At 72.6% G+C, this 115,343-nt stretch carries 103 protein-coding genes (1 of these 103 running past the window's edge); 72 read left to right on the top strand and 31 right to left on the bottom strand.

What is annotated here, in order from left to right:
- The 6 genes in view from PSD17_RS00785 to PSD17_RS00760 are tightly spaced (at most 56 nt apart) and all read left to right on the top strand, a layout consistent with a single transcriptional unit that may run on beyond the window.
- On the top strand, positions 1–572 hold the 3' portion of the coding sequence (locus PSD17_RS00785; RefSeq protein ID WP_132975376.1) for an ABC transporter permease. 424 nt of this gene lie to the left of the window's left edge; only the last 572 of its 996 coding nucleotides appear in the window; its start codon lies off the left edge, out of view; its stop codon occupies positions 570–572.
- Complete coding sequence (locus PSD17_RS00780; protein WP_013674332.1) at positions 569–1,489, top strand: ABC transporter permease; 921 nt, start codon at positions 569–571, stop codon at positions 1,487–1,489. Before PSD17_RS00785 ends, PSD17_RS00780 begins: the two co-directional genes overlap by 4 nt.
- Positions 1,486–3,180, top strand: coding sequence for an ABC transporter ATP-binding protein (locus PSD17_RS00775; protein WP_339120941.1), 1,695 nt, complete (start codon positions 1,486–1,488; stop codon positions 3,178–3,180). Before PSD17_RS00780 ends, PSD17_RS00775 begins: the two co-directional genes overlap by 4 nt.
- A gap of 56 nt (positions 3,181–3,236) precedes the next feature.
- Positions 3,237–4,808, top strand: a complete 1,572-nt coding sequence (locus tag PSD17_RS00770; protein ID WP_339120940.1) for an ABC transporter substrate-binding protein — start codon at positions 3,237–3,239, stop codon at positions 4,806–4,808.
- 44 nt (positions 4,809–4,852) lie between these two features.
- On the top strand, positions 4,853–6,169 hold the full coding sequence (locus PSD17_RS00765) for an NtaA/DmoA family FMN-dependent monooxygenase (RefSeq protein WP_103382038.1): 1,317 nt from the start codon (positions 4,853–4,855) through the stop codon (positions 6,167–6,169).
- Positions 6,166–6,969, top strand: coding sequence for an alpha/beta hydrolase (locus PSD17_RS00760; protein ID WP_339120938.1), 804 nt, complete (start codon positions 6,166–6,168; stop codon positions 6,967–6,969). The genes PSD17_RS00765 and PSD17_RS00760 overlap by 4 nt, the downstream gene beginning before the upstream one ends.
- 86 nt (positions 6,970–7,055) lie before the next feature.
- Here the strand turns inward: PSD17_RS00760 and PSD17_RS00755 are convergent, their stop codons facing one another.
- A complete protein-coding gene (locus tag PSD17_RS00755) occupies positions 7,056–7,679 on the bottom strand; it encodes an NAD(P)-dependent oxidoreductase (RefSeq protein WP_158703373.1) in 624 nt (207 codons plus the stop codon).
- Between the two features lie 80 nt (positions 7,680–7,759).
- Between PSD17_RS00755 and PSD17_RS00750 the strand changes: the two genes are divergently transcribed.
- The 3 genes from PSD17_RS00750 to PSD17_RS00740 are packed head-to-tail and all read left to right on the top strand — an operon-like array spanning position 7,760 to position 11,267.
- Positions 7,760–8,986, top strand: coding sequence for an LLM class flavin-dependent oxidoreductase (locus tag PSD17_RS00750; RefSeq protein WP_339120936.1), 1,227 nt, complete (start codon positions 7,760–7,762; stop codon positions 8,984–8,986).
- The gene (locus PSD17_RS00745; protein ID WP_103382034.1) at positions 8,983–10,191 is read left to right on the top strand and encodes an acyl-CoA dehydrogenase family protein; all 1,209 of its coding nucleotides are present in this window, start codon (positions 8,983–8,985) and stop codon (positions 10,189–10,191) included. The genes PSD17_RS00750 and PSD17_RS00745 overlap by 4 nt, the downstream gene beginning before the upstream one ends.
- Positions 10,188–11,267: an LLM class flavin-dependent oxidoreductase gene (locus tag PSD17_RS00740; RefSeq protein ID WP_339120933.1), complete on the top strand. Its 1,080-nt coding sequence runs from the start codon at positions 10,188–10,190 to the stop codon at positions 11,265–11,267. The genes PSD17_RS00745 and PSD17_RS00740 overlap by 4 nt, the downstream gene beginning before the upstream one ends.
- Before the next feature lie 10 nt (positions 11,268–11,277).
- On the opposite strand, the gene PSD17_RS00735 is transcribed toward PSD17_RS00740, so the two are convergent.
- On the bottom strand, positions 11,278–13,536 hold the full coding sequence (locus PSD17_RS00735) for a molybdopterin-dependent oxidoreductase (protein WP_339120932.1): 2,259 nt from the start codon (positions 13,534–13,536) through the stop codon (positions 11,278–11,280).
- 192 nt (positions 13,537–13,728) lie between these two features.
- Positions 13,729–14,592, bottom strand: coding sequence for a LysR family transcriptional regulator (locus tag PSD17_RS00730; RefSeq protein WP_339120931.1), 864 nt, complete (start codon positions 14,590–14,592; stop codon positions 13,729–13,731).
- A gap of 417 nt (positions 14,593–15,009) precedes the next feature.
- Between PSD17_RS00730 and PSD17_RS00725 the strand changes: the two genes are divergently transcribed.
- Genes PSD17_RS00725 through PSD17_RS00705 form a run of 5 tightly spaced genes read left to right on the top strand, consistent with a single transcriptional unit; the run spans position 15,010 to position 20,386 of the window.
- Entirely contained in the window at positions 15,010–15,774 is a 765-nt protein-coding gene (locus PSD17_RS00725; protein WP_013674342.1) for an alpha/beta hydrolase, read from the top strand.
- Positions 15,771–17,630, top strand: a complete 1,860-nt coding sequence (locus PSD17_RS00720; protein WP_339120929.1) for a rhodanese-like domain-containing protein — start codon at positions 15,771–15,773, stop codon at positions 17,628–17,630. Before PSD17_RS00725 ends, PSD17_RS00720 begins: the two co-directional genes overlap by 4 nt.
- A gap of 1 nt (position 17,631) precedes the next feature.
- The gene (locus PSD17_RS00715; RefSeq protein ID WP_013674344.1) at positions 17,632–18,720 is read left to right on the top strand and encodes an LLM class flavin-dependent oxidoreductase; all 1,089 of its coding nucleotides are present in this window, start codon (positions 17,632–17,634) and stop codon (positions 18,718–18,720) included.
- Entirely contained in the window at positions 18,717–20,051 is a 1,335-nt protein-coding gene (locus PSD17_RS00710; RefSeq protein WP_013674345.1) for an FAD-binding oxidoreductase, read from the top strand. The genes PSD17_RS00715 and PSD17_RS00710 overlap by 4 nt, the downstream gene beginning before the upstream one ends.
- 2 nt (positions 20,052–20,053) lie before the next feature.
- Entirely contained in the window at positions 20,054–20,386 is a 333-nt protein-coding gene (locus PSD17_RS00705) for a class II aldolase/adducin family protein (protein WP_339120928.1), read from the top strand.
- 354 nt (positions 20,387–20,740) lie between these two features.
- Here the strand turns inward: PSD17_RS00705 and mrf are convergent, their stop codons facing one another.
- Positions 20,741–22,093 (bottom strand): ribosome hibernation factor-recruiting GTPase MRF, encoded by a 1,353-nt coding sequence (gene mrf, locus PSD17_RS00700; RefSeq protein WP_339120926.1) that lies wholly within the window; start codon positions 22,091–22,093, stop codon positions 20,741–20,743.
- Positions 22,094–22,176: 83 nt separating this feature from the next.
- On the opposite strand from mrf, the gene rpmG reads away from it, so the two are divergent.
- The 12 genes from rpmG (at position 22,177) to PSD17_RS00640 (ending at position 34,114) form a co-directional block, all read left to right on the top strand.
- Positions 22,177–22,341 carry a 50S ribosomal protein L33 gene (gene rpmG, locus PSD17_RS00695; protein ID WP_041759520.1) on the top strand — a complete coding sequence of 55 codons (165 nt, stop codon included), beginning with the start codon at positions 22,177–22,179 and terminating at the stop codon, positions 22,339–22,341.
- 331 nt (positions 22,342–22,672) lie between these two features.
- Positions 22,673–23,032 (top strand): hypothetical protein, encoded by a 360-nt coding sequence (locus PSD17_RS00690; protein ID WP_339120925.1) that lies wholly within the window; start codon positions 22,673–22,675, stop codon positions 23,030–23,032.
- A 511-nt stretch (positions 23,033–23,543) separates the two neighbouring features.
- Positions 23,544–24,197 carry a DUF1345 domain-containing protein gene (locus PSD17_RS00685; protein WP_339120924.1) on the top strand — a complete coding sequence of 218 codons (654 nt, stop codon included), beginning with the start codon at positions 23,544–23,546 and terminating at the stop codon, positions 24,195–24,197.
- A gap of 666 nt (positions 24,198–24,863) precedes the next feature.
- Entirely contained in the window at positions 24,864–25,187 is a 324-nt protein-coding gene (locus PSD17_RS00680; protein ID WP_234027800.1) for a hypothetical protein, read from the top strand.
- A gap of 1 nt (position 25,188) precedes the next feature.
- Positions 25,189–27,072: a molecular chaperone DnaK gene (dnaK, locus tag PSD17_RS00675; RefSeq protein WP_339120922.1), complete on the top strand. Its 1,884-nt coding sequence runs from the start codon at positions 25,189–25,191 to the stop codon at positions 27,070–27,072.
- Between the two features lie 120 nt (positions 27,073–27,192).
- Positions 27,193–27,675 carry a nucleotide exchange factor GrpE gene (locus tag PSD17_RS00670; protein WP_233899388.1) on the top strand — a complete coding sequence of 161 codons (483 nt, stop codon included), beginning with the start codon at positions 27,193–27,195 and terminating at the stop codon, positions 27,673–27,675.
- Between the two features lie 3 nt (positions 27,676–27,678).
- Positions 27,679–28,665, top strand: a complete 987-nt coding sequence (locus PSD17_RS00665; RefSeq protein WP_339120919.1) for a J domain-containing protein — start codon at positions 27,679–27,681, stop codon at positions 28,663–28,665.
- A complete protein-coding gene (locus tag PSD17_RS00660) occupies positions 28,662–29,054 on the top strand; it encodes a chaperone modulator CbpM (RefSeq protein ID WP_013674355.1) in 393 nt (130 codons plus the stop codon). The genes PSD17_RS00665 and PSD17_RS00660 overlap by 4 nt, the downstream gene beginning before the upstream one ends.
- The gene (clpB, locus tag PSD17_RS00655) at positions 29,045–31,669 is read left to right on the top strand and encodes an ATP-dependent chaperone ClpB (protein ID WP_339120916.1); all 2,625 of its coding nucleotides are present in this window, start codon (positions 29,045–29,047) and stop codon (positions 31,667–31,669) included. The genes PSD17_RS00660 and clpB overlap by 10 nt, the downstream gene beginning before the upstream one ends.
- Positions 31,666–32,130, top strand: coding sequence for a thioredoxin (gene trxA / locus PSD17_RS00650; protein ID WP_013674357.1), 465 nt, complete (start codon positions 31,666–31,668; stop codon positions 32,128–32,130). The genes clpB and trxA overlap by 4 nt, the downstream gene beginning before the upstream one ends.
- Positions 32,127–32,399: a UBP-type zinc finger domain-containing protein gene (locus tag PSD17_RS00645; RefSeq protein ID WP_339120914.1), complete on the top strand. Its 273-nt coding sequence runs from the start codon at positions 32,127–32,129 to the stop codon at positions 32,397–32,399. The genes trxA and PSD17_RS00645 overlap by 4 nt, the downstream gene beginning before the upstream one ends.
- A complete protein-coding gene (locus PSD17_RS00640; protein ID WP_339120912.1) occupies positions 32,396–34,114 on the top strand; it encodes an FAD-dependent oxidoreductase in 1,719 nt (572 codons plus the stop codon). The genes PSD17_RS00645 and PSD17_RS00640 overlap by 4 nt, the downstream gene beginning before the upstream one ends.
- Positions 34,115–34,435: 321 nt before the next feature.
- On the opposite strand, the gene PSD17_RS00635 is transcribed toward PSD17_RS00640, so the two are convergent.
- On the bottom strand, positions 34,436–35,455 hold the full coding sequence (locus PSD17_RS00635; RefSeq protein ID WP_339120910.1) for a helix-turn-helix transcriptional regulator: 1,020 nt from the start codon (positions 35,453–35,455) through the stop codon (positions 34,436–34,438).
- A 680-nt stretch (positions 35,456–36,135) separates the two neighbouring features.
- Between PSD17_RS00635 and PSD17_RS00630 the strand changes: the two genes are divergently transcribed.
- Both PSD17_RS00630 and PSD17_RS00625 read left to right on the top strand, forming a co-directional pair.
- Positions 36,136–36,441 carry a hypothetical protein gene (locus PSD17_RS00630; protein WP_339120908.1) on the top strand — a complete coding sequence of 102 codons (306 nt, stop codon included), beginning with the start codon at positions 36,136–36,138 and terminating at the stop codon, positions 36,439–36,441.
- A gap of 370 nt (positions 36,442–36,811) precedes the next feature.
- Positions 36,812–39,235, top strand: coding sequence for a heavy metal translocating P-type ATPase (locus tag PSD17_RS00625; protein ID WP_339120906.1), 2,424 nt, complete (start codon positions 36,812–36,814; stop codon positions 39,233–39,235).
- Between the two features lie 79 nt (positions 39,236–39,314).
- On the opposite strand, the gene PSD17_RS00620 is transcribed toward PSD17_RS00625, so the two are convergent.
- On the bottom strand, positions 39,315–39,713 hold the full coding sequence (locus PSD17_RS00620) for a hypothetical protein (protein ID WP_339120904.1): 399 nt from the start codon (positions 39,711–39,713) through the stop codon (positions 39,315–39,317).
- 251 nt (positions 39,714–39,964) lie between these two features.
- Here PSD17_RS00620 and PSD17_RS00615 point away from each other — a divergent pair, with 251 nt between their 5' ends.
- The gene (locus tag PSD17_RS00615; RefSeq protein ID WP_339120903.1) at positions 39,965–41,221 is read left to right on the top strand and encodes an MFS transporter; all 1,257 of its coding nucleotides are present in this window, start codon (positions 39,965–39,967) and stop codon (positions 41,219–41,221) included.
- A 238-nt stretch (positions 41,222–41,459) separates the two neighbouring features.
- Entirely contained in the window at positions 41,460–42,320 is an 861-nt protein-coding gene (locus tag PSD17_RS00610; RefSeq protein WP_013674364.1) for an MIP/aquaporin family protein, read from the top strand.
- Positions 42,321–42,325: 5 nt separating this feature from the next.
- Here PSD17_RS00610 and PSD17_RS00605 read toward each other — a convergent pair whose 3' ends face one another.
- From PSD17_RS00605 to PSD17_RS00595, 3 genes are all read right to left on the bottom strand, one after another.
- On the bottom strand, positions 42,326–43,408 hold the full coding sequence (locus tag PSD17_RS00605; RefSeq protein WP_339120902.1) for a maleylacetate reductase: 1,083 nt from the start codon (positions 43,406–43,408) through the stop codon (positions 42,326–42,328).
- The gene (locus PSD17_RS00600) at positions 43,405–44,259 is read right to left on the bottom strand and encodes a dioxygenase family protein (protein ID WP_445260980.1); all 855 of its coding nucleotides are present in this window, start codon (positions 44,257–44,259) and stop codon (positions 43,405–43,407) included. Before PSD17_RS00600 ends, PSD17_RS00605 begins: the two co-directional genes overlap by 4 nt.
- A 165-nt stretch (positions 44,260–44,424) precedes the next feature.
- Complete coding sequence (locus tag PSD17_RS00595) at positions 44,425–46,698, bottom strand: helix-turn-helix transcriptional regulator (RefSeq protein ID WP_339120900.1); 2,274 nt, start codon at positions 46,696–46,698, stop codon at positions 44,425–44,427.
- A 142-nt stretch (positions 46,699–46,840) separates the two neighbouring features.
- Between PSD17_RS00595 and PSD17_RS00590 the strand changes: the two genes are divergently transcribed.
- Complete coding sequence (locus PSD17_RS00590) at positions 46,841–48,364, top strand: 4-hydroxyphenylacetate 3-hydroxylase family protein (RefSeq protein WP_013674368.1); 1,524 nt, start codon at positions 46,841–46,843, stop codon at positions 48,362–48,364.
- 2 nt (positions 48,365–48,366) lie between these two features.
- Here the strand turns inward: PSD17_RS00590 and PSD17_RS00585 are convergent, their stop codons facing one another.
- Both PSD17_RS00585 and PSD17_RS00580 read right to left on the bottom strand, forming a co-directional pair.
- Entirely contained in the window at positions 48,367–50,358 is a 1,992-nt protein-coding gene (locus PSD17_RS00585) for a LuxR C-terminal-related transcriptional regulator (protein ID WP_339120898.1), read from the bottom strand.
- Positions 50,359–50,361: 3 nt separating this feature from the next.
- Complete coding sequence (locus tag PSD17_RS00580; RefSeq protein ID WP_013674370.1) at positions 50,362–50,844, bottom strand: flavin reductase family protein; 483 nt, start codon at positions 50,842–50,844, stop codon at positions 50,362–50,364.
- A 188-nt stretch (positions 50,845–51,032) separates the two neighbouring features.
- Between PSD17_RS00580 and PSD17_RS00575 the strand changes: the two genes are divergently transcribed.
- Both PSD17_RS00575 and PSD17_RS00570 read left to right on the top strand, forming a co-directional pair.
- Positions 51,033–51,422 carry a YciI family protein gene (locus tag PSD17_RS00575; protein WP_013674371.1) on the top strand — a complete coding sequence of 130 codons (390 nt, stop codon included), beginning with the start codon at positions 51,033–51,035 and terminating at the stop codon, positions 51,420–51,422.
- Between the two features lie 43 nt (positions 51,423–51,465).
- Positions 51,466–51,999 (top strand): DoxX family protein, encoded by a 534-nt coding sequence (locus PSD17_RS00570; RefSeq protein ID WP_013674372.1) that lies wholly within the window; start codon positions 51,466–51,468, stop codon positions 51,997–51,999.
- A gap of 84 nt (positions 52,000–52,083) precedes the next feature.
- Here PSD17_RS00570 and PSD17_RS00565 read toward each other — a convergent pair whose 3' ends face one another.
- Both PSD17_RS00565 and PSD17_RS00560 read right to left on the bottom strand, forming a co-directional pair.
- On the bottom strand, positions 52,084–52,932 hold the full coding sequence (locus PSD17_RS00565) for a mycofactocin-coupled SDR family oxidoreductase (protein ID WP_013674373.1): 849 nt from the start codon (positions 52,930–52,932) through the stop codon (positions 52,084–52,086).
- Between the two features lie 31 nt (positions 52,933–52,963).
- The gene (locus tag PSD17_RS00560) at positions 52,964–54,607 is read right to left on the bottom strand and encodes a flavin-containing monooxygenase (protein ID WP_339120897.1); all 1,644 of its coding nucleotides are present in this window, start codon (positions 54,605–54,607) and stop codon (positions 52,964–52,966) included.
- Between the two features lie 127 nt (positions 54,608–54,734).
- On the opposite strand from PSD17_RS00560, the gene PSD17_RS00555 reads away from it, so the two are divergent.
- From PSD17_RS00555 to PSD17_RS00540, 4 genes are read left to right on the top strand one after another with little or no spacing between them, the layout of a single operon-like run.
- A complete protein-coding gene (locus PSD17_RS00555; protein ID WP_013674375.1) occupies positions 54,735–55,877 on the top strand; it encodes a thiolase family protein in 1,143 nt (380 codons plus the stop codon).
- The gene (locus PSD17_RS00550; protein WP_013674376.1) at positions 55,874–56,194 is read left to right on the top strand and encodes a Zn-ribbon domain-containing OB-fold protein; all 321 of its coding nucleotides are present in this window, start codon (positions 55,874–55,876) and stop codon (positions 56,192–56,194) included. Before PSD17_RS00555 ends, PSD17_RS00550 begins: the two co-directional genes overlap by 4 nt.
- Positions 56,191–58,305: an acetate--CoA ligase family protein gene (locus PSD17_RS00545; protein WP_013674377.1), complete on the top strand. Its 2,115-nt coding sequence runs from the start codon at positions 56,191–56,193 to the stop codon at positions 58,303–58,305. The genes PSD17_RS00550 and PSD17_RS00545 overlap by 4 nt, the downstream gene beginning before the upstream one ends.
- A 19-nt stretch (positions 58,306–58,324) precedes the next feature.
- Positions 58,325–59,326 (top strand): cyclase family protein, encoded by a 1,002-nt coding sequence (locus PSD17_RS00540; RefSeq protein WP_339120894.1) that lies wholly within the window; start codon positions 58,325–58,327, stop codon positions 59,324–59,326.
- Positions 59,327–59,472: 146 nt separating this feature from the next.
- Here PSD17_RS00540 and PSD17_RS00535 read toward each other — a convergent pair whose 3' ends face one another.
- The 4 genes from PSD17_RS00535 to PSD17_RS00520 form a co-directional block, all read right to left on the bottom strand.
- Positions 59,473–60,300: an LLM class F420-dependent oxidoreductase gene (locus PSD17_RS00535; RefSeq protein ID WP_013674379.1), complete on the bottom strand. Its 828-nt coding sequence runs from the start codon at positions 60,298–60,300 to the stop codon at positions 59,473–59,475.
- Between the two features lie 25 nt (positions 60,301–60,325).
- A complete protein-coding gene (locus PSD17_RS00530) occupies positions 60,326–61,159 on the bottom strand; it encodes a mycofactocin-coupled SDR family oxidoreductase (RefSeq protein WP_103380798.1) in 834 nt (277 codons plus the stop codon).
- A gap of 7 nt (positions 61,160–61,166) precedes the next feature.
- Positions 61,167–61,562: a nuclear transport factor 2 family protein gene (locus tag PSD17_RS00525; protein ID WP_013674381.1), complete on the bottom strand. Its 396-nt coding sequence runs from the start codon at positions 61,560–61,562 to the stop codon at positions 61,167–61,169.
- Positions 61,563–61,683: 121 nt separating this feature from the next.
- A complete protein-coding gene (locus PSD17_RS00520) occupies positions 61,684–61,854 on the bottom strand; it encodes a hypothetical protein (RefSeq protein ID WP_013674382.1) in 171 nt (56 codons plus the stop codon).
- A 457-nt stretch (positions 61,855–62,311) separates the two neighbouring features.
- On the opposite strand from PSD17_RS00520, the gene PSD17_RS00515 reads away from it, so the two are divergent.
- Positions 62,312–63,100 carry an N-acyl homoserine lactonase family protein gene (locus tag PSD17_RS00515; protein WP_103380796.1) on the top strand — a complete coding sequence of 263 codons (789 nt, stop codon included), beginning with the start codon at positions 62,312–62,314 and terminating at the stop codon, positions 63,098–63,100.
- Positions 63,101–63,181: 81 nt separating this feature from the next.
- Here PSD17_RS00515 and PSD17_RS00510 read toward each other — a convergent pair whose 3' ends face one another.
- Positions 63,182–63,775, bottom strand: a complete 594-nt coding sequence (locus PSD17_RS00510; protein ID WP_103380795.1) for a carboxymuconolactone decarboxylase family protein — start codon at positions 63,773–63,775, stop codon at positions 63,182–63,184.
- A gap of 522 nt (positions 63,776–64,297) precedes the next feature.
- On the opposite strand from PSD17_RS00510, the gene PSD17_RS00505 reads away from it, so the two are divergent.
- The 3 genes from PSD17_RS00505 to PSD17_RS00495 all read left to right on the top strand — a co-directional run bounded on the left by PSD17_RS00505 (position 64,298) and on the right by PSD17_RS00495 (position 68,224).
- A complete protein-coding gene (locus PSD17_RS00505) occupies positions 64,298–65,485 on the top strand; it encodes a M24 family metallopeptidase (protein ID WP_339120890.1) in 1,188 nt (395 codons plus the stop codon).
- A 200-nt stretch (positions 65,486–65,685) separates the two neighbouring features.
- Complete coding sequence (locus PSD17_RS00500) at positions 65,686–67,443, top strand: sigma-54-dependent Fis family transcriptional regulator (RefSeq protein ID WP_339120888.1); 1,758 nt, start codon at positions 65,686–65,688, stop codon at positions 67,441–67,443.
- A 79-nt stretch (positions 67,444–67,522) separates the two neighbouring features.
- Positions 67,523–68,224: a GntR family transcriptional regulator gene (locus PSD17_RS00495; RefSeq protein WP_013674387.1), complete on the top strand. Its 702-nt coding sequence runs from the start codon at positions 67,523–67,525 to the stop codon at positions 68,222–68,224.
- Positions 68,225–68,313: 89 nt separating this feature from the next.
- On the opposite strand, the gene PSD17_RS00490 is transcribed toward PSD17_RS00495, so the two are convergent.
- From PSD17_RS00490 to PSD17_RS00480, 3 genes are all read right to left on the bottom strand, one after another.
- On the bottom strand, positions 68,314–69,180 hold the full coding sequence (locus PSD17_RS00490; protein WP_013674388.1) for a mycofactocin-coupled SDR family oxidoreductase: 867 nt from the start codon (positions 69,178–69,180) through the stop codon (positions 68,314–68,316).
- 1 nt (position 69,181) lies between these two features.
- Positions 69,182–69,547: a hypothetical protein gene (locus tag PSD17_RS00485; protein WP_013674389.1), complete on the bottom strand. Its 366-nt coding sequence runs from the start codon at positions 69,545–69,547 to the stop codon at positions 69,182–69,184.
- A 114-nt stretch (positions 69,548–69,661) separates the two neighbouring features.
- Positions 69,662–70,603 (bottom strand): NADP-dependent oxidoreductase, encoded by a 942-nt coding sequence (locus PSD17_RS00480; RefSeq protein ID WP_013674390.1) that lies wholly within the window; start codon positions 70,601–70,603, stop codon positions 69,662–69,664.
- A gap of 166 nt (positions 70,604–70,769) precedes the next feature.
- Here PSD17_RS00480 and PSD17_RS00475 point away from each other — a divergent pair, with 166 nt between their 5' ends.
- From PSD17_RS00475 to PSD17_RS00400, 16 genes are all read left to right on the top strand, one after another.
- On the top strand, positions 70,770–71,681 hold the full coding sequence (locus PSD17_RS00475; protein ID WP_013674391.1) for an FAD binding domain-containing protein: 912 nt from the start codon (positions 70,770–70,772) through the stop codon (positions 71,679–71,681).
- Positions 71,678–72,220: a (2Fe-2S)-binding protein gene (locus PSD17_RS00470; protein WP_339120886.1), complete on the top strand. Its 543-nt coding sequence runs from the start codon at positions 71,678–71,680 to the stop codon at positions 72,218–72,220. Before PSD17_RS00475 ends, PSD17_RS00470 begins: the two co-directional genes overlap by 4 nt.
- Positions 72,220–74,688, top strand: a complete 2,469-nt coding sequence (locus tag PSD17_RS00465; RefSeq protein ID WP_013674393.1) for a xanthine dehydrogenase family protein molybdopterin-binding subunit — start codon at positions 72,220–72,222, stop codon at positions 74,686–74,688. Before PSD17_RS00470 ends, PSD17_RS00465 begins: the two co-directional genes overlap by 1 nt.
- Entirely contained in the window at positions 74,685–75,449 is a 765-nt protein-coding gene (locus tag PSD17_RS00460; RefSeq protein ID WP_339120885.1) for an SDR family oxidoreductase, read from the top strand. Before PSD17_RS00465 ends, PSD17_RS00460 begins: the two co-directional genes overlap by 4 nt.
- Positions 75,446–76,624, top strand: a complete 1,179-nt coding sequence (locus PSD17_RS00455) for an epoxide hydrolase family protein (RefSeq protein WP_339120883.1) — start codon at positions 75,446–75,448, stop codon at positions 76,622–76,624. The genes PSD17_RS00460 and PSD17_RS00455 overlap by 4 nt, the downstream gene beginning before the upstream one ends.
- Complete coding sequence (locus tag PSD17_RS00450) at positions 76,621–77,535, top strand: AAA family ATPase (RefSeq protein WP_339120881.1); 915 nt, start codon at positions 76,621–76,623, stop codon at positions 77,533–77,535. The genes PSD17_RS00455 and PSD17_RS00450 overlap by 4 nt, the downstream gene beginning before the upstream one ends.
- A 122-nt stretch (positions 77,536–77,657) precedes the next feature.
- Positions 77,658–78,524 (top strand): vWA domain-containing protein, encoded by an 867-nt coding sequence (locus PSD17_RS00445; protein WP_339120879.1) that lies wholly within the window; start codon positions 77,658–77,660, stop codon positions 78,522–78,524.
- Between the two features lie 116 nt (positions 78,525–78,640).
- Complete coding sequence (locus PSD17_RS00440; protein ID WP_103380788.1) at positions 78,641–79,483, top strand: mycofactocin-coupled SDR family oxidoreductase; 843 nt, start codon at positions 78,641–78,643, stop codon at positions 79,481–79,483.
- Between the two features lie 143 nt (positions 79,484–79,626).
- Positions 79,627–80,754: a substrate-binding domain-containing protein gene (locus PSD17_RS00435; protein ID WP_339120878.1), complete on the top strand. Its 1,128-nt coding sequence runs from the start codon at positions 79,627–79,629 to the stop codon at positions 80,752–80,754.
- Positions 80,747–83,230, top strand: coding sequence for an ATP-binding cassette domain-containing protein (locus tag PSD17_RS00430; protein ID WP_339120876.1), 2,484 nt, complete (start codon positions 80,747–80,749; stop codon positions 83,228–83,230). Before PSD17_RS00435 ends, PSD17_RS00430 begins: the two co-directional genes overlap by 8 nt.
- 16 nt (positions 83,231–83,246) lie before the next feature.
- Complete coding sequence (locus PSD17_RS00425; RefSeq protein ID WP_013674401.1) at positions 83,247–84,257, top strand: ABC transporter permease; 1,011 nt, start codon at positions 83,247–83,249, stop codon at positions 84,255–84,257.
- Positions 84,254–85,045: an alpha/beta fold hydrolase gene (locus PSD17_RS00420; protein ID WP_339120874.1), complete on the top strand. Its 792-nt coding sequence runs from the start codon at positions 84,254–84,256 to the stop codon at positions 85,043–85,045. The genes PSD17_RS00425 and PSD17_RS00420 overlap by 4 nt, the downstream gene beginning before the upstream one ends.
- Entirely contained in the window at positions 85,035–85,799 is a 765-nt protein-coding gene (locus PSD17_RS00415; RefSeq protein ID WP_339120872.1) for an HpcH/HpaI aldolase family protein, read from the top strand. The genes PSD17_RS00420 and PSD17_RS00415 overlap by 11 nt, the downstream gene beginning before the upstream one ends.
- Before the next feature lie 96 nt (positions 85,800–85,895).
- Entirely contained in the window at positions 85,896–87,065 is a 1,170-nt protein-coding gene (locus tag PSD17_RS00410) for a zinc-binding dehydrogenase (RefSeq protein ID WP_339120870.1), read from the top strand.
- Between the two features lie 41 nt (positions 87,066–87,106).
- Positions 87,107–88,096: a sugar phosphate isomerase/epimerase family protein gene (locus tag PSD17_RS00405; RefSeq protein WP_132975388.1), complete on the top strand. Its 990-nt coding sequence runs from the start codon at positions 87,107–87,109 to the stop codon at positions 88,094–88,096.
- Between the two features lie 137 nt (positions 88,097–88,233).
- Positions 88,234–89,352, top strand: coding sequence for a substrate-binding domain-containing protein (locus tag PSD17_RS00400; RefSeq protein ID WP_339120866.1), 1,119 nt, complete (start codon positions 88,234–88,236; stop codon positions 89,350–89,352).
- Positions 89,353–89,532: 180 nt separating this feature from the next.
- Here the strand turns inward: PSD17_RS00400 and PSD17_RS00395 are convergent, their stop codons facing one another.
- Positions 89,533–90,384 carry an alpha/beta fold hydrolase gene (locus tag PSD17_RS00395; protein ID WP_103380780.1) on the bottom strand — a complete coding sequence of 284 codons (852 nt, stop codon included), beginning with the start codon at positions 90,382–90,384 and terminating at the stop codon, positions 89,533–89,535.
- Positions 90,385–90,506: 122 nt separating this feature from the next.
- Here PSD17_RS00395 and PSD17_RS00390 point away from each other — a divergent pair, with 122 nt between their 5' ends.
- Positions 90,507–90,980: a MarR family winged helix-turn-helix transcriptional regulator gene (locus PSD17_RS00390; RefSeq protein ID WP_339120864.1), complete on the top strand. Its 474-nt coding sequence runs from the start codon at positions 90,507–90,509 to the stop codon at positions 90,978–90,980.
- A gap of 32 nt (positions 90,981–91,012) precedes the next feature.
- Complete coding sequence (locus PSD17_RS00385; protein ID WP_234027805.1) at positions 91,013–92,785, top strand: chloride channel protein; 1,773 nt, start codon at positions 91,013–91,015, stop codon at positions 92,783–92,785.
- Here the strand turns inward: PSD17_RS00385 and PSD17_RS00380 are convergent.
- Positions 92,733–93,773, bottom strand: a complete 1,041-nt coding sequence (locus PSD17_RS00380; protein WP_013674410.1) for a helix-turn-helix transcriptional regulator — start codon at positions 93,771–93,773, stop codon at positions 92,733–92,735. The genes PSD17_RS00385 and PSD17_RS00380 overlap by 53 nt on opposite strands.
- 105 nt (positions 93,774–93,878) lie before the next feature.
- Between PSD17_RS00380 and PSD17_RS00375 the strand changes: the two genes are divergently transcribed.
- A complete protein-coding gene (locus PSD17_RS00375; RefSeq protein ID WP_339120860.1) occupies positions 93,879–94,295 on the top strand; it encodes a VOC family protein in 417 nt (138 codons plus the stop codon).
- Between the two features lie 4 nt (positions 94,296–94,299).
- On the opposite strand, the gene PSD17_RS00370 is transcribed toward PSD17_RS00375, so the two are convergent.
- From PSD17_RS00370 to PSD17_RS00355, 4 genes are all read right to left on the bottom strand, one after another.
- Complete coding sequence (locus tag PSD17_RS00370) at positions 94,300–95,661, bottom strand: GNAT family N-acetyltransferase (protein WP_339120859.1); 1,362 nt, start codon at positions 95,659–95,661, stop codon at positions 94,300–94,302.
- A 222-nt stretch (positions 95,662–95,883) separates the two neighbouring features.
- Positions 95,884–96,987 carry a maleylacetate reductase gene (locus PSD17_RS00365; protein WP_339120858.1) on the bottom strand — a complete coding sequence of 368 codons (1,104 nt, stop codon included), beginning with the start codon at positions 96,985–96,987 and terminating at the stop codon, positions 95,884–95,886.
- A complete protein-coding gene (locus PSD17_RS00360; protein ID WP_339120856.1) occupies positions 96,984–97,187 on the bottom strand; it encodes a tautomerase family protein in 204 nt (67 codons plus the stop codon). Before PSD17_RS00360 ends, PSD17_RS00365 begins: the two co-directional genes overlap by 4 nt.
- Complete coding sequence (locus tag PSD17_RS00355) at positions 97,187–97,981, bottom strand: SDR family NAD(P)-dependent oxidoreductase (protein WP_339120855.1); 795 nt, start codon at positions 97,979–97,981, stop codon at positions 97,187–97,189. The genes PSD17_RS00360 and PSD17_RS00355 overlap by 1 nt, the downstream gene beginning before the upstream one ends.
- A 163-nt stretch (positions 97,982–98,144) precedes the next feature.
- On the opposite strand from PSD17_RS00355, the gene PSD17_RS00350 reads away from it, so the two are divergent.
- The 4 genes from PSD17_RS00350 to PSD17_RS00335 all read left to right on the top strand — a co-directional run bounded on the left by PSD17_RS00350 (position 98,145) and on the right by PSD17_RS00335 (position 104,004).
- Positions 98,145–98,876, top strand: a complete 732-nt coding sequence (locus PSD17_RS00350; RefSeq protein ID WP_013674416.1) for an FAD synthetase family protein — start codon at positions 98,145–98,147, stop codon at positions 98,874–98,876.
- Between the two features lie 98 nt (positions 98,877–98,974).
- Positions 98,975–102,007 carry a BTAD domain-containing putative transcriptional regulator gene (locus PSD17_RS00345; RefSeq protein ID WP_339120852.1) on the top strand — a complete coding sequence of 1,011 codons (3,033 nt, stop codon included), beginning with the start codon at positions 98,975–98,977 and terminating at the stop codon, positions 102,005–102,007.
- Between the two features lie 82 nt (positions 102,008–102,089).
- Positions 102,090–102,641, top strand: coding sequence for a flavin reductase family protein (locus PSD17_RS00340; RefSeq protein ID WP_103380773.1), 552 nt, complete (start codon positions 102,090–102,092; stop codon positions 102,639–102,641).
- 22 nt (positions 102,642–102,663) lie between these two features.
- Positions 102,664–104,004, top strand: a complete 1,341-nt coding sequence (locus PSD17_RS00335; RefSeq protein ID WP_013674419.1) for a helix-turn-helix transcriptional regulator — start codon at positions 102,664–102,666, stop codon at positions 104,002–104,004.
- Here the strand turns inward: PSD17_RS00335 and PSD17_RS00330 are convergent.
- Entirely contained in the window at positions 103,965–105,494 is a 1,530-nt protein-coding gene (locus PSD17_RS00330; protein WP_339120851.1) for a 4-hydroxyphenylacetate 3-hydroxylase family protein, read from the bottom strand. The genes PSD17_RS00335 and PSD17_RS00330 overlap by 40 nt on opposite strands.
- Positions 105,495–105,649: 155 nt before the next feature.
- Between PSD17_RS00330 and PSD17_RS00325 the strand changes: the two genes are divergently transcribed.
- Positions 105,650–106,474 (top strand): dioxygenase family protein, encoded by an 825-nt coding sequence (locus tag PSD17_RS00325; RefSeq protein ID WP_339120849.1) that lies wholly within the window; start codon positions 105,650–105,652, stop codon positions 106,472–106,474.
- Between the two features lie 93 nt (positions 106,475–106,567).
- Here the strand turns inward: PSD17_RS00325 and PSD17_RS00320 are convergent, their stop codons facing one another.
- Positions 106,568–107,326: an ATP-binding cassette domain-containing protein gene (locus PSD17_RS00320; protein ID WP_103380770.1), complete on the bottom strand. Its 759-nt coding sequence runs from the start codon at positions 107,324–107,326 to the stop codon at positions 106,568–106,570.
- 162 nt (positions 107,327–107,488) lie between these two features.
- On the opposite strand from PSD17_RS00320, the gene PSD17_RS00315 reads away from it, so the two are divergent.
- Entirely contained in the window at positions 107,489–108,769 is a 1,281-nt protein-coding gene (locus PSD17_RS00315) for a wax ester/triacylglycerol synthase domain-containing protein (protein ID WP_339120845.1), read from the top strand.
- Between the two features lie 36 nt (positions 108,770–108,805).
- On the opposite strand, the gene PSD17_RS00310 is transcribed toward PSD17_RS00315, so the two are convergent.
- Positions 108,806–109,588: a universal stress protein gene (locus PSD17_RS00310; RefSeq protein ID WP_339120844.1), complete on the bottom strand. Its 783-nt coding sequence runs from the start codon at positions 109,586–109,588 to the stop codon at positions 108,806–108,808.
- Positions 109,589–109,920: 332 nt separating this feature from the next.
- Here PSD17_RS00310 and PSD17_RS00305 point away from each other — a divergent pair, with 332 nt between their 5' ends.
- From PSD17_RS00305 to PSD17_RS00290, 4 genes are all read left to right on the top strand, one after another.
- Positions 109,921–110,388, top strand: a complete 468-nt coding sequence (locus PSD17_RS00305) for a CBS domain-containing protein (RefSeq protein WP_013674425.1) — start codon at positions 109,921–109,923, stop codon at positions 110,386–110,388.
- Between the two features lie 226 nt (positions 110,389–110,614).
- On the top strand, positions 110,615–111,004 hold the full coding sequence (locus PSD17_RS00300; protein ID WP_339120842.1) for a CBS domain-containing protein: 390 nt from the start codon (positions 110,615–110,617) through the stop codon (positions 111,002–111,004).
- A 127-nt stretch (positions 111,005–111,131) separates the two neighbouring features.
- Positions 111,132–112,682, top strand: coding sequence for a DUF4389 domain-containing protein (locus PSD17_RS00295; RefSeq protein WP_013674426.1), 1,551 nt, complete (start codon positions 111,132–111,134; stop codon positions 112,680–112,682).
- Complete coding sequence (locus tag PSD17_RS00290) at positions 112,679–112,933, top strand: SHOCT domain-containing protein (RefSeq protein ID WP_013674427.1); 255 nt, start codon at positions 112,679–112,681, stop codon at positions 112,931–112,933. Before PSD17_RS00295 ends, PSD17_RS00290 begins: the two co-directional genes overlap by 4 nt.
- Before the next feature lie 120 nt (positions 112,934–113,053).
- Here the strand turns inward: PSD17_RS00290 and PSD17_RS00285 are convergent, their stop codons facing one another.
- Complete coding sequence (locus PSD17_RS00285; protein ID WP_013674428.1) at positions 113,054–113,254, bottom strand: hypothetical protein; 201 nt, start codon at positions 113,252–113,254, stop codon at positions 113,054–113,056.
- Positions 113,255–113,910: 656 nt separating this feature from the next.
- Between PSD17_RS00285 and PSD17_RS00280 the strand changes: the two genes are divergently transcribed.
- Positions 113,911–114,726, top strand: a complete 816-nt coding sequence (locus tag PSD17_RS00280; protein ID WP_339120836.1) for a hypothetical protein — start codon at positions 113,911–113,913, stop codon at positions 114,724–114,726.
- A 150-nt stretch (positions 114,727–114,876) separates the two neighbouring features.
- Positions 114,877–115,317 (top strand): pyridoxamine 5'-phosphate oxidase family protein, encoded by a 441-nt coding sequence (locus PSD17_RS00275; protein ID WP_339120946.1) that lies wholly within the window; start codon positions 114,877–114,879, stop codon positions 115,315–115,317.
- The last annotated feature ends 26 nt before the right edge of the window (positions 115,318–115,343 follow it).

Below are 115,343 nucleotides of genomic sequence, written 5' to 3'. Positions count from 1 at the left end.
TCGGCTACGTGTCGGCGACGGCGCGCTCGGGCTGGTTGAGCAGGGTGCCGCTCGGGATCGCGACCGGGATCGAGTCGGTGCCGACCTTCTTCATCGGCATCGTCCTCATCATCGTCTTCGCGGTGCGGCTCGGCTGGTTCCCGGTGACCAGCACCGGCGACGCGGCCAGCATGGTGCTGCCCGCCCTGACCTTGGCCTTCGCGTTCATCCCGGCCATCGCACGGGTGTTCCGGACCGCGCTGCTCGACGTGCTGCAGGCCGAGCACATCCGCACCGCCCGTGCGAAGGGTCTGCCGCGGCACGTGCTGGTGTGGCGGCACGTCGTGGCCAACTCGTTGGGTACCACGCTCAACGTCGTCGGGATCCAGGCCGGGGTGCTGCTGGGCGGGGCGGTCGTCACCGAGTCCGTCTTCGGCTGGCCGGGGATCGGGCAGTTGTCGATCAATGCGGTCCAGAACCGCGACTACCCGCTGGTGATCGTCTGTGTGCTGGCGATCGCCGTCGGTTTCGTCCTGATCAACCTGGTCGTCGACATCGTCGCGGCCGTCGTGGAACCGAGGTTGCGATCGTGAGTCTCGTACAGGTGACCGAGGCCGACGGCGGGTCCGCCGGGCCGGCCTCGGTCGACGCCGAGGGTCGGGTCGACCGCCGGCGTCTTCGCCGGCGCACCATCGGTGTTGGTGGCTGGGTGGGGGCAGGTGTTCTGACCGGCGTGCTGGTGACCGCGCTGATCGGTCCGCTCACCGGCGGTGACCCACTTGCCCAGAACTTCGACGCGATCCTCGAGGCCCCCTCGGCGGCCCATCTGTTCGGAACCGACGAGCTCGGCCGCGACGTCTTCGTCCGGGTCGTCTTCGGCGGGCGGACGGCGCTCGCGATCACCGTGGTGTCCGCGGTCGTCGCGTCGCTGCTGGGACTCGTCCTCGCCCTGGCAGGCGCACTGTACGGCGGCTGGGTCGATGCGCTCACCAGCCGGCTCGCCGACGTCCAGCTGGCGGTCCCGTCGATCGTGCTCGCGATCGTCGTGCTGTCGTTCGTGGGGAACTCGTTCGTCCCGATCGTATTCGTCCTGGTCCTCGGGTCATGGGTGCTCACGTTCCGGGTCATCCGCGGGCACGCCCGCGCCGTCGTGCAACAGCAGTACGTCGAGGCGGCCCGGGTGGCCGGGGCCGGGCGGCTCGGGATCGCGCGCCGGCACCTGGTCCCCAGCGTCCTGCCGCTGCTCGCGGTGGCGTTCACCATCAATGCGTCCTCGGCACTCCTGCTCGAGTCGAGCCTCGGCTACCTCGGCCTCGGCGTCCAACCTCCCGACCCCGACTGGGGTCAGATGGTCGCCACCGGCCAGGCCCAGATCTTCACCGCGCCCTGGATCGCGCTCTTCCCCGGCCTGGCCGTCGTCGCGACGGCGGTCGGACTGCAGCTGCTCGGTGACGGACTGGCCGAACGGTTCGTGGGTGGACCCGTCACCCGGAGAGGACTCGCACGATGACCGCCGCACCGCGGATGATCACTCTTGACGCGGAGCTGCTCGGACCGGAGCCCGCCGACGACCGGGTCCTACGGGTGGACGACCTGACGGTCGGCCTCCGTCCGGTTCCGGGCGACAGCGCGGAACCGATCGTCGACGGGGTGTCGCTGAGGGTGGCCGCGGGCCGCGCGGTGGGGCTGGTCGGTGAGTCGGGTTCCGGCAAGACGCTGACCGCGCTCGCGGTGGCCGGGCTGCTCCCGTCCGCGATCCAGGTGGTCGGCGGTCGCATCGAGCTCGCCGATCGCGAGCTGACGGGTCTGGGGGAGCAGGAGGCCAGGGCTCACCTGGCCGCCTCCGTGGGGGTGGTCTTTCAGAACCCGACGGCGTCGCTCAACCCGCGGATGCGCATCGCTGCGCAGCTACGGGAGGCGCTTCCCGCCGGGACGAGCCGCCGCCGGGCCAGGGAACGGTCGGGTGAGCTGCTGACCGCGGTGGGCATCGCGGACGTCCACAAGACCCTCGGCGCGTTCCCGCACGAGCTGTCCGGCGGGCTCAACCAGCGCGTCGTGATCGCCATGGCGCTGGCGCGCGACCCGAAGCTGCTCATCGCCGACGAACCCACGACGGCCCTCGACGTGTCCGTGCAGGCCCAGGTCCTGGACCTCATCGACGAGCTGCGCGAACGGCTCGGTCTCGGTGTGCTGCTGGTGAGCCACGACATCGGCGTCGTCTCAGACCGCACCGACCACGTCTACGTGATGTCGGACGGCCGGATCGTCGAGTCCGGGCCGACCACGCAGGTGCTGGGCGACCCGCACCACGCCTACACCCGGCAGCTGCTCGCCGCGACGCCGAGCAGGCTCGAACCCGTCCGGGTCGCAGAACGCCTGCTCCCCGTCGCGGAGCCGGCGTCGCCCGTGGCCGACCAGTTGGAGGTCCGCGACGTCCGGCGCGCGTTCACGGTGCGCGGCAGCGCAGGCCGGGCCCGTCACGTCGCCCTCGACGGGGTCGACCTGACCGTCACGAAGGGTCAGGCGATCGGGCTGGTCGGAGAGTCCGGGTCGGGCAAGACCACGCTCGCGCGGATCATCGTGGGTCTGGAACGGGTCGACTCCGGCGTCGTGTTCTACGAGGGCAACCCGGTCGCGCGGCACACCCGCGCGCAGCGCAGGCAGTGGCGCCGCGAGGTGCAGTACGTCTTCCAGGACCCGTACAGCTCGCTCGACCCCAGGCTGACCGTCGCCCAGACCTTGCGGGAGCCGCTGGAGATCAACTTCCCGGGGCTGTCCCGCGGGGAGGTCGCGGCCCGGATCGACTCCCTGCTCGACGAGGTGGAGCTGCCCCGGAGCTTCCGCGACCGGCATCCCTCCGAGCTGTCGGGCGGGCAACGGCAGCGGGTCGGCATCGCACGCGCACTGGCGACCGAACCGTCGGTGATCATCGCCGACGAGCCGGTCTCCGCACTCGACCTGTCCGTGCAGGCCCGCATCCTCCGGCTCCTCGCGCGACTGCGGATCGAACGCGACCTCACCTACCTGTTCATCTCCCATGACCTCGCCGTAGTCCGCTACCTGTGCGAGGACCTCGTCGTGCTGCGCGAGGGATCCGTCGTCGAACGGGGCCGCACCGACGACGTTCTGGAACGACCCGAGAGCCCCTACACGCGGGCGCTCGTCGACGCGATCCCCGGCCGCGCCTTCGCACGATCGTGAACCGACCGGACGCCCCCACCCACTCCGACCCGCAGCAGAAGCAGACAGGGAAACCCGTGACCCACAGACCATCCGTCCGTCGCAGGCCCGCCGTCGTGGTCGCTCTCGCGATCGCGGCGGTGCTCGCGACCGTCCTCTCCGCCTGCGGTGGCGCGGCCGGCAGCGCCGATACACCGAAGGTCGGCGACGAGCTCCGGCTCGGGCTCTCCCGCCAGATCACCGGCATCAACCCGCACAAGGGCGGCTCTCCCGACTCCTCGGGCTCCATCGTCGGATCCATCTACGAGTCGCTCACCCGGATCGCCCCCGATCTCTCGGTCGAGCCGGGCCTCGCGACGGCATGGACCAGCACCGATCCGCTGACGTGGCGGTTCACCATCCGGACCGACTCGAAGTTCTCCGACGGGTCGCCGCTCACCGCCGACGACGTGGTGTGGAACTTCCAACAGCTGCTCAACCCCGACTACAAGGGCACCTCCGGGGCGCCGCTGCGCAAGTACCTGAAGTCGGTCACGAAGATCGACGACTCGACGCTGCAGTTCAACCTGTCCCAGCCCGCGCTCGACCTGCCGGGCCGGCTGTGGACGATCTTCATCGTGCAGCCGCTGTTCGCCCAGTCGCACAACCTCGACAACGAGGCGCTCGGCAGCGGCCCGTACAAGCTCGACAAGCTCGACCAGGAGAACGGCGCCACCCTGTCGCTGAACACCTTCTACGCGGGGACGAAGCCGGCGTTCGCCCACGTCAAGTACACGGTGCTGGCCTCGGAGGCGCAGCGCGTCGCCGCGCTGCGGGCGGGGGAGCAGGACCTGATCCTCAACCTGGACCCGTTGGACCTCGCGCAGTTCAAGGACTCCGACACCTACGACACCATCCTCGGCGTCGGCACCCAGCCGCTGACGCTCGCGATCAACGAGCGCAAGACGGGCACTCCGCTGGCCGACCCCCGGGTCCGGCAGGCGCTGAACTACGCCACCGACAAGACCACGATCATCAACAGCCTGCTGCAGGGCGCGGTCCAGCCGCTGCCGGGCCAGGTCGTCTACGAGCCGTACCAGCCGCAGGACCCGTCGGTGCGCGCCTACCCCTACGACCCGGAGAAGGCCAAACAGCTGCTGGCCGAGGCGGGTCATGCCACCGGTCTGACGCTCACCGTCGCCCTTTCCAGCGGCACCTACGTCTCCCAGGACGCGGCGACCCAGGCGATCGTCGCCCAGTGGGCGAAGGTCGGCGTCACCCTGAAGATCACGCAGCAGCCGTTCCCGGCCTGGCTGCAGAGCCAGTACGGGCCCGACGACGCGGCGGCCGACTTCTACTACATCATGTGGGGCGGCTCGTTCCGCGGTGACGTCACGGGCAACTTCGGCCCCTTCCGCAGTGACCACATCCAGAGCCACCTGCGCGCACCGGAGTTCGACGAGCTGACGACGAAGGCCCAGAACGCCGCGACCGAGGCGGAGAAGACGACCTACGTCAACCAGGCCATCGAGAACGCCTACTCGCAGGCGCACGCGATCTTCCTCTACCCGTCGCCCTTCACCGGCGTCGTGTCCAAGGGACTGGAGTGGACGCCCAAGCCGAACCGCTACCTCTACGCCCAGCAGGTCGGCAGGGCGGCGCAGCCATAGCCAGCCGCACACGGCATCTCCATCCCTCCGACGAAGGCGGCATCATGACCGAACGCCAACTGTTCCTCGGCGGCTACGTGCTGTTCCCGAGCGGCCACTACGCCGGCGCCTGGCGCCATCCCTACTCCACCCGCGACTGGCTGGGGCGCGACTTCCTGCACCAGACCGCCCGCACGCTCGAGGCCGCGAAGTTCGATCTCGCGTTCATCCCCGAGACGGTGAGTCACAACCCGGACTTCACCCGGCACGGGCATTCCAACTCCATCAAGCACGACCCCGCCCAGGTGGCCGGGCAGATCGCCGCGGTCACCACGCACCTCGGCGTCGGCGTCACCCTGTCCACCAGCTTCAACGAGCCCTACAACCTGGCAAGGACGCTGCTCAGCCTTGATCACCTGTCGGGCGGGCGGGTCGCGTGGAACGTCATCCAGTCGCACGGCCCCGGCAACTACCTGAACTTCCCGCACGTCGAGGAGCTCTCCGGCGCCGAGCTCTACGACCGCGGCGACGAGTACGTCGAGGCGGTCCTCGCGTTGTGGCGGGCCTGGGAGGCCGACGCGCTCGTGCAGGACCAGGAGTCGGGGCTCTTCGCCGACCCGGCGAGGATCACCGTGCCCGATTACCGGGGCAAGTACCTCGCGGTTCGGGGCCCGCTGAACCTGCCTCCGAGCCCGCAGACGCACCCGGTGATCATCCAGGCGGGCGACTCCCAGCGCGGGCGTACGTTCGGGGCTCGCTGGGGCGACGTGATCTTCGCGATCGAGCGGACCCGCGCCGACATGCAGGCCAAGAAGGACGATCTCAAGGGCAAGGCCCGCGCTGCCGGGCGCGACGCCGACCGGATCCGCCTGTTCGCCGCGGTGCAACCCATCATCGGGGAGACGAAGGAGATCGCGCTGGCGCGGCGGGACTTCCTGCGGACCCGGATCACACCCGAGTCCGGCGTCCGGTTCTTCAGCCACTTCGCGCGGGTCGACCTCGCCGGGGTCGACCTCGACGCCCGCTACGTCGACGTCATCGAGGAGCGCGCGACCGACGGGCAGACGGAGAGCCGAGCGATCGTCCAACTCGACGAGCTGCTCGGCGCCCGTCGCGACCGGGTGACGATCGCGGAGGCGGGCGTCGAGTTCTCCACCAGCGAGCTGACCCCGCAGGTGGTCGGGACCGGCGAGGAGATCGCGGAGGAGCTCGCGGCGTACTTCACGTCCGGCGCCGCCGACGGGTTCCTGATCACGCCCACCCATTTCCCGGGGTCGTTCGAGGAGTTCGGCCGCGCCGTCGTGCCGCACCTGCAGCGCCTCGGGGTGTTCCGCACCGAGTACACGGGCGCCACACTGCGCGAGAACCTGGGGCTGGCATGACGACGAGGACCGACACCGACCTCGAGCTGACCAGCCGGTGGGGCGGCAGGCTCGCCGCCACGTTCACGCCCGGCACGGGCGACAGCGCGGTGCTGTTGCTGCACGGGTTCCTCTCCGACCGACGCGCCGGCGGCCGCTTCGACCGGCTCGCCGACGAGTACTCCGCGCTCGGGCACGCGGTGCTGCGCATCGACCTCAGCGGGTTCGGGTCCTCGGAGGGGGACGTCGTCGACGCCGACCGACTGCTCGACGACGCGCACACCGCACTCGACCACCTTGATGCGCTCGGGCTGACCCGCCAGATCCTGCACGGGCAGAGCCTCGGCTCGGCGATCGCGCTGCGGGTCGCCCCGCTGCGGCCGCGCGTCGCGACCCTCGTCCTGACCGGCGCCCTCACCGGCGCCGGTTACGGGGACGCGCCTTACCCGTTCCTGGACGACGAGCAACTCGCGGCCTGGTACCGCGACGAGGACGTGCGGCTACGCGTCGACGGTTCGGTCACGCGCACGCACGTCGTGGTCAACCGGCAACGCCCCAAGCTCGGCGCGACCGGTACCCAGGAGGAGCTGCTCGGCGCGGTGGGCGTCCCGGTGCTGGTGATCCACGGCGACACCGGCGACCAGGAGGAGGCCCTCGCCGCGGTCACGGCCGCGGGGGAGCACCTGCTGCCGGCGGGATCACGCGTCGTCGTGATCCCGGGGGCGACGCACACCTTCTACGAGAGCCAGGACGCCGTCGCCGCGCTCGTGACGGACTGGGTGTCGGAGCACGTGCCGGCCGCCGCACCGGGCTCGGCGTGATCTCACCGGGTGTCTCCTCGGGGGTGGTGGCGCACCCGGCAGGGGCGTGCGCCGGGTGCGGACGAACCCGTCCGCACCCGGCGGCCTCAGTACGCGATCGAGAGCAGCTCCCGCGGGTGGGCCGGGGTCTCGATCTCATCGAGCAGGAACGCGACGAGATCGGCCCGGCCGACGTGCCCGTCGGCGGGGACGGCGAGCCGCGGTGCGATCCGGTACCGCCCGGTGGCGGGGCCGTCGGTGATCCGCGGTGCGCGCACGACCGTCCAGTCCAGGGTGGACGTGACGAGCTCGGCCTCCATGGTCTCCTTGTCGCGCAGGCGTTCGCCCATCAGCCCCCACAGCCGCGTCACGTACGGCGAGCCGTCGTTGCTGTCGCCGACACCGTGGGTGCTCATCACGAGAACTCGCGGCCCGTCCGGTGGCAGCACCGCGGCGAGGTGGCGGACCGCGTCGGTGCACACCGTGACCGTCTCGTCGGCCGCGCCGCCCGCGGACAGCCCGAGCGAGACGAACACGACGTCCTGCCCGCGCACCGTCTCCTCGACCGCCGCGGCGTCGCGCGCGTCGCCCAGCACGACGTGCAGGCCCGGCCCGTCGTCGAGGCGTCCGGCTCCACGCACGAGCGCGGTGAGCGCGTGCCCGCGCCCGCGGGCGGAGTCGACGAAGGCGAGGCCGGTCGGACCGGTGGCGCCGAGAACAGCAATCTTCACGCGACTCCATCCCTCACACCCGAGGGGAGCCCGCGGCACCGCGCCGCTGTGGCACCCCGATGTTCCTCGAGGAGACCACAATGCCTGCGCCGACATCGTCGCCCGGCCTCGACCACGCCATCCCGCCCACGGCGGCGCGGAAGGTCGAGTTCATCAGCCAGTCGCACCTCAACCCGTCGACGGAGCTGAACCCCGTCCCGACGCGCGGGATCGACCCGGCCTTCTTCCGCACCTACGTCCGGACCCTGGAGGAGGCGGGCTACGACTACACGTTGCTGCCCTACGGTTCCGGCGGTCCCGACTCGTTCGTCGCGGCGTCCGCGGTCGGGCAGCTCACCGAGCGGCTGCGCCCCATTGTCGCGGTCCGGCCCAACACGGCGTTCCCGCTCGTCGTCGCCCAGCAACTCGCCACCCTCGACCAGCTCACCGAGGGCCGGGCGGTCGTGCACCTCATCAGCGGCGGCAACGATGCCGAGCAGGCCCGGCAGGGCGACTACCTGCCCAAACAGCGTCGCTACGCCCGCACGTCGGAGTTCGTCGACCTGTTGCGCAGGGCGTGGACGGAGCCGGCGGCGTTCAGTCACGAGGGCGAGTTCTACCGCTTCGACGACTTCGGCCCCGGCCTGCGTCCTCACGGGGACACCATCCCGATCTCGATCGGGGGCCAGTCCGACGAGGCATTCGAGATCGGCGGTCGGCAGGCCGACGTCTTCAGCTTCTGGGGTGAGCCCCTGGCCGACATCCGGGCTCAGATCGACCGGGTGCACGCCATCGCCGATGCTGCGGGCCGTCCCCGCCCGCGGATCTGGGTCACCTTCCGGCCGATCGTCGACCGCACCGACGAACTGGCCTGGCGCAAGGCGTACGACTATGCCGAGCGCATCGGCCGGACCTTCCGCGAGGGCACCTATGGCCTGCGCTCGCTGACCGGCTCCGGCACCCCGCAGAACGTCGGCTCGCAGCGGGCCCTGCACTTCGCAGCAGGCGCGGACGTGTACGACCGTGCACTGTGGACCCGCACGGCCGCCACGACGAACGCCGGCGGGGCCTCGACGGCGCTCGTCGGTACGCCGGAGACGGTCGCCGCGGCGATCCTCGACTACATCGACCTCGGTGCGGACCTGGTCTCGATCCGCGGCTACGACAACCTGGCCGACGCCAGGGACTACGGCACGCACGTCATCCCGCTCGTCCGTCAGGAGCTGGCCCATCGCGAGGCGACCGGACAGCGCGGCAGCCTGCAGGTCGAGCACCAGGGTGCGCTCGCTCCCGGGTTCGACGCCGACGCCCTGGCCGGTGTCCGGTGACGGCGTCCACGTCGGTCGCGCCCCTGACCCTCCCGACGCCGGACCTGTCCGACGAGAGCCTCGCCGAGGTCACCGCCGAGGTCGCCGCCACCGCGGCGGAGTACGACCGCAGCGCCGCGATCCCCACCCGCGGGATCGAGGTGGCGCACCGGGCGGGCCTGCTCACGGCGACCGTCGCCGAACGCGACGGAGGGCCCGGCGCGTCCCCGCTCGACGTCGCGCGAATCCTCGTCGCGCTCGGCGAGGGCGACCCGTCGGTCGCACTGCTCGCCGCGAACACCCTCGCCATCCACGGCGCTCACGCCGCCACCGGGCACTGGCCTGCCGCCGCCTACGCGGACCTGTTGCGGCGCAGCGCAGACGGTCCCGCCCTCGTCAACGCGATCCGGGCGGAGCCGGAGCTGGGCGCGCCCGCCCGGGGCGGTCTGCCCGCCACCGTCGCCCGCCGCACCGCCGACGGCTGGTCGCTGTCCGGGCGCAAGGCCTACGCGACCGGCGGCACGGCGCTGGCCTACCACGTCGTCTGGGCCGTGGCGGACGAGCCGCACGGTGACCCGGACCGGCCACGCGTCGGGCACGTCGTCGTGCCTGGCGAGGCAGCCGGGATCACGTGGGTCGACACGTGGGACCACCTCGGGCTGCGCGCGTCGAACACCCACGACGTCGTCTACGACGACGTACGCGTCCCGGTCGACGCCTTCATCGAGCTCCCACGCGTCGACGGCGTCTACCGCGACCTCGCGTCCGCGACCAGCCCGACGAGCTTCGGCTACCCCGCCCTGTACGTCGGTGTCGCCCGCGCGGCCCGGGCGGCGTTCGTCCGGTTCGCCCGCGACCGCGTCCCGACGGCGCTCGGCACGCCGATCGCGCAGACCGAGCGCATCCAGGCGGTCGCCGGGAAGATCGACGCCCAGATCGCGCAGGCCGAGGCGCTGCTCTACGGGACGCTCCTGCGGATCGAGGCCGGCGACACCCGGCACCTTCCCCAGCTGTCCCTGCTGAAGGTGCAGATCGGCCGCTCGGCCGTCGCCGCCGTCCAGACGGCGGTCGCCGCGCTCGGCAACCCGGCGCTGAGCCGGCACCTGCCCTTCGAACGGCATCTGCGCGACGTGCTGTGCGTGCGGGTCCATCCGCCGCAGGAGGACGCCGCGCTGCTCGCTGCCGGTCGCCGGCTGCTCGTCCCGACCACAGGGGGTACCTCATGACCGCGACGGCCGTCGAGCTGCCGGAGCAGCGTGTGACGACACGGCTCGGGTTCAACACCCGCGTCTCCTGGACCGACGACGCCGGGCCGGGGCCGGGCCTGCGCGACGGCATTGCGCTCTACCGGGCCGCGGAGGCCCTCGGGTACCAGTCCGGCTGGGCCTACCAACGTCACTTCGACCACTACCTGTCCTCACCGCTGCCGTTCTTCGCCGCGGTCGGGCAGCACACCGAGCGGATCGCGCTCGGCTCCGCGGTGATCCCCATGCGGTACCAGGACCCGATCCTGCTGGCCGAGGCGGCCGGCACCACGGACCTGCTCGTCGGCGGACGCCTCGAGCTCGCGCTGGCCACCGGGAGCCTCGCCGGCTGGGACCCGATCTTCGGGGGCGTCTCCACCGATGCGCGGACCGAGGCCCGGCGCCGGCTCGAGCGGTTCCTCGCAGCCGTCGACGGAGAGACCCTGCACGTCGTCGACGGTCCGGGGCAGGGCGCTCCCGTCGGGACGCCCATCCGGGTCACCCCGCACAGCCCGGGCCTGCGTGGGCGGCTCCGACACGGTGCGGCGAGCGCCGGGTCGGCGTCGGAGGCCGCGCGGCTCGGGCTCGGGCTGATCGTCGGCACCGTGCTGCGCGGGCTCGAACCGGGGGAGAGCTTCCCGCAGTACCAGGCCAGGGTGATCGAGACCTACCGCACGACGTGGCGGGCCGAGCGCGGCACCGAACCGCCCCCCGTCGCCGTCGCGGCGTCGATCCTGCCCGGCACCACGGCGGCGCTGCGGGAGACCTACGCTGCCTACGACCTGCAGCGGCGCACCGAGGGTATGGCGGCATCGCGCCCGCGGGGCGCCCTTGAGCCGGTGATCTCGGCCGACCTGCCCGACGGGATGTCGATCAGCCCGGTCCATCACGGTGACCCCGACAGCGTCGCCGCCGCGGTGCTCGCCGATCCGGGCCTGGCCGCCGCCGACGAGATCGTGCTGTTCCTGCCGCCGGCGTTCGGCCTGGATGCCAACGTCCGGCTGATCACCGACCTGGCCCGCGAGGTCGCCCCGGCGCTCGGCTGGGCACCTGGCTGAACCCGGCACGTCAGACGGGAGGCTCGTGCGCGCGGACCGGCGGCACGGGCCCCTCGTGCCGTGCGAGCTGCACCGTCGTGTGCTGGCCGGTGCACCCCTGGGCCAGCGACGACGTGCCGCGGTCACGGGTCAGGACGTTCGGGTTGCCGTGCACGCAGAACGGGTGCTCGGCGGCGGGGTCGAGCGGAGCGAACCACGCGCCCGTCGGTAGCTGCACGACGCCCTCGCGGACGCCGTCGGTGACCGCGGCGGCGGCGAGGCAGGCGCCCCGGTCGTTGAACAGCGTCACGACGTCGCCGTCGGCGATGCCCCGGGCGGCCGCGTCGGCAGGGTGGATTCGCGCCACCTCCCGACCGTTCACCTTGTGCGCCGAGCTGTGTGCCCCGAAGTCGAGCTGCGAGTGCAGCCGGGTCGAGGGCTGGTTGGCCACCAGCCACAGCGGGTGCCGCGGGTCGGGGACCTCGGTGGGCGCCAGCCAAACCGGGTGGCCGGGAGCGTCCGCGTACCCGAAAGCGGCCACGGTCTCGGAGAACAGCTCGATCCGGCCCGACGGTGTCGGCAGCGGGTGGCCGACCGGGTCCGCCCGGAAGGCCCCGATGATCCCGCCGCGGTCCTCGACCTGCGGCAGCTCCAGCTCACCCGCGGCCCAGAACTCGTCGAACGACGGCGCGGGCAGGCCCTCGTCGGCCAGCCCCTTCGCGGTCCTCGCGTAGAGCCACTCCAACCAGGCGCGTGCGTCGCGGCCCTCGGTGAACGCGGGTCCCGCACCCAGCCGTTCGGCGAGCGCGGCGAAGATCGCGTAGTCGTCGCGGGCCTCACCGGGCGGGTCCACGAGCTGGTGCATCGCGGTCATGACCGGGTCGAACGCGCTCGCCCCGATGTCGTCGCGCTCGATCGTCCACGTCGCCGGGAGCACGACGTCGGCGTGCCGGGCGGTCGCCGTCCAGACCGGCTCGTGCACGACGAAGGTGTCGAGCCGCCGGACGGCTCGGCTTAGCCGTCCCAGGTCCTGGTGGTGGTGGAACGGGTTGCCACCCACCCAGTAGGCGAACCGCACGTGCGGGTACGTCGAGCGTCGCCCGTCCACGTCGTAGGGCTTGCCCGGGTGCAGCAGCATGTCCGCGACCCGCGCGACCGGGATCGAGAGGTCGATCCTGTTGCGGCCCTGCGGCACCGCGGCGATCGGCACGGCCACCCGGGTGCGCCCGTAGTGCCCGATGGAGCCCAGGCCGTAGCAGAATCCGCCGCCGGGCAGGCCGATCTGGCCGAGTGCGGCGGCCAGCGCCACCGCGGCCCATACCGGCTGTTCGCCGAACTCGGCGCGCTGCAACGACTGCGCGACGGTGACGAGGGTGCGCCCGCCCGCAGCGCGTCGGGCCAGCTCCCGGATCTCCCCGGCCGGCACCCCCGTGATCGCAGCAGCCCACCCGGCGTCCTTGTCCCACAGGTACTCCGCCAGCGAGTCCCAGCCCACGCTGTACCGCGCCAGGAAGTCGCGATCGTGCAGGTCCTCGGTGACCAGGGTGTGCAGCAGCCCGAGCATCAGCGCGGTGTCCGACCCGGGTGGTACCGACAACCAGCGGGCGCCGATCCCGTCGGGCAGGTCGGAGCGCAGCGGCCCGATGTTGACGAAGACGGCGCCGCGACGCGCGGCCGCGGTCATCGCCGCGCGTTCGACGTGCGCGCTGATCCCGCCGGCACCGACCGCACTGTTCTTCAGGTTCATCCCGCCGAACGCGAGGACCGTGTCGGTGTGCGTGGCGACCTGGTCCCAGGTCACCGTCCCCTTCGACACCAGCTCCGACGGCCCGAGCACGTGCCGCAGCACGACCTGGGCGGCCGCCCCGCTGTAGTCACCGACCGAGCGCACGTACCCGCCGACGGCCAGGTTCAGGAAGCGGTGCACCTGGCTCTGGGCGTGGTGGAATCGGCCGGCGCTGGCCCAGCCGTAGCTGCCGCCGTAGACCCCCTCCGGGCCGTGGGCGTCGCGGACCCGGGCGAGCTCGCCCGCCAGCCGGTCGAGCACCTCGTCCCAGCCGACCTCGACGAACCCGTCCCGGCCGCGCCGGTCGTCGGGACCCGGGCCGTCCTCCCACCAGCCCCGGCGGACCGTGGGACGGCGAACCCGGGCGGCATGGTCGACGGCCGCAGGCACGTTGCGCAGCAACGGGGACGGCTCGGGATCGGCCGCGCGGGGCGTGACCCGGAGCCCGGCGGCGGTGACCTCACCGAGGAACGAGCCCCAGTGCGTGCTGTGCGGCTGGGGCATCAGCCTGCCGCCGTTCCCCCTCCGCGCCGGCCGCGACAGCTCGCCACGGCGACGGGCCGGTGGGTCAGGGGCTGCGGGAGTGGGAACGGCACTGTCCGAGCCAACCCGACCCGGTGCCGAGCGTCCAACGACGATTTCGCATCACGACCGATCAGCGCACGTGATCGGTCGGGCGCCGCCGGACCAGGATCGTCAGGCCGGGACCAGAATCGTGCCCAGTACCCGGGCCGCGGCGTCGCGCAGGCGCGGGTCCGAGCCTGGCTTCGCACGCAGGTGCAGCGGCTCCGGCCGTACCGGGGGGAGGTCGTCGCGCCGTTCGAGGCCTTCCGGGACGCCGCCCGAACCGGCCAGGAGGACGACTCCGAGACCGGCGCGCGCGGCGTTGAGCACCCCGGCGAGATAGGCGGCCTCGCCGACCACCGTCGCTGACAACGCGTTGTCGGCCAATGTCTCCAGGGCGCGTCGCCGGATGGTGCACGGGCTGTCGATCACGAGGAGCGGGATGGGCGACCCCGGTGGGGGCCTGCGCCAGCCCGGAGCCGCATACCAGGTGAGTGGCAGGGAGCCCGCCGACACGCTGTCGGACCCCCGCACGTCGCCGATGTACATCGCGAGGTCGAGCGTGCCGCGCTCGATGGCGTCGTTGAGCCGGTCGCTGCGGTCGAGCCGGAAGCGGACCGCGGAGTCGGGGAAGACCTCGCTCACCGCGCCCGACACGAGACCGAGCAGCTCGTCGGCCGCGTGCTCGGTCGTCCCCAGCACGATCGACGCGCGCGTGTCGCCGACCCCGATGCGGCGCAACGCCTCGTCGTGCGCCGCGATGATCCGTCGGGCCTCACCGACGAGAGCCTCACCCTCCGGGGTGAACCGGCTGTGGCGGCCGACGCGCTCGACCAGCGGCCGGCCGACGGCCTTCTGCAGGCGTCGGACGTGCTGGCTGACCGCCGGTTGGGACAGGACGAGGTGCTCGGCGGCACGGTGGAAGCCCCCGCAGTCGGCCACGGCCACGAGGCTGCGCAGCGCGACGATGTCGAGAACGACGGTGGAGACGGCCATTCCGCGACGCTAACACCGACCGATCGCGTCTCGTGATCGATTGTGATGCGAATTCGTCGTTGGACAGCGGCCCGGGCCTCGGGTTGTCTCGTCGTATGCGGAGCACGGCACCCTCGAACGGCACCCGGCCGCTGCCGGCTGTCGAGGTGTCGCCGGGTGCACCGACTGGTCCACGCACCGGTCGCCGCGAGGATCATGAGGGGCTGACGCAGCGCCGGGTCATCGACCACGGCACCGTGCACTCCGCGATCTGTCGCCCCGCTGCCGCGTGACCGCCTGACCGGCCTGCGCGCGACCTTCCTCCCGACGTACGCCGACCGGCGCGCGTCCGTTCCCGTTCTCCCACCACGGGCGACCGTCGTGCCGCGCCGCCGCGCGTGCCGTGGTGGTCCGACCTGTCGAAAGAGGTTGATCCAAGTGACTGTCGCCGGAGCAGTACCGGTCGTCGCGTCGTGGCGCGAGCCCGACGGCATCGCGCCCCGCGGGACCGTCGTCGTGGTTCCCGGCCGCGGCGAGCACGCCGGAGTGTACGAGCGTTTCGGCCGTCGGGTCGCGGCCGACGGGTACCGGGTCTGGGCCGTCTCGGACCCGACCTTCGACGAGGAGCGGTCGACCGGGCAGATCCAGGCCCTGCTCGCAGCCGACCCATCGGGTGAGGTCGGGCCGCACCCTCGGGTACTGGTCGGCTCGGACTCGGGGGCGCTCTACGCCGCCGGTCTCGTCGCGGCAGGCGGCATCGGGACCGGTGTCGACGGAGTTGTTCTCGTCGGACTGCCGTCCCGTGACGACCCGCCGCTGGCCGTGAGCTGGGACGACGAGTTGGCGGCGCGGACCTCCTGCCCGGCGCACCAGGGCCGCCTCCGCAACGACGACGCCGTGCGCCGTGGGGCGCTCGCCGGGCGGGTCCCCGGCTCCTGGTTCGAACGGGCACAGAGCTCCTCGATCACGGTGCCCGTCCTGGGTCTGCACGGCGAGGCCGACGCGGTGAGCCCGTTCGCCGCCGCCGCGTCCTGGTACGCCGGGACGCCCACGGCCGAGCTGGTCGGGATCGCCGGCGGCCGCCACGACGTGCTCAACGACCAGACCCACCGCACCGCCGCGGCCACCGTGGTGCTGTTCCTCGAACGGCTGCGGCTCGGTACCGACGCGCCGGCGATCGCCCGCGGGGTGACGCTGCGATGACCGCATCCGTGGGGACCGCTGCGGCAGAGCGTCGCTACGTCGTGATCGGCGCCGGCGCGGTCGGTGCGACCCTGGCCGCCGAACTCCACACCGCCGGCATCGCGACCGTGCTCGTGGCGCGCGGGGCGCACCTCGATGCGCTGCGCGCGGGCGGGCTGCGCTACCTGCGCCCGGACGGCGAGCACGTCGTCGACGTCCCGGTCGCGGCTGGTCCGGCAGAGGTCGACCTGCGCGCCGGTGACGTCCTCGTGCTGGCCACCAAGGCGCAGGACGCCGAGTCGACGATCGCCGACTGGGCGTGGCGTCCGGTCAAGGGCGGGCTGTCGGCGGCCGAGTCGCTGCCGGTCCTCGTGCTGCAGAACGGCCTGGACACCGAGCTGGTGGCGTTGCGCCGCTTCGCCACCGTCTACGGCGCCGCCGTCTGGTCGCCCTCGACCTACCTCGTGCCCGGTGAGGTCGAGTCGCCCGCGGCGCCGGCCGTCGGGATCGTGTGGGTCGGCAGGTTCCCGGGAGGCCACGACGCCCGCCTCGCCCCGATCGCGGACGACCTGCGCGCGGCGCGGCACCTGGTCGAGGTCGTCGAGGACATCCCGCGGTGGAAGGCCGGGAAGTTGCTCGGGATCGTCGTCAACGCCCTGGACGCGCTGTACCGCCCGAGCCCGCTGCGCGACCGGGTCGCCGCGGCGCTGAGCGCCGAGGCGCGGGAGGTCTACGCCGCGGCCGGGCGGCTCGCCGCCGATCTCCCCGCCGACACGACGCTGGACCTGTCGCAGTTCGTCAGCCATCCCATCCCGGGCCGCCCGCCGGCAGGCCGCTCGACGTGGCAGAGCCTGCAGCGTGGCGCCTCGCTCGAGTCCGACTTCCTCAATGGCGAGATCGTGCTGCTCGCACGCCTGCATGGCGTCGACGCCCCGCACAACGCCGCCGCGCTCGCGCGCATCCGGCGCGCCGAACGGGAGGGCACCACGGCCGGCTCCCTCGGCGACGACGACCTGCGCGCGACCTTCCCGCGCCTCGACGTCCTCGTCGACGCCGCGGCGCTGGCCGCCGAGCTGGCGGGCCCACGCCCGCCCGTGCTCCTCGACGTCCGGTGGGCACTCGGCGACCCCCACGGTCGCGAGCACCACCGCGACGGGCACCTCCCCGGAGCGGTCTACGTCGACCTCGACACCGAGCTCGCCGCACCCGTCGGGGACCCGCTCGCGGGCCGTCACCCGTTGCCGGACATCGCGGACCTGCAGGACGCTGCTCGCCGCTGGGGGGTGAGCACAGGCCGGCCGGTCGTCGCCTACGACGCCACGGGCGGGCTCGCCGCCGGTCGTGCGTGGTGGCTGCTGCGCTGGGCCGGGCTGACCGACGTCCGGCTCCTCGACGGTGGGCTGGGGGCGTGGGTCGCCGCCGGGCTGCCCGTCGAGACCGGCGCCGTGCCCGAGCCCGGCACCGGCGATGTCGAGCTGAGCCCCGGCCACCTGCCCGTCCTCGACGCCGACGGCGCCGCCGACCTCGCCCGCAGCGGGCTGCTCCTGGACGCCCGCGCCGCCGAGCGCTACCGCGGCGAGACCGAGCCGATCGACCTGCGCGCCGGGCACGTCCCCGGCGCGGTCAGCGCCCCCACCGGCGACAACCTCGCACCCGACGGCCGGTTCCGCCCGGCCGCGGAACTGCGGGCACGGGTCGCGGAGCTGGGGGAGGGGCCGGTCGGCGTCTACTGCGGGTCCGGTGTCACCGCCGCCCACGAGATCGCCGCACTGGCGGCCGCAGGCATCCCGGCAGCGCTGTTCCCCGGCTCCTGGTCGGCATGGTCGTCCGACCCGGCACGACCCGTCGCGGTGGGCCCCGATCCGGACGGGAGCTGACGTGGCCGTCGAGTTCATCAGCGCCGTCCACACGACGCCGACCACCGAGGCCACCCCCGGCGGTCGCCGCCGCGGGTCCTTCGATCCCGAGTACACCCGCCGGTTCGTGCGCGCCCTCGACGACGGCGGCTTCGACTGGACCCTCGTGGCATACGGCTCGTCGTCGGTCGACGCGAACCAACTCGCCCAGTTCGTGCTCAACCACTCCGAGCGGATCGCGCCCATGGTGGCGCACCGGCCCGGTTTCGTCGCGCCGACCCAGGCCGCCAAGGTCTTCGCCACCCTGGACCGGATCGGCGGCGGGCGGATGGGCGTGCACATCATCTCCGGCGGCGACGACCAGGAGCAGCGACGCGAGGGCGACTACCTCGACAAGTCCGAGCGGTACGCCCGCTCCGAGGAGTTCGTCCGGATCCTGCGGCAGATCTGGGAGTCCGAGGGGCAGCCCGTCAGCCACGAGGGCCGGTACTACCGCTTCGAGGACTTCGCCACCGACATCCTGCCCGTGCAGGACGCGCTGCCGATCTCGGTCGGCGGCTCGTCCGAGCACGCCTACCGGATCGGCGGGCAGCTGGGCGACATCTTCGGGCTGTGGGGCGAGCCGCTCGCCGAGACCGCCCAGCAGATCGCCGCGGTCAACGCCCACGCCGACGCCGCCGGCCGGCCGCACCCGCGCATCTGGGTGTCGTTCCGGCCGATCGTCGCGGCCACCGACGAGCTGGCCTGGGAGAAGGCCCACGACGTCCTGGGGGCGGTGCGCGCCAACGGGTCCGTCAACGGGTGGCGGCCGCCGAACGTCGGGTCGCAGCGGCTGCGGGCCGTGGCCGCCCGCGGCGACCGGCACGACCGGGCGCTCTGGACCCCGCTCGTCGAGGCCACGGCGCAGCCGGGCAGCACCACCGCCCTCGTCGGCAGCTACGAGACCGTCGCGAAGGCGCTCCTGGACTACGTCGACATCGGCTGCGAGCTGCTGTCCATCCGTGGCTGGGACCCGCTCACCGACGCGATCGACTACGCCCGGCACATCGTGCCGTTGGTGCGCCAGGAGCTGGCGCACCGGGACGCGGGCAGCGTGCAGGAGATCGCGTGACGTCGCTGCTGCCCGCGGGATGGGCCACCGACCCGGCCGTCCTCGATGCCCGCCGGCTCGACCGGTCCGGGTTCGATCCCGGCGGACGCCCGCGCGCGGTCGTGTTCGCGGAGTCGGCTGACGAGGTCGCCGAGGTGCTGCGGATCGCGAACGCCGACGGGACACCGGTCGTCACGCGTGGCGCGGGGACCGGCCTGTCGGGCGGGGCGGTCGCGACCGACGGTTCGATCGTCCTCGACCTGTCCCGGATGAGCCGGATCGTCGAGATCTCCGCGACCGACGAGCTCGCGGTGGTCGAACCCGGCGTGATCACGTCGGACCTCGACCGGGCCGCCGGCCGCTACGGGCTGCGCTACGCCCCCGACCCGGCCAGCGTCGCGATCTCCACCATCGGCGGCAACATCGCCACGAACGCCGGCGGGCTGCGCTGCGCCAAGTACGGCGTCACCCGGGACTCGGTCCTCGGCCTCGACGTCGTGCTCGCCGACGGCAGGCGGGTCGGCACGGGTAGGCGCACCGTGAAGGGCGTCGCCGGGTACGACCTGACGGCGCTGTTCGTCGGCTCCGAGGGGACACTCGGGGTGATCGTGGGCGCGACCGTGAGGCTGCGCCCTGCTCCGGTGCGGACCGCGACCCTGGCCGCGTTCTTCCCCGACTTCGTCGCGGCGACCACCGCGGCGGCCGCCGTCACCGCGGCACGGCTGCAGCCCGCGATCGCCGAGCTGCTCGACCGGGTGTGCCTCGACGCGATCGACGACGCCGACGGCACTGCACTCCGGGCGCGGGGTGCGGCGTTCCTCCTCGTGCAGACCGACGGGCCGGGAGCTGACGTCGAGATGGACGCGGTCCGTGCCGTCGTCGAGCCGCTGTCCGGCGACGTCGAGGTCACCACCGACCCGGTGCGTGCCGAGGCGCTGCTGGCGACCCGGCGGGCGGCGCTGCCCGCACTGGAACGCCACGGCCGCGTCCTGATCGAGGACGTGGCGGTGCCTCGCTCCCGGATGGCCGACGCGGTGGCCGCGATCGAGAAGATCGGCGTCCGTTCCGGAATCCGGATCGCCACGATGGCCCACGCCGGGGACGGCAACCTCCACCCGATCCTGGTCCTCGACCACGGCCGCGCGTTCGACGAGGACGTCTGGACGGCCGCCGGCGAGGTCTTCACGGCCGCGCTCGACCTCGGCGGCACCCTCACCGGCGAGCACGGGGTCGGGCTGCTCAAACGCCGGTGGCTCGTCGACGAGCTCGGACCCGACGTCGTCGACCTGCAGCGCGAGCTCAAGGCGGTTTTCGACCCGAACGCGATCCTCAACCCCGGAAAGAAGGTCTGACCATGACCACGACCACTGACGCGCCTGCCCCCGCGGACTTCGCCGACGACGTCGCCAGGGAACGGGAGCGTCGCAAGGCAGCGCTCGCGGCGACGCTGCGGCTGTTCGCGAAGCTGGGGTACGAGTTCGGCTTCAACGGCCACCTCACCGTTCGTGACCCCGCCTCCGACGACCTGTTCTGGGTCAACCCGTGGAAGGTCCCGTTCGGCCGGGTCCGGGTCTCGGACCTGCTGCTCGTCTTCGCAGCCGACGACCCGGCGGGCCGGATCGTGCAGGGCGCCGCGGACGCTGCGGTGTCCCAGACGATCCACGACGAGGCGGACCTGCTGCTCTGAGGGCCGGTCAGGCCGGACCAGCGGCCCGTGCGGCGGAGGAGGCGATAGAGAAAGCCGCCGAGCCGGCCGTACTGCAGCTCGACCTGTGACACCGCCGGTCCCTCGACCACGGAGATCCCGGGCCCGACGCGCCGGTTGCGGGCCGAGCAGGTGACGTTGGTGGGTCCTTCGGGGTGGGCCCGTGCTCGGCCAGGTGAGCCACAAGGTCCACGTCCTCGATGAGCAGGCAGCTCGACTCGCCGGAATGTGCCGGCATCGACGGGGCCGCGCACCGTGTCGTCGCTGAGGCCGACAAGGTCGGCCGACTCCGCAATGCGAAATTGCGTCGTGGGGTGGTTGTCCTGATCCACGATGTCAACGCGCCGCCTCCGGCGGCGCGGGGCCGGCCACACCGGCCCCGGTCGGCTCACGCGCTCCCGCCTCGGCCCGCGCGCGACCGGCGGCGCCGGCCTGGTCGTCGCGCTCGTGACGGCACCCGTCGGCGTCTCCGGTGCCGTGTTCCTGCCACGAGCCGAACGGATCGGGGAGCTGCGCCCACGCTCGTTCTCCGGCCGCGAGCTCGTCGTCGGTGAGCAGCGCGGCGTGGAGGGCGGCGGACATCTCGGCGTGGTCCGCGGCGTAGGTCAGGACCGTGATGTCCTGGGATCGATCGCCGTAGTGCTCGTCCCAGCCCAGCGACGCCATCGCTGCTCGCTCGGGGGTGGCGTGTTCCCATGCCTCTTCGCCTGCGTCGGCGAGCCAGTGGCCCGCCCGCCCGAGGCGCAGGCCCCCGCCCGCCGACTCCAGCCACAGGACCTCGGCGGGACGGGTGGCCAGCCACACCCGGCCACGGGAGCGAACGACGCCGTCGAGCAGCAGGTCGACCGCGTCATGCAGGCGTTGCGGATGGAACGGCCGGCGGTCGGAGAAGGCGAACAGGGACACGCCGCAGTCGGTGTCCAGCGGTGGAGCACCCCGCAGTAGTGGGGCGTGCACGCCGTCGGGGCGACCACGGCGAGCCTCCGGTGCGACGACGGCGAGGCCGAGCACAGTGGGATCGAGGGCCGCGTCGGCCAGCCGCACCTGGCCGGCGGTCGGGGACAGCCGGGCGAGCACGGCGTTGGTGCGCGCCAACTCCCGCGCCGGCGCGGTGCCGCACCGGACGATCAGGTCGGCGAACTCGACCTGCGCCGTGGCGAGCTGCGCGATCGTGCGCTCGTCGTCGAACAGCTCGACGAGCCCGCGCTCGGCGACGGTCTCCTCGCCGGTGGCGTCGTCGAACCAGGTCGCCACGTCGACAACGGTGATGACCCCGAGCAGGTCCACGACATCGGTGACGGTCGTGGCGGCCGGCTCGTCACCGAGGAGGAGGTGGGCGAGGGCGAAACAGACCTGCTCGGGTTCGAGCACCGGATCCAGGTGCACAACGACGCGGCGGGCCTGGCCGGTCAGCTCGACGACCCGCGGCAGGAGATCGTCGCGCAGCGTGCAGGAGAGGCAGCCGTGCGCGAGCTCCACCTCCGTGGCCGTGTCCGAGGTCGCGTCGCGGATGCGGCGGAAGACACGTCCGTCGCCGAGGTGGCGCAGGTCGTGGTGGACGACGACGGTTCCGGGCTCGGCGAGCATCAGCTGCGCGATCTGCTCGGTGCCGTCGGGTGTCAGGCCGGCGAGCACGACCAGGTCGGTCGTGGGTTCGGGGCCGGTCGGTCGGCGGGGATCGAGTGGCACGGCGCTCCTCGAAGGCTGACGAGTGGCGGACGGGTGCTACCTTAGATGAAAATGAATGTCATGTGACTTTGGAGGGTGTGCGAGTGATGAGGAACCAGCTGCGCCCGATCGTGAGGGTGCGGTCGACCGCGGGGACCGGGACGACGTACGTGACGCGCAAGAACCGGCGCAACGACCCCGACCGGATGGTGCTGCGCAAGTACGACCCGAAGATCCGCGCGCACGTCGAGTTCCGCGAAGAGCGTTGAGATGCCGACATCAGCACGAGGTCCGCGCGTCCTGCGAACGGCGCGGCGCACGGCCGACCCCCTGCACACCTGCGGGCTCGATGTACGCGAGACGCGGTCGGTCGGAAGGACCCTCCGAGGAGGGACGGTCTGAGGCCACCACCGCGAAGATCGCCCGCAAACAACCACCGCCGCGGCGCGTGGCCGGTCGGCTCGAGAGCGCATGTCCCGGGACGAGCGCTTCGACGCGCCGCATCCCCTCGGAGGAATGCTCATTGACGAGACCCAACGCACGACGTGGAGCGGGCCCCGCCGCACCTGTCGGCGGACGACCCCTCGCTCAGTACGTCCGGTGACCGAATGGGACGGCTACGTCGCCATCGCGGCGACCGGTTCCGGCTTGGCGCCGGAGTTCTACAGCCGTCTGCGCGAGGCCGTCCGGCACAGTGCCGGTGGTGTCCTGGTCCGGCTGCAGGAGCCCTCGGGTCGGCCGGGCGCCCCGGTCATCGGGGTGCAGCCCATGCGCCGTCGCGACGGTGCGGTCGGCCCGACGCTGTGGCTCGGCCCACTCCGCCAGGAGCGCGAGCGGGAGTCGCTGTTGCGGTGGCTGACCACGGGCGGCCCCGCCGCCACCGCGCTCCCGACGGCGCTGCACGGGCGGATACTCCTCGCGCCTCCAGTTCTCGCGGTACCGAGACAGACTATGAACTGAGCTACGTCTCCGGTCGTCTGACTGGCCTTCCACGGCTCTGTGGGGAGCAGTGAGGAGCGGCCAGGACCGCGGCCAGCTGTTCGCGGTTCGGACTCCGCCGACGAGCCTGCCACGGCGGCGATGAACGCATCCGCCGCGCCGTGAGCCTCCTCGCTCTCGGGCGCGCCGGCCTGCTCGCCGACGGCGTGGATGAACGTCGCGTACCGGATCACCGGCTTCCTGAGGTGATGACATCGGCAGAAGTACCGATCCGCGGGCGCCGCGGCCCGGGATGGGCATGTCTGCCGATACCGCTGCGTCTGCGCCTGGGGTCGGATGGATCAGCGTCCGGCGTCGCCCTGCGTCGATGCTCACGGCGGCCCGGAGGGCCGACGGCGACAAGGAGGCAACGTGAACGTGCTGGTCGGCGTTCAGGAGTTCGCCGGTGCGGATGCTCGGGCAGGTGCGCGTGCGTCGTCCTCCTGAGCCGGGTTCGTCGGGGAGAGGTGGCCCGCATGGCCGCGGTACTTCCGTGGCGAGCGCCGCCGGCGCGATGGGAGGGCCGGAGCGCCGGATCATCTCCTGGCGTCGCCTGGCGGTGTCGCTCGCCGCGGGCACCGCGGCTGCAGTCGTCGTGGCCCTGCTCGGCCCGGCTCAGCTGGCGATCCTCGTCGGCTGGGCCGTTGCCGCCTCGGTCGTACTGGTGTGGGTCTGCCGCATCTGCTGGCCGCAGGACCAGCGGGGCACCAAGCGCCTGGCGGAGGAAGAAGGACGGTCCCACGTCACGGACACGGCGGTTCTCGTCGCGGCCGTTGCCAGCCTGGTCGCGGTTCTCGAAGCCGTCGCCAGCGCCGGCCGGCACGACGCCGTGGCCGTGGCCGTCGTCGTCCTCGCAGTGGTCGACGCGATCCTGTCCTGGGTGTTGATGAACACGGTCTTCGCCCTCAAGTACGCGAGGCTCTTCTTCGCGGGCAAGGACGGCGGCATCGAGTTCCACCAGGACGAGCCGCCGGTCTACGCCGATTTTGCCTACGTGGCGTTCACCGTCGGCATGACGTTCGCCGTTTCCGAGACCCGATTGGCGACGACGCAGATGCGCAAGGTAGGTCTGGGGCACGCGCTCCTGTCCTACCTGTTCGGCACCGTGGTGATCGCTGTCGCCGTCAGCCTGCTGACCAACCTGTGACCGTGCGCCGGAAGTAGGCATCCGGCTGCAACCGCCCCGCTCGCGACCGGACCGACCGTCGTGAAGCCGAACGCCGTCGCGGCGGCCGACCGGAGGAGAGAGCATGCGTGCAGAGGATCCGGCAGGAGCGGAGGCCGCCGTGTACCGCGCCGTTGCCGAGCGGGAGGTGGCGTGGGTGCGCCCCATCCGCAGGACGTCGCCCGCCAGGCAGGACCGAGCCTGGAGACGACCCGCACGGCCGTTTGGAACCGGCTCACTCGGCGCGGCGTCGCACACCACTTCGGTCGGTGTGTGCGACTGGGGGCGGTGACCAGGGCGTGCGGGCGGGCTGCACCTTCTCCGGCCGGGCGCCACTGCGTGCCCCCATCGGCAGAACGACCGATTGCCGTCGTCGGGGGCGACACACGAGTGTGGGACGGCATAGTGCGGCCGGACTTCGATGTGGCCAGCGCGGGGTCGGGGGCTCTCCGTCGACCTCAACCCGACAGGAGGAACACCCGTGACTCTGAAGGACCCGACCGGCTCGCGAGGGGGCGCTGCTGCCCACCCGTGGTCTCCCGGTGGCCCCGGCGCCTCGTCCACCGACCACGCCGACGCCGGGCGTGCGGTCGACGGCTCGCCGACCTCGACTTCCCGGTCGAGCGGGTCGACATCCTCGGTCAGGACGTGCTGACCGTCGAGCAGGTGACCGGAAAGCTGAACGACCCCACTGCCGCCCGGCGGGGTGCGGCGGGCGGAGCCGTCCCGGGCGCGCAACTCGGCTGGATCTCCGGACGCTTCGGCTGGGCCGATCCGTTGGTGAGGGCGGTTCCGCTCGCCCTCTACGGACTGCTCATCGGAGCGGTGATCGGCTACGTGCTTCAGGGAGGTCGCCGGGACTCCGCGTCGGTGGCCTTCACACGACCCCAGCGGTTGGAACTGGTTGTCGACGACGACGTGGCCGACGAGGTGGCCGGCAAGGCCGCCCGGCTGCTCGCAGGGAGGGTTTGAGATGGCGCGCGCGGTTGGTATCGATCTCGGGACGACGAACTCGGTCATCGCCGCGTGGGAGGGCGGTGAGGGCTCGGTCGTCCCCAACGCCGAGGGGGCTCGCACGACGCCGTCGGTGGTGGCGTTCACCGAGAACGGGGAGCGTCTGGTCGGCCAGTTGGCCCGTCGGCAGGCGATCCTCAACCCGAAGGGGACGATCTACTCGGTCAAGCGGTTCGTCGGCCGCAGGTTCGAGGAGGTCGAGGAGGAGGCCGGTCAGGTCACCTACGACGTGGTTCCCGATGCGAACGGGCTCGCCCGGATCAAGGTGCGGGACAAGCTGTATGCGCCGGAGGAGATCTCCGCCCTGATCCTGCGCAAACTTGCCGACGACGCCGGACGGCACCTCGGCGAGCGGGTCACCGAGGCGGTGATCACTGTCCCCGCCTACTTCAACGACGCGCAGCGAACCGCAACCCGGGATGCGGGGAAGATCGCCGGCCTCGAGGTTCTGAGGATCATCAACGAGCCCACCGCCGCGGCGCTCGCCTACGGGATGGACAAGGGCCAGCACGAGACCGTGCTGGTGTTCGACCTCGGCGGCGGGACGTTCGACGTCAGCGTCCTCGACGTCGGCGACGGCGTCGTCGAGGTACGTGCCACCGCCGGTGACACCCACCTCGGAGGTGACGACTTCGACCGGCGGATCGTCGATCACCTCGCCGAGGAGTTCCAGAAGGAGAACGGCATCGACCTGCGCAAGGACCCGCAGGCGCTGCAGCGGCTGTACGAGGCCGCCGAGAAGGCGAAGGTCGAGTTGAGCTCGGTCAGCCAGACCCAGGTCAACCTGCCCTTCGTCACCGCGGACGCGAACGGGCCGAAGCATCTGGCGATGACGTTGATGCGCTCGAGGTTCGAGCAACTCACGGCGGATCTCGTCGAGCGGACGATGGGGCCGGTGCGTCAGGCCATGTCGGACGCCAAGGTGGGGACGGACGACGTCGACGAGGTCATCCTGGTCGGCGGGTCGACCCGGATACCCGCGGTGCAGGCGCTCGTGCGCCGCCTGACCGGTGGCAAGGAACCGAACATGACCGTCAACCCCGACGAGGTCGTGGCTGTCGGCGCCGCGATCCAGGCGGGGGTCCTCAAGGGTGAGGTCTCCGACGTCCTCCTGCTCGACGTCACGCCGCTGTCCCTGGGGGTGGAGACCCAGGGCGGCCTGATGACCAAGATCGTCGAGCGGAACTCCACGATCCCGGTCCGGCGCAGCGAAGTCTTCTCGACGGCCGCGGACAACCAGCCGGCCGTCGACGTCGTCGTGCTGCAGGGCGAGCGCGAGCGCGCGGCGGACAACCGGGTGCTCGGGCGGTTCCAGCTCACCGGCATCCGACCGGCGCCGCGCGGGGAGCCGCAGATCGAGGTCGTCTTCGACATCGACGCCAACGGCATCGTCAACGTGACGGCCCGCGACAAGGACACCGGCGCCGAGCAGGGCATCACGATCTCCGAGAGCGCCAACCTGGACACCGCCGAGGTCGAGCGGATGGTCACGGAGGCCGAGCGGAACAGGGCTTCGGACCAGCAACTCCGGCAGGAGGTCGACGCGCGCAACCAGTTGGACAGCATCGCCTACCAGGTGCAACGCCGACTCGACGAGCTGGGCGACTCGGCACCATCGCACGAGCGCGCTCGGGCCGAGATGCTGGTGACCGAGGCCCGGCAGGCGGTCGCCGATCAGGCGCCGCTCGATCGTGTCCGCGAGCTGACCGGCGAGCTGCAGCAGGTGGTGGCCGGGCTCCAGGCGGTGGCGACCAACTCTGCCGCGGGCGCCGGTGACGCAACCGGCGCCGACAGGGGGGCCGCGGACGACGACGTCATCGACGCCGAGTTCGACCGGAAGTGAGCCCTGGCCATGGGAGAGCCCGGATCGAAGACGCCGCCCGCCCACCCGGAGGGTGGACCGGCTGCGGACGCGGAAGCCTCCGAGGCAGGGCCTCGCCCGGACGGCGGACCTCCGCGGGAGGTGGCGCCCCCGCCGGCGGACGGCGCGACGGCAGGCCCCACCCAGCGCGCGCTCGATGCCGCCGAGGACCGCTGGCGGCGCGCCGCGGCAGACCTCGACAACCTGCGCAAGCGCTACGCGCGGGAGGTCGCGCGCGAGCGCGAGATCGAGCGGGAGCTCGTCACGTCGGCGTTCCTGCCCGTGCTCGACACCATCGATCGCGCGCTCGAACACGCCGCCGCGGACCCCGAATCCATCGTCGAGGGCATCCGCACCCTCCGTGAGCAGGCCCTCGCCGTCGTCTCGGGGCTCGGCTACGGACGGGAGGACGAACCCGGAGTGCCGTTCGATCCGGCGCGGCACGAGGTGGTCGGGCTGGTGGACGCCGACGGGGCCGGGACCCCGCCCGGTTCGGTGGCCTCCGTGGTCCGGCCCGGCTACGGCGCCCCCGGACGCCAGCTCCGACCGGCAGCCGTCACCGTGGCGCAGCGGCAGGAGAGCTGACCGATGCCCCGCGACTTCTACGAGGTACTCGAGGTGCCCCGGGACGCCGGCCCCGACGAGCTGCAACAGGCGTTCCGACGGTTGGCGCGGCAGAACCATCCGGACGTGAACAAGGATCCGGGGGCGGAGGAGCGGTTCAAGGAGATCAACGAGGCGTACTCCGTGCTGTCGGACCCGGAGCTCCGCAAGCGTTACGACCGTTTCGGGGAGGACTTCCGGCGGGTTCCCGAGGACTGGGAGGAGCGCGTCGGTGCCGGGGCGGGTGGATTCGGTGGCCGGGCCGGTCGTGGTCGCCGGGCGACCTGGACCGCGGAGGGCGCCGACGTCGACGGGGTATTCGTCGGCGGAGGCTTCGACGGTATCGATCTCGAGGACCTCCTGGGAGGCATGTTCGGCGGCCGTGGCCGCGGCCCCCGTGCGGCCCGCTCTGCGGGAGCGGATCAGGAGGCCGAGCTTCCTCTTACCGTGGAGGAGGCCTATCGCGGCGGGCGCAAGGAGATCACGCTCAACGGCCCGGAGGGCCCACGCAGCTACACGGTCACCATCCCACCCGGCGTCACCGACGGCCGGCGGATCAGGCTGGCCGGCGAGGGAGGGCGGGGGCTCGGCGACGGCCCGGCCGGAGACCTCTACCTGGTGGTGCGGCTGTTGCCGCACCCGCTCTTCCGCGTGGAGGGCCGGAACATCCACGTCGATCTGAAGCTCGCCCCGTGGGAAGCGGCCCTCGGGGCGACCGTCCCGGTCGTTGCACCCGGGGGCGAGACCAAGGTGACCGTGCCGTCCGGCTCGTCGTCCGGACGACGCCTCCGCCTGCGTGGGCAAGGCATGCCGGACCCGGCCGGACACCCGGGCGACCTGTTCGCCGAGATCAAGATCATGGTGCCGGCACGGCTCGGTGAACGCGAACGCGAGCTGTATTCCGAACTCGCCACGACGTCGACGTTCGATCCGCGCCGCGCCACGACCGACGACGCGAGGAGACGCCGATGAACCCGCAGAGTCGTCCGCTTCGCTACCCGCTGGTCCGGAGTCCGAGACCCGCCCTGCTCCACGAGGAGGAGTTCGCCCGGCGCTGCGGCCTGCACCCCGAACTGGTGCGGCGGTTCTGGGCGCTGGGGCTGATCCCGGCCGCGCGTCACGTCGACGGGTCCCTGTGGTTCGGCCCGGCGCAGGTACCGGCCGTCGCACGGTTGCAGCGCCTGCACACCGCCCTGCCGCTCAACTACGCCGCCCTCGGACTCGTGTGCGACCTCCTCGACCGGATCACCGAGCTCGAGACCGCCCTACGCGTTCGCGGGCGCACCGAACCGGTGCGGCGACGCACCACTCCTCCTCGACCGACCGTCGACCGACCGGAGCGGAGTCAGCGATGGACCTGAACCGCCTGACCCAGAAGTCCCAGCAGGCACTGTCCGACGCACAGGACCTGGCCACCCGTGCGGGCCACACCGAGGTCGACGGCGAGCACCTGCTGGCCGCACTCCTCGACCAGCCGGAGGGGTTGGTGCCCCGGCTGCTCGGGGAGATGGGCATCGATGTCCGGGCGCTGCGCTCCGACCTGGAGGAAGAGCTCGGCCGCAAGCCCCGCACGACCCGGCCGGGGCCCCAACCGGGCCAGGTCGCGGTCACGCAGCGGCTGGCCAACGTGCTCGACGTCGCCGACCGAGAGGCACGGCGGATGAAGGACGAGTACGTGTCGGTCGAACACCTGCTCGTGGCTCTGGCGGACGAGGGGTCCGCCGGCGGTGCGGGTCGGGTGCTCGCCCGGCACACCGTCACCCGCGAGGCCATCCTCGCCGCCCTGACGCGGGTACGCGGCAACCAGCGCGTCACCTCCGCCACTCCGGAAGGGGCGTACGAGGCCCTGACGAAGTACGGGATGGACCTGGTGGAGTCGGCCCGCTCCGGTCGGCTGGACCCGGTGATCGGCCGCGACGCCGAGATCCGCCGGGTCGTCCAGATCCTGTCCCGGAAGTCGAAGAACAACCCCGTGCTGCTCGGCGAGCCCGGAGTCGGCAAGACCGCCATCGTCGAGGGTCTGGCCCAGCGCATCGTCGACGGGGACGTTCCCGAAGGCCTGCGCGAACGCACCATCTTCGCCCTGGACATGGGGCTGCTGGTGGCCGGGGCGAAGTACCGCGGCGAGTTCGAGGAGCGGCTGCAGGCGGTGCTGTCGGAGGTCAAGGCGGCGGAGGGCCGGATCCTGCTGTTCGTCGACGAGCTGCACAACGTCGTCGGTGCAGGGGCGTCCGAGGGATCGATGGATGCCGGCAACATGCTCAAGCCGATGCTCGCCCGGGGTGAGCTGCACATGATCGGTGCGACCACGCTCACCGAGTACCGCCAGCACGTCGAGAAGGACGCCGCGCTCGAGCGCAGGTTCCAGCCCGTCTTCGTCGACGAGCCCACCGTCGAGGACACGGTGTCCATACTGCGCGGGTTGCGCGAGCGGTTCGAGGTGTTCCACGGTGTCCGGATCCTCGACGGGTCGTTGATCGCGGCGGCGACGTTGAGCCACCGCTACCTCACCGACCGTTTTCTGCCCGACAAGGCCATCGACCTGGTCGACGAGGCGTGCGCCCGGCTGCGCACCGAGATCGACTCCATGCCCGCCGAGCTCGACGAGATCACCCGCAAGGTGATGCGGCTGGAGATCGAGGAGGCGGCGCTCGCCCAGGAGGAGGACGCCGCATCCCGCGCGCGGCTCGACCAGCTCCGCCGTGAGCTGGCCGACCTTCGCGGCGAGGCCGACGCCATGCGCGCCCAGTGGAATGCCGAACGGCAGGCGATCAAGCGTGTTCAGGAGCTCCGGGCGCAGCTGGAACAGGTCCGCCACGACATCCAGGATGCCGAGCGCGCCTACGACCTCAACCGCGCCGCGGAGCTGCGCTTCACGAGGCAGGCCGACCTGGAGCGCAAGCTCGAGGCCGAAGAGCGTCGGCTCGCCGAGAAGCAGGGCGAGCACCGGCTGCTGCGCGAGGTGGTGACGGCGGAGGAGATCGCAGAGATCGTCTCGGTGTGGACCGGCATCCCGGTCGCCCGGCTGACCGAGGGCGAGCGGGAGAAGCTGCTGCGCCTCGACGAGGTGCTGCACCGGCGGGTGGTGGGCCAGGACGAGGCCGTGCAGGCGGTCGCGGACGCGATCATCCGGGCCAGGTCCGGGGTGAAGGACCCGCGACGGCCGACCGGCTCGTTCATCTTCCTCGGCCCGACCGGTGTCGGGAAGACGGAGCTGGCCAAGGCGCTGGCCGAGGCGCTGTTCGACTCCGAGGACAACATCGTCCGGATCGACATGAGCGAGTACCAGGAGCGGCACACCGTGTCCCGGCTGGTCGGCGCCCCGCCCGGCTACGTCGGCTACGAGGAGGGCGGCCAGCTCACCGAGGCGGTCCGCCGCCGTCCGTACGCCGTCGTCCTCTTCGACGAGATCGAGAAGGCGCACCCGGACGTCTTCAACACGCTGCTGCAGGTCCTCGACGACGGCCGGCTCACCGACGCGCAGGGGCGCACCGTCGACTTCCGCAACACCGTCATCATCATGACGTCGAACATCGGGTCGCAGTACCTGCTCGACGGGGTCACCGACGACGGCCGGCTCGAGCCGGAGGCACGTGATCTCGTGATGGCCGAGCTGCGGGCCCACTTCCGGCCCGAGTTCCTCAACCGGGTCGACGACACCGTGCTGTTCACGCCGCTGAGCCAGGGCGAGATCGAGAACATCGTCGAGCTCATGCTGTCCGACCTGCGCGTGCGGCTCGCCGAGCGCAACATCACCGTGGAGATCGGCGACGGCGCCCGCCGCTTCATCGCGCACGAGGGCTACGACCCGGTGTACGGGGCCCGTCCGCTGCGCCGGTTCATCGCCCGGGAGGTCGAGACCCAGGTTGCCCGCGCGCTGCTGCGCGACGGAACCATCGAGGGGTCCACCATCCGGGTCGACGTGGGCGACGACCGGCTCGTCGTCACCCGCCAGCCCGTCGGGGCGCAGGCGTGAGCGCCTCGGCGACGGCGCGGACGAGCACCATCGTCTGCCCGCACTGCGGGAAGCGGAACCGGGTACCGGTGTCCGCAGGCTCGGTGCCGAAGTGCGGCAACTGCCACCAGCGCCTGCCCTGGATCGCCGACTCGGGCGACGACGACTTCGCCGAGGTCGCGGAGCGGGCTCCGGTCCCGGTACTCGTGGATCTGTGGGCGACCTGGTGCGGGCCGTGCCGGATGGTGAGTCCCGTCCTCGAACGGCTGGCCACCGAGCGAGCCGGTGAGCTCAAGCTGGTCAAGGTCGACGTCGACCGGGCGCCCCGGCTCTCCCAGCGGTTCGAGGTGCGCGCCGTCCCCACGCTGATGGTCCTGCGGGACGGCGAGGTACTCGCCCGCCAGCCCGGAGCCGCACCGGAGCCGGCGTTGCGAAGCTGGCTGGACCAGGCACTGCAGTCGAAGGGAACCGAGGACCGATGAACGTTCCGGTAGGGCTCGACCCGCACCTGGCGTTCGTCCGCGACGACGTCGAGCCCCGCACGCCCGAGGGATGCCAGGAGTGCCTGCGGATCGGATCGCCCTGGGTCCATCTGCGGCTGTGCCTGACCTGCGGGCACGTCGGCTGTTGCGACCAGTCCCCGGGCAGGCATGCCCGCCGGCACGCCGGCCTGGTCGGCCACCCGATCATCCGGTCGTTCGAGCCGGGCGAGGACTGGTGGTGGTGCTTCGTCGACGAGGCACCGGTGTGACCGCCCGGGAGTCGGCCGACCAGCAGAGCCCTGGCGTCGGGCAACTGCTGGCCGACGTGCCGCCCGGGGAGACGCCGGACGTGTCCGGGGCCTTCCCCCGCCTCGAGGAGACGCGCCTCCGGGAGCTGGCGGCTTGGGGGGAGCGTCGGCCCACGACACGCGGGGACGTACTTGTCGCCGAGGGCGAGGTGGAGGACACCTTCTACGTGGTGCTCTCCGGCCGGGTCGCCGTCGTCGAAGCGCTCGGGACGCCCGACCAGCGTGTGGCGCGGTTGCACGGGCCCGGCCGCTTCCTCGGCGAGCTCGGTGTCCTCACGCGGCAGCCGGCGTTCCTGAGCGACGTCGTCGTCGACCCGGGTGAGGTCCTGGCGGTTCCGGCCGACCGGCTGCGTGCCGTCGCGGCACGGGACCACGCCTTCGGTGATCTCGTGCTGCAGGCCTACCTCGTCCGACGATGGCTGATGCTGGGCGAGGGCATCGGGTTCCGGATCATCGGCTCCAGGTATTCGGCCACCACCAGGCAGCTGCGCGAGTTCGCCGTCCGCAACCGGCTCCCGCACCGTTTCCGGGACCTGGAGACCGACCCCACGGCCGAGCAGCTGCTCCGCTCCCTCGGGCTCGGTCCCGGCGACACGCCGATCGTGCTGTACCGGGACCGGCTGCTGCGCAACCCCTCGACTGCCGACCTCGCGCCGATGTTCGGACTCTGCGACATCGGTGACGGCCGGGAGATCTGCGATCTCGTGGTCGTGGGGGCCGGCCCTGCCGGGCTCGCGGCGGCTGTGTACGGCGCCTCGGAGGGCCTGGACACCGCGCTGCTCGACGGCGTCGCGCTGGGCGGGCAGGCGGCGCGGACGTCGTGCATCGAGAACTACGTCGGCTTCCCCTCCGGGATCGCCGGGGGCGAGCTGGCCGAGCGCGCCGTGTTGCAGGCGGAGAAGTTCGGGGCGCGGCGGTCCGTACCGTCGGAGGTGGTGGGGTTGGAGGAGCGCGACGGGAACCACGTGCTGCGGTTCGCCGACGGCGGTGAGCTGGCCACCCGCACGGTGATCATCGCGTCCGGCGTGCGCGTCCGCCGGCTCCCGGTCCCCGGACTGAGGCAGTTCGAGGACACCTGCGTGTACTACGCGGCCACGCCCATCGAGGCCCAGCAGTGCGTCGGAGACCCGGTGGTGGTCGTGGGCGGGGGCAACTCGGCCGGCCAGGCCGCGGTCTTCCTCGCGGGCCATGCGGCCGAGGTCCACCTGGTGGTCAGGGAACACGAACTCGACGAGAACATGTCGCGCTACCTCGCCGACCGGATCGTCCAGGATCCGTGCATCGAGGTGCATCTGCACACCATGGTGGAGGGCCTGGAGGGCGAGGCCGGCCGCCTCGAGGCCGTCGTCGTGACGGACACGGTGACCGGTGAGCAGCAGCGTCTGCGCGCGCGCGACCTCATGGTGTTCATCGGGGGCGAGCCCAGCACGTCGTGGCTGCCGGACTCGGTCGCCCTGGACTCCGGTGGCTACGTGCTGACCGGGCCGGACGCGCGCCGGCCGGCGCAGCGGGGAAGGTCCGGCGGCCCCGACCCGCTGCTGCTCGAGACCAGCCTGCCCGGCGTCTTCGCAGCCGGCGATGTCCGGAGCGGCTCGGTGAAGCGGGTCGCCTCGGCGGCGGGTGAGGGCGCGATGGCGGTGCGCATGGTGCACGAGCACCTCGCCAAGGCCTGGTGACGCGCAAGGAGAAGGACGTCGCCGGAAGCAACGCCGGAACTGGCGTGGTCGACACACCCCACCGTCCCCCGGGTAGCCCGGCTCGCTCGGCCGTGGTCCGCGTGAACGTCGTGTCGTCCGCGTCTTCTCCCGGAGGCGCCGTCCCGCGCTGGTCCTCGGGATTCGGTCGGGCGACCGCGGCTCAGACCCGGGGACCGGTTCTAGGCGTCGACGTCGATCGGCCGATGTCGTCCCCGGGGTACTTCCAGAGCCCTGCGCCGGCCGGGCCGGGTCTCCGGCCTGGGAAGGGTCGCTACGGTGGGCCCGCGCTCCGGCGCCGACTCACCCATGCCTGCCGGCAAGCGGGGCCGGAACGTAGAGGCCGCCTCGTTCCGCGCGGACCGCGGCGAGTGTCCGTGTCGGTGCCCCGAGCTTGCCGAGGACGTGCTCCAGGTGCGCGGCCACGGTTCGTGGAGCCACGACGAGCGTATGAGCGATCTGCTGGTTGGAACACCCCTCGACCAGGAAGCCCAGCACTTCCAGTTCCCGCGGCGTGAGCCCGTGGACGTCGCTCGCAGGTGACAGCAGGGCCAGCCCGGTCAGCCCCGGCGGGACGTCCTCGGGGGCGGCCAGAGCGGTCACGCGCACGTGCCCACGCGGGGCGTGGGACCCGCCCACCGGCCAGAGGAACGAGGAGTAGACGTGCCCGTCGCCGATGCGTTCGCGTGCGGTGGCCAGGACGGGGGAGGACGGGGTCAGCAGCTCGTCCGCGGGAAGGCCCGGCAGTGCCTGGCAGCGTTCGTCGATGTAGAGCACCACGCCGGCCGTGGCCCCGTGCACCAGGTGTGCGGCTGTGAGAAGCGAGCGCATCGGGTCGATGCCGCGTGCGAGCACCGGTCCGAGCCGTCCGAGTCTGCGGCGCGTGAGGGGGGAGGGTGGGCGGCGGTCGCCGGACAGCAGCGCGAGGAAGCCGACGTGCCGCCCCTCCGGTGTGACGAGGGCGAGGGCCAGCGCTTCGTCGATCGCGGACGGGATGAGGCATTCGGCCCACGTCGGCAGCTCCTCGGCCGGATAGGGCAGGTCCGACGGGCTCAGCGGGGGGCGTGCCCGGTCGGTGCCGGTTACTTCGACGTCCCGCGCCATCAGCGGACCGGAGAGGAACTCGACGATCGGGCCGTCGAGGTCGAGGCTCGCCAGGAAGCGGTAGCCGTGGCCCATCGGGTCGGCGAGCGCCAGCCACGCGCCGTCGAACGGGACGAGCCGGCGGAGGTCCTCGAGCAGGGCCTGCGCGCGCTCGGAGGTGGTGCCGGCCGAGGCGGCGGTCTCGGCCAGCATCAGCTCACCGGCCTGGTGCGAGCGCATGTGCCCTCCGAGGATCGCCGCGGCAGCGGCCCGAGCCCGGCCGTCACTGAAACGGCTGCTCGATGTGCTGGGAGGACGCCGCTCGGGTAGTCAGTCACAACATGGAGCGGGTGTTACTACCACGGACGCGGGTGACCTAAACCGGAGACCGGCCCGGCGGCCCGGCGGGGTCGGGGGGAGCGGTGGTCGTCCGGTGCCGGTCCGAGGAACACGCGCCTCCGTCGCGGGAGTCCGGCAGCGCCCGGGGGACACCTGCTGCCGAGGTGGCTCGGTCGGGCGGGTCGGGCCGGCCCGGTACCGGCATATCTGCCGATACCGGGCCGACGCTGTGGCAGGTGCAATGAAGGCCCGCTCGAGCCGGGAGCGCTCGGCCAGACCGATGAGGAGGCTGCCTAGTGCTGTTGTCGAGCGGGCGGGTGCTCGGTGGTCGGGCCGGAACTCGGTTCTGATGCGCAGCGTGGCGTGCACGACGTTGACCCGGCGGCGGGCCAGCGCGACGAGGGCCTGGTGGTGTCGTTTCCTTCGGCACGTTTGCGCCGGTAGAAGGCTTTCGACAGTGGAGGGTGGCGGCCGGGTCCACCCGGCCGCCACCGACATCGCCGTTGCCCCGCAAGCCACGCGTGCTTGAGGGGCGCGTAGATCGAAGGCCTCAGTGCCTCGACGAGCCGTGGAGGGGCGCCATGGGCGACCGAGAACCTGACCGTTCGCCCGACCGGTCGGACGGCGGGTCCACCCGAGACGGGCGGCAACGCGGACGCCGGGTCCGGGTCGGTCTGCTGGCCGATCCCGGCGCCCCCACCGATCTCGCCGCCTCCCCCCGGCTCGTCCGGAACATCGCTCTGATCAACACCGTGGGGACTCTGGGCGGCTTCGCCGCCGGGTACGTGACCGGCTGGTTGCGCGACCCCAGCGGCGGTTACGCCACCCCGTTCCCCGTCTGGCGCCATCTCTCGGCATCAGCGTCGCGCTCGCCACAGCGCTTCTGAGGCATGACCGGAACGCCGAGGCGCCGGCAAGACGGTCAGCACCTGTCGCGCGCGAAGAGGAGTGAACGGAACGGCCGCGCCCGGCGCAGGGCGAGGACGCGGCCGCGAGGCAGGGTGCGCAGCTCGCAGGGTGGGAACGGTTTCGACGTAGGTGGCGGTGTCGTCGAGTTCGCCCCGCCCGGGCGGCGGTGGAGGTGTCTTCGAGCCGGGTCGGTGACCGCGCGGCCATCGGATGACCATGCCGCGCCGGCGGACTCGGAGACGCTGCCGGACACCCGGGAGCGACGTGGCGTGGTGGGAGCTCGTACGATGTGGCCAGATACCCCCGCGGGGTATAGAGTCTGCGGCGGTCGAGCCGAGGAGGAGCACGATGGTGGCGCAGCGCACGACGGCCGGCCCGCTCGAGACCGCGGTGCTGAACGTTCGTGGGGTGCAGTGGGCGAGCGAGAAGGCCGTCGTCGAGACGGTGCTCGGTCGCCGGCCGGGCGTGCACGCGGTGGAGGCGAACCCGGTCGCGCAGACCGCCACCGTCCGCTACGACCCCACCCGCACCACCGTGGCCGAGCTGGCACGCTGGATCCGCGACTGCGGCTACGCCTGCGCGGGGCGGTCCGTGCCCGAGCACGTCTGCGACCCGCTCGCCGAGGCGGCCGGCCACGACGCCGGCCACGACGCCGGCCATGCGCAGGCCCCTGCCGGCGCGCCGCCCGCCCGGGCGTCACACGAGATGACGGGCCACGGCGGCCACGGCGAGATGTCGATGTCGGCGATGGTCGCCGACATGCGCAACCGGTTCCTCGTCGCAGCGCTGCTCTCGGTGCCGGTGCTGCTGTGGTCCCCGATCGGCCGCGAGGTCCTGGGCTTCACCGCGGCGGCCCCGTTCGGGCTGCGCGACGACGTCTTCTCGCTGGTCCTCAGCCTGCCGGTGATCTTCTACTCCGCCTGGATCTTCTTCGACGGCGCGGTCCGGGCGTTGCGGGCCCGGACGTTGGACATGATGGTCCTCGTCGCCGTGGCCGTCGGCGCCGGCTGGGGCTACTCCGTGGTCGTCACCCTGACCGGTGGCGGCGAGGTGTTCTACGAGGCCGCGACCGTGCTGACGGCATTCGTGCTGCTCGGGCACTGGTTCGAGATGCGCGCCCGCGGCGGCGCCAACGACGCCGTCCGCGCGCTGCTCGACCTGGCACCACCTCGCGCGGTGGTACTGCGGGAAGGCCGCGAGATCGAGGTGCCGACCTCCGAGGTCGTCGTCGGGGACCTGTTGCTCGTGCGGCCCGGAGCGAAGATCCCCGTCGACGGGACCGTCGCCGACGGGGAGTCCGACGTCGACGAGTCCATGGTCACCGGCGAGAGCCTCCCGGTGCACAAGCAACCCGGCAGCGAGGTCGTCGGTGCCACCCTGAACGCCGACGGAACGCTGCGGGTCCGGGCGACCAAGGTCGGCGCCGACAGTGCTCTCGCCCAGATCGTCGCGCTCGTGCAGCAGGCGCAGAACTCCAGGGCGCCCGGCCAGCGGCTCGCCGACCGGGCCGCCTTCTGGCTGGTGTTCGTCGCGCTGCTCGGCGGGGCGGTCACGTTCGCGGCCTGGGCGCTGTTCTCCGACGAGCCGCTGACCATTGCGCTGCTGTTCGCGATCACGGTTGTCGTGGTCACCTGCCCCGACGCCCTCGGCCTGGCGACCCCGACCGCGATCATGGTCGGAACCGGCTTGGGTGCCCGCCGCGGCGTGCTGTTCAAGAACGCCACCGCCCTGGAGTCGTCGGCCCGTATCGACACCGTCGTCATGGACAAGACCGGCACCCTGACCAAGGGTGAGCCCGAGGTGACCGACGTCGTCGCGACCGGCATCGACGAGCAGAAGCTCATCGCGCTGACCGCAGCGGTGGAGCGCAACTCCGAGCACCCGCTCGCTCGCGCGATCGTCACCCACGCCGAGGAGCGCGGTATCGCGGTCAGCGCCGCCGAGCAGTTCGGCAGCGTGCCCGGTCACGGCGCTACCGCCACCGTCGACGGCCACCGGGTCGCCGTCGGGAACAGCCGGCTGCTCGAGCGCGACGGTGTGGCCGTCGGCGACCTCGGGCGCCGCCGCGACGAGCTCGCCGGCGCAGGCCGCACGACCGTGATGATCGCGGTGGACGGGCAGGCAGCCGGAGTGATCGCGCTCGCCGACGCTCCGCGCTCGACCGCCGCGGCGGCCGTCACCGCACTGCACGAGCTCGGCGTGGAGGTCGTCATGCTCACCGGCGACAACGAGGCCACCGCCCGCCGCATCGCCGAGGGCCTGGGCATCGACACCGTCGTCGCCGACGTCCTGCCCGGCGACAAGGCCGCACAGATCACCCGCCTCCAGGGTGAGGGCCGTCGGGTCGCGATGGTCGGTGACGGGGTCAACGACGCGCCGGCGCTGGCCCAGGCCGATCTGGGCGTCGCCATCGGAGCGGGCACCGACGTCGCCATCGAGACCGCCGACGTCGTGCTCATGCGGTCGGACCCGCTCGACGTTCCCGTCGCGCTGCGGATCGGCCGGGGGACGCTGCGGAAGATGCGACAGAACCTCGCGTGGGCAGTGGGCTACAACGCCGTGGCGCTCCCGATCGCCGCGGGCGTCTTCGCGCCGGCGTTCGGCCTCGTCCTGCGCCCCGAGATCGCGGCGTTGTCCATGTCCGGGTCGAGCTTCCTCGTCGCCGTCAACGCCTTGCTGCTCAAGCGACTGCGCCTGCCGCGGCCTGCTGACGGCTCCGACACCACGACGTCGGCGGGGGCGCCTGAGCCCGGGTCGCACGCGGATCATTGACGCGCCCCTTGCCGGCGTGACGTCGGGCGGCACGGCGGTCCGGCCGGAGCGCGGGTCCGCCGTAGCGCGAGCGCCGTCGTCAGCTCTGGGGGGTCGCGGCCGGGAGCGGGACGATGACCTGCGACAGCGGGGTCGGGGCCTGGTCGCCGCTCCAGATCGTCCGGCCCGCCTGGGTCATCACGACGTGGACGGGATCGGTGGCCGAGAACTGGATCGTCAGGTCGCCGGCCGGACCGCTCGCGCGGCTCTGGGCCAGGTTCAGGTGGTTGGCGTCCTCCAGGCACACGAGGACGCCACCGCTGGCCTGGGTGGGGGTGAACTCGCTCTCGGCGACGTGGTTGTACGAGTCGGTCGCCGTCAGGTGGATGGTGGCGCTCGGCGCGGCGGTCGGCGTCGCGGCCGACGCCACGCCGGCTCCCGCCCCGGTGACCGCGGCAGCGGTGAGAACGACGGCGATGGACTTCGCGAGTGTGTTCATGACGGGCTCCTGGGGTCGGGTGGCGGAGTCGATCCGCTGCGGACAACGGTGCTCCGAGCGCGGCCGTGCTCTCGTCCGGCGATCCGCCGAGCCGCAGGGCGAACCCGCTGTCCCCCGATCACCCGACGCGGCACGACCGCCGGCTCGGTCGGACGGGTGGGCGGCGGGATCGGAGGCGCCCGCAGGTGTGAGCGCCGGTGCGACGGATCTCTCGGTTTCATTAGCTATGCCAAGAGGTAGCGTCTCCGGCGATGACGGTCTCGCCGCGCCTCGCCCCGCCGACGTTGCGTTCGATGGCGCCGTCGGTCTTCCTCCCGGCAATGGTTTTCGAGATCGGCAACGGCGCGGTGATCCCGGTCGTCGCGATCACCGCGATCGACCTCGGCGCCAGCACGGGGACCGCGGGCTTCCTGGTGGCGCTGCTGGGGATCGGTCAGCTGGTGGGCGATCTCCCGGCTGCCGCGCTGGCGGCGCGGCTGGGTGACCGGCGCGCGATGGTCCTCGCGGGTGTGGTCTCGATGGCCGGGATGCTCGGCTGCTTCTTCGCGCCGTCGTTGGCGATCCTGGGCGTCTGCCTGTTCGTCCTGGGCATGTGCAGTGCGACGTTCTATCTCGCGCGTCAGGCGTACCTGACCGAGGTGGCGCCGCTGAACCTGCGCGCACGGGCGCTGTCGATGCTCGGGGGTTCGCATCGGGTCGGTCTGTTCATCGGGCCGTTCGTCGGTGCGGCGGTGATCGGTCTGACGTCGTTGCGCGCCGCCTACGTGGTCGCCGTCGTGACCGCGGGAATCGCGGCGCTGTTGCTCGTGGTCATTCCCGACATCGAGCCGGCCGGGTCGGGGCGGGTCAAGGCGGCCGCTCCGGTCGGGGCCGGGCAGGGCCTGCTGGCCACGGCGAAGGCGCATCGGCGCGTGCTGATGACGCTGGGGACGGCGGTGCTCGCGATCGGCGCGACGCGCGCCGCCCGCCAGACGGTGCTCCCGCTGTGGGCGGTCCACATCGGACTGACCGCCGAGGCGACCAGCCTGGTGTTCGGGATCGCCAGCGCCGTGGACATGGCGTTGTTCTATCCGGCGGGCAAGGTGATGGACCGCCACGGCCGGCTCGCCATCGCCGTGCCGTCGATGCTCGTCCTTGGCGGAGCTATCGCCGTCCTGCCGCTGACCAGCGGGATCGTCGGGCTGACCGTCGTCGCGATGGTGATGAGCTTCGGTAACGGGATCGGGTCCGGCATCGTCATGACCCTCGGTGCGGACGTGGCACCACCGGACAACCGGCTGCGGTTCCTGTCGATGTGGCGACTGATGGGCGATACGGGTAATGCGGCGGGGCCCGTCGTCGTCTCGGTTGTCGCCGGGTTCGCGACGCTGGCCGCCGGGATCGTGGCCGTCGGCGGGGTCGGTCTGCTCGCCGTCGCCGCGCTGCTCGCCTGGGCGCCGCGATACTCGCCGTTCGCCACCCGGGCGATGGTGCGTGCGCACCGCGCGGTGGCCGACGCCGCCTCCTGACCCGGCGGTTCGTCCTCGTTCGCGCAGGGCGGATGCCCTCGGCCGCGGCGCCGTAGGCCCGTGGCAGCAGCCAAAAAGTTGCGATAGCGCAATCGTTGAGTATCGTCATGCATCGCGTGGGCCGGGTTCGGCCCGGTCACCGTTCCTACTTCGGGCAGGTGATGCACAGGTGTCCACGACGGTCGATCGTGCGGCGGGTCCGGGGCTGGCACGGCTCCGGACCGGTGTCGGCGGCGAGATGCTGGCCGAGTTCCTCGGCACCTTCGTCCTGATCATGTTCGGGCTGGGCTCGGTCGCCGTCGCGGTCGTCGGGCTGCCCGGCTCGGGCCGCGAGTCGACACCATTCGGCCCCGCGAACTGGCTGATCATCGCGTGGGGATGGGGGCTGGCCGTCGTCCTCGGCGTCTACGTCGCGGGCGGGATCAGCGGCGCGCACCTCAACCCCGCCGTCACGCTCGCCTTCGCGGTCCGACGTGGGTTCGCCTGGAGCCGGGTCCCCGCCTACTGGATCGCCCAGGTGCTCGGGGCGTTCGCCGCGGCGGCGCTCGTCTACGCGCTCTACCGCGACGCCATCGTCGACTTCGACGTCGCCAACAACATCGCCGACCGGGCCCAGTCGCAGTCCACCTTCTCCATCTTCGCGACGTTCCCGGCGAGCTATTTCCACGGCGGGCTGTGGGGACCGTTGATCGACCAGATCGTCGGGACCGCGCTGCTGCTCGGGCTCATCGCCGCACTCGTCGACAGCCGCAACCAGGCCCCGCGGGCGAACATGGGCGCGCTCCTGATCGGCTTCGTCGTGGTCGCCATCGGCCTGAGCTTCGGGACCAACGCCGGCTACGCGATCAACCCCGCCCGTGACCTCGGCCCCAGACTGCTGACCTACATCGAGGGGTGGGGCCGGCTGGCGTTCCCGGGCGGCGGAACGTACTTCGACAACTACTGGTGGATACCCCTCGTCGGTCCGCTGATCGGCGGGGTCGTGGGCATCTGCGTGTACGACCTGCTGGTGGGCAGCACGCTCGCCGGGCGGGCGCGCCTGGGTGAGCGCCCGGAACCCGGCCGGGTCGTCGACACCGAAACCGATCCCGACGCCTGACCCGGTTACCGGCCTCCTCGTCCTGGGACCCGACCCGACCATGCCGCTCGGAGCAGTCCGTCCACCCCCTCGGGTGTCACGGGTGCGGGATTGGCGTAGGGATGCGCGACGACCTGCTCCGCGACGGGGCCGATGTCCGCCTCAGCCATGCCGAGCTCCGCGAGCGACCGGGGTGCGCCGAGCGTGCGGGCCAGTTCCCAGAGGGCCAGGGCGGGGTCGGTCGAGCCCAGCAGCTCGGCAAGGGTCCGCCGGGCGACCGGCGCCGCGTCCTGGTTGTAGGCGAGGGCGTGGGGGAGCAGCACCGCGTGGGTTTCGGCGTGGGGCAGGTCCAGGGTCCCCCCGAGGGCGTGGCAGAGCTTGTGGTGCAGCGACATCGTCGTGGCGCCGAGACATGCGCCGCAGAGCCAGGAGCCGTAGAGGGCGGTGGCGCGGGCGTCGCGGTCGACGGGGCGGTCGGCGATCCGGGTCAGCGACGTGGTCATCGCGCGGATGCCTTCGGTCGCGAGCAACGACGTGACGGGGTTCGCGTCGGGTGCGTAGAGCGCCTCGACGGCGTGGGCGATCGCGTTGAGCCCACTGGTCATCGTGACGTGCATGGGGAGCCCGACGCTGAGCCCGGGGTCGTAGAGCACGCTCGTGGGCAGGACGCGGGAGTCCCGGCCGGTGGTCTTGAGCCCGTCTCGGGTGATGCCCCAGACGGGCGTCATCTCGGATCCGGCGTACGTGGTGGGTACGGCGACGATCGGCAGTCCGCGGTGCAGCGCGACGGCCTTGGCGAGGCCGACGGCCGAGCCCCCGCCCACGGCGACGCAGCCGTCGGCACCGACCCGGGCGGCGTGCTCGACGGCGCGTTCGACGGTCTCGGCCGGTACGTGCACGCGGGCCTCGGCGAAGACCCCCGCCGAGAGCTCGCCGAGGGCGGCAGCGGCTCGGTCCCCGAGCCCGACCTGCCCGGGGGAGCAGACCACCAGCGTCCGGCGCAGCCCGGCGCGGCGGACCTCGTCGGCGAGCACCGCGTCCAGCGCCGCGCCGAACCGGACGCGCATCGGCCGTGCCTCGTGGACGAACGGCTGCGGCGGAGTGATCATCGTGCCCGCTCCCCGATCGGGTCGTGGCGGTCGAGCACGACGGCGAACTCGACCGTCCGGAAGGGGTTCGGCAGGCCGACCTCGGCGGCCCGGACCGGGTCGTCGACCGTCGTGAACTCGCGGACGAGGCTCTCCTTGACCCCGAAGACCGCGTCGGAGTCGAGGTAGGGCGTCCCGTCGACGAACAGGTGGGTCGTGACGGTGCGCATGCCGGGGGCCGAGATCTCGAAATGGATGTGCGCGGGACGGTTGGGGTGGCGCGAGGTGGCCCGCAGCAGCTCTCCGACGGTGCCGTCGGACGGGATCGGGTAGTACCGCGGCACGACGGTGCGGAACCAGAACCGGCCGCCGCCGTCGGTGCTGAACAGTCCGCGCAGGTTGTCCTCGGGGTCGACGTCGGGCCGCTGGACGTCGTAGTACCCGTGCGCGTCGGCCTGCCAGACGTCGACGCCGGCGCCCGGTACCGCCCGGCCGTCGAGGTCGGTGACAGTGCCCAGGACAAGGCACGGGTCGCCGTCGGCAGGTCCCGAGATGCACGCTCCCAGCTCTCGCCCGGGGGAGTCGACCATGTGGAACGGGCCCTCGACGGTGGACTCGGTCAGGACTCCGTCCGAGGGGGTCGCGAGCGTCTCGACGAGCATCGAGATGCCGAGCACGTCGGACAGCAGGATGAACTCCTGCCGCGTGTCGGAGCACATGTGTCCGGTCTCGGTGAGGAACCGGATGGCCGTCGCCCACTCGGCCCTGGTGAGCCGCACGTCCTTGACGAACCCGTGGAGGTGCTCGACGAGGGAGGTCATCACGTGACGCAGCCTGGCGTCGGGTGTCGCGGCGAAGCTCGCCGCGACCACCTCCTCCGCTCGCCCCCGGGGCCCCGGCCCCGGGCCGGCGGCCGTCGACGACGTGGTCGTGCATGTCTTCCTCCTTGGGACCCGAGGTCCGGGTGTGGTTCCCGACCGATTGTCGGTGGGGCGCCCGGAGCACCACATCGCGCGAACACGCGATGTCACGGGAGATCAGGCGTCGCCGGCGACGTCACCCCGGAGGAGCGCGACGCGGGTCAGCTCGACCCTGGTGTTGATGTCGAGCTTGGTGAACGCGTGACGCAGGTGCGTGCCCACGGTGTGGACGGAGACGTGGAGCCGCTCGGCGATCGCGCGGTTGGTGTGCCCTTCGGCGACGAGCCGCGCGACGCGCCGCTCCGAGGCCGTCAGGGCGGCCCAACCGGACGTCGCGCGCTCTCCCGTCGCGACGGCTCGGGTGGACGCCGACCGCCGGTCCGCCGACGTGGCGGTCTCCACGGCGGCTATGACGACGCGCTGGTCGTGTGCGGCGCGGCCGATCTCGCAGAGAACGTCGCGGAGGCGACGCCCGGGTCTGCCGGGAACGACGAGGCTCGGCCACAGCCTGGGCGGCAGGGACATCAGCCGCGCGCGGTTGCCGTGGCGATCCAGCCAGCGGTGTGCGTCGTCGGCACTGTCCGGTGCCAGCCGCAGGTGCGCGGCGGCCGTCCAGATGTCGAATGCGTTCGGTCGGCGGGGGAGCGTCGCTCCGTCGAGCGCCCGACGGGCGTCGTCCACCCGGCCGCGGTCAACCTCGATGACGGCCAGGACGGCCCGGGTGAGGCGTCGCGTCCGCACGATGTCCAGCCGGTCGGCGACCTCCAGCGCGGTCTCCGCCTCGGCGGCGGCGTCGTCGAGCTCGTCGCACATCCAGCGTTCGATCGCCCGGACGGTGTGCCAGTAGGGCGCCGACCAGCCCAGCCCACGTCGTTCGTAGTGGCGCTGCCCCTCGAGGAGGAGGTCGGCCGCCTCGTCGGCGCGATCGGACGAGAGCAGTACGGTGGCGAGCCACAGCTCGGGTATCCGCGGTGCGTGCAGCGGCCTGGTGGCCGACACCTCGACACCCGAGGCCGCCTGCTCCGCGAGCTCGATCGCGGCGGTGACCTTCGCCTGGCTGAACGCCAGCTGTGAGGCGAACAGGTCCGCGCTGACCCGGGTCGCGGGGTCGGCACTGCTGCGGGCAGTACTGAGGAGGGGCCGCGAGACCCGGATCGCCGCGTCGGTCTCACCGAGGTTGACGTGACCGGCGGCGCGGACCTTCAGGAGCGCGAGCTCGACGTGTGCGTCGAGGGTCGGGAGGGCCAGGGCGTGCGTGACGTGGTCCATCGCCTCGTGGTCGTCACCGGCCGCCTGGTGCAGGTGCGCGGCGACGAGCCGCAGTCGCGCCTCCTCCGTCGTGGCCAGGCCGCTGACCTGCAGGTGCTCGAGGATCGACAGCGCCTCCCCGACCCGGCTCGTCCGGCCGAGGTGGGTCGCCCCCGTGATCAGGAACTCGACACGGTGCGGGTCGGACCCGGCGAAGAGCTCGCTGACCTGGAAGGCGAGCTCTGCGGCGTCTTCCGGGGACACGGTGGCCAGCCGCCCGACGGCACCGCGGACCATGCCGAGATCCTCGTCCGAGAGCCGCCCGGTCGACCGGGCGAGGTGCCGGACGGCCGCAGCCTCCCCACCCGGCCACGCCATCGTGTGGCGGGCGACCTCGTGGTGCAGCGCACGGCGCACCGAGGACGGCAGCGACCCGTAGAGGTCGTCGCGGAACCGGGCGTCGGCGAACCGCAACGTCGGTCCGTTGTCGACGAGCACGCCGCCGGCGAGGGCGGCGTCGATCTCCGGGAGGAGGCTCCCCACGGAGGTCCCCAGCATGCGGGCGGCGACGTCCGGGTCGAACTCGATCCCGATCACCGATCCGACCTTCAGCAGTGCCGCCGGCCCGCCGGCGACCGCGTCCCAACCGGGTGGCTCCGGCGGGACCGTGACGGCACCGATCCGGCGCAGCGCGGCGACGACGCGGTCGACCCGTGACGATCCGGGCTCCACACCGACGGCCCACAGGACGGGGAGGTGCCGCAGGCGCTCCGGGAGTGTTCGCAGGGCGAGCAGTGTCGCGGGGTCGGTCCAGCGCGCGTTCTCGATCACGACGACGACCGGCGCGTCGTGTGACCGCGCGTCGAGCAGCTCGGCGACCCGGTCGGCGATGGCGCCGCCGTCGGCGTCACCCGTGTCCGACCCGGCGAGGACCTCCAGCAGCGCCGAGGTCGCGGACAGCTCGTCGCTCTCCCGCGCCGGCACGACGACGACGGCGTGGGCCGCGGCGCGCGCAGCGGCGGTCAGCTGCGCGAACGCTCCCGATGCGCGGGTCCGCTCGTCGAGCTCCACCAGGAGCGCCGACGGCATGCCCCGGTCCAGGGCGGCCAGGGCCTCGGTGATCTCCCGACGCACGGGCGGCATGACACCAGCATGGGCGTTCGGCGCGGTGGGCGCACCCGACGCCGGTCGGCTTTCACCCGGGTGAAAGCCGCGCGCGCCCCCGGCTCTCACCCCGACCGCACCCACACTTCGCCGGACCGACACCGACCGACGAAGGACTCCGATGCGCACTGGCAGGCAGTATCTGGACGCTCTCGACGACGGCCGCCGGGTATGGGTGGGCGACGAGCTGATCGACAACGTCGCGACCCATCCCGCGACGCGGGCCTTCGCCCGGCTGACCGCCGACTTCTACGACCTGCACCACCGCCCGGACCTCGAGGAGGTGCTGACCTACGTCGACGACGACGGCGTCCGGCGCTCGATGATGTGGTTCAAGAACACCGACAGGGACGGGCTCCGCCGCAAGCGGCGCTACCACGAGACCGTCATGCGGCTGCTCGGTGCGGGCTCGGCACCGCGGTCGCCCGACGTCAACAACTCGGTGCTGCGGACCTACGTCGACGATCCGCAGCCGTGGAGCGATCAGTCCATCGGTACCGACGGGCGCGACCTCACCGCAGGCATCCTGGACTTCTTCGAGGAGGCCAAGGCCGGCGACCTCAACTGTGCGATCGCGTTCGTCGACCCGCAGACCGACCGGTCGCGCGAGTCGGCGCAGGCCGAGTCGCCCGCGCTGCGGGTCGTGTCCCGGTCCGACGACGGGATCGTCGTGACCGGGGTGAAGGCGATCGCCACCGGCGCGGTCTTCTGCGACGTCCTCAACGTGGGGGTCTTCTACCGGCCGGGAATCCCCGAGGAGCAGATCATCTTCGCCGCGGTGCCGGCGAACGCCCCCGGCGTCACGATGGTGTCGCGCGAGAGCAACGTCCGTGACGGCGAGACCGTCGAGCACCCGATGGCCGCCCAGGGCGACGAGCTGGACACGACCGTCATCTTCGAGAACGTCTTCATCCCGTGGAACCGGGTGTTCCACCTCGGGAACCCGGCGCACGCCTCGTACTACCCGCAGCGGGTGTTCGACTGGGTCCACTACGAAGGCCTCGTGCGGGAGATGGTGCGCGCGGAGCTGATGCTCGGCCTCGCGCTGCTGATCACCGAGCACACCGGGGTGGCCCAGCTCCCGCCCGTCACCGCTCGCCTCGCCCAGTTCGCAGGCTTTCACCAGACGCTCAAGGCGCACGTGCTGGGCTGCGAGGAGGAGGGTTTCCTCACCCCCGGCGGCACGTACAAGCCCAACGTGCTGATGTTCGACTTCGGCCGGGCCTACTACCTGGAGAACATCGCCCGGCTCAGCGCCGAGCTGGTCGACCTGGCCGGGCGCGCCGCGCTCGTGTTCCCCTCCGAGGGACAGTGGCAGGAGCCGGCGCTGCGGCCGTGGCTGGAGGCCCTGCACACGGGGCCGGTCGGCCGTCCGCACGACCGGCTGAAGATCAGCCGGGTGATCCGCGACCTGTTCCAGTCGGACTGGGGTGCGCGCATGGCGACGTTCGAGAACTTCAACGGCACGCCGCTGCTCGCGATCCGGACCTTCACGATGAAGCGGGCCGAGATGTCGGCGGCCGGGCCGGTCGCCGACCTCGCGCGGCAGATCTGCGGAATCGAGACCGTCCGCGAGGAGGACCGCACCGACTACCTGACGCAGGCGGAGTACGCCCGCCGCCAGGACAGCGCCGCAGCGGTGTGATGTCACCGTTCCCGTGTACTCCAGGACCGGGCGGCTGCCACCGCCGCCGCCCGGTCGTGGACACCGAGTTTGCGGAAGATCGACCGAACCTGACTCTTCACCGTGTTGTGCGAGACGAAGAGCTCGTCGGCGATCTCCCGCAGCGTCAGCGGACCGCAGAGGGCCCGCAGCACCCGTTGCTCCCGCGACGAGAGATCGCGTGCGCGCTGCTCGCGGCGCGCCGCGGTCCGGTCGAGCGCGGCGAGGACGTCGCGGGCGGCGGCCCGGCTCCGCTGCTCCAGCTCGTCGGGGAACGCCTCGAGCACCTCGAGGACGGTGCGGGCGGCGGCCCGGGCACTCTGCGCCGCACCGGCCGACAGGTGCGCGGTGGCGAGCGCGAGGTGGGCGTTCACCACGACCCACCGGCACTGCGGCGAGAGCCGGTCGGCCACGGCGATCGCCTCGTCGGCGAGCAGGTCCGTGTCGGGGGCGCCGTCGCGAGCGGCGGTGAGAGCGAGTCCGGCGAGCGCATGGACGAGGGCGAGCTGGTCCCCGGAGATCCGGGACGCGACCTCGGCCCGCCGGAAGCGTGCGGTCGCCGCGACGCCGTCGCCCGACCACATGAGGGCGAGTCCGTCGGCGACCTCCGAGATCGCCATCCAGAGCCCGTGCAGCGGAGGATCTGCGTCGCGGTCCGGCACCGTTCCGCTCGGCACCGTCCCGCTCGTCACCGTCCCGCTCGTCACCGCCTCGGCCAGCCGTCGGGACGCGGCGACGGCGACCCCGACGGGCAGACCCGGTTCCAGCTCGGTGGTCTCGGCGGCCGCCGCGACGTCGATCCATCGCCGCCAGCCGCGGTGGTCGCCGGCGGCGATCCGGGCCATCGCCGCGACGACGCACGTCCGCGGGTCCGGCGCCAGCTGGTCGGGGGGCAGGGTGTCGAGGGCGTCGTGGACCACCTCGGGCCGTCCCGACAGCACGCATCGTTGCCAGTGGGCGAGCAGCGAGCGACGCGCCGTCCCACCGTCGCCCAGCTCGACGTAGCAGCGGGTCGACAGGTCCAGTCGGCCGTGCGTGGCGAGCCACTCGGCGTGTCTGCGGCGCAGCGCGACCGACGACTCCCAGTGCTCGACGGCCAGCTCGTCGCGCAGGTGTGCGGACAGCACCGGATGGAGGGTGAAGACGGGCCCGTCGGCCACGGTCGCGAACTGCGACGTGTCCGCGAACTGTGCGAGCAGGCGGCCGGCGGCGGCGTTGCCCGTCAGATGGATCGCGAGCGCGGGGGAGGTCGCGCCCGCGACCGAGACGGCGTACAGCAGGTGCCGGACCTCGGTCGTCACCCGGCCCATCACCTCGGAACGGAGGTAGTCCCGGATGGTGGGCCCGGCGCCCCGCCTGCCGAGCTCGGCGACGAGCCCCACACCCAGCGCCCAGCCGTCCAGCTCAGGGAGGTCGTGGCCGACGAGGGCGCGCACGTCGGCCGGCTGCAGGCGCAGCTCGTCGGCCGTGATCGTCGTGGCCAACCCGCACGCCCGGCCACGGGCGATCCAGCTCGGGCTGCGGTGTCGGGTCGTGACGAGCAGCCGCAACAGAGCAGGCCGCCGCTCGACGAGGTCCTGCAGTACCAGCTGCGCCTCCGGGTCGGCGATCGTGTCGGCGCCGTCGAGGACCAGCCGGCACGGACGGTCGGCGGTGTACGGGCCCGCAGCGAGCACGCGGGCGAGCCGCTCCGGCCACCAGTCGGCGTCAGGATCCGCCGGCCCCGGGGCGGCCCCGACCGTGGCGAGGACGTCGTGGCGGAGCGTGTCGGCGGAGTTGTGCCGCGGGGCGACGCGGACGACCCGGACGTGCCGTTCGCCGCGGGCCCATCCGTCGACCAGCATGCTCTTGCCGGCCCCGGCCGGGCCACTGACGACGACCACGCCGTCGGTGCTCGACCGGAGCCGGCCGATCAGACGGCCGTCGCGGCCGGGGGTGCGCGACCACGCCGGCGGCGGGTCCGGACGCCCGGCCATCGATCAGGCGATCCGGCCGAACTCACCGCGGAAATGGACGAGCGGGCGACCGGCGCCGTGGTGCTCGAACGTGCGCACGGCGCCGACGAAGATCGTGTGGTCGCCGCTGGCCACCTCGGTGGCCACGTCGCAGACCACGCTCGCGAGCGCGTCGCGGAGCATCGGGACGCCGTGCTGCTCGTCGTACTCGACCCCCGCGAAGCGGTCGCCCTTCGCGGCGAACCGGCGGGCGAGGTCCCCGGAGGCCTCACCGAGCACGTTCACACCGAAGCGACCGTGGGTGGAGATCGCCTTCCGGGTGAAGAGATGGTTGCCCACGCAGACCAGCAACTGCAGCGGATCGAGGGAGAGCGCCGTGACGGAGCTGGCCGTCATGCCGACGGGCAGGTCACCGGCCCGGGTGGTGATCACCGAGACGCCCGAGGGCAGGTGCGACATCGTCGCCCGGAAGGCGACGGTCTCGTCGGTGAGAGGCGAAGCGGGCACTGGAACCTCCGGAACGTGTGGTCGTGGCATCGACCGACCTGTCTCGACTGGGTCGGTGCGACCTTGCCCCGATGCCGCGTACCTCACATCGCGTGAACACGTGATTTCCGGGCCGGCGGCCGGCTCGGAGCACCGCATCGACGGAACAACGACGCCGGACCACGGTCGTCGGACGAAAGGAGTCGGACATGAGTGAGAACATTTCGGCACGGCCCGACGAGCGCCATTCCGGTGCCCAGAAGGTGGTATTCCTCTGTTTCACCGAGCCGGCCGAGGGAGTGTCCTCCGACGAGGACATCCGGCCGAACCTCGACTCGCACAAGCAGTGGCTCTCCGACATCGAGAGGTCGGCCCAGCTGCTCTTCGCGGGCCCGATGCTCGGCGACGACTACCGCTACTCGGGCTCGGGGCTGCTCGTCCTGCGCGCCGGGTCGATCGCCGAGGCGAAGGAGATCGCCGATCGCGACCCGTTCCATTCCCAGGGCCTGCGGTCGTACCGAATCGTCCCGTGGCAGCTCAACGAGGGCTCGTTCGACGTGCGGATGACGCTGTCGGACACCCGGTTCGAAATCCTGTGAACGGGGTCGGAGGCCGAGCCCGCCGAGAGTCGAGGAGAAGATGATGGGACCGGACATCGGACTTCTGGTCGTTCGAGCCCTGCTCGGGTTCGTCCTTTTCGCGCACGCCACCCAGAAACTGCTCGGATGGTTCCACGGGCCGGGACTCGGCGGGGCGACGACGGTGTTCGAGGCGTTGGGCCAGCGTCCGGGACGGCGGATGGCGGTGCTCGCGTCGCTGTGCGAGCTCGTCGCCGCGGTCCTGCTCGCCCTCGGGATCGCGACGCCTGTGGGCGTGGCCGTCGGGACCGGCACGATGCTGGTCGCGGGGGCCGCGTCGACCATGAGGTCGGGCTCGCGGTGGAACACGGGCGGCGGAGGGGAGTACCCGCTGGTGCTCGCGGTCGTGGTGGCGACGGTCGGCTTCACCGGTCCCGGTGGGTACTCCGTCGATGCCGTCCTCGGGCTCGCGACGCTCGAGGCCGACGTCCGGGTCGGCGCGATCGCAGCGGCCGTCGCGATCGTGGTGGCCGCGTTCCCGATCGTGCGGACCCGCCGGGAGCTGCGGCCGGAGACCCGCGTGGCCAGGACCGGCTGACCGACGCCGCACCCCGCCACACGGGTCGTCCCAGACCGGGCGACCTGGGCGGCGGGCCGTCCGGGACGGCCCGCCGCACCGCTCTCAGCCGGGAGTGTGGTTGTAGCCGGGCAGGATCAGGTGGCCCGCGTCGATCGGCAGGGCCACGCCGGTGATGTCCTTGGCGTCGTCGGACACGAGGAACAGGACGCCGTTGGACAGGGTCTGAGGGTCCAGGAGCCGCCGGTCCTTCAGCGCGGTCCAGTTCCTCGTCGCGTCCCAGAGATCGGAGTGGCCGGCGCCGGGGAAGATCAGGTTGTCGTAGAGCCCCTGCCAGTCCACGATCTTGGTGTTCGCGGCTCCCGGGCAGATCGCGTTGCAGCGGATGCCGTAGCCGCCGAGCTCGAGCGCGACGTTCTTCATCAGCATGACGACCCCGGCCTTCGACACGTTGTAGTGCGTGTAGCCGGGGCCGGTCTCGATCGCGTTGATCGAGGCCGTCATGCAGATCGCCCCCCGGCCCCGCTCGATCATGTGCGGGGCGACGGCCTTGGCCGCCCGCCACATGCCGGACAGGTTGATGTCGATCATCTGGGTCCAGCGTTCTTCGCTCATCTCCCAGAAGTTCTCGATGCTCAGCACGCCGTGGTTGGCCACCAGGATGTCGATCTGGCCGAACTCGGACAGGCCGGCGGCGACGGCCCCGTCCAGTGCCTCCTGCGACCGCGCGTCGCCCTCGACGGCGATGATGCGGCGGTCGAGTTCCTCGACCCCCTTGACGGTCTCGGCCAGGTCGTCGCTGCCGGAGAGCTCGTACTCGATGCTCTCGACACTGCCCGGCACGTCGACCGCGATGATGTCGGCGCCCTCACGGGCCAAGGTCAGGGCGTGCGAGCGGCCCTGACCGCGCCCTGCGCCGGTGATCAGTGCGACCTTGCCGTCGAGCTTTCCCATGACGGTCCTCCTGGTTGGGAATCGTGGGCGGTCAGGCGGGGGTGCGGGCGGGCGCGGTGAAGCGGAACCCTGGGTAGTCGTTGTCCTTGGCCTCGCGCAGCCGCTCGGCGTAGGCGCCGAGACCGGCCATGTAGAACATGATCGTGACGGGCTTGCCCGGGACGTTGGCGCCGTTGATCCACGAGTCGACCTTCGGGAACAGCGTCGAGTTCCCGATCTCGTCGCAGGTCGCGACCCACGCCGACTCGGTCTCGGCCGCGGGCTCGATCGTGTCCATGCCGGTCTTCTGCAGGTGCCGGATCGCGTCGGCGATCCACTCGATCTGCACCTCGTCGGCGGGCGGCTGGTTGGTGAAGGGCCCCATCGGCCCGAACATCATGAACATGTTCGGGAAGCCGCTGGTCATCAGCCCGAGGTGCGTCGTCGGCCGGTGCGCCCAGTGGTCGGCGAGGTCGACGCCGCCGCGGCCGGTGTGTGCGATCTTGAGCGTATTGCCGGTGACGGCGTCGAAGCCGGTGGCGAACACGATCACGTCGAGGTCGTACTCGGCGTTCGTCGTCCGGACACCGCGCGGGGTGATCTCGACGATCGGGTCGGACCTGACGTCGACGAGCGCGACGTTGTCGCGGTTGTAGGTCTCGAAGTAGCCGTCGCAGCAGAGCGGGCGCTTCGCGTAGAGGTCGGTCGGCGTCAGCATGCGCGCGGTCTCCGGGTCCGTGACGGTCTCGGCGATCTTGCGCTTGATGAAGTCGGTCGCCGCGTTGTTCGCGAACAGGTCGACGCCGATGTCGCTGAAGGTGGCGAACATGAACTGGAAGCCCCCGCCGTGGTCCCACCACTTCTCGAAGACCGCCTCACGCTCCTCGTCGCTGACGGCGCTCGCCGGCGTGGTGCTCTCCGCGAAGCCGAAGCCGGTGATCGAGTTGCGCACGTGCTGCCAGTAGCCCTCGTAGTCGGCACGGATGGAGGCGAGGAAGTCCGCGTCGATCGCGCCGTGGCGCGCCGGGACGCTGTACTGGGCCGAGCGTTGGAAGACCGTCAGATGGTCGGCCTCGGGCGCGATCTCGGTGATGACCTGCACGCCGCTGGAGCCGGTGCCGATGACGCCCACGCGCTTGCCCGCGAAGCTCGTGCCGGACTGCGGCCAGCGGGCGGTGTGGAAGATCTCGCCGGTGAAGCTCCCCTGGCCGGGGAAGGCCGGCATGTTCGTCGACGACAGCAGGCCGACGCCCTCGATGAGGAACCGGGCGGCCAGCCGCTCGCCCGCATCCGTGACGACGAGCCAGCGGTTGACGTCCTCGTCGAACGTCGCGCTGAGGATCCGGGTCTCGAGGGTGATACTGCGGCGCAGGTCGTAGCGGTCGGCGACGTGGTTGAGGTAGGCGAGGATCTCGGGTTGACGCGGGTAGCGCTCGCTCCACTGCCACGTGTCGAAGAGGTCCCGGTCGAACGAGTAGCAGTACGCGGTGACCTCGGTGTCGGCGCGGGCCCCGGGGTAGCAGTTCCAGTACCAGGTCCCCCCGACGCCGGGCGCGTCGTCGAAGGCCCGGACGTCGAGGCCGAGATCGTTGCGCAGGACGTGAAGGGCGAGGAGTCCGGCGAAGCCGGTGCCGATGACGACGGCATCCAGCTCGACCGGCTCGACGCCGTCTCGGTTGTCGGTCGGTCCGCTCATGGCACCGATCGTCAGCGACGCCCGTCACAGCGTGCTGTCCCAATTCGGTACGTGGCCCGTGTTCCAGATTCGTACAAGTGCCCGGCGCCGCGGTTGCCTACGGTCGGCGCAACGGAGGGAGGGGAACATGGCGTGGATTCGGGGAGCCGGGCTGACCGCGTTCGGTCGTCTGCCGGGCAGGGACGCGTCGGGTTGGCAGGCGACCGCGGCGAGGCTCGCGATGGCCGATGCCGGGGTGCGCCCGCAGGACGTCGACGGCCTGATCGTGGGGTATGCGACGACGCTCGACCACCTGATGCCGGCGAACCTGCTGGGGGAGTACCTCGGAATCACACCGAGGGTCGCGCTGGGCGCGGCCGTGGGCGGCGCGACGGGGCTCGCGATGGTCGCGCAGGCGGCGTCCCTGGTCGACTCCGGTGCTGCCTCGACGGTGCTCGTCGTCGCCGGGGAGGACAGGGCCAGCGGCCAGAGCACGCAGGTCTCGACGAGCACCCTCGCGCAGGTCGGCCACCGCCGCTACGAGGTGCCGATCGGGGCGACCGTGCCGCAGTACTACGCGCTCCTCGCCTCGGCGTACCTGCACGAGCACGGCCTCGACCCGCGCGACGGGCTGGCTCCGCTCGCGGTCGCGATGCGCGCCCACGCGGCCCGCCGCGACGGCGCACAGTTCCGCGAGCCGGTCACCGTCGACGACGTCGTGGCCTCCCGCCCGGTCGCCGCGCCGTTGCATCTGCTCGACTGCTGCCCGATCTCCGACGGCGGGGCCGCGGTCCTGGTCGGGCCCGGCGGCTCGGCGCGTGACGTCGAGATCGCGGGTACGGGACAGGCCCACCTGCACCAGCACATCAGCGAGGCCGATCCGCACGAGTTCGGGGCCCGGTTGTCGGCCGGGCGGGCGCTGACCGCGGCCGGCGTCGAGATCGACGACGTCGACGTCTTCGGCATCTACGACAGCTTCACCATCACCCTCGCGCTCCTGCTCGAGGAACTCGGACTCGCACGGCCCGGACGGGCCGGGGCCGCGGCAGCCGACGGTTGCTTCGACCTCGACGGCCCCACGCCGGTCAACACCCACGGCGGGCTGCTGTCCTACGGACACTGCGGCGTCGGAGGCGGGATGGCGCACCTGGTCGAGGTCGTCTTGCAGCTGCGCGGCGAGGCGGGTGACCGACAGGTCGGCGGCGCCGCGCAGGGCCTCGTGCACGCCGACGGCGGCGTCATGTCCGCGCACGTCACCGCTGTCCTGCGCACATCGGGAGGTGCAGCGTGAACGACTGGACCGACGGCGAGCCGCGCGTCGTCGTGAGCGGGTGCGACGACTGCGGTCACCGCTGGTACCTGCGCCGCGAATGCTGCCCGCGCTGCGGCGGGCCGGTGAACGAACGCATCAGCGAGGGCGGCGGCCGCGTGACCGCGACGACGGTGGGGGACCGGGGCGCGATCGCACTCGTCGACCTCTCCGAGGGTGTGCGGGTGCTGGGCCGCTGCGACCCGACGCTGCGGCCGGGCACCGCCGTCCGGCTGACGTTCCACGCCGAGGCGGGCGAGCCCGTCGCGGTGCCCTACTTCGAGGCGGAGAGCACGTGACCGACCTGTCGTTCTTCCACACCCCGGGGTCGGTCGCCGTGATCGGCGCCTCCGACAACCCCGACAAGATCGGCGGCCGGCCGATCGAGTACATGACGACGCTCGGCTACCGGGGCGCGCTCTACCCGGTCAACCCGAGCCGTCCGATGATCCAGGGCCTGCCCGCGTTCGGATCGGTCGACAGCCTGCCCGAGGTTCCCGAGGTCGCCGTCGTCGCGGTCCCGGGGCAGGCTGCGGTCGACGCGGTCGAGACCTGCGCGCGGCTCGGGGTGCGCGGCTGCGTCGTCATGTCCTCGGGGTTCGGCGAGACGCCCGATCCCGACGGCCGCCGTTGTCAGGAGGAGATGCTGCGCGCCGCACGCCGAACCGGGATGCGCATCGTCGGCCCCAACACCCAGGGTCTCGCGAGCTTCGGGTCCGGAGCGGTGCTCGGCTTCTCGACGATGTTCACCGAGCTGCCGCCGGCCGACGGGCCGGTCGCCGTCGTCAGCCAGAGCGGAGCGATGTGCTCGGTGCCCTACGGGGTCCTGCGCCGGCGGGGGGTCGGCGTGCGGTACGCCCACGCGACGGGTAACGACGCCGACGTCAGCGCCGCCGAGCTCGCCGCGGCGGTCGTGGCCGACCCGGCCGTCCGGCTCCTGGTGCTCTACCTCGAGGACATCCGGCACCCGGCCGCGGTCGAGGAGCTGGCCGACGTGGCGACGAGCCGCGGCGTGCCGGTCGTCGCGCTCGCGGGCGGGCGCAGCGCCGGTGGCCGGCGCGCCGCCGCCTCGCACACCGGGGCGCTGGCGAACGAGACGCGCGTCGTCGACGCCTTCTTCGAACGGCTCGGCATCTGGCGGGCCCGGCACTCCGCGGACCTGACCGCCGCGGTCGACCTCTACCTCCAGGGTGCCGCACAGCCCCGCTCGCCCGCCGCAGGGGAACAGGGGCTCGCGATCGTCAGCAACTCCGGCGCGATCTGTGTGCTGGCCGCCGATGCCGCCGCCGACCACGACCTGGACCTGGCGACGTTCACCACGCACAGCCGCGAGCGTCTGGGCGCGGCGTTGCCGGCGTTCGCGGCGACCGCGAACCCCGTCGACGTCACCGCCGCCCTGATGACCGACAGCAGCCTGTTCGGCAAGGTCCTGCCGGTCATCGGCGCGGACCCCGGGGTCGACGCGTGCGTCGTCGGCATCCCGGTCGCCGGCCGCGGCTACGACGTCGCGACGATCGCCGCCGACGTGCGCGCGTTCGCGCAGGACAGCGGCGTTCCGGTGGCGGTGGCGATCGCCCAGCCCGACGTGGGTGCCGTCTTCCGCGACGCAGGGCTCGCCGTGTTCGACGACGAGGGCGCCGCCGTCGCGGCGTTGGCGCAGGTGAGGCGACACGGCGAGATCGCCGCGGCTGCTCCGGGCCGCGGCCGGCTCTCGACGCGCCGCCCCGGGGCCTCGGTGCACACCCTCGACGAGGCCGACAGCCTCGCCGCGCTCGCTGCGCTGGGCCTCGCGACCGTCGCCGCCACGCGCTGTGCGGACGCGGACGCGGCCGTCGCGGCGTTCGACGCGCTCGGGGGCGTGCCCGTCGTCGTCAAGGGCTGTACCGCTGCGATCACTCACAAGTCCGACCTGGGCCTGGTGCGGCTCGGCCTGACCGACGCCGAGGAGGTCGCGCGGGCCGCCCGCGACGTCGTGGACATCATGGCGCGCAACGGGGTCGCCGAGGGCGCGGTGCTCGTCGCGCCGATGGTCAGGGGCGCACTCGAGGTGATGGTCGGTGCGCACCTCGACCCGTCGTTCGGGCCGGTCGTCGTGCTCGGCGCCGGCGGGACGGGCGTCGAGGCCGTGCCCGACGTCCGGGTGCTCCTGCCCCCGTTCACCGCCGCCGACGCGCGCGCGGCGGTCGCCTCGCTGCGCATGGCGCCACTGCTGGGCCCGGTGCGCGGGGACGCGGCCGCCGACGTGGACGCGTGGGTCGACATGGCCGTGCGGCTCGGTCGGGAGATGGTGCGGCCCGGGTCGCGGATCGCGAGTGTGGACGCGAACCCGGTGATGTTGCACCGCGGTGTCGGCGCGGGGGCGGTCGCGGTCGACGCGCTCGTGCTCGTCGACGGCGGCGCGGAGCTCTGATCCGGGCGACGATCAGCCGATGACCGACCCTACGTTCCCGACCTACGCCCAGCTCCTCGCGCGGACGGACGCTCCTCCCGGCTCCGCGTGGGGGGTCTGGGGCGCCGGCGACGAGATCGGCACTCTCAACCACCTCACGCCCGAACGGGTCCGCGACGCCGCGGCGCTCGTGCGCACGGGGGAGCGGATCCGGCTGGACCACCCGCTCGAGGCGTTCGACCCGCCACCCGCGCCGGCCCGCAAGCTGCTGCGGCACACGATGTTCGGAGCGAACGAGCATCACCGCGACGAGTACCTCGACGGCTTTTACACCCAGGGCAGCAGCCAGCTCGACGGGCTGCGCCACTTCGCCCATCCCGAGCACGGCTTCTACAACGGGACCGATCCCGGCCGCCTGCAGCCGGGGTTGCCGACGCTCGGGGTGAACCGCTACTCCGAGCACGGCATCGTCGGGCGCGGGGTGCTGGTCGACGTCGAGGCCCACCTGCGGGCTCGCGGCCACCTCATCGACCACGACGCCGGTGAGCCGATCGAGGTCGCAACGGTCGTCGAGGCGGCGGCCGGGCAGGGCGTCGAGCTGCGACCGGGCGACATCCTGATGGTCCGCACCGGCTGGGGGCACCACTACCTCCACGAGCTCGACCCGGACGGCAGGCGCGCGCTCACACCGCTGCGGGCCTCCGGCCTGGCGGCGTCCCTGGAGACCGTCGAGTGGCTGTGGGACAACAGGTTCGCGGTCGTCGCGAGCGACACGTTCGCCGTCGAGGCGTGGCCCGCGCCCGAGGACTCGCCGTTCCTCACCGCCGCCGAGCGCGCCGGTACCGACCGGATCCCGCACAGCGGGCTGATGCATCGTGTGCTGATCCCGTTGCTGGGCATGGTCCTCGGCGAGCTGTGGGCGCTCGACGAGCTCGCGGCCGCCTGCGCCGCCGACGGCCGCTGGGACTGCATGCTCGTCGCGACGCCGCTCAACCTCACCGGCGGCGTGGGTTCGCCGAGCAACGCCGTCGCGATCCGCTGACGACCGCGACCCCGACCCGCCTCCGCTGCGCCGGGCCCTGCGCGACCCCGGGTCGAGCTCGACACCCGGCACAGGGGCCGGCGCCCGGTCCGGACATGCCGCGGCCGCCGTCCCCGGTGGGGGACGGCGGCCGTGTCGGAGAGAACTCAGCCGTAGCGCCGGACCAGCCCGGCGAGCTCGTCGAGCCGGGCGAGGCTGTCGCTCTCCGACGCCGGCTCGAGGACGACGGCGACGCGCTCGGCGCCCCCGTCGCGGTAGGCGTCGAGGACGGCGAGATCGTCGCCGTCGGCGCCGAAGACGCTCATCGGGGCCCCGGGGGCGTACTCGGCGCGCATCTCGAACTGCGCCTTGACCCCGTCGGGGTCGAGAGCCCCGCCGTGCAGCCAGCCGTCGCCGTGCACGGTGGCACGTCTGGCGGCCGCGGGACCCCAGCCGCCGACGTAGAGCGGCAGCGGCTTCTGCACCGGCTTCGGCCATGACCAGATCGGGTCGAAGTCGACGAATCTGCCGTGGAACTCGGCCTCCTCCTGGGTCCAGATCGCTCGCAGGGCCTGGAGTTGCTCGTCGAGCAGCGCGCCACGGGTGCTCGGGTCCGTGCCGTGGTTGCGCATCTGCTCCTTGTTCCAGCCGGGAGCCACGCCGAACAGCACCCGGCCGTCCGAGACGACGTCGAGGCTCGCGACCTCCTTGGCGGTGTAGATGACGTCGCGCTGGGTCATCAGCGCGATGCCCGTGCCGAGGGTGATCCGGGACGTCACCACGGCGGCCGCCGTGAGTGCGACGAACGGGTTGAGCAGCCGGGCGTAATAGTCCGGCATGGGCCCACCCAGCGGGAACGGTGACTCCCGGCTGACCGGGATGTGCGAGTGCTCGGTGACGAACAGGGACTCGAACCCCCGTTCCTCGACGGCGCGTCCCAGGACGTCGGGCCGGATGGCCCCGTCGGCGACGAACGCCCCGATGCCGATCTTCATGTCGTCTCCTCGGTGAATGGGTTCGTCAGACCCGCTGGAACCCGGCGTCGACGGGAAGCGAGATGCCCGTGATGTAGCGGGCCTCGTCGGACGCGAGGAACGCGATCGCGTTCGAGATGTCGCGTGGCTCGATCCACGGGATGGGGAGTGCGTTGAGGGCCGTGTAGGCGGGCACGCTCTCCTCGCGGGTCGGGTTCTCCGAATCGGGGACGAAGGCCTTGCGCAGCGCCGGGTTCTGGATCATGTCCGTGTCGCAGTTGGTCGGGTGGATCGTGTTCACCCGGATGAAGTGCGGCGCCAGCTCCAGCGCGAGGGTCTGCATGAGCCCGATGACGCCGTGCTTGGCGGCGATGTAGTGCCCCGCGCCCTGGACCGGGCGCAGCGCCACCGCGGTGCTGGTCAGTGTGATCGAGCCACCGCGACCTCCGGCGATGATGTGCGGGATCGCGGCCTTGCACGTGTGGAAGACACCGGTGAGGTTGACACCGATCATGTCGTTCCACTGTTCGAGGGAGAGCTCGTGGACCATCCCGAGGCTCACGATGCCCGCGTTGCCGCAGACGATGTCGAGGCGGCCGAGATCGGCGACGCCCGCGTCGACGGCCTGCGCGAGCTCGGCGTACTCGCGGACGTCGGCCCGGGTGGCGACGATACGACGGTCGAGCGCCTCGACGAGGCGAACCGTCTCCTTCAGGTCCTCCGGTGTGGACATCGGATACTCGATGGTGTCGACCTGACCACAGAGATCGACGGTGATGATGTCGGCGCCCTCCTGGGCGAGCCGGACGGCGTGCGACCGGCCTTGCCCGCGGGCACCACCGGTGATGAGGGCGACCTTGCCCTCCAGCCTTCCTGCCATCGTCAGCTCATTTCTCGTTGTAGAGAGCGTTGATCGCGACCGGGTCCTTGTAGAACGAGTCCAGACCGACGATCTTGCCGTCGCGGACGGTGTAGATCTCGGTGACGCGGGTCGCCAGCGAACGGCCGCTACCTCGCGAGGTGAAGGTCATGTCCAGCCGGGAGACGATCACGTCTCCACCGTCGATCAGCGAGTTCTCGTCGATGCGAGGTTCGACGCCGGCCGTCATCTTCTCGATCAGCTTCACGAATCCGGCGGGGCCGGTGAACCTCCCGGAGAAGTCCATGCCATCGGCCTCGTCGACGACGGCGTCGTCGGCGAGCCTGGTCAGGGCGTCCTCGAGGTCGCCCCGGATGAAGGCGTCGACGAATCCCTTCACGACCTGCCTGTCGGCCTCACTCATCAGTTGCCACCTTTCGCTCGTCGCCATGTCCGGCCGTGGTCGGCTGTCCGACGACCGACGCTAGGAGTCGCGTTCCGGGGGTTGTTGTTCCACCTTGGGACAAGCGCGCCGGTCCGCCCGGTCACTCGGCGGGTGCGGGGGTGGCCGGCCTGGAATGGCTGTGGCTGAGGACGTCCTCGAGCTTCGGGGTTCGCACGGCTGCGGCCGCCTCCTGTGCGGCGAGCTCGCGCTCGAGTGTCCGGTTGTCGCCGCGGACCCGGGCGACCCACGCCCGACCGGCCTCCGGGGTCATGTGGCAGAGCCCGAGGACATCGGGGTTCCGGGCGCAGAGGGACTGTTCGGGCGGTGTCAGCGGGGGCCGTCGCCTCTCTCCGCCGCCGGCAGCGCCACGGCTCAGACCGACAGGTGACCACGCGCGGCGGGCCGGCGTGCCGCAGGCCGGGCAGGTCCGGGTGGCGGGCGGAGGAGCGGCGGACCAGCTCTCGAACCGGCCTGCGCAGGTGGGGCACGAATAGTCGACGAGGATGGCCATCCTCACAGGAGAACAGCGCCGCCGTTTGCGGACCTGTGCCACTCTGGCACACCGGAATCGCGCCGGTGTCCCGAAATCACACACCATTCCCGCGCGGCGCCCGCCTACGGTGCAGATTCCGTGACCGGGACCGACGGATGCCGTCTCCCGCGTCCTCACCCGGATCGGGGAGGCTCCCCGACCGATCCCGCGCCGAGATCAGGCGAAAGGAAGAACCATGCCGTCCTCCGCAACGTGCAAGCGGCTGTGGGCGCTCGACTCGCCCAGCTTCACCCTGGACGCCTCGACGCTGATGTACGGGCTCAGCGGTGAGCTGACCGTCCCGCTGCCCGCCTACCTCATCGAGCATCCGAAGGGACTGGTCCTGTTCGACACCGGCCTGGTGCCCGAGGCCCACGACGACCCCGAGGCCGTCTACGGCGAGCTCGCGACCATGACCCGGCTGGAGGTCAGGCCCGAGCAGCGGCTCGACCGCCAACTCGCGGCCCTGGGCTACAGGACCACCGACGTCACCCACGTCATCGCCTCGCACAGCCATCTCGACCACACCGGCGGTCTGTCGCTGTTCCCGGAGGCGAGGTTCTACGCGGGCGAGGGCGAGCTCCCGTTCTCGTTCTGGCCCACCAGGATCGGCGCCGGGTTCTTCCGGCCCGCCGACATCGAGGCGACCCGGCACTTCGACTGGAACTACATCCCGGGCACCGACGTCGACCTTTTCGGCGACGGCAGCCTGACGGTGCTGTTCACCCCCGGCCACACCCCGGGAGAGCTGAGCCTGCTGGTGCGGCTGCCCTCGCGGACGTTCATCTTGACCGGTGACACCGCGCACCTGCGAGCTGCGTTCGACCAGGAGGTCCACTTCCCGATCGACTCGAACACCGAGCAGGCGGTCCGCAGCCTGCGCCGGCTCAAGCTGCTGCGCGACGCCGCCGACGCGACGGTGTGGATCACCCACGACCCCGAGGACTGGGCCGCCTACGGCCACGCCCCGCACTGCTACGAGTGAGCGGCCGGGCCCCGACGACGACGTGGGTGGCGCCGCCCGGGTGCCACCCACGTTCGCGTCCGGGAGCTCGATCCCGGGCACTCAGCCCAGTGCGACCTCGACCCACGAGTCGCCGCCCCACGGAGTGACGATCGTGCCGCTGCTGGCGGGCCCCTGCTGCTTGAAGTGCTCGGGGAGGTCGTCGCGCAGGTCCCAGGTCGCGTCCAGACGGCCGAGACCGACACAGATCGCGGCGATCTGGCCCAGCTCGACGATCTCGCCGTCGCTGTAGTACTTCCGCAGGTCGTCGTACACCGTGTCGTCGATCGACAGGTGGTTCGTCGCGAGCCGGTCCGCGTAGTCGAGCGCGGCGCGGTCGGCGTCGGTCAGGTTCGGTGCCTCCTCGGGCTTCTCCAGCGAGCACACGAGGTCCTCGTCGACCCCGTCGAGCGTCGCGTGGTCGTAGCGCATCGCCATGCAGCTGCGGCACTGGTTGTGGAAGGCGATCCGCAACCGCACCAGCTCGACCAGACGCGGCGCCAGTGACGTGTCGGTCATCCACGCGCCGAAGAACGTCACCAGTGTCCGGACCCGTTCCGGGCGGGTGGCCCGGGCGTGGATCTTCATCACGAGCGGCACGTCGTCACCGATGAGGGGCGTGTACACCTCTGGTGCCGCGGGCGCGATCCGAGCCATGTTGTCTCCTCGTCGACCTCGTCGTCCGGACCGGGTGGTTTCCGGACCGATGGCCCATCGTCGGACCGGGGGGTGCGAGGGGAGGTGTCCCAACTTCGGGCACATGGCCGCCGGAGCACGAGAGGTAGGCAGCCGTCCCACGGCGGGCGGTGGACCCCGCACGCGGTCGGGACCGGCTACGGGTCCGCCCGGGGGCCGCGAGGGGCTCGGCGAGCAGCCCGGGTCGACGGGCCGACCGCGGCGCAGATCGGCGAACCCGCCGCCGGCGCGGATCAGGGCCAGGTCCTCCTCGACGGACGTGCTGCGGGCGCGGCGGCGCCGGAGCGGGCGATCCACGGGACGGCACGCAACCGGTTCCGGGGCGCGGCGATGGTCGCCACGCTACCGCTCGGCGGAGTTGTCCCAGGTTGGGACAGCCGTGAACGGAACATGACGGGCACGTTGACAGGGCTGTGGCGCCGCTCATAGTGTCGTCGGTCGACAGGCGACAGTCGCCCGTGATTTCGGTCTGAGGAGTACGAGATGTCCGCAGCACCCGCGCCGCCGGCGCCGGCGGTGGCACCCGCGTTCGATCACCGCCGGCTCGACGAGCTGATGGAGCGGGCCGGGCTCGACGCGCTGTTGGCGACGTCGAAGCACAACGTGCAGTACCTGCTCGGCGGTCATCGCTACTTCTTCTTCGACTACATGGACGCCATCGGGGTGAGCCGGTACCTGCCGGTCGTCGTCTACGTCCGGGGCCGTCCGGAGGCGACGGCCTACATCGGCAACGCCACCGAGGACTGGCAGCTGGACAACCGTCCGCTGTGGGTCTCCGAGGTGGAGCTGTCGAGCTGGGGCGCGGTCGATGCCGTCGACCGTGCTCTCGCGCACCTGCGCAGGGTCCGCCCCGGAGCGGTCACCGTGGGCATCGAGCCCTCGTTCCTGCCGGCCGACGCCTACCTGCGGCTGACCCAGGACCCCGAGGTCGACGTCGCCGACGGCTACCTCGCGCTGGAGCGGCTGCGGGCGCGCAAGACCCCGCAGGAACTGGCCCTCGTCGAGCAGGCCTCGACGGCGATCGTCGACTCCATGGTCGCGGTCTTCGGCAGCCACGGTGTGGGGACGACCAAGCACGAGCTTGTCGAAGCACTGCGCAGGGAGGAGACGGCTCGCGGCCTGATCTTCGAGTACTGCCTGGTCAGCATGGGCAGCAGCGCCAACCGCGGCGCGTCCGACCAGGCATGGCGGCGCGGCGACGTGCTGTGCCTCGACTCGGGCGGCAACCTCGGCGGCTACATCGGCGACCTGGCCAGGATGGCGGTCCTCGGCGAGCCCGACGGCGAGCTGCAGGACCTGCTCGGCCACGTCGACGAGACGCAGCAGGCCGCGCGCCGGTCGATCCGACCGGGCGCCCGGGGCGAGGAGATCTTCCACGCCGCCGACGAGGTCGTCCGTCGCGGTGAGTTCGCCGCCAGCACCTCCTTCGTGGCGCACGGGATGGGGCTCATCAGCCACGAGGCGCCGCGACTGACCGCGACCGGCCCGGTGCCCTACCCCAACGACCACGGTGACCAGCCGCTCGAGCAGGGCATGGTCCTCTCGATCGAGACGACGCTGCTGCATCCGACCCGCGGCTTCATCAAGCTCGAGGACACCGTCGTCGTCACCGACGACGGACACCGGGCCTTCGGCGACGGGGCCCGTGGCTGGTCGGTCGCGCAATGCTGACCTCGCTCGGCTGTTGCGCGGGGCGTCCGCAGGTGACTCAATCTCACGGACCGACGACACGCCCAGCGTGATTGCGCTCCTCGTCGCCCGCCACCAGGCGCGGCGGCGTGCGCCGGACGGTGGCCCGGAACTGCTGCTCCAGCGCACGGCACGCCATTCGACACAGCCGTTGCACGTGCCCTGCCGACGGGAGGCCAACGATGTCCACCACCACCTACGCTCGCCAACTCCGCGCCGCTCGCGACGAGTTCGTCGTCACGGGCCGCGTGCCCGAGCGCTACCGTGCCGCCGTCCGTCCGGAGATCGCCGCATCGTGGGCCCGGTCGCGCAGCGGCGGCGTGTCCCCGGAGGAGGTGCACCTGCCCGCGTTGCCCGAGGTCGACGAGAAGAGCGAGCTCGCCATGGTCGCGGGTCCGGTGCTGGACCGGCTCGCCTCCGAGATCGACGAGCTCGGGGGTGCGGTGTTCCTGGCGAACTCGCAGGCACAGCTCGTGCGGAGCTGGATACCGGACGAGATGGTTCGGACGTCGTTGAGACGGATCCTCGCCGAGCCCGGCGCGAGCTGCAACGAGGCCCACGTCGGGACCAACGGCATCGGCACCGCCCTCGCGGACGGAAAGACCAAGATCATCGGCGGTCCGGAGCACTGGGGTGAGCTCCACCAGGACATGACCTGTGTGGCGGCCCCGATCGTGCATCCCGTGACGCGGCGGACGGCCGGCGCGCTCAACGTCACGCTGATGGACCAGCAGATCCATCCGGCCCTGACCGCACTCGTCCGCTGGGGGATCGAGGAGATCCGCCAGGGTCTGCTCGAACAGACGGGCAAGGCCGAGCGGCTGCTGTTCGAGCAGTTCATGGCCCGCCGCCGTAGCGATCGGCCGTCACTCCTGCTCAGCCCTCGCCTCTGCATCGCGGACCCGGCGGCCGCGGCGCTCCTGCCCGACCTCGACGCGGCCGAGCTCTGGGACCAGGTCAGCAGTTCCCGGCAGCCCGGCGGCGCGACGGAGCTCGAGCTCGCGGACGGCGCTGTGGTCCCGGTGAACGTGACTCCGGTGGAGGAGGGGCTGTTGATCGAGGTCCGCCGACAGGGGCGGCCGCCTCGACGTCGCTCGGCGGTCCGCCCACGCGCGTGCGCAGCGTTCGCCGCCGCGGCCGAGGCCGGCGCGGACGCGATCGCGGCCGGTCTGCCGCTGCTGATCACGGGCGAGACCGGCGTCGGCAAGTTGACGCTGGCACGTCGGCTCACCAGCGCGGACGCGGACCTCGACCCGCTGATCGTCGTCGACTGTCGCGCTCACGTCGACGAACCCGGCCGGCTCGCGGAGGACGTGCGCACCCTGGGCGCCGGCGCCCGGGTTCTGCTCCTGCGCCACCTCGACGGCATCGGGTACCCGGCCGCTAAGCTCCTCGCACCGGTCCTGGAGATGCTCACGTCGAGCCCGCGCCCGCCGCAGCTGATCGCGACGACGACCAGGCGGCGCAACGGGCCCGACGTCCTGCAGGTCGTGTTCGAGCGGTTCGCCACCGTCACGGTCGAGGTGCCGCCCCTGCGCGACCGCGTCGCCGACCTGCCGACGCTGCTCTCGGCGCTGACGGCCGGACACGACCGGCGAGCGCGCTGGAGTCCCGAGGCGATCGAGGTGCTCGGCCGACGGACGTGGCCGGGCAACGTGCGCGAGCTGGAGAACGTCGTGCAGCGAACGCTGAGCAACAGCGGTGGCCTCATCCGGGTCGCGGACCTCCCGCTCGACGTCCGCCAGGAAGCGGGCCGGCGCAGCTTGACCCGGATGGAGCGCGCCGAACGTGACGCCATCATGGCGGCCCTGGAGAACTCGCGGGGCAACAAGGTGATCGCGGCGGAGGAGCTCGGAATCTCGCGGTCGAGCCTGTACCGCAAGATCGAGAGGTACGGCCTGGCCGATGCCGGCCAGGTCGAGGTGCGCCTTCGCAGCTGACCGGTCCGTGGCGGACTGCGGTCGCCTGTCGACCGGATGGTAGGTTGCCGACGACCGGTGCGCAGCGAGGAGGCACGTCATGCCAGCGTCCGTCCCGGCCTGGGAGTCGCTCGACCTGAGCGGGCGGGCGCCCAGGAAGGCGCCGTCGCTGGCGGACCAGGCGTACGAGGCGCTCAAGCAGTGGGTCGTGGACGGTGATCTGCCCGCCGGGGTGCCGTTGAGCGAGAACGACCTCGCACGCCGCTTCTCGATCAGTCGTTCCCCGCTGCGTGAGGCCGTGCGACGACTCCAGGACGAGGGGCTGCTCGAGCCCTCGGGGCCGCGCGGGTTCAGCGTTCCGCCGCTGAGCGTCGAGCTCGTGCGCGAGGTCTACGGGGTGCGCCGGGCTCTGGAGACGGCGGCGGCGGAGACGGCCGTCGCGATCCCGCCCGCGGACATCAGGAGCATGCGTGAGCGCCTCGACGACCAGGTCGCCCGGGCCCGACAGGGCGACTTTGCGCCGTTCAACGAGAACGACTTCGCCTTCCACGACCTCTTCGTGGCCAACTGCGGCAACCGCCTGCTGATCAGCCATCTGCACCGGCTGCGTGGCAGCCTGCAGCGCATCATCAACTACGCCGGACGGTTCGAGGCCCACACCATGGCGTCCTGCGACGAGCATCTCGCGATCATGGCGGCGATGGAGGCCGGCAGCACCGCCGAGTTGCGCCACACCGTCGACGTCCACATCCGCGGAGTGACGGAGCGGCTGGTGGCCACGTTCGAGGCCAACGGGGGCTGAGCGGTAGTCGTACGAGGGGCCCCGGTGACACACCTCCGGGGCCCCTCGTCCGTTCGCAGTGCTACTGGATCGGCGCTACCTGATCAGCGCTACTTGATCAGCGCGCCCAGGTCGACCGACATCCGAAGACCGGTGATGTAGCGCGACTCGTCGGAGGCCAGGAACAGCACGGCGTTGCTGATGTCGCTGACGTCGAGCCACGGCACGGCGTGTTTCCAGGGCTGCGACGGATCCCAGAGCAGGTTCATCTGCGACGACGCCTCCCCGAACTCCTCCCTGCTGGGGGAGTGATCGAGGTCGGGGCGGAACATCCGCTTCAGCGGTTCGTTCTTGAAGTTGATGTCCGTGTCGACGGTCGTCGGATGGATGGTGTTGACACGGATCCCGTACTCGGCGACCTCGGCTGCCAACGACTGCGAGAGCCCGACCACCGCGAACTTCGCCGCGCAGTACGGCGCGAGGTTCGGCATCGCCTTGAGCCCCAGCAGGGAGCTGGTGATGATGATCGAACCGCCGTTGCCCGCCTCGATCATCCGGGGGACGACCGGTCGGACCGTCGACCACACGCCCTTCGCCATGACGTCGACGTGGGCGTCCCACATCTCGTCGGTGACCTCCCAGGTTCGCGGGCCGACCTGGCAGATCCCGGCATTCGCGCAGACGATGTCGATGCGGCCGAACTCCTCGTAGGCGTCGTCGACGACGTCCTGCATCGCGGCGACGTCGCGGACGTCCGCGGTTCGCGCGAGGATGCGGCGGTCCTGGTCCTCCACCAGGGCCACCGTCTCGTCGAGCTCCGCCCTCGTCCCGAGCGGATAGCCGAGGTCGTCGATGTCGCCGCAGATGTCGACCGCGATGATGTCGGCACCCTCGCTCGCGAGCAGCCGGGCGTGCGAGCGCCCCTGACCGCGGGCGGCTCCGGTGATCAGTGCGACCTTCCCGTCGAGCCGGCCCACGTCAGATGTCCCACGGCGTGGTGACCTGCAGGACGGCCTCCTGCAGCGAGTCGCCGCGCAGGTGGAAGCCGGACTTGAAGTCGGCGTCGTGCAGCAGTGCGAAGAACTGCTTCGAGTTCGGGTAGCGAACGATCCAGACCGCGTCCCAGGCCTGCCCGTCCTCGGCGACCATCGCGTACCCGCCCTTTCCGAGGTAGACGAACTCGACGCCGAAGCGCGGCCCGTGCACCTTGCAGTGCCGGACGTACTCCTCGTAGGTCTTCTCGCCGCCCTCGTTGAACCGCAGCAGGTTCATGAGGATGATCGGCTGGTCCTCGGGCAGGTCGAGGAGCGCGTTGATCGCGTCCTCCTGAGGGTCGATCGCCATGGTCGTTTCCTCTCGTGTGATCGCAGTTCCGGAGACTCGTACCGGCAGGGGTTCGGCCTCACGGCCACGCTATTGACGATCGACCGATGGCTGTTGTCCCGGCGTGGGACAGGGTCAGGTGGACACCTCCAGGACGATCTTGCCCGTGGTGCGCCCCGCCTCGCCGTATCGGTGTGCTTCTGCCGCCGAGCTCAGCGGGAAGGTCCGGTCGACGACGACCCGGAGCCTGCCGTCGGCGACGAGGGCGGCGAGGTCGGCCAGGCCGCACGGGTCGGGTTCCACGAGCAGCCACGTCACCCGGACGCCGTCGCGCGTCGGGAGCAGCGACCGGTCGAAGCCCGCCGGAGGGATGATGCTGACGAGCGTGCCTCCCGTGCGCAGCGTGCGCAGCGAACGCTCGGTGACGTCGCCGCCGAGCGTGTCGAGGACGACGTCGACGTCCTCGACGACGTCGGCGAAGTCCTGGGTGCGGTAGTCGACCAGCTGGTCGGCGCCCAGCCGGCGCAGGAGGTCGTGCTTGGCCTCGCTCGCCGTCCCGATCACGTGGGCGCCGCGTGCTTTCGCGATCTGGACCGCGAGGTGGCCGACCCCGCCCGCGGCGGCGTGGATGAGCACCCGCTGGCCGCTGCGGAGCCCTGCGGTGTCGACGAGGGCCTGCCGTGCGGTCAGTCCGGCCAGCGGCAGGGCGGCGCCGGCGACCGGGTCGAGGCCGGCGGGCCGGTGGGTGAAGTGGCGGGCCGGGCCCGTGACGAACTCGGCGTAGCCGCCGGCCGGACGGGGGAACCGGGGCATGCCGATGACCTCGTCGCCTTCGGTGAAGAGCGTGACGCCGGGTCCGACCGCCTCGACGACCCCGCTGACGTCGAACCCGAGGGTGAACGGCGGCCTCTCGTCGTGGTAGAAGAACCCCCTGGACCGCGTCTTCCAGTCGGTGGGATTGACACCGGCGGCCTCCACGCGCACCAGGATCTCGGTCGGTCCGGGCGTGGGGCGCGCCGTCTCGATCACGTGCAGCACGTCCGGGCCGCCGGGTCGGTCCTGACTGATCGCCTTCATCGTGGGCACGGAGCTGTCCGTTCTGTCTCGAGGAGACCGTCGATCGGGCGACGGTCGGCTGTCGACCGAACCGTAGGAGCGCATTCTCAGAGGTGTCAATCAGCGTCGCGAGCCCGTCCCAACTTGGGACAACCCGCGCCCGACCCCGACCGCCAGCCTTTCCCGGGTGAAGCCACCACCGTTCAGCTACCACCGCGGCCGGAGTCCCGAGCATGCCGCGGGTCTGCTGCGCGAACTCGGTCCGCGCGCTCGTGTGCTCGCCGGCGGCCAGTCCCTGCTGCCGATGCTGAATCTGCGCCTGGCCGAGCCCGCGCACCTGGTCGACCTCGGGCCGATCCCCGATCTCGGGTTCGTCCGCCGCGAGCGCGACCGGCTCGTCGTCGGTGCCACGGCCAGGCAGTCGGCGGTCGAACACTCCGCCGATGTTCGCGCCCTGGTGCCGCTGCTGGCCGAGGCGGTCGAGCACGTCGCGCACCCCCCCATCCGCCACCGCGGGACCGTCGTCGGCAGCATCGCCCACGCCTCGGCCGTCGCCGAGCTGCCGTGCGCCGCCCTCGCCCTCGACGCTCGGCTCACGCTGCTGAGTGCCGACGGGGTCCGGACCGTCGATGCGGAGGAGTTCTTCACCGGCCCGTTCAGCACGGTCGCGCGGTCCGACGAGATCGTCGCGCAGGTCGAGTTCCCGGTCGCCGGCCCCGGAACCGGTCAGGCGTGGTCGGAGTTCAGCCTGCGGCGCGGCAACTTCCCGGTTGCCGGCGCCGCCGTCTCGCTGACCGTCGCCGACGGCCGCATCGTCGACGTGTCGATCGCCGTCTGCGGCGTGGCCGACCGGCCCGTCCGGGCGCGCGCGGCCGAGCAGGTGCTGCGCGGCGCCGTCGCCGACGAGGAGACGGTCGAGCGTGCCGCCGCCGCCACCACGAGCGGCCTCGCACCGCGTGCGCACGGGGACCTCGCGGCACACATTCTCCCGGTGTCCGCCGCGCCCGTCCCGGGTTGGGCCTACCGCGCGTCGGTGGCGAGGGCCCAGGTCCGGCGCGCCGTGACGACCGCACTGACCCGAGCCGGAGGCACCCGATGACGGCGACGCACGAGCCGGCGGCTCCCGTCGGCACCGATGTCGACACCGACCCGGCCACGCTGCACCCGATCACCATCACCGTGAACGGCACGGAGCACCGGCTGCGGGTGGAGGGACGCCGGCTGCTCGTCGACGTGCTGCGCCAGGACCTGCGGCTGACCGGCACCCACACCGGCTGCGACCAGGGTGTCTGTGGCGTGTGCACGGTCCGCCTCGACGGCGGGACCGTGCGCTCGTGCATCACGCTCGCGGTCCAGGCGGACGGTGCCGACGTGCGCACCATCGAGGGCGTCGCGCCGGACGCGTCCACGCTGCACCCGATCCAGCAGGCGTTCTGGGAGAAGCAGGGCCTCCAGTGTGGCTTCTGCACCCCGGGGATGGTGCTGCGCGTGCAGGAGATCCTCGAGGAGAACCCCACGCCGACACGTGCGCAGGTTCGCGAGGGCATCTCCAGCAACCTCTGCCGGTGCACCGGCTACCAGTTCATCGTCGACGCCGCGATCGAGGCGGCGGCGCAGATGGCCGAGGACGGCTCCTGATGACACAGACGGACATCCCCACCGACGTGCCAGTGGCGACGGCACCCGCGCCGATGGCACCGCACAAGGATCTGAAGTGGATCGGCCGATCGGTGAAGCGGGTCGAGGATCCGAAGCTGCTGCGAGGGCTGGGCCGTTACATCGACGACGTCGTCCTGCCGGGGATGCTGCACGCCGTGGTGCTGCGCAGTCCGCATGCCCACGCGCGGATCGTGTCGGTCGATGCGGAGCGGGCCCGCAACGCGCCGGGGGTCGTCGCGGTGCTGACCGGGCCCGAGGCCGCCGCGCGGTTCGCCCCGCTGCCCGACTCGGGACCCGCCCCCGACAAGCACGTGTGGCGCGTGCTGGCCGCCGACAAGGTGCGCTACGTGGGCGAGGGCGTTGCGGTCGTCGTCGCGGAGACCCGGTACCAGGCCGAGGACGCCCGAACCCTCATCGATGTCACCTACGACCTCCTCGATCCGATCGTCGACCCGCTCGAGGCCGCGGAGAACACCGACGATCTCGTCCACGAGGCGCTGGGCACCAACGTCGCCTATGAGCGGACGTTCACCTTCGGCGAGGTCGCCCACGACTTCGCCACGGCCGACGTCGTCGTGCGCGACCGGCTCCGCTGGGGCCGGCAGACGGCCCATCCGCTCGACACGACCGCCGCGATCGGCGACTACGACCCGGGCACCGGCGAGATGGTGGTGCACACCAACAGCATCAGCATGACGTGGCTCGCGTTCGGCGCGGCCGTCGCGCTGGGCATCCCGAGCAACAAGCTCGACCTGAGGCCCTACATCTCCGGGGGCAGCTTCGGCTCGAAGCAGTTCTGCTGGCGCTCGACGGTGACCGCGGCGATGATGTCCAAGATCACCGGGCGGCCGGTGAAGTACGTCGAGGACCGTCTCGACCACCAGCTCAACGGCGACCAGCACGGCTCGGACCGCTACTACGACGTCGAGCTGGCGTTGATGCGCGATGGCACGTTCCGGAGCCTGAAGATCGACTGCGTCGACGACTACGGCGCCTACATCCAGTTCGGCGTCGGGTCGCACGGGAACGCACTCGCGCAGGTCACAGGCCCGTACCGGATCACCAGCACGGAGTACCGGGTGCGCGCGGTGCTGACGAACAAGACCCAGCAGGGCGCATACCGCGGGTTCGGCGCCGATGCGGGGAACTGGGCGCTCGAACGCATCGTCGACAAGGCTGCTGCCGAGCTGGGTATGGACCCGGTCGACATCCGCCGGCGCAACCTGATCCCGCCCGATGCGTTCCCGTACCACATCCCGAGCGGCAACATGTACGACTCCGGCAACTACGAGCCGGTGCTCGACCATGCGCTCGAACGCTTCGGTTACGCCGGCTGGCGCGAGAAGCAGGCCCTCATGCGCGCCGAGGGCCGCAAGGTCGGCATCGGCATCGTCACGGCGAACGAGCGCAGTGTCTACGGCGCGACGGAGTTCTGGTTCTGGTTCGACGACAAGGACGTGCCGGTCAAGACGACCTCGACTCCCGAAGGGGTGTCGCTGACCGTCGACACCGTCGGCAACCTGACGGTGACCCTCTACTCGACTCCGTTCTGGGGCAACAGCTCCGACACCGTCGCGGCGATGCTGGTCGCCGAGGAGTTCGACGTCGACCCCGCCGACGTCACCGTCGTGCACCACGGCACGAAGGGCGGGCTCCCGGCGGCGGGTCCGGGCGGCAGCCGGCTGACCGTGATGCTCGCGGGCGCAGTGACCGGTGCGGCCAAGAAGATCAAGGACAAGCTGCTGCGCATCGCCGCCCACGACATGGAGGTCGACGAAGCCGACCTCGAGTGGGTCGACGGGGGCTACCAGGTGCGTGGCGCCGAGGACGCGCGGCGTAGCACAGCCGATCTGGCGATGCTCGCGTATCTCGTCAAGACCGCGCTGCCGGCGGGCGAGGAGAGCGGACTGGCCGCGAACTTCGTCTACGACCATCCGCACCTGACGATGCCCAAGCCGGACCGCAGTGACCTGGGCTCCTTCTATCCGTGCGTGGGGCACGCGTGCCACCTGGTCGCCGTCGAGGTCGATCCGGAGACCGGCGCGGTCGACATCCTCGACTACGTCGCCGTCCACGACTCGGGGACCCTGGTCAACCCGCGGTCCTACGACGGCCAGATCGTCGGCGGCACCGCGCAAGGCGTCGGAACCGCGCTGTCGGAAGAGCTGACCTACGACGCGGGCGGAAACCCGCAGGTGGGCACGTTCTGGGACTACCTGATCCCGACCGCCCTCGACGTGCCGGAGGTCGACTTCGGCCACGAACAGACGCCCTCGCCGATCACCGCGCACGGGATCAAGGGCGGTGGGGAGGCCGGCCGTCTGATGGCTCCGGGCGCGCTGTCCGCCGCGATCGACGACGCCCTGCGCGACCACGGGGTCCGGGTCACCGAACTGCCCGCGACCCCCGAACGGATCGTCGGCTGGCTCCGGAAGGAGGAGACATGACGACGGCGCGTCTCGCGGGGAAGGTCGTGCTCGTGACCGGGGCCGGGCAGGCTCCGGGTCGTCAGTTCGCGGTCAGGCTCGCTCGCGAGGGCGCCGGCGTGATCGCCCTGGACGAGGGCGCGCCCGGGCCGACCGGCCATCCCGACCTGAGCTCCACCGTCGCGGTCGTCGAGTCGCTGGGCGGCCGGATCGTCGCCCGCGACGTCGACGTCCGCGACCCTCGGGCGCTCGACGCCGCGGTCGCCGTCGCCGCAGGGCGTCTCGGCGGCCTGGACGCCGTGGTCACGAGCCCGGTCGTCACCGCCCCCGGATCGGTCGAGGGGATCGCGGACGAGGTCTGGCACGGCACCCTCGACCGGGTTCTCACCGGCGTGTGGAACACCTGCCGCGCCGCACTGCCGCACATGGCCGACGGCGGCTCGATCACCGTCGTGAGCAGCGCGGCGGGGCTGCGCGGGTTTGCGCACCTGGCCCATCAGGCCGCCGCCGAGCACGGCGTCGTCGGGCTGGTGCGGTCGCTGGCACACGAGCTGGCGCCGCGCGCGATCCGCGTGAACAGCGTCCACCCCGCGGGCGGTCCCGCCGACCCGGCGGTCCCGGCGCCGCCCGGCAGCCTCGTCTTCGACCCGGCGGCCGACACGCCCGAACCCTCGGTGGCCACCGGCGACGTGTCCGGGACGGTGGTCTACCTGACCTCCGACGACGCGCGCCTGCTCACCGGTCTGACCGTCCCGGTCGACGCCGGTCTGGTGCCCCGGTGAGCGCGGCGGTCGAGCCGTTCGTCGTCGCGGTCCCCGACGAGGTCCTGACCGACCTCCGCGAGCGGCTGGCGCGGACGCGCTGGCCCGCCGACGTCGGCAACGCCGACTGGCGCTACGGCGCCAACCGGGCCTACCTCGAGGAGCTCGTCTCCTACTGGCTCGCCGAGTACGACTGGCGTGCCGTGGAGCGTCGCATGAACGAGTACGAGCACTTCCGCACCACGATCGACGACGTCCCGATCCATTTCATCCACGAGCGCGGCAAGGGCCCGAACCCGATGCCGCTCGTGCTGACCCACGGGTGGCCGTGGTCGTTCTGGGACTACGAGCAGATCATCAGGCCGCTCACCGACCCGGCGGCATCCGGCGGCGACCCGGCCGACGCGTTCGACGTCGTCGTCCCGTCACTGCCGGGCTTCGGCTTCTCGGTCCCGTTGCAGCGCACCGGGATCAACTTCCACCGCACCGCCGGGCTGTGGGACGTGCTGATGCGCGAGCGCCTCGGCTACGAGACGTACGCGGCGCAGGGCGGCGACTGGGGCCAGCTGGTCACCTCCGAGCTGGGGCACCGCTACGCCGACCACCTCATCGGCATCCACCTGAGCCTCTCGCTGCCGCTGGACTTCTTCGAGGCGGCGCTCCCGGTCGAGGAGGACTACGCGCCCGAGGAGCGGCACTGGTACCACCACAGCCGGGCCCGGATGGCTCATGCGACCAGCCACATCGCCGTGCAGAGCACGGACCCGCAGAACCTCGCCTACGCGATGCACGACTCGCCCGCCGGCCTGCTGGCCTGGTTGGTCGACCGGCGGCGCTGGTGGAGCGACTGCGGCGGCGACGTCGAGTCGGTGTTCACCAAGGAGGACCTGATCACCCTCACGATGTTGTACTGGGTCGGCGAGAGCTTCGTGACCAGCGCCCGCTTCTACTGGGAGGCGCGCAACGACCTGTGGAAGGCGGAGTCGACGGCGACGCCGGTCGTCAAGGCGCCCACCGGGATCGCGGTGTTCCCGCAGGAGCTGCTCGTCATGCCCACGGCATGGATGGAGGACTACTACGACCTCCGCCGCCTCACGTACATGAAGGCGGGCGGTCACTTCGCACCGGCTGAGCAGCCCGCCGCGATCGTCGACGACGTCCGCGAGTTCTTCCGCCCGCTGAGGTCGGCCCGATGAGCGGGTTCGAGTCCTCCGTGCGCGGGTCCGCCCGCTCTCGACGCGACGCCGTCGCGGGCTGCGTCGTCGGCCGCGAGCGCGAGCTGGACCTCGTGCTCGCGGCGATCTCGGCCGGCCGCGACATCCTGCTCGAGGGCCCGCCGGGGACGTCCAAGTCGACGATGCTGCGCGCGATCAGCGCGAACTGGGGTGTCCCGTTCGTCCTCGTCGAGGGCAACGGCGAGCTGACCCCGGCGCGGCTCGTCGGGCACCACAACCCGGCTCGGGTGCTCCAGGAGGACTACTCCGGGGACAACTTCGTCCCCGGTCCACTGGTGCAGGCGATGCAGGCAGGCGGCTTCCTCTACATCGAGGAGCTCAACCGTGCGCCGGAGGACACCCTCAACGTCCTGCTCGCCGCGATGGCCGAACGTGAGGTCGTCGTCCCGCGCGCGGGCACGGTCCGGGCCCTGCCCACGTTCCGGTTGCTGGCCTCGATGAACCCGTTCGACAACATCGGCACGGCGCGGATCTCCGACAGCGTCTACGACCGCTGGTGCCGGCTCGTCGTCGACTACCAGGACGACGGCGAGGAACGGGCGATCGTCGCGACCCGCACCGGGTGCTCCGACGACCTGCTCGTGGCCGACGCGGTTGCCATGACGCGGGCGACGCGGGTGCACCCGGAACTGCGCCGCGGTTCGAGCGTCCGCGGCGCGATCGACCTCGTCGCCCTCGCCGTCGAGCTGGAGGCGATGCAGACCCAGGCCGACCGCACCCGGATCGTGCTCGATGCGGCGCTGCTCGCGCTGTCGGCACGCATCGCCGTGGACGAGACGTCGGAGGCGACGCCGGAGCAGGTGATCACCGAGCTCTGGGAGAACCATTTTTTCTCGCACCCCGGCGTGCGGCGCCGGGACCGCACCGCCTAGACCTCGACGTCGCCGATGCGGTCGAGCTGCCCGGTGCCCACGAGACACCGGCGCCGCGGCGTCGGACCCCGAAGACGCTGACCGAGGCGCCGTCGCTGTTCCAGGACGACAACGGCAGCCCGTTGGTCGTCGATCTCGCCGACGGCCGCGGCGAGGGCGCCGATGACCGGCCGGCCGGCGGCCAGGGTGTGCTGGTGACGATGCAGCGGGCTCGTCGTCGTGACCTCGAGGAGCTGCTCGAGGACACGCCGGCCGACGGCGAGGTGGCGGCGATGGCCCGGCGCATCGCGCGCAGCCTCACCGTGCGGCGCCGGCCGCGGGTCGCCAGCAGTGGTCGCGGCGCCGGCCGTCTGCAGCCGATGCCCTACCGATATCGCTCCGACGACATCGACATCGACCGCACCCTGGAGGTGCTCGCCGAGCGGCCGCATCCCGAGGACACCGAGATCGTCGTGCGCGAGCGGGTGCGCTCACCGCGCGCCGTCGTGCTGGTGGCCGATGTGTCGGGCTCGATGCGCGGGGAGAAGGCGCGCATCACGGCCGCCGCGGTCGCCGCGCTGACGGCCGATCTGACCGGCGCCGGTACCGACGACCAGCTTGCACTCGTCGCATTCTGGTCCGATGCGGCGCTGGTCAAGTCGTTCGACGCCCGGATGCCGGCTGCCCGGATGCTCGACCGCCTGCTGCGCATCCCCGCGCGCGGACTCACCAACGTCTCCTTCGGACTCGAGGTCGCGCGCGCCGAGCTCGCACGGACGCCGGTGCGTCGACGCTCGATCGTCCTGCTCTCCGACGCAGTGCACAACGCGGGCCCGGATCCGCGGATCGCCGCGGCCCGGTGCGGCGAGCTGCACGTCATGCTCGAGTCCGACGGCGAGCACGACGCCGACCTCGCCGTGGACCTCGCCCGGCTGGGCCGAGGCCGCCTCGCGCCGGTCGCGACGCACCGCGACGTCGCACCTGCACTGAACCATCTCCTCATCGATTGATTCGTGTCACATTCCGGGACACCACGCGCCCAATTTATCGGCCTACGGTCACTTCGTTCCGCGGATCGCCCTCGTGGCGCCACCGCCCCATTCCGACGTGACAGGAGCGACGAATCGTGGATCGGGTCAAGGGGAAGGTCGCGCTCATCACCGGCGCGGCGCGCGGGCAGGGCAGAGCACATGCAAGAAGGCTCGCCGAGGAGGGCGCCGACATCGTCGCCCTCGACATCTGTGCCGACATCGAGAATCTCGGCTACCCGCTCGGTAGCCCCGAGGAGCTCGCCGAGACCGTGCGGCTCGTGGAGAACGAGGACCGCCGGATCCTCGCGCGGCGCGTCGACGTCCGCGATGCGGCAGGGGTGCAGGCCGTGGTGGACGAGGCCTGCTCGGAGTTCGGCGGCATCGACATCGTCTGTGCCAACGCCGGGATCATCGACTCGGTCCCGAGGACGTGGGAGATCACCGAGGAGATGTGGGACGCACAGCTCGGCGTGATGCTCACGGGTGTGTGGCACACCGTCAAGGCGGTGGTCCCGAAGATGATCGCCGCAGGTCGTGGAGGTTCGATCATCATCACCAGCTCGTTGGTGGGGTTGAAGGGCACTCCGCACACCGCGGCCTACTCGGCCGCGAAGGCCGGCGACGTCGGGCTCGCCCAGTCGCTGGCGGCCGAGGTGGCCGAGTACGGCATCCGGGTCAACACCGTCCATCCGACGGCCGTGGACACCGACATCCTCATGCGCAACGAGCCGATGCAGAAACTGTTCCGCGCGGACCTGGGCGGCCGCGTCCCGACACGGGAGGAGTTCGCCGAGGCTTGTGCTCCGATGAACCTTCTGCCCATTCCCTGGATCGACGCGCGCGACGTCAGCAACGCTGTGCTGTTCCTCGCCTCCGATGAGTCGCGATATGTGACCGGACTACGCATGTCCGTCGACGCCGGCGCGCTGATCAAATAGATGCCCGTGTCCCACGGCGGGACACCCCCGAGGCATTGGACTCGGGAAGAGTATTGATTCTGCCCGGCACGCCTTGCACTGCTGACCGTTTCCCTGCGCCCCCGCGAAACCCGGGGACGCAATTCCTGAAATGGAGGTCGGTGATGCGCTTCCTCGCCTCATCGTCGCGCGCGCGGATCGTCGCCGCAGCACTGGCGGCCGCGGCCGCCGTCGTTCTCGCCGGGTGCTCACCGGCACCGAGTTCCCCGTCCGGAGGTGCGGCGGCGGGACCGTCCGGAACCACCGGTGCCGCGACGTCGGCTGCGGGGGACATCACCCCGTACTGCCCGTCGGAACCGACGAAGATCGTCTTCATCAAGTCGGCAGGTGGCCAGGTGTGGTCGGCCATCGCGAACGCCGAGTTCGAGGCCGAGGCCGCGAAGTGCCCGAACATCCAGGCCAGCTGGTACAACGGCACCTCCGGCGTCCAGGGCGCGATCGCCGCCACGAATGCGGCGGTGGCCCAGGGCGCGAAGGCACTCGTCGTCATCGCCGACTTCGGCGCCGCGCAGCTGCCGTCGCTGCGCAAGGCCGTCCAGTCGGGCGTCACCGTGGTGACCACGGTGAGCGACGGTGGCGCGCAGCGGGGAACCGACGTCACCGACTCGCTGCTGTGGGACGTCGACTCGATCGGCGAGAACCAGGCCAAGTGGCTCGACGAGCACATCAGGACCGGCAAGGTCGCCTTCCTCGGCGGCCAGCCCGGCGCCCCGTCGACCGAGACCACCTTCAACGCCTTCAAGGCCGCGCTGAGCAGGTACGCCCCCGGAATCCAGCTCGTCCCCGACACCTGGGTCCCGACGAACTGGGACTCGGCACAGAAGCGGCGCGCGGTGGCGGGCCTACTGGCCCAGAACGGCGACTACGCTGCGTTCGTCAGCGACTACGGCGCCTCCGACATCGGTGCGGTGCAGGCGATCCTGGACGCCAGGGCGAAGATGCCGGCCTTCCTCAACATCGGTTCCTCGCAGGGCTTCGTGTGCACCGCGCGGCAGAACGACATCCAGTGGCTCGGCCAGGACGGCTCGACCCGGATGACCGCCTCGGCACTCCGGATCGCGCTCGCGGACATGCAGCACAAGCCCAGCGCCGAGCCGAACCCCTACGTCCTGTTCACCTACGCCGACACCGCCGCAGGCACGATGCCCGACTGCGACCCGTCGGTCTCGCCCGACGCGGACCTGTCATCGAGCCTCTCGGTGCCCGACCTGAAGAAGGTTCTCGGTGGCTGACGACATCGTGCTCGAGGCCGTCCCCGCGCTGCGGATCGACCACGTCACGAAGACCTTCCCCGGCGTCGTCGCGCTCGATGACGTCGACCTGACGGTGCGCGCCGGGGAGGTCCACGGGATCGTGGGGGAGAACGGCGCCGGCAAGTCGACCCTCATGGCCGTGGCGTCGGGCGCCCTGGTTTCCGACGCGGGCACGGTCTCCCTCGGCGGCCGGCCGTTACGAGCGGGCTCCACGCACGCCGCACAGGAACTGGGGATGGCGATCGTCCTGCAGGAACCGGCGCTGCTGCCCGACCTCACCGTCGCCGAGAACATGTACCTGGGTCAGCCGCCGGCCGCGCGGCCACCGATCGGCCGGCTCCGGTCGTGGAGCCGGGACCGGTTGCGCGACTGGAGCGAGGAGGTCGGAATCGACCCCGACTCCCGGATCGAGGAGCTCGAACCCGAGAAGCGGTTCATCGTCGACATCGTCCGGGCACTCGCCCACGAGCCGGCAGTGCTGGTTCTCGACGAGCCGACCGAGCATCTGGCGGGTGAGGACGTCGAGCGGCTGTTCGCCGCGGTCCTGGAACGGGTGCGCGACGGTGGCGCCGTCGTCTACATCTCGCACCGCATACGTGAGGTCAAGGAGATCGCCGACCGGATCAGCGTGCTGCGCGACGGATGCCACCGCGGGACCTTCGACACGCAGTCCCTGGCCGAACGCGACATCGTCGACCTCATCGTCGGCCGCCGGCTCGACGCGGTGTTCCCGGACAAGCCCGTGCTGTCGGATGCGGGCGATCCGGTCCTGCGCGTGGAGACGTTGCGCGGCCGGGGCTTCGAGGACCTGACGTTCGACGTCGGACCGGGCGAGATCGTCGGGTTCGCCGGCATCGAGGGCAACGGGCAACGAGACGCCCTGCGTGCACTGGCCGGTCTCGGCCACCGCACAGGGTCCGTGTCCGTCGACGGGGCGCAGGTCCGGCGGAGGTCGGCGGCCGTCGCGTACCTGACCGGCGACCGACACCGAGAGGGTGTGTTCCCGGGCCTCACGGTCCGCGAGACGATCGGTCTGCGCAACCTCGACCGGTTCACGCGACTCGGCGTGGTCGAGCCGCGCCGGGAGCGGGAGTTCGCCAGGACGGCCGTGGCCGACCTGGCGGTGAAGACCCCGAGCATCGACACGCCGATCGAGTCGCTGTCCGGTGGCAACCAGCAGAAGGCGCTGCTGGCGGGCGTTCTTCGTCGCGACCCGCGCGTCCTGCTGATCGACGAACCGACCCAGGGCGTGGACATCGGCGCGAAGTCCGAGATCTACGACCTGCTGCGCGACAGCGCCCGCGACCGGGGAATGGGCGTGGTGGTCGTGTCGTCGGACGGCATCGAGCTCGCCGGGCTGTGCGACCGCGTCCTGATCTTCTCCCGTGGCCACGTCGTGGAGGAGCTGGTCGGCGACGACATCTCCGAGTCGCGGATCACCGGGGCGGCGCTGACGGCGACCACACACCGTGAGAAGGACACACATCGTGCCGGGCCCGCGGTCCGGTGGTTCGCCGGCGACACGGCGCCGATGGCGATGGTGGCGCTGGCGGTCCTCGGGCTGGGCCTGTGGACCTCGCTGACGAGCAGCTTCTATCTCACGACCCCGAGCATCGCCGGCCTGCTGGCCCTGGTGGCGGTGCTGGGGTTCGTGGCGCTCGGCCAGACCGTCGCACTCATGATCGGTGCGGTCGACCTCTCGGTCGGCCCGCTCATGGGGTTCGTCGTGGTGGCCGAGTCGTTCTTCCTGACAGCGGAGTCGATGCCGCTCGACAGAGTGCTCGGCTGGGTGCTGCTGTTCGCGATCCCGCTGGCGGTCGGCCTGGTCAACTGGGCGCTCGTCGACGTCGTGAGGATGAACGCGATCGTCGCCACGCTGATCACCTACATCGCCCTGCAGGCACTCTCCCTGGTGCTGCGACCGCAGCCGGGCGGCCTCTTCGACAGCCGCATCACCGAGGCCCTCACGTTCACCCTCGGCCCCGTCCCGATCGCCTTCATCCTCATGGTCATCGTTGCGGCGGGAATGCAGTTCTGGCTGCGGCGGACACGGACCGGCATCGCGCTGCGCTCGGTCGGCTCCGAGCCCGAGCGTGCCCGGCTCAACGGGCTGGGCGCCCCGCGGCTCCGGCTCGTCGGCTTCCTGCTCTGCAGCCTGCTGGCCGGCCTGGCGGCCCTGTTCCTCCTCGCCCAGGTCGGCTCGGGAGACCCGACGTCGGGCGTGGACTACACGCTGACCAGCATCTCCGCGGCCGTCATCGGTGGCGCCAGCATCTTCGGCGGCCGCGGCTCGTTCGTCGGCACCATCGCCGCGGCACTCCTGGTGACGCAGGCGATCGGGGCGGTGACGTTCCTGGGGCTCGACGCCGCCTGGTCGTCGTACCTGCCCGGGGCCATGACGCTGGTCGCGGTGGCCGTCTACTCCCGAACCCGCCACCTCGCCCGCACACACTGACGACTCGGAGACGTCGATGAGCAACTCCTTGAGCGATCCGGAGCAGGTCGCGACCGTCGACCCGGACGTGGCCCCTCCTCGACGCAGACATCGGTCGAACAGCCCGTACACCGGCATCGTGCTCGCGACCTGTGTGCTGTTCGTGCTCAGCGCGATCCTCGTACCGAAGTCGCTGTCGGCCGAGTCGTTGGGCGCGATGCTGCCGTTCTGGGCGATCCTCGCGATCATGTCCGCAGGCCAGACCCTGGTGATCCAGCAGCGTGGCATCGACCTGTCCATCCCCGGCGTGGTCAGCCTGACCGCCATGGGGTTCGTGGTGTTCGTCGACCGCAACGACACCCCGGTGTTCGTCGGACTGATCGTCGTCGTCGCGCTGGGCGTGGTCATCGGGCTCGTCAACGGGCTGATCATCACCCGGATCAACGTGACGCCGCTGATCACGACGCTCGCCCTCAACGCGCTGCTCGTCGGCGCGATGTTCAGCTACACCAAGGGCGTCGGGTCGGCGGCGCCGGCGAGCCTGCAGGCGTTCGCCGCAGCGCGTTTCCTCCATGTGTCCGTACTGGTCTGGCTCGCGCTCGGCACGATCGCCGTCGTCGGATTCGTGCTGCGCCGGACGACCGTCGGACGCCGTTTCGTGGCTGTCGGCTCCAACCCGGACGCGGCGCGTGCCATCGGGATCCGGGTCGATGCCTACATCGTCGGCGCCTACATCGCCGCGGCGCTGCTGTTCGCGCTGGCCGCGGTGCTGCTGGCCGGGTACGCGCAGAACCCGGCGCCCACGATGGGCAACCCGTATCTGTTCCAGACGGTCATGGCCGTCGTGATCGGTGGGACGAGCCTCGCGGGCGGCCGCGGCAGCGTCGTCGCGACGGCGGTGGCCGCACTGTTCCTGACCCAGCTGGGCCAGGTCGTCCTCACGCTGGGAGCCGACGCCGCGGTCCAACTGCTCGTGCAGGCGATCGCGATGGCGCTCGCGCTGGCCGGCGCGGCCTGGCTGAACCGTCGTCGGGGGAGCGGGGTGTGACCACGGTCGGCGGGCAGCTGGCGGCCGGCCTCCTGCCGCCCGAACGCGGTCATCCGCTGGTGAGCAGGCCGGTCGACGGGTTCCGGCTCGCATACGACCGGTGCGGGACCGGCCCCGCCGTCGTGCTGCTGCACGGCGGCCACGGCGACCGGACGGACTGGACCGATGTCGCCGTGAGCCTCCGGGGCACCGTCGTCGCGCCCGACCTGCGTGGGGTCGGCGAGTCCGACCGGTGGTCCGCCGGGGACGTGTCGGTGCCGGCCCAGGCCAGGAGCGTCGCCGGGTTGATCGACGAGCTCCGGATCGGTTCCGTCGTGGTCGCCGGCTACGGGATCGGTGCCGCAGTCGCCCTCGAGCTCGCGACGCGACGCCCGGGTCGGGTCTCGGGCCTCGTGATCACGCCGCCACCCGCGGTCCCGCCGCGCGCCACGGCCGGACCGCTGCGCGAGGTCCTGGCCAGGGCGTGGACCAGATGGTCGGGCCCGAACGTCGTCGATCTGTCGACCCGCCTCGACCACCTCGTGGCGCAGTCCGATCGACGGCTGATGCGGATGTCGGCACCACTCGGTCGCGGGGACGTCGTGACGATCCCGACGACGATCCTGTGGCCCCTGCTCGACCCGCTCGTGCGCCCGTCGTTCTTCGATCGTCTCTCGGACCGGTTCACCCGGGTGACGGTCCGAGGGCTCCCCGGGGTCGGGCACTTCGTGCCCGTCGAGCAACCGCGGGCGCTGGTCGGCGCCATTCACGAGATGATCGAGGGAAGACGGGCACGTCATGCGTCCTGAACAGGTCTCGCTGGGTGGCTGGTGCCATCTGGACGCGGCGTTCGCGGTGGAGCTGATGGCCTCGGTCGGGTTCGACTGGTGCTGTCTGGACATGCAACACGGCACGATCCGTACGCCCGAGATCGTCGGCCTGCTGCAGGCCGTCCGCGCGCGGGCCGGGACTGCGCTCGTGCGAGTGCCGGGCGGTGACCCCCACCTGGTCGGCGCGGTCCTCGACGCCGGCGCCGACGGCATCGTCGTGCCGCAGGTCTCGAGCGTCGAGCAGGCCCGAGCCGCCGTGGCCGCGTGCCGATACGCCCCGCACGGAACCCGAAGCTGGGGACCGCTCACCGCCAAGCTCGCCGGCCCCCGACCCGAGCCTGCCGAGCTCGGCGCGGCGCGGTGCTACGTGATGGTCGAGGACGGTGCCGGCGTCTCGAACGTCGCGGACATCGCGGCCGTCCCCGGTCTGGCGGGGGTGATCGTCGGGCCGGCCGATCTCGCGCTGGACCTGTTCGGCAGTCCGTACCTCACGTCGGATCCGGGGACGGTCGAGGCCGTCGCACCCGTCGTTGCGGCGTGCCGGGCCAACGACATCGCCGCAGGTGTCTTCTGCGGGACGGGAAACGTGGGGCTGTGGCGGTCGGCGGGCTTCAGCATGCTCGCGGTGGAGTCGGACTCGGCACTGCTGCTCTCGGCCGCACGGCGCGCGCTCGCGGAAGCGCGCGCGGTACTCGCCGACCGACTGCCCGATCACCGGGAGCACGCGCGGTGATGAAGCCGGGCTCGGAACCGACCTGTGGACGACGACCCGGACGGCGCCGGCGTCCCCGGACCGGGATGACCCGCCGTCCCGACGTGGGACAGCCCGGTGGCGGTTCCCCGGACGATGCTCGTGCTCGGGTGGAATGTCGACGAGAGGATTTCCGTGCCGGACAACTCCCGCAACGCGGCGCGCGGCGTCGTCGCTGCTCTCGCCGGGCCGCGGTCGGTCGAGTTGCAGCAGTATGCGCTGCCGGAACCGGGACCCGGTGAGGCGCTGCTCGAGGTACTGCGGGCCAACGTGTGCGGCTCGGATGTCGGCATCTTCCACCATCGCAACCCTGTGCTGCGCGACGTCGTGCTCGGTCACGAGTTCGTCGCGCGGGTGAGCGCGCTGGGCGACGGGCTCATCCAGGACTCGGCCGGTACGCCCGTGTCCGTCGGGGACCGGGTCGTCGTCGTGTACTTCCGCGTGTGTGGCCGTTGCCGGCCGTGTGGGCGCGGAGAGTTCAACATGTGCGTGCACTGGGCGGACACGATGGCGGCGCCGCCGGGCCGTGCGCCGCACTTCCACGGCGCGTTCGCCACGCACTACCACCTGGCCGCCGGCCGGCACTTCTACGTCGTGCCCGACGTCCTGACCGACGCCGAGGTCGCCGGGGCGAACTGCGGCCTGGCGCAGATGCTCTTCACGTCGGAACGGATGGGCGTCCGGCGAGGTCTGACTGTCGTCGTGCAGGGATGTGGTGGCCTCGGGCTCTACGCCTGCGCGATCGGCGCAGCATCCGGCGCGAGGGTGATCGCCGTCGACCGCGACCCGCGCAGGATCGCCGCGGCCGTGCAGTTCGGCGCCGCCGAGGTGGTGGACCTCGGTGTCCACACGACGGCCGCGGACCGCGAGCGACGGATGCTCGACCTCACCGACGGCGATGGCGCCGACCTGGTGGTGGAGGTGACGGGCCGGCCGGAGGCGTTCGGCGAGGCGGTCTCGTTCGCGCGTACGGGCGGTTCGATAGCCTCGGTCGGCAATCTGGGGGTCGGTCCCGGCTCCGAGCTGGCGATCTCGCCCGCGACGTTCACGCGCAAGAACCTCACGGTCAAGGGCTACCTCCGCTACGACCCGTGGTACCTGCGCCGGGCGCTCGACTTCCTCGTCGACACCCGCGACCTGCACCCCTACGGGACGATGTCCGATCGCGTCTACGCCCTCGACGAGATTCCCGCCGCGGTCGCGCGCACGGAGTCCGGCCACGCGATGCGGGCCGCCGTCGTCCCGTGACGCGACGGCAGCGCGGTCGACGCGGTGCCCGGTGCCGTCCGGTGCGCGAATCCGGTGAGGACCCGATCCCGGGTGGCTCGGGGAGCGTCCCAAGGCGGGACAACGTCCGGACCGGGCGTCTCCCTAACGTCGACGTCGCCCCGAAACATGGACTCGATCAGGGAGACACGATGACCAACGGCACTCGCGGCGTTCCGGGGCTGATCCTCGGCTACGGCAATCTCACCGGGATCGCCTTCGAGGAACGGGTTGCCGCAGCAGCGGCGGCCGGCGTCGATGCGATCGGGTACTCGGTACTCGAGTTCCAGGATGCGAAGCGCAACGGCATCGACGCGAAGGACCTCGCCGCGATCGCCGAGAACGCGGCCATCCACGTGGCGGAGGTGGAGATCGGTCTCGGGTTCGACGGACCTGCCGACGGGCGCCGATGGGGTCCCGTGTCGTTCCCCTGGGACCTGCCCTACATGGACGCAGGCGTGGAGCAGGATCTGCTCGACCTCGCCGGGGCGTTCGAGGCCCATCACATCGTGGTCGCAGGATCCTCGCACGGACAGGGAACCGACACGGCTCGTCGGTTCGCCCGCCTGTGCGATCGAGCGGCAGAGGTCGGCGCGAAGGTCGCCATCGAGTTCCTCCCCGGAACCGATATCCCGGACATCGCCACGTCGCTGGCGGTCGTGCAGTCGGCCGACCGCGACAACGGGGGGCTGTGCGTGGACAACTGGCACTTCATGCGCGGAAACCGCGACGACGCGGCGCTACGGTCGCTCCCGGCCGACCGCGTGGTGGTCGTCCAGCTGTCGGACGGCCCCGCCGCGCCGCTGACCGACGACTACTTCGAGGAGACGTTGAAGCATCGCCGGCTCTTCGGCGACGGCGACTGGGACGTCGCCGGTTTCCTCGCGACGCTGCGGACGAACGGCGTCACCGCTCCGGTCTCGATCGAGATCCTGTCGGAGAACTGGCACGCGCGGCCGATCGTGCAGACCGCCACGACCTTCGTCGCGCGTGCTCGGGCGCTCGAGGGTTGAGACGCTCCTCGGACGCCCGTGTCGCGCCGCCCCGCGGGCGCGCCCGTCGTCCCAACGCGGGACAACTCGCAGGTCGGGCCGCTGCATAGCCTCGACCTGATCCGAAGGCCGGATCAACCGTATCGAGGAAGACCGGTATGCACCCCGCGCGTCTCTCACGTTCCCACCTCTTCGCCGCCGTGACGGCGATCGTCTCGGCGGTCGCACTGGCCGCCTGCGCCCCGGCGCCGGCGGGCGGCACCACGCCGGCCGGCGGGACCACGTCCGCGGCAGCGGCGGGCGCGCCCGGCGACATCACCTCGCTGTGCCCACCGGAGCCGACGAAGGTCGTCTACATCAAGTCGGCGGGTGGGCAGGTGTGGGCGGCGATCTCCAACGCCGAGTTTCAGGCCGAGGCGGCGAAGTGCCCCACCGTGGAGGCGAGTTGGTACAACGGCACCACCGGACAGCAGGCCGCGATCGCCGCCACGAACGCCGCGGTGGCCCAGGGCGCGAAGGTCGTGGTCATCAGTCCCGACTTCGGCCCCTCGCAGCTGCCCTCGATGCGCAAGGCCATGCAGGCGGGCGTCAAGGTGGTCAGCACCGTCAACGACGTCACCGGTCAGAAGGGCACCGACTACGTCGAGTCCGTGGTGTGGGACACCGACGCGATCGCACGCAACCAGGCGACGTGGCTGGCCGAGAACGTGGGCCACGGCAAGGTGGCGTTCCTGGGTGGGCAGCCGGGCGCGCCGTCGACCGAGAAGACGTTCACCGCGTTCGCCGCCGCGCTGAAGCAGTACGCGCCGGGAATCCAGCTCGTCCCCGACACCTGGGTGCCGACGAACTGGGACGCCTCGCAGAAACGGCGCGCCGTCGCCGGGCTGATCGCCCAGAACGGCCAGTACGCGGCGTTCGTGAGTGACTACGGTGCCTCCGACATCGGCGCGGTGCAGGCGATCGTCGACGCGGGGGCGACGATGCCCGCGTTCCTCAACATCGGTTCGTCGCAGGGTTTCGTGTGCGCCGTCGCGCAACACAGGATCGCCTGGCTCGGCCAGGACGGGACCACCCAGATGTCGGCCGCGTCGCTGCGGGTCGGGCTTGCGGCGCTGGCGGGAAAGCAGAGCGCAGAACCGGTCCCGTTCGTGCTCTCCGTGTACGCCGACACCGCCGCCGGAAAGGTCCCGACGTGCGACCCGTCGATCTCGCCGGACGCGGACCTGTCGTCGAGCCTTCCGGTCGACACGCTCAAGGCGGTCCTGAACGGCGGCTGAGCGGGCCGAGGGAGGAGCCGGTCACGTGGCGACGGGCGGCCGTCCCAGGACCCGGCGCATGTGGCGCCGATCCTGTGCACGCTCGGGGGCACACCGATGCCGTCGTCAACCTGCCACCCCCGAGGAGGCGCGCACCCTCGCCAGCTCGAGGGCGCGGCCTCCGTGGGGTTCTGACCCCGCTCAGCGACCGAGGCGGTCGATTGCCGATCGGACGGCGTCGGCGAACACCTCGGGCGCCTCGACCGGGACGTAGTGTCCGACCCCGTCGACGTGGTGCACCGTCGCGGCGCCGTACCACTCGCCGACGCGGTCGGCCCATGCCCGGGGGAACAACGGGTCGAACTCCGGCCACAGCACCGTGATCGGGGTGGCGGCCGGTTCGGCCGGGGACGACTCCTCCAGCGACCGGACGACGGTCGCGCTGCCGGCGCGGTACCAGCCGACGGACGCGGCGAATGCGCCCGGCGCGCCGTAGCTCGCGGTCAGGCGGTCGAGGAGCGCCTCGGAGGGGGTGAACGCCGGACCGGACCAGTGGGACCAGAAGTGGCGGAGGTGGGCGCGCACGGCATCGGGACGCCCGTCGAGCAGCTCGTCGGCGAGCGGCAGTCGGTGGAACGACTGGTACCAGAACTCCTGCTGCGCGGTGGGGTCGAGAACCCGACGCCCGATTCCGGGCAGTGGCGGTGCGACGACGAGCTCTGCGACCCGGTCGGGGTGCTGCTGGGCGACGACCTGCGCGATCCGCGATCCGATGTCGTAGCCGCCCAGGACGGCGCGGTCGATGCCGAGCTCGTCCATCAGGGCGAGCACGCTCGCGGCCTGCGCCGAAGCCGAGTAGTCGCCGCCGCGGTGCTTGTCCGACCCGCCGAACCCGCGTAGGTCGGGAGCGATGACGTCGGCGTCGAGCAGACCGGCGACGGCGGCGTAGTCGACCCGGTCCCCGGGCCAGCCGTGCAGGAGGACGACGGGTGTTCCGGTGCCGGTGCGGTCGTAGGCGAGGCTGAAGCCGTCCACCGAGGATCGTGATCTCATCCGGCTGACGCTACGAACGAAGGCGGGCGGAATTGTGACCCAAATTGTGGCGGGGCACCCGTGCGCTCGCCCGGCGGCGGCGAGCGTCCTCGCTAATCATTGCCCTATGCAATGATGTGTCAGTGCAACGACATCCTGGCTCGACGGTCGAGGACCTGGTCGACGCGGTGATGACGGCGAGCCGGGTGATGGTCGCCGTGGCGGCGCGCTCGGTCGCCGCCGTGGACGACGACGTCACGCTCCCGCAGTACCGGGCGCTCGTCGTACTCGCCCAGCGCGGCGGCCTGCGCCCGGCCGACCTCGCCGACCTGCTCGCCGTGAACCGCTCGACGGCCAGCCGCATGTGCGAGCGGCTGGTCGGCAAGGGGCTCGTCGAGCGTGACAGGTCGGACACCGACCGGCGTGAGGTGGCGCTGACCCTCACCGAGCGGGGGCGGGTCCTCGTCGACGACGTCACGCGGCGGCGCCGCGCCGAGCTCCGCACACTCGTCACGGCGATGTCGGCCGACACCCGCGACGGGCTCGTCTCCGCGTTGCGGGCCTTCGCCGACGCTGCCGGCGAGCCGGGGGAGCCGGACTGGGCGGTGGTGCTGTGAGTAGCCCCGTGTCAAACCGCCCGCTGGCAACGGTGCGGCTCGGGGGCGCCGCGCGCCGCGCGCACCGCTGGCTCACGACGAGCCAGTCCGGCCTGGTCGGCCTCGCGCTGCTCATCGGAGTCGGTGCGGGCCTGGGCGCGGTCGTGTTCCGCCTGCTGATCGTCGGGATCACCGAGCTGGTGACGGGCCGGGCGGACTTCAGCGACGCTGGGCGGGTCGCGAGCCTGCACCTGCCGGCGCTCGGTCCCTGGTTCCTGCTGCTGGCGCCCGTCGTGGGTGGGCTGCTGTACGGACCGCTCGTGCAGCGGTTCGCGCCCGAGGCGCGCGGCCACGGCGTCCCGGAGGTGATGGTCGCGGTCGCCCGCAACGGAGGCCGCATCCCGGCACGGGTGGCGATCGTGAAGTCGCTCGCCTCCGCGCTGTGCATCGGTACCGGGGGATCGGTCGGACGCGAGGGACCGATCGTGCAGATCGGATCGGCGCTCGGATCGTCCATCGGGCAATGGCTCCGGGTGCCCGACCACCGGCTTCGGCTCATGGTGGCGTGCGGCGCGGCAGGCGGGATCTCCGCGACGTTCGACGCACCGATCGCCGGGGTCTTCTTCGGGCTCGAGGTCATCCTGCGGCGCTTCACCGCCGAGGCGTTCGGGATCGTGGTGATCTCGTCGGTCACGGCGAACGTGGTCGCCAGGGCCGTCGTCGGCGAGGACCACATCCTGACGTTGCCCGCCTACTCCCTCGGCTCGGCCGCCGAGTTCCCCTTCTACGCGGTGCTCGGGCTCGTCGCCGGTGCCGTCGGCTGGGGGTTCGCCCGGGTCCTCTACCGCATCGAGGACGTCTGCGACGCGGTCTGGCGCGGCCCGCAGTGGCTCCGCCCGGCGGTCGGCGGCCTCGTGCTCGGTGGGGTGCTGCTGGCGCTCCCGCAGATGTACGGCGTCGGCTACCCGGTGCTGGAGAAGGCCGTCGCCGGCGGGTACGCCGTCGGCTACCTGCTGGTGCTGCTCGTCGGCAAGGTCCTGGCGACGAGCCTGACCATCGGCATCGGCGGCTCGGGCGGGGTGTTCGCGCCGTCGCTGTTCATCGGTGGCATGGTCGGCACGGCGTTCGGCGACGTCGCCCACGTGGCCTTCCCCGGGCTCGACCTCTCGCCGGGGGCCTTCGGGCTGGTCGGGATGGCGGCGGTCTTCGCGGCGGCGAGCCACGCCCCGATCGCGGCCGTGCTGATCGTCTTCGAGCTGACGGGCGAGTACTCGATCATCCTGCCGCTCATGGCCGCGGTGGCGCTGGCGACCGGGCTCAGCCACCTGATCGCGCGCGACAACATCTACACGCTGAAGCTGATCCGTCGCGGGATCGACATCGACGCCGAGGCCGTCGACGCCGACCGGCTGCAGCGGCTGACCGTGGCCGACGTCATGCGCCCGGCGCCCGCGCCGGTACGCGCGTCGTCCGGCCTCGACGAGGTGACGGCCCGGCTGGCCGAGAGCCGGTACGGTGCGATGCCCGTCGTCGACGACGAGGGGCGCTACCTCGGGGCCGCGCTCGCCGGGGAGACGGCGCTCGACGTGGGCGGGCAGGTCGGCGTCGCCGCACCGCGCGCGGCCGACCTCGCCCGGCGACTGCCGGAGCTGACGCCGGGCACGTCGCTGCACGACGCCCTGCGCACCCTGACCGCACACGACGCGACGGGGCTGCCCGTCACGGCCACGCCGGGCGAACCGCCGATCGGCTGGATCGACCACCGTGACGTCCTCACGTCGTACGGCGCGGCCGACCCGGGGGGCCGGCCGGCGGGTCCCCGGTAGCGACGCCGGCCGGGCTCCGGGGCTCGACGTCGTCGGCAGCCCTCCGGAGCCGATCGGCGAGTGCGCGGACGTGGCCGCGCAGCGCGTCGGGCTCCTCGACGACGAAGGGGCGGTCGATCCAGGCCAGCAGCGACGGCACCCAGTCGAGTTCCTCTACCTCGAGGCGCAGCCGGAGCCAGCCGTCGTCGGCGGCGGCCTCGACCGTCGCGAGGCCGGGAGGGACTCTCCGGACGACGTGGGCGCGATCGGACCGCACGAGGACCCGGACGGTGTGCCGGCGCGGGGCGGTCGCCAGTGCCGTGAGCAGGCGGGCGTTCGGTTCGCGCGTGTCCGGGACCGGGAACGTGTCCTCGAGGAGGCGCGCGGCGCGGACGCGGTCGACGCGGAAGGTCCGGTCCTCGCCGCTGGCGGAGTCGGCGCCGGTGACGTACCAGCGTCCGGCGTGCGCGACGACCGCGTACGGGTGCAGCGTCCGTTCGCCGGCGTGTCCGTCGCCGGAGCGGTAGTCGATCGCGACCGCCCGCTGCTCCCGCGCGGCCTCGGCGACCAGCAGCAGGACATCGGTCGCGGGGACCTCACGCGGGCGACCGGCACCCGGAGGCCCGGCACCCTCGACGAGGGTGTCGAGGCCGGCCCCGAGTCGTCGCGGCAGGACCCGCCGGATCTTCGCGGCGGCGCTGTGGGCGGCTGCGGCCGAGGACGGGACGAGGCCGGCACGATCCGCGGCGACCATTCCCACGAGGACGGCGACGGCCTCCTCGTCGGTGAGCATCAGCGGGGGCATCCGGTACCCGCGCGCGAGCCGGAACCCGCCGTGGCGGCCGCGTTCGGACCGCACCGGGACGTCGAGCTCGACGAGGTGCGCGACGTAGCGGCGCACGGTGCGCTCGTCGACACCGATCGCGGCGGCCAGCTCGGCGGCCGTGCGGGTCCCACCGGCCTGCAGGATCGCGAGCAGGGCGAGGACGCGGCTGGTCGGGCGGGTCACGGTGACGACAATGCCAGCAATATCGGGCGGACCCTGTCCGGTATCGGTCCTAGCGTCGGTGCCGCGGCCGGAGCGGTCGCGTCGACCGACCACGAGGAGCCCGTCATGAAGTTCGTCTCGGCCCGCATCATCACCGCCGATGTGCCGCGGCTGGTGGCCTTCTACGAGCGGGTCACCGGCACAGCGGCCGTGTGGGGCAACGAGTTGTTCGCCGAGCTGCCCACGGTGGGAGGCACCCTCGCCATCGGCAGCGACCGCACCGTGGCGCTGTTCGGCGAGGGCAGCGCGGAGCCGGCCGCCAACCGCACCGTGATCGTCGAGTTCCTCGTCGACGACGTCGACGCCGACTTCGCCCGGTTGCGCGACCTCCTGGGCGACGAGCCGCTAGAGGTCGTCACCCCGCCCACCGACATGCCCTGGGGCAACCGCGCATTGCTGTTCCGCGATCCCGACGGCAACCTGGTCAACCTGTTCACGCCGGTCACGGCCACGGCGCGCGCCAAGTTCGGTGTCCGACCGTGACCGGTCACAGGTCGAGATCGAGCCACACCCGGTCGCGCAGGACGATCCCGTCGATCACGATCTCCTCCGGGTAGCCGGTGGCGGGCACGAACGCCTCGCGGTCGACTGCTCGCATCCGGAACCCGACGCGCTGGTAGAAGCGCAGGTTCCCGATGTCGGCCGCCGCGGTGGCGACGATCATCCGGCGCGCGCCCCTGGTGCCGGCCAGCGCGACGGCGGCCCGCACGAGCCGACGGCCGATCCCGTTGCCCTGCAACGACTCGTCGACGGCCATGTTCTTCAGCTCGACCTCGTCGGGACGCCCGGTCGCGACGAGCTGCAGGTGCCCGGCGAGCTTCTCGCCGATCCGGGCGACGAGCACGTCGCCGTCGTCGAGATAGGCGTCGAGCTGCGTCGCCGAGTCCTCGGCGAGCTCGAAGAGCGGGCGCAGCTGCTCACGTGGCCCCGGGTGCAGCGCGATGGTGACGTCGTGGCCACGGTCGCTCCTCGCTGCGGCCGGCGAGGCGTGGCCGCGCGGCCGTCCGACGAGCGTCGCGCGCGTGTAGAGAAGGTCGAAGCCGCGCCGCTGCGCGTTCTGCTGGGACGTCGAGCCCGGCTGGGTGACGATCACCGCGACGTCGCAGCCGGCCGCGCGGGCGTCGACGAGACGGGCGATGAGCAGCGCCGTCTGGATGCCGTGCCGACGGTGCGCCACCGCGGTGGCGGCACCGGCGAACTGGGCGATGCCGCCGGTGACCCGGAACTCGGCGCCGCCGGCGAGTACGCCGTCGCGGTATGCGGAGTAGCGGACGAGCCCGGCGGCCGCGGAGTCCCGCTCGGCGTCCTCCAGGGCCTGCCGGGGGAACTCGTCGTGCCAGGGCAGACCCTCGGCGTCCTGGTGGAGCGACGCCTCGGCGACGACGTCGATCCACGCGTCGAGCTCCGCCTCGGGGCTGATCCGGACCTCCACGCCCCGCGGGGCGGGTATGTCCGAGTCGGTGGCGTGGTCGCCGTCGAGGGCGCGGCCGAGCACGTTCTCGTAACCCTCGAGCCGGTAGCCGCGGGCGGTGAGCACCGTGGGCAGCTCGGGGTCGCCGAGGTGGGAGAGCTCGATCTGGACGGGCGCGTCGTGCGCGGCGTAGGCGTCCTCGAGTTCGTCGAGCTCGGCCTCCGTGGGGACCCCGCCGAACCCGAGCCCGACGACCTTCGTGTACGGCGAGCCGGCACCCGCGAACGTCGCCGCACCGCCGGCGAGCGGCAGGACGAAACCGGGTGTGCCGGTGCGGGCCAGGGCGGCTCGGCTCGTCGCCACGATGAGCTCGGTCTCGGCGGCTTCGATGCGCGCCGCCAGCGCCGTGTCGCAGAAGAGAGGGGACCGGTCCGTCATCGCTCGTGTCCAGGGTGTGGGTTCGACGCTGTACCGCCGTCCGACGCTACGGACGGCAGACCCGAACCGCACCCGAGTTCCGGCCGCCGTTCGCGGCCCGTAAGAGCTCGGGCGGCGATCACCTTTGCGCGCCGCCCGGAGGACGCTCGGGGACCGACCGACCGACCGACCGACCCGGACGCCGGGGCTCGGGCGCGTCCGCCTGCCGTGTGAGAGGGGCGATCAGCGGTCGGCGGAGCGCCGAGCCGCCGGTTCCTCACCGGCCCACGCCGCCCGCAGCAGGCCGAGCACCGCGGGCCGGTCGATCGGTCGGGGATTCGGGTAGGGCGTGGCGACGACGAGATCGGCCGCCTCGTCGAGATCGGCCTCCCGCATCCCGAGCCCGCGCAGCGAGCGGGGTGCCCCGGAGTCCACCACCAGCGCGAACACACCGGTGGCCGCGTCGGGGACGCCGACGGCCGCCGCGACCGCGTCCATCGCCGCCGCGGCGGCCGGCGCGTTGTAGGCGATGACGTGCGGGAGCACGACCGTGTGCGTGGCGGCGTGGGGCAGCCCGAACGAACCGCCCAGCACATGGCAGAGCTTGTGGTGCAGCCCCATCCCGACCGCCCCGAGGCAGGTCCCGGCCAGCCAGGCCCCGCGCAGCAGGTCGGCGCGGACGCCCAGGTCCGCCGGCGCGCCCGGCACCCGCCGGATGCCCCGCCCGAGGTGCGTGATCGCGTCCGTCGCCCAGCCGTCGACGACCGGGTTGGCCTGCGGCGAGTACAGCGCCTCGACAGCGTGGGCGAGGGCGTTGACCCCGCTCGTGACCGCCATCGGCACCGGGAGGCGTCGGGAGAGCTCCACGTCGTAGATGACCGTCTCGGGAAGGACGGCGAGGTCGGAGCGGGTCTGTTTGCGTCCGTCGACGGTCTCGCCGAGGACCGGGGTCACCTCGGACCCGGCGTATGTGGTCGGCAGGATGATCTGATCGACCCCGGTACGCACGGCCAGTGCCTTGGCCAGACCCGTCGTCGACCCGCCGCCGACCGCGACGACGACGTCGGCCCGGGTCTCCTCGAGGATCGCCATCGCCTTCTCGGTGACATCGACGGGGGTGTGCATGGCGGCGCCGTCAAAGCGGCCCACGCAGAGCGGTCCGAGCTCCGCGGCCACCCGGTCGCCGAGCTCGGCGATCTCCCCGCTCGCCAGGAGCAGGACCCGGGACCGGCCGAGCCGGCCGACCTCGCCGGCGACGCGGGCGGCCGTACCGACGCCGAACAGGACCCGGTAGGGCAGCGCGGTGAACTCGAAGGAGGGGACGGCCGCCGCGCCGCTCGCGGTCACCGGGCCGCCCGTGCCCGGGCGTCGGCGAGGATCGTCCCGCCCACGTTGACCTCCGTCGCGGGGACCTCGACGATCCACACCCGGAACGCGGCCTCCGGTGTGCCCGTGACCTTCGACGCCACCCGCGAGACGCTGGTCAGCAGCTCCCGCTTGCACGCCTCGTCGTGCCCCTCGCCGATCGTGATCTGGATGAACGGCATCAGGCCACCGGCTTCGTCAGGCCGCCGTCGACACGCAGGACCTGCCCGGTGATGTAGGAGGCGCGGTCCGACACCAGGAACCCGACGGCCGCCGCGATCTCCTCCGGACGTGCCCAGCGCCCGAGCGCGATGCCCAGCGCCGCCACCATCGCGGCGCGGACCTCGTCCGGCGACCGGCCCTGCTGCTCGGCCATCGCGTCGTGACGGGCCAGCCAGCCTTCGGTCGCCGTCATGCCGGGGGATACCGCGTTGACCCGGACCTGGCGCGGGGCGGCCTCGGCGGCGAGGAAGCCGGTCAGCGCGACGACGGCCGCATTGGTCATGCCGGTGACCGCCGCACCCGGGATCGGGGTGTGCGCGGTCGCTCCGGCGACGTTGACGATCGCGCCGGTTCCGCCGTCCTCGATCACGGGCAGCGCGGCCTTGGCGACGCGCGCGAAGCCGCGGAGCTTCACGTCGAGCGCCGAGCCGAGGACCTGGTCCTCGACGTCGACGATCGGCGTCGACGCCAGCTGCGGCCCGGCACAGTTGACGACGATGTCGAGCCGCCCCCGCCACCGGTGCGCGGCCTGGACGGCCTCGACGACGGACTGCTCGTCGGTGACGTCACCCGCGACCGCGAGCGACGCGCCGGGGACGCGCGTGGCCGCCTCCTTGACCGATGCGTCGTCGCGGGCCAGGAGGACGACGCCGGCGCCCTGTTCGCCCAGTGCCCGGGCCACGGCGAGGCCGATGCCGCGGCTCGCGCCGGTGACGAGCGCGGTTCGTCCGGTCAGGTCAGCGCCGGCACTCATGTGTTCTCCGATCACTTGGCGGTCCGTGCCGCGTTCCGTGCGGCCACTCCATCCGCCGCGGACGGCCGGGGCAACGCCGACTAACAGGCGGGGTCACGGCGCGGGGGCGACCGCCCAGGTGGGCTTCGCCGCTGTTCACGACCGGCCCGCGAGGATGCGGAACGTGCTGCACCAGCCCACCGTCGAGGTCACCGACGACGCGTCGGTCCGTCGCCGACCGCGCGCCGTCGCCATCGGCGTGTTCGACGGTGTCCACATCGGACATGCGCAGGTGATCGCGGGATGCGACACCGTGCTGACCTTCGACCCGCATCCGTTGCAGGTCCTGCGGCCCGACGACGTGCCCGCCCTGCTCACGACGGTGCCGACGAAGGTCGCGAGGCTCGCGGCGCTCGGAGTCCGCGAGGTCGTCGTCCTGCGGTTCGACGCCCGGTGGGCAGCAGTGGCGGCGCCGTCGTTCGTCGACGATCTTCTCGTCGGGAGGCTCGGTGCCCACACCGTGTCGGTCGGTGCGAACTTCCGCTTCGGTGCCGGCGGCGAGGGGAGCGGGCACGTCCTGCGACGGGACGGTCGATTCCGGACGCGCGTCACGCCGCTGGTGAGATCGGCGGCGGGCGTGGTCTCGTCCAGCCGGATCCGGGCGTCGCTGTCGTCGGGCGACATCGGCGCGGTGACCCGGTTGCTCGGGCGACCGCATGCGCTCACCGGCCGGGGCGCCCCCGGTCGCTCGGTGGTCGTCGACACCGGGCTCGCGGTACCGCCGGCAGGCCGCTACCGGGTACTGGTGAACGACGTCCCGACGCACGCGGTGGTCGACGACCGCGGCCGGATCACCGTCGACGAGCAGCTGCGCGGGCGCGTCGAGCTGGTGCTCCGCTGCCGGGTGGACCGTTAACCAGGGCGAAATCGAGGGTTGCACCGGCCCGTGCCCACCGCCGAAGCTGTGGACCGGCTCCGCGCTGAGGCGGCGCCACCACAGGGGGTGCGGGTCCGGTGGCAGTCGAGGAGCCCGTCGCACCGGTCCCACGCCGGGCGATCATCCGTCGCAAGATCACCCCGCCCGTGCTGGCCGGGAATCTCGTCGACCGCCCCCGGCTGTCCCGCAGGATCGCGGGTCTGGTCGCCCGCGGTGGCACGCTCACCGTCTACGCCGCGGCCGGATCGGGCAAGACGACCGCGGTGGCGGCCGCGCTGCAGACCCAGGACCGGCCGACCGCGTGGTTGTCGCTCGACGGCAGCGAGGCCGCCGCGGGCCGTCTGCTGCTCTATCTCGAAGCCGCCGTCGAGACGCACGCGTCCGACGCCCGAGGGGTGGCCACCGACGCGCTCGCGGCCCGCATCCCGGTGGGCGAGGCGGCCGGACTGCTCGCCGAGAGCCTGCACGGGTCCCGGCTCGTGCTCGTGTGCGACAACGCCGAGCGGGTGGCGGGCAGCGACGAGGCGCTCGCCGTGCTCTCCGCGCTCGCCCGGTACGCGCCGGCGGACGTGACCATCGTGCTGATCTCGCGAACCCTTCTCCCGCTGGATCTCGGCTCCACCAGCGAGCTGGCGCGAGTGTCGTCGCTGACCGGTGCCGCCCTCGCCTTCGACCTCGACGAGGTGATCGCGGCGCTGGAGGCGACCGGACGCGAACCGGACTCCGCCGCGGACACCCTCCGGCTCACCGGCGGGTGGGTCGCGGGCGTGCTGTTCAGCGAGGGCACGGCTGCCGGCGCCGCGCCCGACCACATGCGCAACTACCTCACGGCACACGTCCTCGCCGAGCTCCCCGAGCTCGAGCGGCGGTTCCTCGTCCGGACCAGCCTGCTCGACGAGGTGACCGTCGATGCCGCGCACGCGCTCGGGCTCACCGACGCCGCGCAGGCACTCGCGCGGTTGCGCGACCGGCACCTGCCCGTCACCTGGACCGCCGACCGCGCGATGATCGTGAGCCCGCAGCTGCGCGACCACCTCCGCGAGATGCTCTCGCACGAGGACGCCGCCGAGCTCCACGAGCTTCGGCTGCGCCACGCCCGGCTCCTCCTGCACCGCGGTGAGCGGGAGGAAGGTGTGCACGCACTGCTCCAGATCGGCGCCGTCGACGACGCCTGGGCCGAGGCCGCGGAGCTGCTCCCGGGCCTGGTCGAGCGGATGGACTTCCGGCCGGCAGCACGCTGGCTGGACCTGCTCGGCGCATCCAGCCGCTCGCCGACCCCGGCGATCGGCGCGATCGTCCTGCGCGTGGCGTTCGCGCTCGAACAACCCGGCCGGGCCGTCGAGCTGCTCGACCGCCACGGCTGGGGATGGGTGAGCGCGGCGGCCGCGAGCGACCAGCCGGCCAAGGACGAGGCGCTGGTCCTGCTGACGTGGTGTCTCTGGCACGCGGGTCGGCTCGACGACGCGGTCCGCGTCGGCCGGTGCCTGCCGCCGGGCAGGGCCCGTGACGTCGCCGACACGGTGCTCTCCCTGAGCCTCGACCGGCCGCCGCCGCCCTTTCCGGCGTTCGCCACCACGCCGTCGGGCCCGCTGGACAGCCTGCTGATGCGGCTCGCGTACATCCGGGGCCGGCTCGACGGTCTCGACTCGCCGGGGGTCCACGGGCCGTGGCGGAGCGTGCTCGGCGCGCCCTGGGTGATCGCCGGGCTGCGCGCGACGGGGCGGATCCAACAGGCCATGACGCTCTACGAGGCACACCGTCAGCAGCCGCAGCCGCTGTGGCTGCACGCGCTCGACGCCGCGGAGCTGATGCTCGACCTGGGACGCGGTGCCGACGCGTGGGACGCGCTGCAGCGCGGCCGGGAACAGGCCGCCGCCACGGGCTCCGAGATCTACGCGACCCTGGTCCTGCTGATGGAGGCCAAGCTGTGCCTGCGTCTGCACGGGGACCACGAGGCGGCCGTCCGGGCCCTCGACGAGGCCGAGGCCCGGGGCGCCGAGCGGCACGGGTTCACCCGGGAGCTCGCCCGGCTGTGGCGCGGACTCGCGCTCCTGCTCCAGGAGCGGTACGCGGCGGCAGCCGATCTCCTCACCTGGGCCCTGGAGAGCATGCAGCGCAGCGACCGGTTGCTCGACGTCCCGACCGCCGCCTGCTACCTCGCCGAGGCGCGCTGGCACCTGGGCCAGGAGGACGCGTCGGACGCGGCCGCAGAGCTCGCGATCGCCGTGGCCGAGGAGCGCGGGTCGATGCACCTGCTGCTCACGGCACTGGCCGACGTGCCCGCCGTCGCCGTCCGAGGCGCCGACACCCAGCCGAGCCGCACGTCGCGCTGGCACGACCTCACCGCACGGCTCACCGGAGGACGGCAGCTCACCGTCACCGGACGCGCCCCCCGGCTGGTACTCGACGAGTTCGGTGATCCGGAGCTGCGGCTCGACGGGGCGGCCGTCGTCCCGCGCCTGCGCAAGAGCGTCGAGCTGCTGGCCTACCTGCTGGCCGGCGACGACCGGGTCGCCGGCCGGAAGGAGCTCCTCGACGCGTTGTTCGAGTCCCGCAACGAAGCGGCCGGTCGCAGCTACCTCCGCCAGGCGCTCTACCGGCTGCGTGAGGTCCTCCCCGACGAGGTCGTGCCGGTTCTCGACGGCGACCGCTTCCGGCTCGCCGGACCCGAGCTCGTGACCAGCGCCGCCGCGGAGACGGTCGCGAGCCTCGCCCAGGCCGACCACCAGGACGGCGAGACCCGCCTCGCGACCCTGGCGCAGGCGATCGAGCGCGCCGAGCGCGGCCCGTACCTCGACGGCTTCCCCGGGGCGTGGGCCGAGACACGACGCGCCGAGATCGGCGCGCGCATCCGGGGCGCGCGGCTCGACCTGGCGCGGGTGGCGTTCCGGCTGGGCCGCTACCGCGAGGCGGTGGCCAACACCGACGCCGTGCTGCGCGTCGATCCCTACAGCGAGCAGGCGTGGATGCTGCGGATCTCGGTGGCGCAGGCCGGCGGCCAGGACGACCAGGTGCTGTCGCTCTACCGCCGCTACGTCGTGGCGATGCGCGAGCTGTCGGTGCCGCCGTCGGCGGAGATCCGCCGGCTGGTCACCCGGCTGCGGGCCTGACGTCGCGAGCCGGATTTCCCGAGCACTAACGACGCGGATGGCACCGTCGTGGGACGACGTTCGAGCTCCCACGGAGGTAGCGATGACCCTTCCTGCAACCACGGTGGACCCGCGGCCGTCGGCGCCCCACTTCCGGCAGGCGATCTCCCACTTCAGCACCGGGGTCGCGGTCGTCACCACCCGGACGTCGAAGGGGCCCGCCGGGATGACGGCCAGCGCCGTCGCGTCGTTGTCCCTGGATCCGGTGCAGCTCCTCGTGTGCATCGGGACCACCCTCCCGACCCGGAGCGCGATCGAGGAGTCGGGCCGCTTCGCGGTGAACGTCCTCGGTGAGGGCCAGGAGCATCTCGCGCGGCGCTTCGCGACACGTCGCGACGACAAGTTCGCCGGCGTCGCACTGCGCACCGACGACGACGTCCCGGTCCTCGCCGACGCGATCGCGCACTTCGTGTGCTCGGTGGGGTCGGCACTGCCCGGCGGTGACCACACGATCGTCATCGGTGACGTGCTGACCTGTGAGTTCCGGGCGGGGACGAGCCCGCTGGTCTACTTCGCGAGCACGTTCGGCGGTCTGTGCGACCCGCAGGGCCACGCGCGCGAGGCCTTCCACTGGCAGCTCGCGTCGGCGATGTAGGCGCGGCCGGGAGACCCCTGACGTGAGCGGCAGCCACCGGACGGCCGTCGTCCGCACCCGCCTGCGCCCGCCGGTCGCGCCACGCCATGCGCTGCACCGCGCCGGGCTGCTGGCCGTCCTCGACGCGGGCGAACAGGTCACGCTCGTGGCGGCGCCACGCGGGTCGGGCAAGACGGTGCTGCTCGCGCAGTGGGCGGCAGGCCGGGACCGCACCGCGTGGATCACCTTCAGCCGCCACGACGACTCCGCGCCCGCGGTGTGGCGCGCGCTGCTCGAGGCCCTGCGACCGTTCTGCGGCCTCGACGGGTCGGACCCGTTGCCGGCCGGGACCAGGTCGGTCGTCTTCGGTGAGGTCCTGCCCGACGTCGTGAACGCGCTGCACGCCGCGCGCGGCCTGACCCTCGTCCTGGACGGGCTCGACGTCGTCGACGACCCGCTGACCAGGCAGTCGCTGTACGAGTTCGTGGAGCGGCTCCCACCGCACGTCCGCGTCGTCCTCGCCACCGCGCGCCCGCCGGGCGGGCCCGTCGCGATGGTGCGCGCGGCGGGTCGGCTCACCGAGATCACCGAGGACGACCTCCGCCTCGACCCGCCCGACACCGCGGAGCTGCTGTCGGCCGTCGCGGGCTTCCCGATCGCGCCCTCGGTGGTGGACGACGTGCGGACCCGGTTCGACGGCTGGGCCACCGGAGTCCGGCTCGCCGGCGTCGCGCTGCGCGGCGTCGGCGGGTGCGGACCGCTGCCGGCGTCCCTGACGGAGGTGGAGGAGTACTTCTCCGCCGAGCTCCTGGAGCGTGTCACGTCCGCGCAGCGCCGGCTGCTGCTCCACTGCGGCGTGCTGGACGAGGTGACCCCGGACGGTGCCGAGGCACTGACCGGTTCACCCGGAGCCGGCGAGGAGCTCCGCGCGCTGGCGGCCTCGACCCTGTTCCTCCGGCGCACACCGCGCGGCTTCCGGATCCATCCCGCCCTCCGGCCCGTGCTGCACGACGTGCTCGTCCGCGAGGAGCCCGGCATGCTCCCGGTGCTCGCCGAGCGCGCGCACCGGGCGGCCGTCCGGGACGATGCCGGACCGGTACTGGTAGCCGGCGAACCGCTGTCGCCGCGGGAGCTGGCCGTGCTGCGCGCCCTCGCCGGTCCGCTCACCCTGCGCGAGATCGCCGCCGAGATGCACCTGTCCCACAACACGGTCAAGACACACGTGCGGTCGGTGTTCCGCAAGCTCCGCGTGCACGAACGTCGTGCGGCGGTCGTCGCCGGGCGGGAGCGGGGCGAGCCGGCCCGTCGTGGGCTCCCGGGCGGGCGGGAGCCCACGGCCGGGGGTCAGCTCGCGACGGCGCGAGCGTCCTGGCGTCGCGCGTAGGCGGCCTGCTCCGAGTACGCGGTGTCCCCGGTCGGCTCGGGCGGGGCGATCCCGCAGACCTTCCGGGCGAGGTCGGTCAGCGGTCCGGACGGCGCCATCTCCGCTCGATGCATCGTCAGCATGCGCACCGCCAGCAGCGGCGTGCCGTTGAAGTTCTCGAAGACGCCGATCCGGTCGCCCCAGTCGGAGAGGAACATGTCGCGGATGACCCGGCTGATCCGCAACCGGTCATGGGGGCGTCCCACCGGTCCGGTCTGCAGGGGCTCGAGCCACTTGCGCAGCTCCGGCCGTTCCCACTGCTTCTCCGTCGGGAAGATCAACGCGGAGCGGCCCGCGAGGGCGACGACCTCGTTCACCATCCGCGGCACGTGCTCGAGGTAGTGCGCCCGTCCGAAGTCGAACAGCAGCACGTCGGGCTTGTACAGCCCGCCCGGCGTGGTGAACCCCTCCTCCTCGCAGGCGATCACGTGCGCCCGCATCGTCTGATGGAACCCGACGAGCTGCGCGAGCCTCGTCTGCACCGGTGGCAGCTGGTAGGTCCCGATGTGCTCGGTGATCAGCATCGCCAGTCCGACCATCAGCTCGGCGCGGACGGCCTGCCGGATCAGTGCCTGGTAGTGCAGCCAGTCGAAGACCCGCTGCGGGTACAGCGCGGCGTGCGAGGGGTTGCCGACGTGGAACACGCGCTCCCACGGGATGAACACGTCGTCGAACAGCATCACGGCGTCGAGCTCGTCGCCGCGGGACGCGAGCGGATGCTCGTCGGTCCGGCCCTCCTTCACCGTGCTCTCGCGGCACACCAGGGTCACACCGCGTTCGTTGACCGGCACGGCCGCGTACACGATCTGCTCGCTCACGATCCCGGGGCGGAAGAACACCCCGATGTGGATGTAGTCGGCGAACGGCGTGCCGGTGCCGATCGCCTTCACACCCCGCACGACGATCCCGTCGTCGCGGGTCTCGACGACCCGCAGCGCCGGGGACTCGGCCTGCGCGGACTCGCGCGAGCGGTCGGTCTGCGGGTCGACGAACGCCGGGGCCGCGTTCAGGTCGCCGTCGCGGATGTGCTGCCAGAACGCGGTGATCCCGGCCGTCAGGTCCCGCCCGCCCGTGCCGACGGACTGCTCGCTCCACGGCGACGGGTCGTCCATGTAGGTCAGGAACACGTAGTTGTTGACATCAGGGGTCCGTGGCGCCGCGCCGGCGTCGAGCTCGCGGATCACCGTCTCGAGGTAGCGGCGCTTGCGGCGCAGCTCCTCCTTGTCGCGGTGCCGGAACCACATCATCGAGCGGCGTTCGCCGTCGTCGTCGACGAAGGTCATGACGTCGCGCAGGTCGGCGCGATGATGCAGGTCGTAGAACTCGGCGATGCGCCGGGCGTAGTCCCGGGTCTTCGGGTGCGTCGCGACGTTGTCGACCAGCTCGTCGCCGACCCAGACGACGCGGCCGTCGTCGAGCGCCTCGAGATACTGCTTGCCTGTCCGCAGCACGACCAATCCCTTCGCTTCCGCGGCGCCGCCCCGATGGGGCACCGACCTGCGGAGGGTCCCGCCCGCCGGGGTGACCCCGGCGTGCTCACCCCGGGTGACATCGCGGGTTCCGTCGATTTCCCTCCGGGTCACAGCCGGTCCCTACGCTCGTCGGCATGCTCGACACGGACGAGAAGACGATCACCGAGGCAGTGCTGCGGGCCGGGACCCACGGGTCCGACCAGCGGTTCAGGACCGTGCTCGACGCAGTGGTCCGGCACCTGCACGAGTTGGTGCGCGAGGTCTCGTTGACCGAGTCCGAGTGGGCCGCGGCGATCGGCTTCCTCACCAGGACAGGACAGCTCTGCACGCCGGAGCGGCAGGAGTTCATCCTGCTCTCCGACGTCCTGGGCGTCACCATGCTGGTCGACGCCGTGGCCCATCGGCGCAGCCGGACCGCGACGGAGAACAGCGTCCTCGGTCCCTTCTACCGGTCGAACCGTCCCTCGTTCGACGACGGCGCCGACATCTCCGCCGGACTTCCCGGAACACCGCTGTCGGTGCACCTGACGGTCGTCGACACCGACGGCGTGCCCGTCCCGGGTGCTGCCGTCGACGTGTGGCACGCCGACGGGGACGGACACTACGACTCCGACATCCCGGGCATCGAGAGCGCCGCGATGCGCGGCCTGTTCCACACCTCGGCGGAGGGGCGGGCGTCGTTCTCGACGATCAGCCCGGCGCCGTATCCCATCCCGGACGACGGGCCGGTGGGCGCGCTGATGCGTGCCAGCGGGCGGTCGGTGATGCGGCCCGGACACCTCCACGTCCGGATCGGGGCTCCCGGATTCGCACCGCTGACGACCATGCTCTTCCGCGAGGACGACCCGTACCTCGACAGCGACCCCGTGTTCGGGGTGAAGGCCTCGCTCCTGACCCGTTACGAGTCGCACGGTGACGGCGAGACCCTGCGCCACACGTTCGTGCTCGACCGCGAGTGACCGCCCGCTCTCACGAGGAGAGAGCGGACATCTCCGTCCTGCGATGTCGCCGACGGCGTCACGGCCCTCTGGTGGCTCGTGGGGGAAGGACGATCAGAACGTCCGCGCCGACCGGCGCCACGGGTCGTCGACCCGACGGACACCGCGGGCTCCCCACGCGTCGCGACGGTCCGGGTCACAGGCGCGCCCGGCGTCCAGGCCGGTCACCTGCCCGCACACCGAGGCGACGGGCACGGCCGGAGCCGACGGGTCCTCGGTGAGGAGCAGGGTCCGTCGACCCCGTTCCTCGGCGAGCACCGCCGTGAGCTCCGCTCGGGCAGCGGCGTCGAGGTAGCGGCCGGGTTCGTCGAGGACCACCAGTTCGGCGCGCGAGGCGAGAGCGGCGATCAGCTCGATCTTCTGTCGGTTCTCCGCCGAGTCCAGGTGTCCGGCGCGATCGGTGGCCGCGTCGAACCGCTCGATCAGTTCCGTGCGTCGCGTTCTGTCGCTGCCGCGCAGGAACGACATCGTGTCGAGGAGTTCGGCACCTGTCAGGTGGGACCAGCGGTAGACCTGCTGCGGCACATAGGCCACCCGCCGTTGCAGCTCGACGGCGTGCCGCCGGGGGTCCGTGGCGAGCACCCGCGCCGAGCCGCGGTCCGGGCGGAGCCGCCCCGCGAGGATCTGCAGCGCGGTCGTCTTGCCCGACCCCGCGGGTCCGACGAGTCCGTGCGCCTCGCCGCGCCGGACCCGGATGGTGAGGTGGTCGAGCGCGGTGACGGGCCCGAACCGCTTGACCACGTCGCGGAGGTTGACGACGAGGTCCAGACCGTCGTCGAGAACGGGCATCGTCGGGCGGGGGGCACTGCTCATGACCACCGACGGTATGCGGCGGCCGTGCCGGACTCATGGGCCGAAGGTCCATCGAATGTAGGGAAGGAAGGCACGCCCACCTGCCCAGGTCGACGAAGGCGGGTGACCTTCGGCCCTGGGCGGGACCGCGGGCCGGTCGGACCCTCGTGCGAGGAGGAGCCGATGTCCATGACCGAGCCGGTCGCGCCCGCGGACGCGGTCGTCCTCGCGGTGCAGACGGGCTCGCAGGTGCCACTGCAGATGGGTGTCGTGCTGGAGCTCGAGGGCCGGCCGGACGCCCGGCAGCTGGCCGACCTCCTCGTGTTGCGGGCGCGCGCCCAGCCGCGGCTGTGCCGGGCGGTGCTCCGGCAGCCGTTGCGGCGGTTGCGCTGGCGGCACGTCGGTGATCTCGGCGACCGGGTGTCGGTCGTCGACGCGGGGCCCGGCGAGAGCCTCCTCGACCGGGCCACCCGCGCGGTGCTGGCGCCGCTGCCCGCGGACCGTCCCATGTGGCGGGCCCTCGTCGTGCGGGGCCGGCCGTGCGCGGTGGTCCTGGTGCTCAACCACGCCGTCGCCGACGGTCTGACCGGCATGGACGTCCTCGGAGGGCTCCTCGACCGGCCGTCGGCGGCGACCGACGTGTCCGGGCCGCCGGCGCCGCGTGGGCCGCGGGCGCCGGTCACCGGCGGGCCGCGGGCGACGGCCACGCGCGGGCCGCGGGCACTGCTGGCCGCGCTGCGGGCGAGCGGAGGATTACATCCGCATCGGGCCGAGCCGTGCTCGCTGGTGGCGCCGACCGGGCCGCGGCGGCGCAGTGTCGTCGTCGACGTGGAACTCGCCACCGTGCGCGCCGCCGCCCACACGGCGGGCGGGAGCGTCAACGACGCTCTGCTCGCCGTGGTCGCCGGTGCGCTCGAGGAGCTGCTGGCCGGACGCGGCGAGCGGATCGCGACGCTGTCGGTCGGTGTGCCGATGGCGACCCGGGCCACGGGCGGGGACGCCGGGAACGCCAACGCCCCGCTGCTCGTGGACATCCCGTGCGGCCTCGCGCCGGCCGAGCGGATCAGGGCCGTCGCGGCTGCGGTCGCGGTCCGGCGGGCATCGGCCCCGCCGGCCGCGCCGCTCACGCTGCTGCGGCCGGTCATGCCGCTGGTCGCGCGGCTGGGCCTCTTCCGCCACTACCTGCGACGGCAGCGGCGGTTGCACACGATCGTGAGCCTGGTCCGGGGCCCGGCCGGACCGCTCACGCTCGGCGGGGTCCCGGTGACCCGGATGGTCCCGCTCGCACTGGGCGACCAGGGATCGATCACGGTCACCGTCGTCGCGCTGGCCGCCACGGGACGGCTCGTCGTGACGATCCACGCCGACCCCGTCCGGGTGCCGGAACTCGACCGGGTGGCCGCAGGGGTCCGCGCCGGGTTCCTCGCGCTCACGGGGGACTCGGTGAACCGCGCCCGCACCTAGCGACGGCCGGGCGGCCCCGCTGCCGACCCGGAGGCGTCATGAGCCCGACCGGACGCGCTGCCGGGCGGTGGCCCCGCGCGGCGTGGCCGGGTCCGGCACGCCGATGACGGGGCACCGGACCGTGGCGACCAGCTCGCCCGCGAGGACCGCCGCGCCCGCGCCGTGCACCGAGCAGCCGACGACCAGCAGCTCGGCGTCGATGCCGAGGGCGATCAGCAGCGGTACCGGGTCGCCGCGGACGGTCAGCAACCGGAACCGCCGATCGGCGTCGTCGGCACCCCGCCGCGCGACGGCCTGGCGGAGGTCGCGGCATGCGTGCGTCAGATCGCGCTGCCATCTCGCCAGGACGTCCGGCAGGGCATCGCCGGGATCGGCGTCCGGACCGCCCCGCACCCGGACCGCCACGAGCTCCGCGTCGCGCGCGAGCGCCTCGTGGACGGCCAGGTCGAGGACGGACGGCGCGGTCCGGGGGGCCACCGCGACGATCACGCGGCCGAGCGGGGGCACTGTGGGCGGGACCGTCGCGACCGGGCAGACCGCGGCACCGACGACCCGCGGACCCACCGCCGCGGAGACGACCATGAGCTCGGCCCCGGCGCTGACGCGCCTCAGGTCGGCTCCGAGCGGGTCGGCCACCCGGCGGGACGCCACCGGGGCGCCGGGGGCCGAGGCGCGCAGCAGCTGCGTCACGCGGGTCCTGGCGACGTCGTTCCCGGTCCCCACCACCTGCAGCGGCGCGCGCAGGCGCTCCGCCTCCGCCGCGGCCCACCTGGCCGGGACCAGGTCGTCGGCGGCGAGGACGACCGGACGGCCGCTCACGGCCGGGCCCGTCCAGGCCGGGTCTGCCGAGCAGGCCGGGCGCAACGGCCGCACGACCGGCGGCCGCGCCGACGTCGCGCCACGTCCTCGTGCCGGACGACGCGGCGCCGCCGATCGGCGCGGGCAGGCGGCGTCGGCAGGACCGGCGCGGTGCTGGTCATCGCGTCAGCGTGCGCGCCGGGACCACCCCGTCGACAGAGGCCGGTGGCCCGGTACGGCCCCGCCGAACGGCCGTGTCCGCCGAACCGATCGGCCCTGGTCGCACCTGCGCCGCACGTCGAGCCTGGTCGGGAGACAACGGGTGCGGGACGAGACGGAGAAGGCGGGCGGACGTGGACGACGTGCAGACGGACGCCGTGACGGGAGTCGTCCTCACGGCGGCGGACGTGATGAGTTCGCCGGTGGTGACGGTGCGCGCGGACACCCCGATCGCCCCTGCGGCAGCGCTCCTGGCCTCCCACGGGTTCACGGCGGCGCCGGTCCTCGGTCGCGACGGGAACGTGGTCGGGATGGTGACCGAGGCGGACCTCGTGCGCGGCCGGTTCTCGTCGGATGCCGCGGAGGCGACGACCGCGGTGCTCGTCGACGACGTCATGACGCCCCCGCCCGCGGCCCTGTGTCCCGACGACGACCTCGCCGACGTCGCGGCGGCGATGGTGGCGTCGGACGTGCGGTCCGTCCCGATCATGGACGGCGCCGAACTCGTGGGTGTCGTGACGTGGCGCGACCTGCTCAGGGTGGTGGCCCGGCACGAGCGGACCCCCGAACAGGTGCGTCGACGCCGCGGTCTGCGGGCCTGACCGTGCTCACCGCGTCCCGGCCGCGCGCGGGCCGAAGGCCCTGCCGGCGACGGTTCCCCCGACGGGAGGAAACCGGTGCGGCCGGCCGTGTCGGGCGGGCGCGATCGCGCGACACTGCCCACGACGACCGGGCGAGAGCGAGGTGAGGTGGGCGGCCGGGCGGTGCTCGCCTCTCCCTGCCGGGCGGTCATGGGTTCGTCGGTCCGACGACGGGAGGGCGATCCGGATGAGGGTGCAGGACGTCATGCGTCGCGCGGGGACCGTGGAGGCGGGCATGCCGATCCCGACCGCCTCGGCCGTCCTCGCCGCGCGCGGCGACGAGGTCGCGCCGGTGGCGGACTCGTCCGGCCGGCTGGTCGGCGTGGTCACCCGCGGCGATCTGGCCGGCCCGGTGCTGCCGAACGGCTGGCAGCTCGAGCTCGATCCGGAGGCGGTCGTCGCGGCGGTGATGACGCACAGGCCCGTCGTGGTGCGGCCCGGTGACGACCTCGGCGCCGTGGTCTCGCTGATGCGCACCCGTGCGCTGCCGGCGGTCGCCGTCGGCGACGGGGCCCGGGTGGTCGGTGTGCTGTTGCTGGCGGATGCCGCGCGGGCCGTCGATCCGGTCGGGCGGTAGCACCGTCGGTCGGATCCCGGGAGGTCGCGACGGTCCCACCGGCCGGCCGGTCCCGGGCCTTCCGGCCCACCATCCGGGAGAAGGGAGCCTCTGCCGGATCGCCACGGCGCGCTGGATCCTCGAGCGCATGTCGAACTCTCACCAGCCGGTCCACATCAGCGGTCGTCTCGACCCGGGACTCTCGCGGTGGACGTGGCTCGTCAAATGGTTCCTGCTGATACCGCACCTGATCGTGTTGGCGGTGTTGTGGATCGCGTTGGTGGTGCTCTCGATCGTCGCGCTCGTGGCCGTCGTCGTGTCCGGCCGCTATCCGAGCGCGCTGTTCGGGTTCAACGCAGGGGTCCTGCGCTGGTCCTGGCGGGTGGCCTTCTACGGCTACGCGCTCGGCGGGACCGACCGGTACCCGCCGTTCACCCTGTCCGACGTGCCCGACTATCCGGCGCGCCTGGACATCGAGCGGCCCGAGCGGCTGTCCAGACCGAAGGCGCTGGTCAAGTGGTGGCTGCTGGCGATCCCGCACTATCTGGTGGTCGTCCTGCTCGTCGGCGCGGGCCGCTGGGAGGCGCCCGGGACGAACGTGACGACGGGCGTCTTCGGCCTCGGCCTGATCGGGGTGCTCGTCCTGATCGCGCTGGTGGCGCTGCTGTTCACCGGCCGGTACCCGGCGGGCATCTTCGACGCGGTCATGGGGATGAACCGATGGGTGCTTCGGGTGGCGGCCTATGCGTTGCTGATGACCGACGTGTACCCACCCTTCCGGCTCGACCAGGGTGGCGACGACCCTCCGGCGGTCGACGACGACCGCACGGGACGGCGGGTCGCGGCCGGCCCCGAGCGGCGCTCCGGCGGGCCGCTCACGCCGGCGGCCTCGTCCGCGCCGGGCGGGGCGACGATCGTCATGGATCCGCCCGTCGACGTCGTCGAGGTTCCCGACGACGTGCCGCCCGGCGCGCGCAGGCCGGTGTCCACGACGCCGGCCCCGCCGCCCTCGACCGCCCGGGCGCTGCTCCTCGTGCTCGGCTCCGTCGTCACGGCACTCGGCGTCCTCCTGGGGGGACTGGGGACCGCGGGCCTGGTCACCGACCGGGTCGCGCGCGACGGCGGAGGCTTCCTCGCCACCGGCGTCGGCACGGCGACGACAGCCGGCGTCGCACTGCGGACCGACCCGCTGCAGATCGACGCGGACCGGCCCGACACGCCGGCCCGGGTCTTCGGCGAGGTCGCGTTGCGGGCGACGTCGAACCGGGGAGGTGACGTGTTCGTCGGGATCGGTCCGACGGCCGACGTGTCGCGCTACCTCGCCGGGGCGGCGCAGGGTGTGTGGCGGACCGGCGCGTTCGACGGACGCGGGTTCGCGGCCGGGGTTGACCAGGTCGCGGGTAGCGCGTCGGTCGCACCGCCGGGCGAACAGCCGTTCTGGGTCGCGCGGGCGTCCGGGCCCGGGACGACGACGATGTCCTGGGCACCCGTGCCGGGTGACTGGACCGCGGTGGTGATGAACGCCGACGGCACGGCGCCCGTCTCGGCCGGCGTCCAGCTCGCGGCACGGGTACCGGTGCTGGGCCTGGCCTCGATGGCCGCCTTCTGGACGGGAGTGGGGCTGCTCGTGGTCGGCATCGCGGTCATCGTCGGCGCGGCGACCACCGGCCGGCGGAGGACCGTGGAGGTGGCCCGATGATGTGGGGCGGCTGGGGTGTCTCGCCTGCGGCGTGGGTCGTCGAGCTCGTCCTGCTCCTGCTGGCTGCCGGCGGTGGCGCCGCCGGGGCCGTGCTGCTCCTCGGCCGTCGGACCGGGACGTGGCCGGACGGCCCGGAGGGCGACCGCCCCCGCCGCATCCTCGACGAGCGGCTGGCCGCGGGGGAGATCGACGTCGAGGAGTACGAGCGGCTGCGCACCGCGCTGCGGAGCGGATCGCGACCCGCTCCCTGAACCGGTCGACGGGCCCGGGACACGTCCGGGGCGCCGTGTCACCAGGACACGGCGCCCCGGCGTCGTCAGGGCCGCAGCAGGTGCCGGACCGGTTCGGGTGCGTCGGGGCGCGGCGGCCGGTCAGCCCTCGTCGCCGAGTACGCGCCCGATGCGGATGCCGGCGAAGTCGACGGCGACGTCGCCGCGGTTGCGGTCGACCGAGCCGATGTGGACGCCGGCGAAGTCACGCACCTGGCCGTCCTCACCGGCGGTGCCGAGCCGGACGCCGCTGTCGTCGACGACGAACGCACCGGTCACGACGGCGTAGGCAGACGTGGACATGGCGGCTCTCCTTCGGGTCGGCCCGGTCGTCCGGGCGGTGCCGCACACGGTCCGCCGGTTCCGGATGGTCCGACCAGGGCCGGAGGGTGGCGGCGGCCGGGACCTCGGACTCTGCGCCGCCGCCCGCGGACCGACGGTGGTCCTCCCGGACGAGGCCGATCGACCCTGCCCGCGCCCCCGTCGGACGCCCGACGATCTCCCTGTCGGCGCGACGTCGGACGAACCGCGACCCGGGAGGGCACTCATGGTGAGGACGACCGAGCGACCGGCGCCCGACCGCCCGGTACGGCGCGGCGTGCGGACGGTGGCGTCGGGGGACCGGAACCGGCTCCGGGCAGCCGCGCCGAAGGGTCCCCGACTCGTCCGGGCCGGGCCCGGGGACCGGATCGGCGACGGCGCGCGCCGGACGGGCGGGGCGATCGTGCGGCGCACATCCGGTCCCGACGGCCTCGCCGGTGCGGTGGACCGGCGCGACCGCGACGCGGGCCCGGGTCGCGGCGGGTGACGCGGGACCCGCATCGCCGCCGGTGGCCGGCAGGGCCGGACGTACCCGATCTTCCCTGCCGACAGTCCCACCGAGCACCGGGCCGTCGCGGCCCGGTCGACGGACGTTCGTCCCCTCACGACGGGGGGCACCCGATCGGAGACTCCTCGACATGCACGCACAGCAGATGACGGTGGACGAGCGGTCGCTCGGAGCCTTCCCGTTCGCGGCGCCGACCGCCGACATGCTGATGGAGGCGGTCGCCCACGCCGCCCACGGCTCGGCACAGGCGACGGGCCCGACCCCGTGGTACATCGACGCGGTTCCCGACGGCGTCGCGATGCGGATGATCGTGCGCCGGTGGACCGAGGCGTCCTCGCCCGACGCGGTTCTCGCGAGGATCGCGGCCGGGACGGCGCTGCGCGCCGCGCGCCTGGCCGTCGTCGGCTTCGGCCGCCGTCCGGTCACGGCCCACGGTCCCGAGCCCGGCGTGGTCGCGGTGCTGCGGGCCGGCGGACGTCGCGAACCGTGCCCCGAGGAGACGGCCATGCTCGACGGGCAGCGCCGGTCGGGTGTGCCACGGCGACCGGATCCGGTCGTCCCCGAGGTGGGACTCCTGCCGTGGCTGCGGCGTGCCGCCGAGCGCGAAGGTGCCTGGGCCCGCAGCACCGGGCCGATGCCACACGTCGATGTGGGTCCCGCATGGCCCGACGGACGGGCCGTTCCGGAGCACCCGTCCGGGCTGCTCCTCGGCACCGACGGGCTGGCGCTGCACGCGGACGTCCGTCTCGGGCAGGCGATCGAGGCGGTCCGGCTCACGGCCGCCGCACTGGGCTGGTGGACGCGGATCGCGGCGGCGCCCGCCGACCGGGACAGGCTCCGCGAGGCGTTGCGCGGCTCGGCCCGCGCGGTCCTGGGCGCCCACCGCCGCGGGGCCACCATGGCCGTACTGCAGCTGAGCCCCGCACTCGCCTTCGTCGCCGCCTGATGGCCCTGCAGGGCAGGGACCGGGGGTCTCGGGCCCACGGCGGCCGTGATCGGTCGGCGGTCTGCCGGGAACGTGTCGACCGGCCGTCCGATCGAGGACCTTCGGCCCTCCAGTGGTTTCGGGGCGGGTGGGGAAGCTGGCCGGGTGAGCATGCCGACGCGTGGCGACATCGCCGCCGAACCGCGGCCGGGCGCGGCCGTGCTCGACGCGGCACGATGCCGGGCGCTGCTGGAGTCGAACAGCGTCGGGAGGATCGTGTTCACCCGCGGTGCGCTGCCGGAGTGTCGTCCCGTCGCCTATGCGTGGGACCGCGGCCTGATCGTCTTCTCCGTCGACGACGCCGCCGTGGCACGCGCGATTGCCGGCAACGCCGTCGCGGCCTTCGAGGTCGACGGCGTCGCCCCGCTCGGTCCGTCGTCGTGGACGGTCCTGGCGGTGGGGGAGACCTGCCGGGTCGAGTCGGACGTCGACGCGGCGCGGATGCGGCGGCGGCTGACCGGGTCGTGGGCGGCGGGGCCGGCGGCGGACGTACTCGCCCTTCGACCGCGGCGGCTGAGCCCTGATCCACCGACGTGGTGGGGTGGTCGCTGATCTGGTGGCGTGCTCGGGATCGCGGG

Origin of the sequence: Pseudonocardia sp. D17, from assembly GCF_036984265.1 — a bacterium.
In the GTDB taxonomy this organism is placed as follows: Bacteria; Actinomycetota; Actinomycetes; order Mycobacteriales; family Pseudonocardiaceae; genus Pseudonocardia; species Pseudonocardia benzenivorans.
The sequence above is the reverse complement of the archived record's forward strand: the minus strand, read 5'-3'. Positions and strand labels throughout refer to the sequence as shown.

Excerpts from the sequence above, each read along its gene's own strand:
- PSD17_RS00515 (WP_103380796.1), top strand. The coding sequence starts at position 62,312 with ATGCCGTCCTCCGCAACGTGCAAGCGGCTGTGGGCGCTCGACTCGCCC.
- PSD17_RS00645 (WP_339120914.1), top strand. The coding sequence starts at position 32,127 with ATGAACGTTCCGGTAGGGCTCGACCCGCACCTGGCGTTCGTCCGCGAC.
- PSD17_RS00320 (WP_103380770.1), bottom strand. The coding sequence starts at position 107,326 with ATGAGCAGTGCCCCCCGCCCGACGATGCCCGTTCTCGACGACGGTCTG.
- PSD17_RS00720 (WP_339120929.1), top strand. The coding sequence starts at position 15,771 with ATGACCGCATCCGTGGGGACCGCTGCGGCAGAGCGTCGCTACGTCGTG.
- PSD17_RS00585 (WP_339120898.1), bottom strand. The coding sequence starts at position 50,358 with ATGGCCGGGCGTCCGGACCCGCCGCCGGCGTGGTCGCGCACCCCCGGC.
- PSD17_RS00480 (WP_013674390.1), bottom strand. The coding sequence starts at position 70,603 with ATGAAGGCGATCAGTCAGGACCGACCCGGCGGCCCGGACGTGCTGCAC.
- PSD17_RS00775 (WP_339120941.1), top strand. The coding sequence starts at position 1,486 with ATGACCGCCGCACCGCGGATGATCACTCTTGACGCGGAGCTGCTCGGA.
- PSD17_RS00565 (WP_013674373.1), bottom strand. The coding sequence starts at position 52,932 with ATGGGAAAGCTCGACGGCAAGGTCGCACTGATCACCGGCGCAGGGCGC.
- PSD17_RS00535 (WP_013674379.1), bottom strand. The coding sequence starts at position 60,300 with ATGAAGATCGGCATCGGGGCGTTCGTCGCCGACGGGGCCATCCGGCCC.
- PSD17_RS00360 (WP_339120856.1), bottom strand. The coding sequence starts at position 97,187 with ATGCCGTTCATCCAGATCACGATCGGCGAGGGGCACGACGAGGCGTGC.
- PSD17_RS00730 (WP_339120931.1), bottom strand. The coding sequence starts at position 14,592 with ATGGCCGTCTCCACCGTCGTTCTCGACATCGTCGCGCTGCGCAGCCTC.
- PSD17_RS00520 (WP_013674382.1), bottom strand. The coding sequence starts at position 61,854 with ATGACCCCGGAGGCCGGTCGGGCGTGGGTCGCCCGGGTCCGCGGCGAC.
- PSD17_RS00315 (WP_339120845.1), top strand. The coding sequence starts at position 107,489 with ATGTCCATGACCGAGCCGGTCGCGCCCGCGGACGCGGTCGTCCTCGCG.
- PSD17_RS00435 (WP_339120878.1), top strand. The coding sequence starts at position 79,627 with ATGCGCTTCCTCGCCTCATCGTCGCGCGCGCGGATCGTCGCCGCAGCA.
- PSD17_RS00500 (WP_339120888.1), top strand. The coding sequence starts at position 65,686 with ATGTCCACCACCACCTACGCTCGCCAACTCCGCGCCGCTCGCGACGAG.
- PSD17_RS00300 (WP_339120842.1), top strand. The coding sequence starts at position 110,615 with ATGAGGGTGCAGGACGTCATGCGTCGCGCGGGGACCGTGGAGGCGGGC.
- PSD17_RS00570 (WP_013674372.1), top strand. The coding sequence starts at position 51,466 with ATGGGACCGGACATCGGACTTCTGGTCGTTCGAGCCCTGCTCGGGTTC.
- PSD17_RS00525 (WP_013674381.1), bottom strand. The coding sequence starts at position 61,562 with ATGAGTGAGGCCGACAGGCAGGTCGTGAAGGGATTCGTCGACGCCTTC.
- PSD17_RS00325 (WP_339120849.1), top strand. The coding sequence starts at position 105,650 with ATGCTCGACACGGACGAGAAGACGATCACCGAGGCAGTGCTGCGGGCC.
- PSD17_RS00620 (WP_339120904.1), bottom strand. The coding sequence starts at position 39,713 with ATGAACACACTCGCGAAGTCCATCGCCGTCGTTCTCACCGCTGCCGCG.
- PSD17_RS00415 (WP_339120872.1), top strand. The coding sequence starts at position 85,035 with ATGCGTCCTGAACAGGTCTCGCTGGGTGGCTGGTGCCATCTGGACGCG.
- PSD17_RS00590 (WP_013674368.1), top strand. The coding sequence starts at position 46,841 with ATGCGCACTGGCAGGCAGTATCTGGACGCTCTCGACGACGGCCGCCGG.
- PSD17_RS00575 (WP_013674371.1), top strand. The coding sequence starts at position 51,033 with ATGAGTGAGAACATTTCGGCACGGCCCGACGAGCGCCATTCCGGTGCC.
- PSD17_RS00425 (WP_013674401.1), top strand. The coding sequence starts at position 83,247 with ATGAGCAACTCCTTGAGCGATCCGGAGCAGGTCGCGACCGTCGACCCG.
- PSD17_RS00465 (WP_013674393.1), top strand. The coding sequence starts at position 72,220 with ATGACACAGACGGACATCCCCACCGACGTGCCAGTGGCGACGGCACCC.
- PSD17_RS00760 (WP_339120938.1), top strand. The coding sequence starts at position 6,166 with ATGACGACGAGGACCGACACCGACCTCGAGCTGACCAGCCGGTGGGGC.
- PSD17_RS00540 (WP_339120894.1), top strand. The coding sequence starts at position 58,325 with ATGACCGACCCTACGTTCCCGACCTACGCCCAGCTCCTCGCGCGGACG.
- PSD17_RS00740 (WP_339120933.1), top strand. The coding sequence starts at position 10,188 with ATGACCGCGACGGCCGTCGAGCTGCCGGAGCAGCGTGTGACGACACGG.
- PSD17_RS00395 (WP_103380780.1), bottom strand. The coding sequence starts at position 90,384 with ATGAGATCACGATCCTCGGTGGACGGCTTCAGCCTCGCCTACGACCGC.
- PSD17_RS00530 (WP_103380798.1), bottom strand. The coding sequence starts at position 61,159 with ATGGCAGGAAGGCTGGAGGGCAAGGTCGCCCTCATCACCGGTGGTGCC.
- PSD17_RS00295 (WP_013674426.1), top strand. The coding sequence starts at position 111,132 with ATGTCGAACTCTCACCAGCCGGTCCACATCAGCGGTCGTCTCGACCCG.
- PSD17_RS00510 (WP_103380795.1), bottom strand. The coding sequence starts at position 63,775 with ATGGCTCGGATCGCGCCCGCGGCACCAGAGGTGTACACGCCCCTCATC.
- PSD17_RS00375 (WP_339120860.1), top strand. The coding sequence starts at position 93,879 with ATGAAGTTCGTCTCGGCCCGCATCATCACCGCCGATGTGCCGCGGCTG.
- PSD17_RS00635 (WP_339120910.1), bottom strand. The coding sequence starts at position 35,455 with ATGCGCTCGCACCAGGCCGGTGAGCTGATGCTGGCCGAGACCGCCGCC.
- PSD17_RS00750 (WP_339120936.1), top strand. The coding sequence starts at position 7,760 with ATGCCTGCGCCGACATCGTCGCCCGGCCTCGACCACGCCATCCCGCCC.
- PSD17_RS00765 (WP_103382038.1), top strand. The coding sequence starts at position 4,853 with ATGACCGAACGCCAACTGTTCCTCGGCGGCTACGTGCTGTTCCCGAGC.
- PSD17_RS00615 (WP_339120903.1), top strand. The coding sequence starts at position 39,965 with ATGACGGTCTCGCCGCGCCTCGCCCCGCCGACGTTGCGTTCGATGGCG.
- PSD17_RS00505 (WP_339120890.1), top strand. The coding sequence starts at position 64,298 with ATGTCCGCAGCACCCGCGCCGCCGGCGCCGGCGGTGGCACCCGCGTTC.
- PSD17_RS00400 (WP_339120866.1), top strand. The coding sequence starts at position 88,234 with ATGCACCCCGCGCGTCTCTCACGTTCCCACCTCTTCGCCGCCGTGACG.
- PSD17_RS00275 (WP_339120946.1), top strand. The coding sequence starts at position 114,877 with ATGCCGACGCGTGGCGACATCGCCGCCGAACCGCGGCCGGGCGCGGCC.
- PSD17_RS00450 (WP_339120881.1), top strand. The coding sequence starts at position 76,621 with ATGAGCGGGTTCGAGTCCTCCGTGCGCGGGTCCGCCCGCTCTCGACGC.
- PSD17_RS00355 (WP_339120855.1), bottom strand. The coding sequence starts at position 97,981 with ATGAGTGCCGGCGCTGACCTGACCGGACGAACCGCGCTCGTCACCGGC.
- PSD17_RS00460 (WP_339120885.1), top strand. The coding sequence starts at position 74,685 with ATGACGACGGCGCGTCTCGCGGGGAAGGTCGTGCTCGTGACCGGGGCC.
- PSD17_RS00595 (WP_339120900.1), bottom strand. The coding sequence starts at position 46,698 with ATGCCGCCCGTGCGTCGGGAGATCACCGAGGCCCTGGCCGCCCTGGAC.
- PSD17_RS00660 (WP_013674355.1), top strand. The coding sequence starts at position 28,662 with ATGAACCCGCAGAGTCGTCCGCTTCGCTACCCGCTGGTCCGGAGTCCG.
- PSD17_RS00470 (WP_339120886.1), top strand. The coding sequence starts at position 71,678 with ATGACGGCGACGCACGAGCCGGCGGCTCCCGTCGGCACCGATGTCGAC.
- PSD17_RS00485 (WP_013674389.1), bottom strand. The coding sequence starts at position 69,547 with ATGGCGATCGACCCTCAGGAGGACGCGATCAACGCGCTCCTCGACCTG.
- PSD17_RS00665 (WP_339120919.1), top strand. The coding sequence starts at position 27,679 with ATGCCCCGCGACTTCTACGAGGTACTCGAGGTGCCCCGGGACGCCGGC.
- PSD17_RS00735 (WP_339120932.1), bottom strand. The coding sequence starts at position 13,536 with ATGCCCCAGCCGCACAGCACGCACTGGGGCTCGTTCCTCGGTGAGGTC.
- PSD17_RS00280 (WP_339120836.1), top strand. The coding sequence starts at position 113,911 with ATGCACGCACAGCAGATGACGGTGGACGAGCGGTCGCTCGGAGCCTTC.
- PSD17_RS00285 (WP_013674428.1), bottom strand. The coding sequence starts at position 113,254 with ATGTCCACGTCTGCCTACGCCGTCGTGACCGGTGCGTTCGTCGTCGAC.
- PSD17_RS00495 (WP_013674387.1), top strand. The coding sequence starts at position 67,523 with ATGCCAGCGTCCGTCCCGGCCTGGGAGTCGCTCGACCTGAGCGGGCGG.
- PSD17_RS00370 (WP_339120859.1), bottom strand. The coding sequence starts at position 95,661 with ATGACGGACCGGTCCCCTCTCTTCTGCGACACGGCGCTGGCGGCGCGC.
- clpB (WP_339120916.1), top strand. The coding sequence starts at position 29,045 with ATGGACCTGAACCGCCTGACCCAGAAGTCCCAGCAGGCACTGTCCGAC.
- PSD17_RS00625 (WP_339120906.1), top strand. The coding sequence starts at position 36,812 with ATGGTGGCGCAGCGCACGACGGCCGGCCCGCTCGAGACCGCGGTGCTG.
- PSD17_RS00610 (WP_013674364.1), top strand. The coding sequence starts at position 41,460 with ATGCTGGCCGAGTTCCTCGGCACCTTCGTCCTGATCATGTTCGGGCTG.
- PSD17_RS00340 (WP_103380773.1), top strand. The coding sequence starts at position 102,090 with ATGACCCTTCCTGCAACCACGGTGGACCCGCGGCCGTCGGCGCCCCAC.
- PSD17_RS00705 (WP_339120928.1), top strand. The coding sequence starts at position 20,054 with ATGACCACGACCACTGACGCGCCTGCCCCCGCGGACTTCGCCGACGAC.
- PSD17_RS00605 (WP_339120902.1), bottom strand. The coding sequence starts at position 43,408 with ATGATCACTCCGCCGCAGCCGTTCGTCCACGAGGCACGGCCGATGCGC.
- PSD17_RS00560 (WP_339120897.1), bottom strand. The coding sequence starts at position 54,607 with ATGAGCGGACCGACCGACAACCGAGACGGCGTCGAGCCGGTCGAGCTG.
- PSD17_RS00290 (WP_013674427.1), top strand. The coding sequence starts at position 112,679 with ATGATGTGGGGCGGCTGGGGTGTCTCGCCTGCGGCGTGGGTCGTCGAG.
- PSD17_RS00630 (WP_339120908.1), top strand. The coding sequence starts at position 36,136 with ATGGGCGACCGAGAACCTGACCGTTCGCCCGACCGGTCGGACGGCGGG.
- PSD17_RS00555 (WP_013674375.1), top strand. The coding sequence starts at position 54,735 with ATGGCGTGGATTCGGGGAGCCGGGCTGACCGCGTTCGGTCGTCTGCCG.
- dnaK (WP_339120922.1), top strand. The coding sequence starts at position 25,189 with ATGGCGCGCGCGGTTGGTATCGATCTCGGGACGACGAACTCGGTCATC.